The 103,987-nt window shown below is 71.5% G+C and carries 106 protein-coding genes, 1 tRNA gene and 2 pseudogenes; 53 read left to right on the forward strand and 56 right to left on the reverse strand.

What is annotated here, in order from left to right; genetic code table 11:
* Positions 1-1,555: pseudogene (locus E9998_RS01145) on the forward strand (hypothetical protein); the annotation flags it as partial.
* A gap of 77 nt (positions 1,556-1,632) precedes the next feature.
* On the opposite strand, the gene E9998_RS01150 reads toward E9998_RS01145, so the two are convergent.
* From E9998_RS01150 to E9998_RS01160, 3 genes are all read right to left on the reverse strand, one after another.
* Positions 1,633-2,673 carry an NAD(P)-dependent alcohol dehydrogenase gene (locus tag E9998_RS01150; RefSeq protein WP_136527865.1) on the reverse strand — a complete coding sequence of 347 codons (1,041 nt, stop codon included), beginning with the start codon at positions 2,671-2,673 and terminating at the stop codon, positions 1,633-1,635.
* A gap of 459 nt (positions 2,674-3,132) precedes the next feature.
* Positions 3,133-3,795 carry a nucleoside/nucleotide kinase family protein gene (locus E9998_RS01155; RefSeq protein ID WP_136527866.1) on the reverse strand — a complete coding sequence of 221 codons (663 nt, stop codon included), beginning with the start codon at positions 3,793-3,795 and terminating at the stop codon, positions 3,133-3,135.
* Between the two features lie 52 nt (positions 3,796-3,847).
* Entirely contained in the window at positions 3,848-4,666 is an 819-nt protein-coding gene (locus E9998_RS01160; protein WP_136527867.1) for an MBL fold metallo-hydrolase, read from the reverse strand.
* 442 nt (positions 4,667-5,108) lie between these two features.
* Here E9998_RS01160 and E9998_RS01165 point away from each other — a divergent pair, with 442 nt between their 5' ends.
* Positions 5,109-5,963: an NAD-dependent epimerase/dehydratase family protein gene (locus tag E9998_RS01165; protein WP_136527868.1), complete on the forward strand. Its 855-nt coding sequence runs from the start codon at positions 5,109-5,111 to the stop codon at positions 5,961-5,963.
* 49 nt (positions 5,964-6,012) lie between these two features.
* On the opposite strand, the gene E9998_RS01170 is transcribed toward E9998_RS01165, so the two are convergent.
* Entirely contained in the window at positions 6,013-6,465 is a 453-nt protein-coding gene (locus E9998_RS01170) for a VOC family protein (protein ID WP_136527869.1), read from the reverse strand.
* Between the two features lie 67 nt (positions 6,466-6,532).
* Entirely contained in the window at positions 6,533-7,507 is a 975-nt protein-coding gene (locus tag E9998_RS01175) for an MBL fold metallo-hydrolase (RefSeq protein WP_136527870.1), read from the reverse strand.
* 233 nt (positions 7,508-7,740) lie between these two features.
* On the opposite strand from E9998_RS01175, the gene E9998_RS01180 reads away from it, so the two are divergent.
* From E9998_RS01180 to E9998_RS01190, 3 genes are all read left to right on the forward strand, one after another.
* The gene (locus tag E9998_RS01180; protein WP_136527871.1) at positions 7,741-8,211 is read left to right on the forward strand and encodes an SRPBCC domain-containing protein; all 471 of its coding nucleotides are present in this window, start codon (positions 7,741-7,743) and stop codon (positions 8,209-8,211) included.
* Positions 8,208-8,600: an ArsR/SmtB family transcription factor gene (locus E9998_RS01185; protein ID WP_136527872.1), complete on the forward strand. Its 393-nt coding sequence runs from the start codon at positions 8,208-8,210 to the stop codon at positions 8,598-8,600. Before E9998_RS01180 ends, E9998_RS01185 begins: the two co-directional genes overlap by 4 nt.
* 90 nt (positions 8,601-8,690) lie before the next feature.
* The gene (locus tag E9998_RS01190) at positions 8,691-9,134 is read left to right on the forward strand and encodes an SRPBCC family protein (RefSeq protein ID WP_136527873.1); all 444 of its coding nucleotides are present in this window, start codon (positions 8,691-8,693) and stop codon (positions 9,132-9,134) included.
* A gap of 93 nt (positions 9,135-9,227) precedes the next feature.
* Here E9998_RS01190 and E9998_RS01195 read toward each other — a convergent pair whose 3' ends face one another.
* Entirely contained in the window at positions 9,228-9,845 is a 618-nt protein-coding gene (locus E9998_RS01195; RefSeq protein WP_136527874.1) for an NADPH-dependent F420 reductase, read from the reverse strand.
* Between the two features lie 94 nt (positions 9,846-9,939).
* Positions 9,940-10,674: an SDR family NAD(P)-dependent oxidoreductase gene (locus tag E9998_RS01200; protein ID WP_136528053.1), complete on the reverse strand. Its 735-nt coding sequence runs from the start codon at positions 10,672-10,674 to the stop codon at positions 9,940-9,942.
* 121 nt (positions 10,675-10,795) lie between these two features.
* Between E9998_RS01200 and E9998_RS01205 the strand changes: the two genes are divergently transcribed.
* Positions 10,796-11,407 carry a TetR/AcrR family transcriptional regulator gene (locus tag E9998_RS01205; RefSeq protein ID WP_136527875.1) on the forward strand — a complete coding sequence of 204 codons (612 nt, stop codon included), beginning with the start codon at positions 10,796-10,798 and terminating at the stop codon, positions 11,405-11,407.
* On the opposite strand, the gene E9998_RS01210 is transcribed toward E9998_RS01205, so the two are convergent.
* The gene (locus E9998_RS01210; RefSeq protein WP_136527876.1) at positions 11,394-11,747 is read right to left on the reverse strand and encodes a zinc ribbon domain-containing protein YjdM; all 354 of its coding nucleotides are present in this window, start codon (positions 11,745-11,747) and stop codon (positions 11,394-11,396) included. The two genes, E9998_RS01205 and E9998_RS01210, sit on opposite strands and share 14 nt — an antisense overlap.
* 144 nt (positions 11,748-11,891) lie before the next feature.
* Between E9998_RS01210 and E9998_RS01215 the strand changes: the two genes are divergently transcribed.
* On the forward strand, positions 11,892-12,251 hold the full coding sequence (locus tag E9998_RS01215; RefSeq protein ID WP_136527877.1) for an ArsR/SmtB family transcription factor: 360 nt from the start codon (positions 11,892-11,894) through the stop codon (positions 12,249-12,251).
* Positions 12,252-12,295: 44 nt separating this feature from the next.
* Positions 12,296-13,966, forward strand: coding sequence for a SulP family inorganic anion transporter (locus E9998_RS01220; protein WP_136527878.1), 1,671 nt, complete (start codon positions 12,296-12,298; stop codon positions 13,964-13,966).
* A gap of 91 nt (positions 13,967-14,057) precedes the next feature.
* On the opposite strand, the gene E9998_RS01225 is transcribed toward E9998_RS01220, so the two are convergent.
* From E9998_RS01225 to E9998_RS01235, 3 genes are all read right to left on the reverse strand, one after another.
* Positions 14,058-14,621 (reverse strand): SMI1/KNR4 family protein, encoded by a 564-nt coding sequence (locus E9998_RS01225; protein WP_136527879.1) that lies wholly within the window; start codon positions 14,619-14,621, stop codon positions 14,058-14,060.
* Between the two features lie 228 nt (positions 14,622-14,849).
* A complete protein-coding gene (locus tag E9998_RS01230; protein WP_136527880.1) occupies positions 14,850-15,179 on the reverse strand; it encodes a hypothetical protein in 330 nt (109 codons plus the stop codon).
* Entirely contained in the window at positions 15,172-15,495 is a 324-nt protein-coding gene (locus E9998_RS01235; protein WP_136527881.1) for a hypothetical protein, read from the reverse strand. The genes E9998_RS01230 and E9998_RS01235 overlap by 8 nt, the downstream gene beginning before the upstream one ends.
* A gap of 351 nt (positions 15,496-15,846) precedes the next feature.
* Here E9998_RS01235 and E9998_RS01240 point away from each other — a divergent pair, with 351 nt between their 5' ends.
* Positions 15,847-16,659 carry a Scr1 family TA system antitoxin-like transcriptional regulator gene (locus E9998_RS01240; RefSeq protein ID WP_136527882.1) on the forward strand — a complete coding sequence of 271 codons (813 nt, stop codon included), beginning with the start codon at positions 15,847-15,849 and terminating at the stop codon, positions 16,657-16,659.
* Positions 16,631-16,981, forward strand: coding sequence for a DUF397 domain-containing protein (locus E9998_RS01245; RefSeq protein WP_136527883.1), 351 nt, complete (start codon positions 16,631-16,633; stop codon positions 16,979-16,981). Before E9998_RS01240 ends, E9998_RS01245 begins: the two co-directional genes overlap by 29 nt.
* Here E9998_RS01245 and E9998_RS01250 read toward each other — a convergent pair.
* Positions 16,889-17,599 carry a pyridoxamine 5'-phosphate oxidase family protein gene (locus E9998_RS01250; RefSeq protein WP_136527884.1) on the reverse strand — a complete coding sequence of 237 codons (711 nt, stop codon included), beginning with the start codon at positions 17,597-17,599 and terminating at the stop codon, positions 16,889-16,891. The genes E9998_RS01245 and E9998_RS01250 overlap by 93 nt on opposite strands.
* 248 nt (positions 17,600-17,847) lie before the next feature.
* Between E9998_RS01250 and E9998_RS01255 the strand changes: the two genes are divergently transcribed.
* The 4 genes from E9998_RS01255 to E9998_RS01270 all read left to right on the forward strand — a co-directional run bounded on the left by E9998_RS01255 (position 17,848) and on the right by E9998_RS01270 (position 20,873).
* Complete coding sequence (locus E9998_RS01255; RefSeq protein WP_420842399.1) at positions 17,848-18,654, forward strand: alpha/beta fold hydrolase; 807 nt, start codon at positions 17,848-17,850, stop codon at positions 18,652-18,654.
* Between the two features lie 38 nt (positions 18,655-18,692).
* Positions 18,693-19,550 (forward strand): helix-turn-helix domain-containing protein, encoded by an 858-nt coding sequence (locus E9998_RS01260; protein WP_136527885.1) that lies wholly within the window; start codon positions 18,693-18,695, stop codon positions 19,548-19,550.
* 233 nt (positions 19,551-19,783) lie between these two features.
* Positions 19,784-20,248, forward strand: coding sequence for an HIT family protein (locus E9998_RS01265; protein WP_136527886.1), 465 nt, complete (start codon positions 19,784-19,786; stop codon positions 20,246-20,248).
* Between the two features lie 172 nt (positions 20,249-20,420).
* Positions 20,421-20,873, forward strand: a complete 453-nt coding sequence (locus E9998_RS01270) for a hypothetical protein (protein WP_136527887.1) — start codon at positions 20,421-20,423, stop codon at positions 20,871-20,873.
* A gap of 45 nt (positions 20,874-20,918) precedes the next feature.
* On the opposite strand, the gene E9998_RS01275 is transcribed toward E9998_RS01270, so the two are convergent.
* Positions 20,919-21,527: a TetR/AcrR family transcriptional regulator gene (locus E9998_RS01275; protein ID WP_240037452.1), complete on the reverse strand. Its 609-nt coding sequence runs from the start codon at positions 21,525-21,527 to the stop codon at positions 20,919-20,921.
* Between the two features lie 85 nt (positions 21,528-21,612).
* On the opposite strand from E9998_RS01275, the gene E9998_RS01280 reads away from it, so the two are divergent.
* Both E9998_RS01280 and E9998_RS01285 read left to right on the forward strand, forming a co-directional pair.
* A complete protein-coding gene (locus E9998_RS01280) occupies positions 21,613-22,368 on the forward strand; it encodes an SDR family NAD(P)-dependent oxidoreductase (RefSeq protein ID WP_136527889.1) in 756 nt (251 codons plus the stop codon).
* A 168-nt stretch (positions 22,369-22,536) separates the two neighbouring features.
* Entirely contained in the window at positions 22,537-23,676 is a 1,140-nt protein-coding gene (locus E9998_RS01285) for a hypothetical protein (protein WP_136527890.1), read from the forward strand.
* Between the two features lie 58 nt (positions 23,677-23,734).
* On the opposite strand, the gene E9998_RS01290 is transcribed toward E9998_RS01285, so the two are convergent.
* The 5 genes from E9998_RS01290 to E9998_RS01310 form a co-directional block, all read right to left on the reverse strand.
* Positions 23,735-24,520: an ABC transporter permease gene (locus tag E9998_RS01290; RefSeq protein WP_136527891.1), complete on the reverse strand. Its 786-nt coding sequence runs from the start codon at positions 24,518-24,520 to the stop codon at positions 23,735-23,737.
* Between the two features lie 30 nt (positions 24,521-24,550).
* Entirely contained in the window at positions 24,551-25,492 is a 942-nt protein-coding gene (locus E9998_RS01295) for an ATP-binding cassette domain-containing protein (protein ID WP_136527892.1), read from the reverse strand.
* Positions 25,493-25,847: 355 nt separating this feature from the next.
* Complete coding sequence (locus tag E9998_RS01300; protein WP_136527893.1) at positions 25,848-26,366, reverse strand: EXLDI protein; 519 nt, start codon at positions 26,364-26,366, stop codon at positions 25,848-25,850.
* Positions 26,367-26,665: 299 nt separating this feature from the next.
* Positions 26,666-27,439, reverse strand: a complete 774-nt coding sequence (locus E9998_RS01305; protein WP_136527894.1) for a sporulation protein — start codon at positions 27,437-27,439, stop codon at positions 26,666-26,668.
* Between the two features lie 150 nt (positions 27,440-27,589).
* Positions 27,590-28,885 carry a nicotinate phosphoribosyltransferase gene (locus E9998_RS01310; protein ID WP_136527895.1) on the reverse strand — a complete coding sequence of 432 codons (1,296 nt, stop codon included), beginning with the start codon at positions 28,883-28,885 and terminating at the stop codon, positions 27,590-27,592.
* A 201-nt stretch (positions 28,886-29,086) separates the two neighbouring features.
* Here E9998_RS01310 and E9998_RS01315 point away from each other — a divergent pair, with 201 nt between their 5' ends.
* The 8 genes from E9998_RS01315 to E9998_RS01350 all read left to right on the forward strand — a co-directional run bounded on the left by E9998_RS01315 (position 29,087) and on the right by E9998_RS01350 (position 37,124).
* A complete protein-coding gene (locus E9998_RS01315) occupies positions 29,087-29,569 on the forward strand; it encodes a M67 family metallopeptidase (RefSeq protein WP_275669482.1) in 483 nt (160 codons plus the stop codon).
* A 107-nt stretch (positions 29,570-29,676) separates the two neighbouring features.
* Positions 29,677-29,955 carry a MoaD/ThiS family protein gene (locus E9998_RS01320; RefSeq protein WP_136527896.1) on the forward strand — a complete coding sequence of 93 codons (279 nt, stop codon included), beginning with the start codon at positions 29,677-29,679 and terminating at the stop codon, positions 29,953-29,955.
* Between the two features lie 18 nt (positions 29,956-29,973).
* Positions 29,974-30,924, forward strand: coding sequence for a PLP-dependent cysteine synthase family protein (locus E9998_RS01325; RefSeq protein WP_136527897.1), 951 nt, complete (start codon positions 29,974-29,976; stop codon positions 30,922-30,924).
* Between the two features lie 179 nt (positions 30,925-31,103).
* Entirely contained in the window at positions 31,104-31,526 is a 423-nt protein-coding gene (locus tag E9998_RS01330) for a hypothetical protein (RefSeq protein WP_136527898.1), read from the forward strand.
* Positions 31,527-31,729: 203 nt separating this feature from the next.
* Positions 31,730-32,575: a glutamate racemase gene (murI, locus tag E9998_RS01335; protein WP_136527899.1), complete on the forward strand. Its 846-nt coding sequence runs from the start codon at positions 31,730-31,732 to the stop codon at positions 32,573-32,575.
* Positions 32,572-33,330: an MBL fold metallo-hydrolase gene (locus E9998_RS01340; RefSeq protein ID WP_136527900.1), complete on the forward strand. Its 759-nt coding sequence runs from the start codon at positions 32,572-32,574 to the stop codon at positions 33,328-33,330. Before murI ends, E9998_RS01340 begins: the two co-directional genes overlap by 4 nt.
* 207 nt (positions 33,331-33,537) lie before the next feature.
* A complete protein-coding gene (locus tag E9998_RS01345; RefSeq protein WP_136527901.1) occupies positions 33,538-35,400 on the forward strand; it encodes a hypothetical protein in 1,863 nt (620 codons plus the stop codon).
* Positions 35,401-35,759: 359 nt separating this feature from the next.
* A complete protein-coding gene (locus E9998_RS01350; RefSeq protein WP_420842400.1) occupies positions 35,760-37,124 on the forward strand; it encodes a deoxyguanosinetriphosphate triphosphohydrolase in 1,365 nt (454 codons plus the stop codon).
* 8 nt (positions 37,125-37,132) lie between these two features.
* Here the strand turns inward: E9998_RS01350 and E9998_RS01355 are convergent, their stop codons facing one another.
* The 4 genes from E9998_RS01355 to E9998_RS01370 form a co-directional block, all read right to left on the reverse strand.
* Positions 37,133-37,549 carry a PIN domain-containing protein gene (locus tag E9998_RS01355; protein ID WP_136527902.1) on the reverse strand — a complete coding sequence of 139 codons (417 nt, stop codon included), beginning with the start codon at positions 37,547-37,549 and terminating at the stop codon, positions 37,133-37,135.
* Entirely contained in the window at positions 37,546-37,779 is a 234-nt protein-coding gene (locus E9998_RS01360; protein ID WP_136527903.1) for a type II toxin-antitoxin system VapB family antitoxin, read from the reverse strand. Before E9998_RS01360 ends, E9998_RS01355 begins: the two co-directional genes overlap by 4 nt.
* 65 nt (positions 37,780-37,844) lie before the next feature.
* Positions 37,845-38,537, reverse strand: a complete 693-nt coding sequence (gene trmB / locus E9998_RS01365) for a tRNA (guanosine(46)-N7)-methyltransferase TrmB (protein ID WP_136527904.1) — start codon at positions 38,535-38,537, stop codon at positions 37,845-37,847.
* A gap of 39 nt (positions 38,538-38,576) precedes the next feature.
* The gene (locus E9998_RS01370; protein ID WP_136527905.1) at positions 38,577-39,365 is read right to left on the reverse strand and encodes a hypothetical protein; all 789 of its coding nucleotides are present in this window, start codon (positions 39,363-39,365) and stop codon (positions 38,577-38,579) included.
* Between the two features lie 367 nt (positions 39,366-39,732).
* Between E9998_RS01370 and E9998_RS01375 the strand changes: the two genes are divergently transcribed.
* Together E9998_RS01375 and E9998_RS01380 are read left to right on the forward strand one after the other, a co-directional pair.
* Complete coding sequence (locus E9998_RS01375; protein ID WP_136527906.1) at positions 39,733-42,267, forward strand: sigma-70 family RNA polymerase sigma factor; 2,535 nt, start codon at positions 39,733-39,735, stop codon at positions 42,265-42,267.
* A gap of 110 nt (positions 42,268-42,377) precedes the next feature.
* Entirely contained in the window at positions 42,378-42,881 is a 504-nt protein-coding gene (locus tag E9998_RS01380) for a GtrA family protein (protein ID WP_136527907.1), read from the forward strand.
* Between the two features lie 92 nt (positions 42,882-42,973).
* On the opposite strand, the gene E9998_RS01385 is transcribed toward E9998_RS01380, so the two are convergent.
* The 3 genes from E9998_RS01385 to E9998_RS01395 form a co-directional block, all read right to left on the reverse strand.
* The gene (locus E9998_RS01385; RefSeq protein WP_136527908.1) at positions 42,974-43,498 is read right to left on the reverse strand and encodes a PH domain-containing protein; all 525 of its coding nucleotides are present in this window, start codon (positions 43,496-43,498) and stop codon (positions 42,974-42,976) included.
* Between the two features lie 139 nt (positions 43,499-43,637).
* Positions 43,638-44,645: a hypothetical protein gene (locus tag E9998_RS01390; protein WP_136527909.1), complete on the reverse strand. Its 1,008-nt coding sequence runs from the start codon at positions 44,643-44,645 to the stop codon at positions 43,638-43,640.
* A 42-nt stretch (positions 44,646-44,687) separates the two neighbouring features.
* Positions 44,688-45,491: a biotin--[acetyl-CoA-carboxylase] ligase gene (locus E9998_RS01395; RefSeq protein ID WP_136528057.1), complete on the reverse strand. Its 804-nt coding sequence runs from the start codon at positions 45,489-45,491 to the stop codon at positions 44,688-44,690.
* A gap of 27 nt (positions 45,492-45,518) precedes the next feature.
* Here E9998_RS01395 and E9998_RS01400 point away from each other — a divergent pair, with 27 nt between their 5' ends.
* From E9998_RS01400 to E9998_RS01415, 4 genes are all read left to right on the forward strand, one after another.
* Positions 45,519-47,102 carry an acyl-CoA carboxylase subunit beta gene (locus E9998_RS01400; protein WP_136528058.1) on the forward strand — a complete coding sequence of 528 codons (1,584 nt, stop codon included), beginning with the start codon at positions 45,519-45,521 and terminating at the stop codon, positions 47,100-47,102.
* Between the two features lie 231 nt (positions 47,103-47,333).
* Entirely contained in the window at positions 47,334-48,347 is a 1,014-nt protein-coding gene (locus E9998_RS01405; protein WP_204745186.1) for an NYN domain-containing protein, read from the forward strand.
* Positions 48,348-48,351: 4 nt separating this feature from the next.
* Positions 48,352-48,561 carry an acyl-CoA carboxylase subunit epsilon gene (locus E9998_RS01410; protein WP_158299662.1) on the forward strand — a complete coding sequence of 70 codons (210 nt, stop codon included), beginning with the start codon at positions 48,352-48,354 and terminating at the stop codon, positions 48,559-48,561.
* Complete coding sequence (locus tag E9998_RS01415) at positions 48,558-49,151, forward strand: Maf family protein (protein WP_136527911.1); 594 nt, start codon at positions 48,558-48,560, stop codon at positions 49,149-49,151. Before E9998_RS01410 ends, E9998_RS01415 begins: the two co-directional genes overlap by 4 nt.
* Positions 49,152-49,241: 90 nt before the next feature.
* On the opposite strand, the gene E9998_RS01420 is transcribed toward E9998_RS01415, so the two are convergent.
* Both E9998_RS01420 and E9998_RS01425 read right to left on the reverse strand, forming a co-directional pair.
* The gene (locus tag E9998_RS01420) at positions 49,242-49,838 is read right to left on the reverse strand and encodes an ankyrin repeat domain-containing protein (protein ID WP_420842401.1); all 597 of its coding nucleotides are present in this window, start codon (positions 49,836-49,838) and stop codon (positions 49,242-49,244) included.
* Positions 49,839-50,074: 236 nt separating this feature from the next.
* On the reverse strand, positions 50,075-50,659 hold the full coding sequence (locus E9998_RS01425) for a GlcG/HbpS family heme-binding protein (protein WP_136527912.1): 585 nt from the start codon (positions 50,657-50,659) through the stop codon (positions 50,075-50,077).
* Positions 50,660-51,165: 506 nt separating this feature from the next.
* Between E9998_RS01425 and E9998_RS01435 the strand changes: the two genes are divergently transcribed.
* Together E9998_RS01435 and E9998_RS01445 are read left to right on the forward strand one after the other, a co-directional pair.
* Complete coding sequence (locus E9998_RS01435; protein WP_240037453.1) at positions 51,166-52,686, forward strand: ATP-binding protein; 1,521 nt, start codon at positions 51,166-51,168, stop codon at positions 52,684-52,686.
* A complete protein-coding gene (locus E9998_RS01445) occupies positions 52,686-53,306 on the forward strand; it encodes a response regulator (RefSeq protein ID WP_275669483.1) in 621 nt (206 codons plus the stop codon). The genes E9998_RS01435 and E9998_RS01445 overlap by 1 nt, the downstream gene beginning before the upstream one ends.
* On the opposite strand, the gene E9998_RS01450 is transcribed toward E9998_RS01445, so the two are convergent.
* Positions 53,296-53,976 (reverse strand): GntR family transcriptional regulator, encoded by a 681-nt coding sequence (locus E9998_RS01450; protein ID WP_136527914.1) that lies wholly within the window; start codon positions 53,974-53,976, stop codon positions 53,296-53,298. The genes E9998_RS01445 and E9998_RS01450 overlap by 11 nt on opposite strands.
* Before the next feature lie 108 nt (positions 53,977-54,084).
* On the opposite strand from E9998_RS01450, the gene E9998_RS01455 reads away from it, so the two are divergent.
* A complete protein-coding gene (locus tag E9998_RS01455) occupies positions 54,085-55,263 on the forward strand; it encodes an amidohydrolase (protein ID WP_136527915.1) in 1,179 nt (392 codons plus the stop codon).
* 327 nt (positions 55,264-55,590) lie between these two features.
* Here E9998_RS01455 and E9998_RS01460 read toward each other — a convergent pair whose 3' ends face one another.
* Positions 55,591-56,265 (reverse strand): MerR family transcriptional regulator, encoded by a 675-nt coding sequence (locus E9998_RS01460; RefSeq protein WP_136527916.1) that lies wholly within the window; start codon positions 56,263-56,265, stop codon positions 55,591-55,593.
* Positions 56,266-56,354: 89 nt separating this feature from the next.
* On the opposite strand from E9998_RS01460, the gene E9998_RS01465 reads away from it, so the two are divergent.
* The 3 genes from E9998_RS01465 (at position 56,355) to E9998_RS01475 (ending at position 59,703) form a co-directional block, all read left to right on the forward strand.
* A complete protein-coding gene (locus tag E9998_RS01465) occupies positions 56,355-57,050 on the forward strand; it encodes a DUF2306 domain-containing protein (RefSeq protein ID WP_136527917.1) in 696 nt (231 codons plus the stop codon).
* Between the two features lie 13 nt (positions 57,051-57,063).
* Positions 57,064-57,489, forward strand: a complete 426-nt coding sequence (locus E9998_RS01470) for a GNAT family N-acetyltransferase (protein WP_136527918.1) — start codon at positions 57,064-57,066, stop codon at positions 57,487-57,489.
* Positions 57,490-57,561: 72 nt separating this feature from the next.
* Positions 57,562-59,703 carry a HelD family protein gene (locus E9998_RS01475; RefSeq protein WP_204745188.1) on the forward strand — a complete coding sequence of 714 codons (2,142 nt, stop codon included), beginning with the start codon at positions 57,562-57,564 and terminating at the stop codon, positions 59,701-59,703.
* A 266-nt stretch (positions 59,704-59,969) separates the two neighbouring features.
* Here the strand turns inward: E9998_RS01475 and E9998_RS26640 are convergent, their stop codons facing one another.
* From E9998_RS26640 to E9998_RS25090, 8 genes are all read right to left on the reverse strand, one after another.
* The gene (locus E9998_RS26640; RefSeq protein ID WP_275669484.1) at positions 59,970-60,098 is read right to left on the reverse strand and encodes a hypothetical protein; all 129 of its coding nucleotides are present in this window, start codon (positions 60,096-60,098) and stop codon (positions 59,970-59,972) included.
* 445 nt (positions 60,099-60,543) lie between these two features.
* On the reverse strand, positions 60,544-61,137 hold the full coding sequence (locus E9998_RS01480; RefSeq protein WP_136527919.1) for a hypothetical protein: 594 nt from the start codon (positions 61,135-61,137) through the stop codon (positions 60,544-60,546).
* A gap of 4 nt (positions 61,138-61,141) precedes the next feature.
* Positions 61,142-61,396 carry a hypothetical protein gene (locus E9998_RS01485; protein WP_136527920.1) on the reverse strand — a complete coding sequence of 85 codons (255 nt, stop codon included), beginning with the start codon at positions 61,394-61,396 and terminating at the stop codon, positions 61,142-61,144.
* A 9-nt stretch (positions 61,397-61,405) separates the two neighbouring features.
* Positions 61,406-62,116 (reverse strand): lysoplasmalogenase, encoded by a 711-nt coding sequence (locus E9998_RS01490; RefSeq protein WP_136527921.1) that lies wholly within the window; start codon positions 62,114-62,116, stop codon positions 61,406-61,408.
* A 164-nt stretch (positions 62,117-62,280) separates the two neighbouring features.
* The gene (locus tag E9998_RS01495; protein ID WP_136527922.1) at positions 62,281-62,649 is read right to left on the reverse strand and encodes a hypothetical protein; all 369 of its coding nucleotides are present in this window, start codon (positions 62,647-62,649) and stop codon (positions 62,281-62,283) included.
* A 225-nt stretch (positions 62,650-62,874) separates the two neighbouring features.
* A complete protein-coding gene (locus E9998_RS01500; protein WP_136527923.1) occupies positions 62,875-63,540 on the reverse strand; it encodes a histidine phosphatase family protein in 666 nt (221 codons plus the stop codon).
* A gap of 53 nt (positions 63,541-63,593) precedes the next feature.
* Positions 63,594-64,574, reverse strand: a complete 981-nt coding sequence (gene egtD, locus E9998_RS01505; protein WP_136527924.1) for an L-histidine N(alpha)-methyltransferase — start codon at positions 64,572-64,574, stop codon at positions 63,594-63,596.
* 65 nt (positions 64,575-64,639) lie between these two features.
* Positions 64,640-65,527 carry a carbohydrate kinase family protein gene (locus E9998_RS25090; RefSeq protein WP_240037461.1) on the reverse strand — a complete coding sequence of 296 codons (888 nt, stop codon included), beginning with the start codon at positions 65,525-65,527 and terminating at the stop codon, positions 64,640-64,642.
* 400 nt (positions 65,528-65,927) lie between these two features.
* Here E9998_RS25090 and E9998_RS01515 point away from each other — a divergent pair, with 400 nt between their 5' ends.
* Positions 65,928-66,515: a DUF4245 family protein gene (locus tag E9998_RS01515; protein WP_136527926.1), complete on the forward strand. Its 588-nt coding sequence runs from the start codon at positions 65,928-65,930 to the stop codon at positions 66,513-66,515.
* A gap of 10 nt (positions 66,516-66,525) precedes the next feature.
* Here the strand turns inward: E9998_RS01515 and E9998_RS01520 are convergent, their stop codons facing one another.
* A complete protein-coding gene (locus tag E9998_RS01520) occupies positions 66,526-66,732 on the reverse strand; it encodes an exodeoxyribonuclease VII small subunit (RefSeq protein WP_136527927.1) in 207 nt (68 codons plus the stop codon).
* A complete protein-coding gene (gene xseA, locus E9998_RS01525) occupies positions 66,729-67,937 on the reverse strand; it encodes an exodeoxyribonuclease VII large subunit (RefSeq protein ID WP_136528063.1) in 1,209 nt (402 codons plus the stop codon). The genes E9998_RS01520 and xseA overlap by 4 nt, the downstream gene beginning before the upstream one ends.
* A gap of 134 nt (positions 67,938-68,071) precedes the next feature.
* On the opposite strand from xseA, the gene E9998_RS01530 reads away from it, so the two are divergent.
* Entirely contained in the window at positions 68,072-69,034 is a 963-nt protein-coding gene (locus E9998_RS01530; RefSeq protein WP_136527928.1) for a 4-hydroxy-3-methylbut-2-enyl diphosphate reductase, read from the forward strand.
* A gap of 224 nt (positions 69,035-69,258) precedes the next feature.
* Here the strand turns inward: E9998_RS01530 and E9998_RS01540 are convergent, their stop codons facing one another.
* Positions 69,259-70,407 carry a DNA recombination protein RmuC gene (locus E9998_RS01540; RefSeq protein ID WP_136527929.1) on the reverse strand — a complete coding sequence of 383 codons (1,149 nt, stop codon included), beginning with the start codon at positions 70,405-70,407 and terminating at the stop codon, positions 69,259-69,261.
* A 41-nt stretch (positions 70,408-70,448) separates the two neighbouring features.
* On the opposite strand from E9998_RS01540, the gene E9998_RS01545 reads away from it, so the two are divergent.
* Entirely contained in the window at positions 70,449-71,207 is a 759-nt protein-coding gene (locus tag E9998_RS01545) for a hypothetical protein (protein ID WP_136527930.1), read from the forward strand.
* A gap of 504 nt (positions 71,208-71,711) precedes the next feature.
* Positions 71,712-75,062 carry a S8 family serine peptidase gene (locus E9998_RS01550; RefSeq protein WP_136527931.1) on the forward strand — a complete coding sequence of 1,117 codons (3,351 nt, stop codon included), beginning with the start codon at positions 71,712-71,714 and terminating at the stop codon, positions 75,060-75,062.
* A 106-nt stretch (positions 75,063-75,168) separates the two neighbouring features.
* On the opposite strand, the gene E9998_RS01555 is transcribed toward E9998_RS01550, so the two are convergent.
* The 3 genes from E9998_RS01555 to E9998_RS01565 all read right to left on the reverse strand — a co-directional run bounded on the left by E9998_RS01555 (position 75,169) and on the right by E9998_RS01565 (position 78,042).
* The gene (locus E9998_RS01555) at positions 75,169-75,720 is read right to left on the reverse strand and encodes a GNAT family N-acetyltransferase (RefSeq protein ID WP_136527932.1); all 552 of its coding nucleotides are present in this window, start codon (positions 75,718-75,720) and stop codon (positions 75,169-75,171) included.
* A gap of 272 nt (positions 75,721-75,992) precedes the next feature.
* Positions 75,993-77,576 (reverse strand): N-acyl-D-amino-acid deacylase family protein, encoded by a 1,584-nt coding sequence (locus tag E9998_RS01560; RefSeq protein WP_136527933.1) that lies wholly within the window; start codon positions 77,574-77,576, stop codon positions 75,993-75,995.
* 40 nt (positions 77,577-77,616) lie between these two features.
* On the reverse strand, positions 77,617-78,042 hold the full coding sequence (locus E9998_RS01565) for a RidA family protein (protein ID WP_136527934.1): 426 nt from the start codon (positions 78,040-78,042) through the stop codon (positions 77,617-77,619).
* A gap of 64 nt (positions 78,043-78,106) precedes the next feature.
* Between E9998_RS01565 and E9998_RS01570 the strand changes: the two genes are divergently transcribed.
* Complete coding sequence (locus E9998_RS01570; protein WP_136527935.1) at positions 78,107-79,342, forward strand: type III PLP-dependent enzyme domain-containing protein; 1,236 nt, start codon at positions 78,107-78,109, stop codon at positions 79,340-79,342.
* 76 nt (positions 79,343-79,418) lie between these two features.
* On the opposite strand, the gene E9998_RS01575 is transcribed toward E9998_RS01570, so the two are convergent.
* A complete protein-coding gene (locus tag E9998_RS01575) occupies positions 79,419-79,844 on the reverse strand; it encodes a (deoxy)nucleoside triphosphate pyrophosphohydrolase (RefSeq protein WP_136527936.1) in 426 nt (141 codons plus the stop codon).
* A gap of 444 nt (positions 79,845-80,288) precedes the next feature.
* On the opposite strand from E9998_RS01575, the gene E9998_RS01580 reads away from it, so the two are divergent.
* On the forward strand, positions 80,289-80,639 hold the full coding sequence (locus tag E9998_RS01580; protein ID WP_192907026.1) for a pterin dehydratase: 351 nt from the start codon (positions 80,289-80,291) through the stop codon (positions 80,637-80,639).
* Positions 80,640-80,771: 132 nt separating this feature from the next.
* Here the strand turns inward: E9998_RS01580 and E9998_RS01585 are convergent, their stop codons facing one another.
* Together E9998_RS01585 and E9998_RS01590 are read right to left on the reverse strand one after the other, a co-directional pair.
* On the reverse strand, positions 80,772-81,479 hold the full coding sequence (locus tag E9998_RS01585; protein WP_136527937.1) for a hypothetical protein: 708 nt from the start codon (positions 81,477-81,479) through the stop codon (positions 80,772-80,774).
* Positions 81,480-81,611: 132 nt separating this feature from the next.
* Positions 81,612-82,181 carry a dienelactone hydrolase family protein gene (locus E9998_RS01590; protein ID WP_136527938.1) on the reverse strand — a complete coding sequence of 190 codons (570 nt, stop codon included), beginning with the start codon at positions 82,179-82,181 and terminating at the stop codon, positions 81,612-81,614.
* A 67-nt stretch (positions 82,182-82,248) separates the two neighbouring features.
* Between E9998_RS01590 and E9998_RS01595 the strand changes: the two genes are divergently transcribed.
* Positions 82,249-82,809, forward strand: a complete 561-nt coding sequence (locus E9998_RS01595) for an ArsR/SmtB family transcription factor (protein ID WP_136527939.1) — start codon at positions 82,249-82,251, stop codon at positions 82,807-82,809.
* A gap of 36 nt (positions 82,810-82,845) precedes the next feature.
* On the opposite strand, the gene E9998_RS25760 is transcribed toward E9998_RS01595, so the two are convergent.
* The 3 genes from E9998_RS25760 to E9998_RS01615 form a co-directional block, all read right to left on the reverse strand.
* The gene (locus tag E9998_RS25760; protein WP_204745189.1) at positions 82,846-84,756 is read right to left on the reverse strand and encodes a DUF6357 family protein; all 1,911 of its coding nucleotides are present in this window, start codon (positions 84,754-84,756) and stop codon (positions 82,846-82,848) included.
* Positions 84,757-84,841: 85 nt separating this feature from the next.
* Positions 84,842-85,915: a redox-regulated ATPase YchF gene (ychF, locus tag E9998_RS01610; RefSeq protein WP_136527940.1), complete on the reverse strand. Its 1,074-nt coding sequence runs from the start codon at positions 85,913-85,915 to the stop codon at positions 84,842-84,844.
* Positions 85,916-86,051: 136 nt separating this feature from the next.
* A complete protein-coding gene (locus E9998_RS01615) occupies positions 86,052-86,474 on the reverse strand; it encodes a hypothetical protein (RefSeq protein ID WP_136527941.1) in 423 nt (140 codons plus the stop codon).
* Between the two features lie 112 nt (positions 86,475-86,586).
* On the opposite strand from E9998_RS01615, the gene E9998_RS01620 reads away from it, so the two are divergent.
* The 3 genes from E9998_RS01620 (at position 86,587) to E9998_RS01630 (ending at position 88,279) form a co-directional block, all read left to right on the forward strand.
* A complete protein-coding gene (locus E9998_RS01620; protein WP_136527942.1) occupies positions 86,587-87,150 on the forward strand; it encodes a TetR/AcrR family transcriptional regulator in 564 nt (187 codons plus the stop codon).
* A gap of 246 nt (positions 87,151-87,396) precedes the next feature.
* Complete coding sequence (locus E9998_RS26645) at positions 87,397-87,846, forward strand: MarR family winged helix-turn-helix transcriptional regulator (RefSeq protein ID WP_136527943.1); 450 nt, start codon at positions 87,397-87,399, stop codon at positions 87,844-87,846.
* A gap of 10 nt (positions 87,847-87,856) precedes the next feature.
* A complete protein-coding gene (locus E9998_RS01630; protein ID WP_136527944.1) occupies positions 87,857-88,279 on the forward strand; it encodes an organic hydroperoxide resistance protein in 423 nt (140 codons plus the stop codon).
* Positions 88,280-88,327: 48 nt separating this feature from the next.
* On the opposite strand, the gene E9998_RS01635 is transcribed toward E9998_RS01630, so the two are convergent.
* The 4 genes from E9998_RS01635 to E9998_RS01650 all read right to left on the reverse strand — a co-directional run bounded on the left by E9998_RS01635 (position 88,328) and on the right by E9998_RS01650 (position 92,374).
* A complete protein-coding gene (locus E9998_RS01635; RefSeq protein WP_136527945.1) occupies positions 88,328-88,774 on the reverse strand; it encodes a hypothetical protein in 447 nt (148 codons plus the stop codon).
* 100 nt (positions 88,775-88,874) lie between these two features.
* The gene (locus tag E9998_RS01640) at positions 88,875-89,645 is read right to left on the reverse strand and encodes a succinate dehydrogenase/fumarate reductase iron-sulfur subunit (protein ID WP_136527946.1); all 771 of its coding nucleotides are present in this window, start codon (positions 89,643-89,645) and stop codon (positions 88,875-88,877) included.
* The gene (locus E9998_RS01645; protein WP_136527947.1) at positions 89,645-91,558 is read right to left on the reverse strand and encodes a fumarate reductase/succinate dehydrogenase flavoprotein subunit; all 1,914 of its coding nucleotides are present in this window, start codon (positions 91,556-91,558) and stop codon (positions 89,645-89,647) included. Before E9998_RS01645 ends, E9998_RS01640 begins: the two co-directional genes overlap by 1 nt.
* A 9-nt stretch (positions 91,559-91,567) precedes the next feature.
* Positions 91,568-92,374, reverse strand: a complete 807-nt coding sequence (locus tag E9998_RS01650; protein WP_136527948.1) for a hypothetical protein — start codon at positions 92,372-92,374, stop codon at positions 91,568-91,570.
* Positions 92,375-92,608: 234 nt separating this feature from the next.
* On the opposite strand from E9998_RS01650, the gene mshB reads away from it, so the two are divergent.
* Positions 92,609-93,535 (forward strand): N-acetyl-1-D-myo-inositol-2-amino-2-deoxy-alpha-D-glucopyranoside deacetylase, encoded by a 927-nt coding sequence (gene mshB / locus E9998_RS01655; RefSeq protein ID WP_136527949.1) that lies wholly within the window; start codon positions 92,609-92,611, stop codon positions 93,533-93,535.
* 159 nt (positions 93,536-93,694) lie between these two features.
* Positions 93,695-94,381 carry an MgtC/SapB family protein gene (locus E9998_RS01660; RefSeq protein ID WP_136527950.1) on the forward strand — a complete coding sequence of 229 codons (687 nt, stop codon included), beginning with the start codon at positions 93,695-93,697 and terminating at the stop codon, positions 94,379-94,381.
* Between the two features lie 100 nt (positions 94,382-94,481).
* Here E9998_RS01660 and E9998_RS01665 read toward each other — a convergent pair.
* Positions 94,482-94,555: transfer RNA gene (locus E9998_RS01665), tRNA-Arg, on the reverse strand.
* Positions 94,556-95,093: 538 nt separating this feature from the next.
* Between E9998_RS01665 and E9998_RS01670 the strand changes: the two genes are divergently transcribed.
* Positions 95,094-96,131 (forward strand): M48 family metallopeptidase, encoded by a 1,038-nt coding sequence (locus E9998_RS01670; RefSeq protein ID WP_136527951.1) that lies wholly within the window; start codon positions 95,094-95,096, stop codon positions 96,129-96,131.
* A gap of 57 nt (positions 96,132-96,188) precedes the next feature.
* Here the strand turns inward: E9998_RS01670 and E9998_RS01675 are convergent, their stop codons facing one another.
* The gene (locus E9998_RS01675) at positions 96,189-97,529 is read right to left on the reverse strand and encodes a dipeptidase (RefSeq protein WP_136527952.1); all 1,341 of its coding nucleotides are present in this window, start codon (positions 97,527-97,529) and stop codon (positions 96,189-96,191) included.
* Between the two features lie 39 nt (positions 97,530-97,568).
* Here E9998_RS01675 and E9998_RS01680 point away from each other — a divergent pair, with 39 nt between their 5' ends.
* Positions 97,569-98,402 (forward strand): SURF1 family cytochrome oxidase biogenesis protein, encoded by an 834-nt coding sequence (locus E9998_RS01680; protein WP_240037462.1) that lies wholly within the window; start codon positions 97,569-97,571, stop codon positions 98,400-98,402.
* Here the strand turns inward: E9998_RS01680 and E9998_RS01685 are convergent.
* Positions 98,359-100,536, reverse strand: a complete 2,178-nt coding sequence (locus tag E9998_RS01685) for a transglycosylase domain-containing protein (RefSeq protein WP_136527954.1) — start codon at positions 100,534-100,536, stop codon at positions 98,359-98,361. The two genes, E9998_RS01680 and E9998_RS01685, sit on opposite strands and share 44 nt — an antisense overlap.
* A 253-nt stretch (positions 100,537-100,789) precedes the next feature.
* On the opposite strand from E9998_RS01685, the gene cobA reads away from it, so the two are divergent.
* The 3 genes and pseudogenes from cobA to E9998_RS25095 all read left to right on the forward strand — a co-directional run.
* Positions 100,790-101,989, forward strand: coding sequence for a uroporphyrinogen-III C-methyltransferase (gene cobA, locus E9998_RS01690; protein ID WP_204745190.1), 1,200 nt, complete (start codon positions 100,790-100,792; stop codon positions 101,987-101,989).
* Between the two features lie 228 nt (positions 101,990-102,217).
* Positions 102,218-103,309, forward strand: coding sequence for a DUF1611 domain-containing protein (locus E9998_RS01695; RefSeq protein WP_136527956.1), 1,092 nt, complete (start codon positions 102,218-102,220; stop codon positions 103,307-103,309).
* A 235-nt stretch (positions 103,310-103,544) separates the two neighbouring features.
* Positions 103,545-103,987: pseudogene (locus E9998_RS25095) on the forward strand (fibronectin type III domain-containing protein); the annotation flags it as partial.

The following is a 103,987-nucleotide window of genomic DNA, read 5'->3' on the forward strand; positions in this document are numbered from 1 at the left end:
CCTGGACGTCTCAGAGGTGCTGCGGCTCCTGCCGTCCCTTTGGGACGGTGAGGGCGCCTTCGCCCGCGCCTACGGCGACGCGGTGCGCGAACGCCTCATCGCGGTCTACCACGGCGCCCAGGCCCGCTGGTGCGAGGCCCACGGCATCGCCCTCACCGGCCATCCTGCCGAGCCCGACGACCTCGCCACGGCCGCGGGTCTGCACTGGCCCGGCCAGGACACGGTGTGGCGGTGGGTCCTCCCGGGCGAGACGAGCCTGACCGGGCCCGAGAGCACCGCCCCGAAGACCGCCGCGAGCGCCGCGCGGCTCAAAGGCGCGCCCGCGGTCGCCGAGGTGCTCGGCGCCTACGGCTGGCGCCTCACCCTGGACGAGTCGAAATGGCTGCTCGACTGGTATCTCAGCCGCGGCGTGTCCACACTGGTCATGCACGCGTTCTACCACTCGGTGCGCGGCGGCCGGGCCTACGAGAGCGAACCCGACCTCGGCCCCCACAACTCCTGGTGGCCGCACTTCCCCGCGCTCGTCGCCTACACCGCCCGTGTCGCGGCGCTGTACGAGTCGGGCACCCACCGCGCGGCCACGGCGGTCCTCGCCGACCCCGAGCACGTCCCCGACGCCCCCGCCCGCGAACTCCTCCAGCACCAGGTCGACTTCTTCTACCTCGACCCCGCCCGCCTCACCGACGCCGCGATCGACGCCGGAACCCTCACTTTCGGCGACCAGCGCTTCGCCGCCGTCATCGACCTGCGCCCCGCCGCCCTCTCACTTGACCCGGAGGCCGACGCGGTCCTGAAGGACTTCGCGGCCTCCGGCGGCCTCGTCCTCGGTGACACCTGGAGCCTTCCCGACCTCAAGGGCCACTTGCGAACGGCGGGCCTCGCGGTCGACGCCGCCCCGGCCGCGCCCGGCCTGCGCGTCGTCCGCTTCGACGGACCCGGCGGGATCGTCCACGCCTGCTTCAACGAAGGCGAGGACCCGATCGCGACCCGCCTGACCCTCCCCGCCGCACCCGACGGCGTCCAATGGCTCGACCCGTTCACCGGCGCCCGCACCGCGGCCGAACACGTCGGCGCCCAGATCGCGCTCGACCTGGAGCGCCGCCAGACGAAGGTCCTCACAGGACCGGCCGGACTCCCCGACCCGCCGGCGCACCTGGCGCTCGGAGCGACGTTCACCCTTGAGGACTGGACCGGCGAACCGATCCGATCGCTCACCGCCGCCGACCCGGTCCCGATCGGCCCGGGCGACTGGGCCGCGCGCGAAGACCTGCGCCGCTTCTCCGGCACCTACCGGTACACCACCGACATCGAACTCCCCGAAGGGATCACGGACGCCGTGCTCGATCTCGGCGACGTGGGCGAAGCCGCGAAGGTGATCGTGAACGGCACCGAAGCCGGCGATCTGCTCTGGCGCCCGTACACGTTGACGCTCCGCGGCCTCCTGCGACCGGGCGCCAACCGCATCGAGCTCCTCGTGAGCAACAGCGCCGCCAACTACTACGAAGGCGCCCGCCGCCCCTCGGGCCTCATCGGCCCGGTCACCCTCGCCTGCTGACCCTGCTCCAGCATCGAAGCCGCGACATGGAACGGCCCGGTCGGGAACCCGACCGGGCCGCGCCACTGAGGAAGCTGTTAGCCGTTCGGGACGATGACCGCCCGGCCGTTGATCGTCCCGGCGTGGAGCCGCTCGTACGCCTCGGGCGCGTCGTCGAGCGAGAACCGCTCCACGTGCACGTCGATCGCGCCGCCGCGCGCGAGCTCGAACACCTCGATGAGCTCGTCGCGCGAACCCCAGTAGGGCGCCTTCACCGACACCTCGAACGGCAGCGCGCCGAAGCCCACCGGCAGGGTGCCGCCGCCGATGCCGACGATCGTCACGTCCGCCTCCACCGAGGCGCAGGCACCCGCCGTCGCCACCGTCGGCGCGACGCCCACGAAGTCGAAGACCGCCTGCGCGCCGATGCCGCCGGTGAGGTCCTTGACCTTCCCGGCCGCCTCCGCGTCGGAAAGGAACGCCTCGTGCGCGCCGACCTTGCGCGCCAGTTCGAGCTTGTCCTCGCTGACGTCCAGCGCGATCACCCGCGCGGAGGTGAGCGCCCGCAGCAGCTGCACCGCGACGTGGCCGAGGCCGCCGGTGCCGATGACGACGGCCGAGGAGCCGGGCGTCAGCTTCGGCAGGGCCCGCTTGATCGCGTGGTAGGGGGTGAGCCCGGCGTCGGTGAGCGGGACGGTCTGGATCGGGTCGAGGTCGCCGAGCGGCACGAGGTGGCGCGCGTCGTCGACGATCATGTACTCGGCGATCGCGCCGGGCGCGCCCAGGCCGGGCGGGTTGATGTCGAGCTCGCGGGCGCGCTGGCAGTAGTTCTCCTCGCCCGCCGCGCATTTGATGCAGCGCCCGCAGCCCCACGGGCCGTACACGGCGACCGACTCGCCGATGTCGAGGCCGGTGACCCCGTCGCCGAGCGCCGCCACGGTGCCCGCGCCCTCGTGGCCGAGGGTGAGCGGCAGCTCGTAGGGGAAGCCCTCGGCGGGCCAGGACATGACGGCGATGTCGGAGTGGCAGACCCCGGCGGCGGTGACCTTCAGCAGGACTTCGCCGGGCTTCGGCTCGGGCGTGGGGATGTCGACGACCACTGGGGCCACGCCGATCTCGCGGTACTGCAACGCTTTCATGGACGCCTCCGTGCGGTGGGCTGCGGCCCTTGGCGCCGCGGTCGGCAGGGCCATGTCGGGCTCACCGTAACCCGGATCGAGGCCCCCGGAGGCCGGATCGGAAGCACCGGAACGACCCCCGGGCCTGGTCCCGGGCTTGTCGAGGAGGTATCGGCCGCCCGGACACGCAGGTCCGCCGAGGGCGCCGCGCGGGGCCGGCCCTCTCCGAGGGAGAGCCTGCGACCCGACTACGCGGGCGCGCCACGGCTGCGTGGGGTTCGCGCCGCAATGCTCGCCGCGGGCGGCAACGTCGCTCCGTACTTTGTCGGCGACTGCGATCGGATTACGCGGGCGGCTGCGCGGGGTTCGCGCCGCAACCCTCGCCGCCGGCGACGCCGACCACCTGGGAACGATAGGGCCGTGCGGGGATCCGCCCTCGGGCGCCGCCGACCGAGTCTGAGCGCGTCGGCGGCTTGCCGATCAGGCCTCGGGGGCGCCGATGCCGAGCGCGGGGAAGTCGATGACCAGGTCGGCGCGGTCCTGGGCGGCGCGGATGCGTTCGGCGTTGCGCTCGTCGACGTCCATGACCCAGGCGCGCGCCCGCTCGGGGGACTTGCCGAAGCGTTCGTGGCGGGCGATGAGGCGTTCGAGGCGCAGCGTCTCGGGGGTCCGGCAGTACCAGACCTCGGTGAGCGCGGCGCGCACGCCTGGCCAGGGGCCCTCGGCGTCGAGGAGGTAGTTCCCCTCGGTCACGACCACCTCGGCCTCGGGGCCGACGGCGATGGACCCGGCCACGGGCTCGCCGACCCGCCGGTCGAACTCGGGGGCGTAGACGGTCTCGGGGCGGGCCAGCGCGATGCGTTCGAGCAGGTCGCGGTACCCGGCGCCGTCGAACGTGTCGATCGCGCCCTTGCGCTCGCGCCGTCCCAGGCGCACCAGTTCGGCGTTGGCGAGGTGGAAGCCGTCCATGGGCACCTGCACAGCTAGGCGCCCGGTGGGGTCGAGCGACCGCGCGAGCCACGCGGCGGCGGTCGACTTCCCGGCGCCGGGGCACCCGGCGATCCCGATGATCACCCGCCGACCGGAGGAGCCGAGCGCCTTGACGCGGTCCAGCAGGGCTTGAGGTTCATCGGCGATCTCCACGCCCCGAACCTAACCGAGAGCCCCCGACACCCACAACCCGCACGCCGCCCGCTCAGACCGAGATGAACGGCTCCGTCAGGTGCGGCGTCGCCAGGTGGAGCGTCGTCGCAGCCTCCACGCCGAGCGCCCGCTCTCGCGAGCGGCGCGCGGCCTCCGGGTCGATCTCGTGGGAGTACGGCAGGTCCGGGTGGAGCAGTTGCAGGGCGTGCACGAGCAGGTCACCGGTCACCAGGGCCAGCTCGCGGCCGTCGGCGACCAGGACGCTCTGGTGCCCCGGCGTGTGCCCGGGGGTCGCCACGGCCCGCGCGCCGCCGCGCAGCGGCGCGTCGCCGTCGAGGAGCCGCAGCCGGTCCGCGGCCTGGAGCGGCTCCAGGAGTGTCTCGCGCAGCGCCGGGTTCAACGAGTCGACCGCGTCGAACTCGTTGCGCTGCAACAGGTATTCGGCGTTCGGGAAGAATGGGCGGTGTCCCGATCCCGCGTCGGAGACCACCGCCCAGCCGACGTGGTCGGTGTGGAGGTGGGTGAGGACGACCGAGTCGACCTCGGCCGGGTCGATCCCTGCGGCGGCGAGCGACTGCGGCAGGCGGCCGGGCACGGGCGCCCAGGAGGCGGCGGGGCCGTCGGCGGGACCGATCCCGGCGTCCACGAGCGTGACGCCCCGCTCGTTGCGCAGGGCGAACGCCCTGAACCGCAGCATCCAGCGGCCATCGGCGTCGACGGCGCCCGGGTCGAAGCGGTCCGCTTCGGCCCATTGCGCCTCGGTGGCCTGCGGGAACGCCTTGGCGCGAGATGAGAAGAACGGGCCTTCGCCGTCGTCGAGTGCGATGATCTCGGTGGCGCCGACGCGCAGCACGGCAGTGGTGGAGGTCATGGCCGCGATCCTGCCACGGGCCGAGGACCGGACGTGCCGCCAGCCCGGACGCCCGGCTTCGGCTACTCGGTTCCGGTCACTCGGTTCCGGTCGCTCGGTCCCGGCCACCCGGCTTCGGCTACTCGGTCACGGTCACTCGGCTTTGGTCGCTCGGTCGGGTGACATGGGCGGCGCGGAGGGCGGTTATTGTCGGACCCGCGCGGCAGGGTTGCGGCACAGTCCCCTCTGGGTGGGTGGGGGCTAGGGATGGCCGACTACCTTTACCCCCTCCATACGCCCTCCTCCGCGCCGCCACCAGGCCGCTTGCCCTGGAGTGCACTCCAGGTTCTAGGCTTCGGGCCGTACCGGCCCGGAGGCCGACGTACCGGCCGCAGGGCCGCGCAACCGGCCCGGAGGCCGCCGACCGGCGGCCGCGGGGCCGCCATCGAAGGGGGAGACAGGCATGGCCCGAGTAGCGGTGACCGGAGGCAGCGGCAAACTCGGCCGCGCCTGCGTACGGGACCTCGTGGAGCACGGCTGGGACGTCGTCAACCTCGACCAGCACCCCTCGCCCGACGACCTCGCGCCCCACCTCCGCCTCGACCTCGCCGACTACGGCCAGGTCGTCTCGGCGCTCACCGGCGTCGACGACCGCTACGACCGCCTCGACGCCGTCGTCCACCTCGCCGCCATCCCCGCGCCCGGCCTCCAGCCCAACGCCGCGATCTTCCGCAACAACATGCTCGGCACCTACAACGTCTTCACCGCCGCGAAGACCGCCGGCATCGACAACATCGTCTGGGCCTCAAGCGAAACCGTCCTCGGCCTCCCCTTCGACACCCCGCCGCCCTACCTCCCGGTCGACGAGGAGTACGCCCCCCGCCCCGAGTCCACCTACTCGCTCGTCAAGACCCTCGAAGAGACCATGGTCGACCAGCTCTGCCGCTGGAACCCCGCCCTCAAGGCCACCGGCCTGCGCTTCTCCAACGTCATGTACGTCGAGGACTACGCCGCCTTCCCCGCCTTCGAGGCCGATCACACCCTCCGCGACTGGAACCTCTGGTCCTATATAGACGCACGTGACGGCGCGCTGGCGATCCGCCTCGGGCTGGAACGCGAGGGCACCGGCAAGGAGGTCTTCGTGATCGCCTCCCCGGACACGGTGATGTCCACGCCCACACCGGAACTGGTCCAGGCGCACTACCCGGACCTGGAACTGCGCCGCCCCGTGGAGGGCCACGAGACGCTCCTGTCGATCGACAAGGCCCGCAGGCTCCTCGGCTTCGACCCGCGCCACTCGTGGCGCGACCACGTCTGACCGCGGCGACCGCCGGACGGGCGAGCCGTCCGGCGGGACCGCCCGCGCCTCAGCCGTGCGCGCAGAACTCGTTGCCCTCGGGGTCGGCCATGAGGACCCACTTGGCGCCGTCCTCGTCGTAGTCGCCCAGGCGCGTCGCGCCGAGCCCCACGAGCCGGTCGGCCTGCGCCTGGTAGTCGTCGGGCCCGTAGTGCAGGTCGAGGTGCACGCGGTTCTTCACCGACTTCTTCTCCGGGACGGTCTGGAACAGCAGCCGCATCCCCTGCCCGACCCCGTTCTGCGCGTTGACGGGCGCGTCCGGGTCGCGCACGGCCGCGGCGGTCTTCCACGCCTTGTGCCCGTCGATCTCGACCACCAGGTCCTCGCCGATCAGCCCCTGCCCCAGCAGCATCTCGATGAGCGGCGAGTGGTCCTCGACGGCGTAGTCCATCGCCTCGGCCCAGAAGGCCGCCAGGCGGTGCGGGTCTTCGGCGTCGATGCAGATCTTGAAGTGAACACTCATCTCGCGATGGTAGGCGAGGGGTCCGACGAAAACCCCCGAACCACTCGCCCCGTCCGCCCCGCCGGGCCTATTCGACCTGGTACCAGACGTGGAAGTCGTCGTACTTGTGGATGCCGGGCGCCCCGCCGATCTCCCGCAGCGCCTCCTGGAGCGCGCCGAGCTGCGCGACGGTCATCGGCAGCGCGGCCTCGTCGGGCTGGTACGTCCACCCGCGCGGGTAGTCCAGGCCCGGCTGCACCGACATCTCGACGTGGCAGCCGAGCAGGTGCGAGACCGGATGCGCCTCGCACCAGTCCACGAGTCGGTCCACAGTGGCGGTGAAGGCGTCCCAGTCCTGCACGTACAGCCGCCCGGGATAGAAGGTGTCGCCGGTCAGCAGCAGCCGCGTCCACCGGTCGTAGAAGACGGTGCCCGACGTGTGGTGTCCCGGCCCGGGGATCACGTCCACGACGCGCCCGCCCAGGTCGAGCGCGGCGGTGTTGTTCGGCCAGTCCTCGAACCCGTAGTACGCCTGCACCCCTTCGAGTCCCGGCCCCACCACCGTCGTTCGAGGACGGTCGGCGAACTGCGCGTCGGCGGCCTTGTGGTCGCCGTGCCCGTGCGTGTGCGCCACGACGAGCCGGTACTTGCGGCGCGGGTGGCGCTCCAGCCAGTCGGCGACGTGGGCGTCGACCACGGCCCGCAGCGGGAAGTACTCGGGCTCGGGGGTCGCACCGGTGTCGACGAGCAGCGCCGAGTCGTTCCCGAACAGCAGGAACATGAACGGCGCCTCGAAGTTCACGGACATGTTCTGGCGCATGACGATCGTGTGCTCGTCCACGGCGTGCGACTGGATTTCCGGCTCGGGGTCGTGCTTCGGCGAGGGCCAGCCCGCGTGCCAGTCCACGTCGAGGTCGGGCTCGCAGCCGCCCCGGTCGAATCGCAAGTTGGTCACGGCGTCCTCCTCGGCGAAGGCCGCCCGCGTATCGATCGCGGCGGCTCCGGCGGTGAGCGTACCGAGTGCGCCCGCGGTGAGCAGGGTCCGTCGGCTGGCGGTGGTCATGTCGGCTCCGTTCGTTCGGGGATGCCGCCAGTCTCGCCGGGCCCGAGCCGCCGCGCCTCGTGTCGCCGGATGAACTGCGCCCCAAGGACCCTCGACCAAAGTGCGAGTCCGTCTGCGCCTTCGGTCGCACCCCGCCGCCGCGCCCCGCGAAAAAGAAATGCAACAAACGGTTGCGCGTCCTCGGGCGAAGCACTATCGTCGTAAGCAACCAAAGGTTGCGAAAGGTGGAAGTCATGGAACCGAGCACCGAGTACGGGACGTACGAGCGGCAGATCCGCATCGACGCCTCCCCGGAAGTCGTCTTCGACGTCGTCAGCAGCCCAGTTCACCTGCGCGAATGGTGGCCCGACGAAGCGGAGCTCTCGCCGGTCCCCGGCGAGGCCGGCCGCATCGGCTTCCGCGAGGAGGACGGCAGCATCGACTGGCAGCAGTTCACCGTGGTCGACGCCGCGCCGCCGCGCCACTTCTCATTCCGCTGGACCCACCTCGAAGGCGAGGAGGCCGGCCCGAACACCTCCTTCCTCGTCGTCTTCGAGCTCGAACCCGACGGCGCGGGCACCCTCCTGCGCATGACCGAGTCCGGCTTCCGCGAGCGCGGCTGGGACGAGGCGACGGCGCTCGCCGCCTACCGGGACCACGAGTCCGGCTGGAACTTCTTCCTGCCGCGCCTGGCCCCCTACGCCGAGAAGGTCGCGGCCCGATGAGCACCGCGGTGGACGACGACCTCTGGTCGGCCATCGGCGACCCGACCCGCCGCCGCATGATCGACCTGCTCCTGGACGCTGGCGGCGGCACCGCCACCGGCCTCAGCGAGCACCTGCCGGTCACCCGCCAGGCCGTCGCCAAGCACCTCGCCGTGCTCGACCGCGTCGGCCTCGTCCACGCGAGCACCGCCGGTCGCGAACGCCGCTACCGCGTCGACCAGGCGCAGCTGTCCCGCGCGGTCGCCCAGCTCACCGCGGTCGGATCGGTCTGGGACGCAAGGCTCCAGCGCATCAAGCGCCTCGCCGAGACCATCCAGCGCGAGAAGGAGGCGATCGACCGCGGCCCCGAGCGTCCCGACGACAACACGGCCGACGACGACCCGAAGTAGGGCCGCTAGGCCGCACCGCAACAGCAATCCCGTTGCACCCACAGCGAAACCCCGGCGGACGACCGCCGACAGACTGAGAGGAACAGACCGATGGTCGACATCCTGCACCGCATCGCGGTCGCGAACACGCCGCCCGCGAAGGTCTTCGAGGCACTGACCACTCTGGAGGGACTTCGGGGCTGGTGGACCGAGGACACCACCGGCGACACCGCGCCCGAGGGCGTGATCGCCTTCCGCTTCCCGGCGGGCGGCTTCGACATGAAGGTCGCCGAGCTCGATCCGGGACGGCGCGTCCGCTGGGAGGTCGTCGGCGGCGAAGCCGAGTGGATCGGCACCGAGATCCACTGGGACCTGCGGCAGGAGGACGACTGGACGGTCGTGCTCTTCAAGCACCAGGGCTGGCGCGAGCCGGTCGAGTTCATGCACCACTGCTCGACCAAGTGGGCGAGCTTCCTGCTCAGCCTCAAGCACCTCCTGGAGGACGGCAAGGGCGAGCCCGCCCCGAACGACGTGCGTATCGACAACTGGAACTAGCCGCCGGAACGACAGCGGGGCCGGGCATCCATGATGGATGCCCGGCCCCTCCGCTCCGCGTCCCCCGGGGATCGGCGCTTGCGAAGCGCACCCTCAAGGGGCTTGGGCCCCGAAGGCGAGGTCGAAGCCGGCGCCGTTGCGGGCCAGGCCCACCAGGAGGATGCCGGCCCATTCAAGTGCGTGGGTCGTGTCGAGCCCGCCCGCGTCGAGGGCCCGCATGTCCAAGCTCTCCAAGAACGCCGCGACACGGGCCTTCGCTTCGGCGTCGCCGCCCGCGAAGAACGCGTCGAGCGGCTTGTCCTCGGCGATGACGCCGCCGAAGATCGTGTTGAAGGCCTTGACGACCTTTGCGCTCGCCGGGGCGGCGGCGGCGATCTGCTGGGAGGCCGAGTCGCCCGGTGCGGTCACGAGACCGCTCGCGTCGGGGTTGAACGGGTTGGTGATGTCCACGATGATCTTGCCCGCCAGCGCTTCGCCGTAGTGCGCGACCGCCTCGACCGCGCCGGTGTACAGGACGGCGAGGATGACGATGTCGCCCTTGGGCCTCGCGCCGAAGGCGCCCACGGTGGCGCCGTTGCCGATCCGGTCGGCGAGCGCCTGCGCCTTGGCGGTGTCGCGGTTCATGAGTTCGACGGTGTGGCCGTGTTTCGCCGCCCGGGTGCCGATGGCGGCGGCCATGTTGCCCGAGCCGATGATGCTGATGGTGGTCATGAGTCGGTGTCCCTGTCGTGTGTGGACTGTTGGGTGGCGTCGTGTCTGTGCGTGTGTCGAACCGGGATTCGGACGCTCGTTCTCGCCGAGGGGTTCAGATGACGGTGGTGCCGCCGTCGGCGACGAGTTCCATGCCGTTGACGTAGCTGGAGTCGTCCGAGGCGAGGAACAGCGCGACCGAGGCGATCTCCTCGGGTCGGCCCATCGCTCGCCGGGGGATGACGGATTCGAACTGCGCCTTGGTCTGCTCGTCCATGACCTGTTCCATGGTCGGGCTGGCGACCTGGCCGGGGGTCAGGACGTTCGCCCGGATTCTGCGGTCCCGCAGCTCCGACACCCACACCCGCGCGTAGGCGGGGAGCACGGCCTTGCTCGCCGCGTACACGCCCCATCCGGGGTAGCCGCGGAGCGACGCGTTCGACCCGGTCATGATGATCGAGCCGCCGTCGTTGAGCAGCGGCAGCGCCTTCTGGACGGTGAAGAGCGTGCCGCGCGCGTTCAGGGAGAAGGCGGCCTCGAACTGGTCTTCGGTGATCTCGCCGAGCCGGCCCTGCTCGCCGGTTCCGGCGCTCGCCCACAGCACGTCGATCGAGCCTTTGTCGCGCCGCACCGTCTCGAACAGCCGGTCCAGGTCGCCGAGGTCGGCCGAGTCGGCCTGCACCCCGGTCACGTTGCGGCCGATGAGTTGGACGGCTTCGTCCAGTGTGTCCTTGCGTCGGCCCGTGATGAAGACGTGCGCGCCTTCGTCGACGAACAGCTTGGCGCCGGCCAGCGCCATGCCGCTGGTCCCGCCTGTGATCACCGCGGTCTTGCCGTCGAGCTTTCCCACGACTGCTCCGTTCACTGCGCCGATGTTATGTAAACCGGTCTGGATACTTAACGTATCAGACCGCGCCGAGTGCGGCAAGCTATGCACACCGGTCGGTACCCGAGTGGGATACGCTGGGCGTATGACAGAGTTGGAGAAGGGGCCGCGCGGCCTGCGCCGCGGCAGGGGCGCGCGCGAGCGCATCATCGGCGCGTCGCGGCGGCTGTTCCGCGATCAGGGCATCGCCAACACCGGCATGGACCAGCTCTGCGCGGTCGCCGAGGTGTCCAAGCGCACCCTCTACCAGCACTTCGCCGGCAAGGACGAGCTGATCGCCGAGTGCCTGCGCCGATTCGATCCCGACATCCTGCCCGAAGTGTTCGAGAACACCGACCTCACGCCGCGGGAGCGACTCCTCGCAGTCTTCGACATGCACGCGCCCCTGTGCCCGTTCATCGCCGCGGCCGTCGAGATCCCCGACCCGGGCCACCCCGCGCGCGTCCTCGCCCGCGACTACAAGCGGGCCTTCGCCGCCCGGCTCACCGACGTCGCCCGCGAGGCCGGCGCCGCCGACCCCGAGCACCTCGGCGAGCAACTGGCGCTGCTCCTGGACGGCGCCTCGGCCCGCGGCCGGGTCCTCGGCACCGACGCCTTCGCCACCGCCGCCGCCATCGCGGCCGTCCTCGTCGGCGACGCCCTCCCCGCGGCGCCCCCGCAAGCGGCCGAGTCGAATGAGGGCGTCACGCCCTCTTGACGACGCTCGACTTCAGCTGCATCGCACCGATGCCCGGGACCTTGCAGTCGATGTCGTGGCCGTCGACGCCGTCGACCAGGCGGATGCCGCGCACCTTCGTGCCCGACTTGATGCCGGTCGGGCTGCCTTTCACCCTGAGGTCCTTGACGACGATGACCGAGTCGCCGTCGGCGAGGACGTTGCCGACCGCGTCCTTGACGACGCGCTCCGGGGTCTCGTCGGCGTCCGCGGGCGCGGTCGGGTTCCACTCGTGGGCGCACTCGGGGCACACCAGGAGCGCGCCCATCTCGTAGACGTAGGCGCTGGAGCACTTCGGGCACGGCGGCGGTGTCTGGTCCATGACGGGGAGTTTAGGCAGGTCCGGTCCTCGCGGCGTCCCTCCGAGCGGTCACCGTGACCGGCGCCGCAATCGATGCACCCATTTGCACATGAGGAATTGAAGAAGTCTTCAATCAGAGGATTCGATGAGCAGGTGAGGTCGACCATGGCGATGCCGCTGTACCAGGCGAAGGCCGAGTTCTTCCGGATGCTCGGGCACCCGGTCCGCATCCGCGTGCTCGAACTCCTCGGCGAAGGCCCTAAACAGGTCCGCGACCTGCTCGCGGACACCGGTGTCGAAGCCTCCAGCCTCTCCCAGCAACTCGCGGTCCTGCGCCGCGCGGGGATCGTGACCTCCACCCGGGAGGGCACGGCCGTCACCTACGCCCTCGCCGGTCCCGACGTCGCCGACCTCATGCTGGCCGCCCGGCGCATCCTCACCGAGATGCTCGCCGGTCAAGCCGAACTGCTCGACGAACTGCGCGAGACCACCCGCGAGACCGACACCGCGGCGACCCGCACGTGAACGCCCCCACCGCGACCGACGACACCCGAAGCGGTCCAAGCAGAGTGGCGCGCGCCTGGGGGCACGCGGCCCGGCTCCTGCCCGGCCGCGCCGACCTCGCCACCGTCCGACGTTCCCCGGGACGCGACCTCCTCGCCGGAGCGACGGTCGCGATCGTCGCCCTGCCGCTCGCCCTCGGCTTCGGCGTCGCCTCCGGCCTCGGGGCCGCCGCCGGACTCGCCACGGCAGTCGTCGCGGGCGCGGTCGCCGCGATCTTCGGCGGCTCGAACTACCAGGTGTCCGGCCCGACCGGCGCGATGACCGTCGTCCTCGTGCCCATCGTCGCCCAGTACGGCCCCGGCGGGGTCCTCACCGTCGGACTCATGGCCGGGATACTCCTCATAGGACTCGCCCTCGCCCGCGCCGGACGGTACGTCCGCCTCATCCCCGCCCCCGTGGTCGAAGGCTTCACCGTCGGCATCGCCGCGGTCATCTTCCTCCAGCAGGTGCCCGCCGCGCTCGGCGTCGCCACCCCCGAAGGGGAGAACACCGCCCTCGTCGCCTGGCGGGCGGTCCGCGCCTACGCCGCCGCCCCGGACTGGCCCGCCGTCGCGCTCGCGGCCGGCGTCGCCGCGGTCATGCTCGCCGGGGCTCGCTGGCGCCCGCAGATCCCCTTCTCGCTCTTGGCGGTCGCCGCCGCGACCACCGCCGCCGTCCTCGCCGGGCTCGACGCCCCGATCATCGGCGCGCTCCCCGCCACGCTCCCCTCGCCCTCACTGTCCTTTCTCGACCCGGCGGCCGTGCCCGGCCTTATCGGAGCCGCCGTCGCGGTGGCGGCGCTCGCCGCACTCGAATCGCTGCTGTCGGCCACGGTCGCGGACGGCATGACCGTCGGCTCGCGCCACGACCCCGACCGGGAGCTCTTCGGCCAGGGCCTCGCGAACATCGCCGCACCCCTGTTCGGCGGCGTCCCGGCCACCGCCGCCATCGCCCGCACCGCCGTGAACGTCCGCTCCGGCGCCTCCTCCAGGCTGGCCGCGCTCACCCACGCGATCGTCCTGGCGCTCATCATGCTCGCCGCCGCGCCGCTGGTCGCGCACATCCCGCTCGCCGCGCTCGCCGGGGTCCTGCTGGCGACCGCGATCCGGATGATCGAGGTCGGCTCGGTCCGGGTCCTCGTGAGGGCGTCGCGCTCGGACGCGGTCATCATGGGCCTCACAGCCGCCGTGACGCTCGCGGTCGACCTGGTCTGGGCGGTCGTCTGCGGCCTCGTCGTCGCCGGGGCGCTCGCCCTGCGCAAGATCGCGGCCGCGGCCCGGATCGACACGGTCCCCTTGACCGAGGACGACCACCACCTCGCCGAACACGCCCTGCTCGCCGAGCACATCGTCGCGTACCGCATCGACGGGCCGCTGTTCTTCGCAGCGGCGCACCGGTTCCTGCTGACCCTCACCGAAACCGCCGACGTGCGGGTCGTCATCATCCGGCTCTCGCGGGTCACCGCGATCGACGCCACCGGCGCGCTCGTGCTGCGCGACGCCGTCGAACGCCTGGAAAGCCGCGGCGTCACCGTGTACTTCTCGGGGCTGCGGGCCGAGCACGCCAAGACGCTCACCGCGGTCGGACTGCTCGAACGGTTCCGCGAGGAGCACAAGCTGTTCGCGACCACGCCTGCCGCCATCGCCGCGGCGCGCGAGCACCTCGCGGCCACCGGCGTGATCCCCGCGAGCGCCTGAACGCCGCCCGCCCGGACCGAGGCGTGTCCCCAGCGGTCACCGTCCTGCGGCGGTGGTCACTGCGCCGGCGGAGCAACGCGCCGATCACCGTTCACCGTGCGACGTCGAGGCAGTCCGGGCACCGTACGAGCCGGTCGATGAACGCCTCGAAACTGTCGGCGACAGGCTTCACCGCCCTGTCCTCGTCCAGGTACACGACTTTCGGCGCATCGGGCCGGTCCGCATTGGCGTAGTCCAGCATGACCGCGTCGTGACCCCCTGAGGGAGTGCGAAAGGCGACCACTCCGATGTCCGGGTAGTCCCACTCCCTGATCATGTACCGACTTCCTCCGATCGGCGCGTCGATGCCGCGCTCGCCGCCGATGCCTCGGATCGCCGCGATCGCGAAGTGGTCCTCGTTCCACGAGGTCGGGAAGTCGGTGAAGCAGCACCGTCGCATCGGGACGCCGCCGTTCTGGATCTGAAGGACGTCAAGGTAAGCCCGCGGCAGGATCACCCCCAGGTGCCGCTCGGCGGCCTCGATCATCTCCGGTAGCAGCGGAGGGCAGGTGTCCTGATGCAGGCCTTGCTCAAACGCGAAGTCCACGGCTACCTCACCCGGGTCGAGTCTCGGCGCGAGCCGCGCCCCAGGGTTGCGGCATCGCGGGCGGTGCATGTGGCGTGAGGATCGGCGGCGCGGGCCGGGCGATTGAGCGTGCCGCGGAGGTGCCCGCTCGCACCGGTGGTCGAGAGGCGTCGCATGTCGTGAGCGTAGTGGACGCGCCGGGTCAGACGAGGCGTCGCCAGGAGGGGCGGGACTCGGCTCTAGCGCGATCGGGTGCAGGACGCGCGGAGGGCCGGTCGGGGCTCCACCCAGCCCCGACCGGCCCGGCTCCAGGGCGGCTCAGTCGGTCTCGGGATGCTCGATGAGCTTGCGGCACTGGACCATCGTCCAGTCGTTCCACTCGTCGCCCGCCCACGCCCCGTACCACTCGACGGGCTCGGTCGGGTCCTCGGTGAAGCGGCAGCACTCGTGCGCGCCCGCGCCGTCGTCGAAGTCGAGCAGGTACTGCGCCGGGCCCGGCGTGTACCGGTGCGGCACCGGCGCGGTCTGGTACAGCGAGAAGACGACCGGCTCCCTGCGAAAGCAACCCAAGTAGCCGTCGACTCCCGGTTCGCCGTCCGACCGGAGGTTATAGGGCCCTTCGCCATCGGCGAACGTGGTCCTAGCCATCGCAATGCCTTGGGTTGATCGGGCCGGGACGGTTGTCGATCCTGTGGCCGTTGTAGAAGACCTTGAACGCGGCGTCCTCGACCCAGACCTTCCAGTCGGGCGCGAAGGCCCGCCAGGTTTCGCCCCACGTGGCGTGCAGGTCGCCGGAGCCGAGGCCGGAGACGATGAGCACCAGGTCGGCGGGATTGCCGGTCACCGCGACCTGGAACGAGTCGGGCGCGTTCGCACTCGAAGCGCGAACGGTGAAGTCGGTGAGTCCGTCGTTGAATCGCCCGCGCTCCAAGGGATCGGCGGCGGGCGCCGCCGGATTTCGCATGACCATCGAGCCTCCTCCATTTCGAAACTGTCGGATATCCGATGGAGTAGCGCCGGAAGACCGCCGCAACGGTTCAGAAGGCCACGGCCTCCCGGCTTCCCCACCGGCCGACGGATGATCCACAACCGCCGACACAGTCGACACTAGGAGGAGTTTTCCCAGGTCACAACTAGGCACAAGCCTTAAATCGATCGGCCTCCGATGTGGGCTCTTACATTCGGGCTATCACAAAATGACCCCGAATTTGTTATACCCCAAAATTGTTGGGTTTTTGGACGCGCTTAGTTGTGCCATCATGGAGACCCAATCCATCCAGTACATGGGGGTCAAAGGGTGATACGGGCGCGTCTCATGCGATGGTTCGTTGCAGTCTTGTTGTGGGATTCAAGAATCGGAATCGGATTCACTCGCCCTGAGGCTGCTCGGGCGTTCGGGTGCTCCGATGGAACCATCTACTACTGGGAGAAGGGGGAGCGGCATCCCCGCCCGAGTGAGGTTGCGCAGATCGCCCTGACCTACAGGCTGACCGAAAAGGTTAGGCGCTACCTGAAGATGATCTTGGAAAGGAAGGACTCGCAGCGAATCGAGGCGGACCCTCGCCTGCACGCTCTGGTCCTGTCGAAGGCCGAGCTCCATTCGGGGTTCATCTTCAAGTACGAGCCGAACCTCATTCCTGGTCCCCTTCAAACTCGTGACTACCACTTCGGGTACACGCAGAAGGCGGAGGGAACTTCGGACACCGATGCGAATGAGGGGTGGACCTTCAAGCACGGGCGGCAGGTTGGCATCGGCAACCGCAAGGATGAACCGACGATCCAGTACCTCATCGGCAACAGTGCGATCCTTGGCCTTCGCGACCTGCCTTTGGAGGCCGCCATTGGACAAGTGAATCGCATGCTGGCGGACCAGGATCGATCTGGAGTCGAGATCAGAGTCATCGCGAAGTTCCATCGGGGTCGCAATGCTCCATTCGAGATTTTCAAGCCGGGAGGCAGCCGTACGGCACCCCCGGTTTTCGTGTACTCCGAGAGCCTCCACGGCAGCTGGTGCATCGAGGAAGATGCCTTGGTTGCCATGTACGATGGGGCCGGTCAAGCCATGTGGCAACTCGGAATACCGTTGAAGGAGTTCCTCGATGAACACTGCCGTGACCTCCTGGCGTAAGAGCACTCGAAGCGGCAGCACCAACTCGTCTGACTGCATCGAGGTTCGCCGAGCATGGCGTAAGAGCACTCGAAGTGGAAGTACCGACAGCTCCAGCTGCGTCGAGGTTTCACTCTGCACGGACTCAGATGGCTTTCACCTCAGGGACTCGAAGCTCGGCGACGGCTCTCCGGTCTTCGACCTTCCCCCCGCCGACCTCACGAGCCTCCTGCGCTCGGCGCGCTGCGCCTTAAGACCTCGCCTCAAACCTCGGATCGTCACGGTCCGTCCGCCAAGCGCGGACGGGCCGTTCTCGTGCCGCCCGCTTCACCCGGCGCAGTAACCAGAGGGTTTCGCGGTAGGCCTTGTCGAGTCGCCGGTCCTCCTCGGGCCCGGTGCGGTCGACGGCGAGTTGGTCGCTGTAGATCTGGCCGAGGGTGGGCATCCGGGAGCGGTCGGGCCAGGACTCGTGTCTCCAGAGCCCGGAGCGCATGAAGGCCTTGGCGCAGTGCATGTACGCGGACCGGACCGTGACGACGATGACGCTCAGTGCGGGACTTCCGTTGACCGCCATCTGTTCGCGAAGCGCCTGGTCGACGGTGACCTTGGCGTCGCCGCTGATGCGGAGCGTCTCGTTCATGCCTGGGATGACGAAGAGCAACCCGATCGAGGGGTTGACGATCAGGTTCTCGAGGGTGTCGAGCCGGTTGTTGCCGGGGCGGTCGGGGATCGCGATGGTGCGCTCGTCCAGGACGATCGCGAAGCCCGGCTTGTCGCCCCTGGGAGGCACGTCGGCGCGACCGGCGCGGTCGGAGGAGCCGATGACCACGAACGGGCTGCGTGCGATGAAGGACCGGCAGTGGCCGTCGAGCCGGTCGAGTTCCTTGCGCACTGCGACGTCCGAGGGGTCGGGGACCTTGTAGACCGAGCGCAGTTCTTCATGCGTGCTGAGGTATTCCACGAACAACTCCCGATCTAACTGAAACTGTTTCCATCGTCGGCCGCATCAAAGTGCAGTTCAAGCGGATGATAGATCACGACTTGCCGAGAATACAGAAAAACTTTCTGAAAGTCTACGTCGAATGCAGCGCTACGAGGTTCCCAAAAGTCTCCGGGCGGCCCGAGCGCGTCGGCGACCATCTCCGAGGTGACTCGCCTTCTGTGACATTTGTTCAAGACGGGGTTCCAGCGCAGGGTCATCATCGGGAGATGATCGAGAGTGAAACTGCGCATCTGCAAGGGATGCATGTGGTCCAGGCCGGTCCGCGCGAGGCGCCTCCGGTGCTGCTCATCCACGGTTCGGGTGCGTCGGGTGCCTTCTGGGGGCCGGTGGTGCCGGGGCTCGCCGAGCGCCGTCGCGTCGTGCGGATCGACCTTCCCGGGTGCGGGCAGTCGCCGCCCGCGGCCTCGTACGAGGTTACCGCGCAAGCGGACAGGGTCGCGGCGCTGCTCGATGAGCTCGGGCTCGCCGATGTCGATGTGGTCGGGCATTCGAGCGGCGGGTATGTCGCCACGGCGTTGGCGGGTCGCCGCGCCGACCTCGTGCGGTCGCTCGTCTTGATGAGCACGGGCCCGAGTCCCGATGCGCTGCTGCCGCAACCGGCCATCCTCAAGCTCATGCTCGCCCCGCCGTTCGGGCCGCTGCTGTGGCCGCGCCGATCGGACGCGATGATCCGCAAGGGCATCAACGCGACCGCCGCGAAGGCGGTGGAGCTTCCCGAGGAACTGATCGCGGGCGTCCGGAACATCCCGTACCGCGCCTTCCGGACCCTGCTCGCCTGCAACGGCGCGTACCTCGCCGAGCGGGCCATGCCCGAACGGCTCGCGGCGCTCGACGTCCCGGTCTTCGTGATCTTCGGCGACGCCGACCCCCGTTGGGAGCCTTCGTCGGCGCGCGACTACGAGCCGGTGGCGGGCCGCATCGCGATGCTGCCAGGTGTCGGGCACCTGCCCGCGCTCGAAGCGCCGGAAGCGACCCTCGACCTTCTGCTGGCCTTCACTGGGGCGGAACTCTGAAGGGCCGGGCGCCGTCTCGAGCGGCCTAGACTGGAGTCATGCAGTCGGCCGGGGCTCCACTCGACTGGGCGCGGGCGAACATCGCGGTCCCGCCCCCGTCGCTCCGGCTGCCGGGCATCAGCATGGCGGGCTTCGGTTTCAACGCGCCCGCGCAGGTCGACATCGCGATGGTCGCCCATCCTTCCGTGACCGTGCTCATCGACTTGAGCGATGACGAGGGCGCAGTCTTCGACGCCGCCGGGCGTCGCCGTCGCGGCAGCGTCGCCATCGGGCTCGCGCCGGGGGAGGTCAGGGCGGCCGGGCGCGGATCGGCCGCATGTCTTCAGATCCGGCTCGGACCCGTCGCGGCGGCGTCGGTGCTCGGCGAGTCGGGCGCGCTGAGCGGGACGCTCGTGCCACTGGCCGACCTGTGGGGCCGTGAGGCCGAACAGGCCGAGGAGCGGCTGCGCGCCGCCCCGTCGTGGCAGAAGCGGTTCGCGATCGCGACCGACCTGCTCGGCCGGAGGATGGACGAGCGCCCGCCCGTCGACCGGGAGGTGGCCCACGCCTGGCGGCGCACGCTCGATTCACAAGGGCGCGTTCGGGTCGAGAGCCTTGCGGCCGAGGTCGGCTGGAGTCGCAAGCGCCTGTGGTCGCGATTCCGAACCCAGCTCGGCATCAGCCCCAAGCACGCGGCCCGGCTCGTCCGGTTCGACCGCGCCGCGCACCTCCTCGCGGAAGGGCGGCCCGCCGGGGGCGTCGCCGCCGAAAGCGGCTACGCCGACCAGTCGCATCTGCACCGCGAGGTCAAGGCGTTCACGGGCCTGACGCCCACCGCCGTCGCCGACGCGCCCTGGCTCGCGATCGACCACATCGCCTGGCCCGCAACGACACCGATGCGTCAACTGCCGCGATGACCCGCGCACGGCCCGACCGCCGCCGCGATGAACCGCGTGCGGTCCGACCGCGAGCCTCCGTGACCGCCCCGCGCGGAGCCGTGGCCGCCGATCCTCGCGACGACCGGACGGCGCCGCCTTCCCCGATCCTCGCGACGACTGGCGGGCACCGCCTTCCCAACCGACTCGGCGGACCGGTCCGCTCCGAACCCGCCTCGCCTCCGAACCTCGCCGGATTCGGCTACGGTCAGTCCATGAGCATCAGCCACGAGCCGCCCGCCTACACGTGCCCGTTCTGCGAACGCCTGGCGGGCAAGGCCGACGAACTCTCCGGCCCCGAGGACATGGTGCGGCGCACCGAGGACGCGGCGGCGTTCATCTCGCCGCGCTGGTGGCCCAACAACCTCGGCCATGTGCTCGTCGTCCCCACCGGCCACCACGAGAACCTCTACTCGATCCCCGCCGACGCCTACCGCGGCCTCGGCGACCTGGTGCGCGAGGTCGCCATCGCGATCCGCGAGACCTACGGCTGCGACGGCGTCTCCACCCGCCAGCACAACGAACCCGCCGGCGACCAGGACGTCTGGCACCTCCACACCCACGTCTTCCCCCGCTACACGGGCGACCGCCTCTACGAGTCCAAGGCCCGATCCGGCTGGGCCACACCCGAAGAGCGTCAGGTCTACGCCCGGCGCCTACGGGCCTACTTCGACGCCTGAACCGACCGCCGACCCGTTCGACCGCGCCGGGAGCCGGGCACCCGGCGGAAGCCTTCGAGCCGAGCCTGAACCGACCACCGACCCGATCGACCGCACCAAGGGCCGGGCGCCTGCCGGCCGCTCGCGGCGGTAGCCTTCGGGCCGAGCGCGAAGGAGCCGCTGTGAGCCGTCCGTGTTGACCATTACCGCCTCCACCCTCGACGCCGCCGCGAACGGCTACTTCACTGGGTGCCTGCGGTTCCCCGACGGCGAAGTCGAGTACTTCAGGTCTTCGCTCGGCCATTGGAGCGTCGAGCGGTATGCGGCGAGTTGGCGGGCGCAGTTCGCGGCATTGCGCCGTGGAGCATCAGTCGCGGTGCTGTTCACCGGCGTCGAGGACCCGCGCTCGGCGAACTTCGTCACGGGTTGGGTGGTCTACCGGCCCGGCGACGGGTTCCTGTATCTCCAGGAACGGCTCTTCCTAGACTCTCAGCTCCCGGTCGGCTGGGAGCTGCGCGACCTCGGTCGAACGGTAGGGGAGCGCACCACGGTCACCGAGGACGGCCATGCGGTCGCCGAGTGGCGGGTCCGGCTCGCCGACATCGATCCGCAGCGGACCGTGGTGGTCACCGGCGGCGTGATCTGAGCCCGCCGCAGCCCGTCGCGGCGGCGCTTCCGACCAGGTGTGCTGTCACCTGACCTCCGACTCCGTTCGTGGCCAGGCGTTCATCGCCAAATCGGCGACCGCGCGGAGGTCGCCGGCCGTCGCGCCGTCCTGTGCCGAGCGGGACATGCCACGTACGACGGCGGCGATGAAGTCGGCGAGGGCGTCGGTGTCGGTGTCGGCGGGAAGCTCGCGGTTCGCGACGCCGTCGCGGAGGCGCTCGGCGACGGCGTCGCGTGACTTGAGGCGGATCGCCCGCAGCTCGTCCTCGACCTCGGCGGCGTCGGGGCCGTGGTTGACGGCGCCGGAAATGACCAGGCACCCGGGCGGGTGGGCCGGGTCGGTGTAGTTGGCGGCAATCTCGCGGAGCATCCGCGCGATCGCGGCGCGGGCGGTGGGCTCCTCGGCGAGCGCCGCACCGGGGAAGGCGCCGTAGGTGTCCTGGTAGCGGGCGACGGCCTCGCCGAAGAGGCGGCGCTTGTCGCCGAAGGCGGCGTAGAGGCTGGCGGGGCGCACGCCCATCGCCTCGGTGAGCGCGGCGATCGAGGCGGGCTCGTAGCCGTGCCGCCAGAACACGCGCAGGGCCGCTTCGAGCGCCGCGTCTCGGTCGAACGACCTGGGCCTTCCTCTGGTCACGCACCCATTGTATAGCGATCGTTCAAGAATCTGGTAGCCTCGTGCCGACCTCATTCTTGAACGATCACTCAATAAAGGAGTTCCCATGTTCAGCCTCTCCGGCAAGACCGCGCTCGTCACCGGCGCCAGCCGCGGCATCGGCCGGGCCGTCGCCGTCGAACTGGGCCGCGCCGGCGCCTGCGTCGCCGTCCACTACGGGGCGAACGCCCAGGCCGCCAAGGAGACCGTCGCCGCGATCGAATCAGCCGGCGGCAGCGCCTTCACCCTCCGAGCCGACCTCGCCGAGCCCGGCGCGGCCGACCTCCTCATCGACGCCCTCGCCGCGGAACTGCGCGGGGCCCCGCTCGACATCCTCGTCAACAACGCCGGGATCGGCGCCTACGGCGGCATCGCCGAGGTGAGCGAGGCGGACTACGACCGGGTCTTCGCCGTCAACACGAAGGCCCTGTTCCTCGTCACCCGAAAGGCGCTGGCGCTCATGCCCGACGGCGGGCGCATCGTCAACACCGGCTCGGGCGTCACCCGCATCGCCTTCCCCGAGGGCATCGCCTACGCGATGACGAAGGGCGCGGTCGACGCGTTCACGCTCGCCCTCGCCGCCGAGCTCGGCCCGCGCGGGATCACCGTGAACACGGTCGCGCCGGGCATCGTCGACACCGATGTGAACGCGTCCTGGTTGCGGGGCAACGAGGAAGCGCACGCGGTCGCGGCCTCGCGGGCCGCGCTCGGGCGGGTCGGGCTCCCCGAGGACGTGGCCGGACCGGTCCTGTTCCTCGTCTCGGAGGCGGGTCGCTGGACCACCGGTCAGGTCATCGACGCGACCGGCGGCTCCAACCTGTAGCGGGCATCTTGGACGGACGGCCGCGGGGCTCCGCGGCGGAGCCCCCTCGCAGGGCTCCATCGACCCCGGTTGGCGGTTGACTACGGTGCGTCCCGACTGCGATACTCGGCGCCCCTGGTTTTCCCTATGGGGACCGGCCGTTCGGCCGTCCTGGAGCGAGGCGATGGCATGGCGACTATTGAGGAGCACCGCGAGGAATGGTTCCAGATCCTCGACGAATACCCCGATGACGAGAAGCCCGACCCGGAGAACCGCCTCGCCGTCGAGACCTCCTGCTCCGGCTTCCTCGGCAACATGTGGACGCGCGCGACGATGCCCGAGGTGCAGGGCGTGTCACTGCCGGAGCTGGAGATGGTGTTCATCCACTACTACCTCCAGAAGGGCGACGCGTTCTCGGCCGCGATGCTCGCGGCGATGACGGAGCTGGCCGACGCCCCCGGCGGGCGCCGCGCGGCGGCCAAAGGCGTTGAGCGCCTTGCCGAGACGGGCGTGCCCGTGCCGTCCTGGTATGGCGAGGAGGTCACGCTCGGCGAATGCTGGAAGGCCGGGGACCACTACGGGGACCAGCTGACCTACTTCTGCTCGTTCCGCGCGCCCAGCGGCGACCATGCGCTGTCGTTCACAGTGGACTATTCGGAGTACCACTTCGACATGGTCGTGGACTGCGACTCGACGGACGACATCGAACGCCTGCTCGAGCTCCACCGCGACCGGAACGCGAAGTTCGCCGACCGCCTGTTCGTGCCCGTCCAGGCCGACCCCGCCGAGCTCAACCCGGGCACGAAGCGCTCCTTCGAGGACTGGGACATCTTCTGCGTCGAAGGCGACGCCTCGCGCCTCGCGCCGCGGTTCCTCATGCTCCGCGAGTTGTGGAAGGCCCGGATGCGGTTGCTGCCGCAGATCGAGCCCGACGAGATCCGCATGCCCACCGACGACGAGCTGTCGCTGTTCGCCTCCGGGTTCGTCAACCACATCCTGGGGAAGATCGCGCTGCGCGCCGAGCACTTCGAGGCGATCCAGGAGCTCTGCTGGTTCCACGGCGTCAACGGCCCCAGGGTGAGTCCGATCCGGGCGTACGTGTTCCTGGAGCGGTACATGCCCGCCAAGTACGAGCCCGGCGACCCGGTCGTGGCAGCCGTGGGGGAGCTGTACGTCCCGTTCCTGCGCTGGGCCGCCTCGGCGACCGAGCTGCGTCCCGAGGCTTGGCCGTACTTCAAGTACAAGACCGAGAAACTCCTTGAGGCGTACCCGAACTGGAGCGCCAAGGACCCCGACTGCGCCCGCATCCCCAGGCCCAGGTCCCTCTGAACGACGAGACGACGACGCGGGCGGATCGCGACTTGCGATCCGCCCGCGTCAGCGCGCTTTAGCGCTTGTTGAACTTCTTCTTCGCGATCACGTACCCGAGCAGCGCCAGCGCCAGCGACCACGCGACCGTGAGGGCCAGCTCCTTGCCCTCGACCGCCGTGCCGGAGAGCAGGCTGCGGGTCACCTCGATGAACGGGGTGAAGGGCTGGTACTCGGCGAAGTAGCGGACCACCGTCGGCATCGAGTCGGTGGGCACGAAGCCCGAGCCGAGGAAGGGCAGGAGGATGAGGAACATCGGCGTGTTCGAGGCGGTCTCGACGCTGTCGGCGGCCATGCCGAGGGCGACGGTGAGCCAGATGAGGCCGAAGCCGATCAGGGCGATCACGCCGACCAGGGCCAGCCAGTCCAGCGCCGACGCCTCGGGGCGGTAGCCGATCGCCATCGCGACGCCGAGCACCGCCGCGACGCAGATGAACACCTGGATCATCGCGCCGAGCACGTGTCCGGTCAGGACCGAGACGCGGGCGATCGACATGGTGCGGAAGCGGTCGATGATGCCCTGGGTCATGTCCATCGCCACCCCGATCGCGGTGCCCTGCACGACCGCCGCGATCGAGGAGATGAGGATGCCGGGGGTCACGTAGAACAGGTAGGCGTCGCGGCCGCCGGTGACGCCGCCGAGCCCGTTGCCGAGCGTCCCGCCGAAGACGTAGACGAACAGCAGGAGCAGGACGACCGGCATGCCCACGAGCATGATCGTCAGGGACGGGTAGCGCTGCATGTGCTTGATCTGGCGGCGCAGCATGGTCCCGGTGTCGGACAGGGAGTAGGCGAGGGTGCTCATCGGAAGGTCTCCTTCAAGGGTTTCGGGCGGCTAGTCGGCGGTCGTCTGGCCGGTGAGGGACAGGAACACGTCGTCGAGGTCGGGGGTGTGGACGGTGAACTCGTCGACTTCGATCTCCTCACGGTCGAGGGCGTCGAGGATCTTGCGCAGCGAGTGCACCGAGCCGTCGGAGGGGACCTGCACGGTGAGCTGGTCCGGGTCCGATCCGGTGGCCTCCAGGGCGCCGACGGTGCGGTCGAGCTGGTCGGCGCGGTGCAGCCGCAGCGTCACGTGCCCGCCGGGCACGAGCCGCTTGAGCTGCTCGGGCGTGCCTTCGGCGACGATCTTGCCGCCGTCGAGGACGGCGATCTTGTCGGCGAGCTCGTCGGCTTCCTCGAGGTACTGGGTGGTGAGGAAGATCGTGGTGCCGCCCTTGACGAGTCGGCGGATGATCGACCACACGGTGCGGCGCCCGGCCGGGTCGAGGCCGGTGGTCGGCTCGTCGAGGAAGATGATCTTCGGGTCGCCCATGAGGCACATCGCGATGTCGAGGCGGCGCTTCATGCCGCCGGAGTACGTCGAGGGGGCCCGCTTGGCGGCCTCCATGAGGTCGAAGCGCTCCAGCAGCTCTTCGGCGCGGCGGCGGGTCTCGGCCTTCCCCAGGTGGTGGAGGCGCCCCATGAGCTGGAGGTTCTCGCGCCCGGTGAGGAGGGTGTCGACGGCCGCGAACTGGCCGGTGACGCCGATGAGCTTGCGGACTTCGTCGGCCTCCTTGTCGATGTGGCGACCGCCCACGAAGGCGTCGCCGCTCCCGGAGGGGATGAGGGTCGTCAGGATGTTCACCGTCGTGGTCTTGCCGGCGCCGTTGGGGCCCAGCAGGGAGAAGATGCTGCCTTCGGGGACGGTGATGTCGATCCCGTCGAGGACCTTGTTCTCGCCGTAGGACTTGGTGAGGTTCAGGGCTTCGATCGCCAGGGGCTTGCGGGTGTTCATGGTTCCTCGCTTCGCGGTGGTGCTGGTCGCGGTTCCGGTTCGGGGTTCCGCTCCGGGCATGTGGATACTCTGGCCGGGTCCGCTGACACGGCGCTGACATCGCCCTGACGCTCCTGCGTCGGCGCTGTCAGCCGCCGCGGGGGCGGGTAGAGGGTGAGCAGTGTGCCGAGGTCGAGCACGGGTTCACCTCGCCTTCGAATGTGCAATGTGGACAGTCGGTGGGCAGGGCTCCGCCGCTCTCGGCTCGGATTCGGGCACGCCGAAGGGCGCGCGGTGGTGCGGAAGGCGCCGCTCGGCGGCCCAGCGGCCGCGATCGGACGCGGGTGGAGTTAACGCGCGGTTCGGTTGCGCGCGACTAGATGTCGAGGTCCTGGATCGGCGGCGCCTCGGCGCTCGCGGCGACCATCGAGTACAGCTCGGCCGGGATCTTCGCCTTGAGCTCGTCGAGCGTGTCGACCACCTCGAGGAAGGCCTCCCCGGTCGTCGCCCCGAAGAACTGCTCGCCGAGCCCCAGGTGCTTGCGCCAGCCGGTCTCGGCCGTCATCTGCACGTAGTCGGGCGTCTTCTCGGTGTGGATGACGAACTTGCCCGACCGGGCGCGGTAGACGCGGTAGACCTCGGCGGTCTTGGCGTCCGAGCGGATCCACTCGCCGAGCTTGACGCCGGTGAAGCGCTGGCGCTGGCGTTTGCGGCCGGTGCCCGGGCCCACTCGGACGGTGATCTCCTCGAAGCCTTCGAGCCTGCCCTCTTCGGCGTCGACGTAGCGCGTGAGCGCCAGCGAGATGGCCCTGGAGAGACTGCCGCCGGAGAGTTCCTGCGCCCGGTCGTAGAGGGCGAGGTCCTTGTCGGCGACGTAGATCGTCTTGTTGGGCATAGCGGCATCCTAACCTCCTTCCAGGGGTCTCCCTCGGTATACGTATAGACTATACGTATACGTAGAAGCTTGGCAAGAGTGATCCCCGGATTTCTTCCGCGACCGGGTTCACCAGCGGAAACGGCCAGAGAACGGGCGGGCAGCGCCCGGAACCGGGGTGCGACCGCCGCCCGCAGAGCCGTAGGCGACCGTTCCGCGCCAGCGCGCAGCGCCCGCCTTCGCGGTGCGAGCCCGCCGCTCACGCACGCGAAAGGGCGGCCCGGTTCACCGGGCCGCCCTTTCACGTCGGTATCGAGGCGTCAGACGCCCTTCTGCGCCGCCAGCTGCGTCAGCTGGGCCTTCACGGTCTCCGTCACGTCCCCGCCCGCCGTCGGCAGCGAGAAGCGGATCGTCGAGTTCAGGTCCGGCGCGAGGAGCTCGGCCGAGTTGTCGGCCGCGAACACCACGTCCGTGTTCGCCTCGCCCGCAACGAAGACCACCTCGAGCTCGCGGATGCGCCCGTGGAATTCGCCCTCGGTCGCCCAGAACTCGACCTCCTGGTAGAACGGCACCGTCGCCCCCTGGATCGTCCCCAGCTCCAGGTCCGTCTCCTGGAACGCGAAGCCCAAGGCCTCCAACGCGTCCCACACCGCCTTGTGCACCGGCAGCGCCTCCACCGTCAGCCAGTCCAGGTCGCCCTTGTCCAGGGCCTGGTCCAGCGCCAGGTGCGTCGAGACGCCGAGCTTCATGCCCCCGACCAGCGGACGCGACTCGACGTTGTTGAACGGGGTCTCCCAGGGCACCTGCACCTCGAACGGGATCGGGTGGGCCGTGCCCTTGGCGAGGTCGAACTTGCCCGAGATCTCGGCGCGGAAGTAGTCGTGCACGACGCCGGCGGCGTCCTCGCCCTTGCTGTCGTCCTCGACCAGGGCGGTGAACTCGATCTCGACGCCCTCCACCGAAGCGTCCACTTCGGCGCCGGAGATGCGCACCTCGCCCTTGAGGACCCCGCCGGGGGCGACGTGCTTCTCGTGCAGCAGCGTGTCGATCTGGATGCCACTGCCGAGAAAGGCTTTGAGCTTGCTGAAGACCATTGGGGCGGTTCCTTTCGGGGAGGATCGCGGGAACGTCGGGAACGCGGACAGGGGGCAACCGCATCGTATCCCGAATGCGCAGGCCCACGTGTGACAGATCCCCGACCGCCGGTTTCGGACCGGCCGCGAAACCGAAGGGACCAAAAGGAACTATTCGCCCCCGCGGATCTGCACCACCGGGATCGCCGGGTCACCGGGCGACAGTTTCAAACCCTCCCAAGGGATCGAGATGAGACGCTGCCGCAGCAGCTCCCGCGAACCCTCCAGATCCGACTGCGCCAGCAGCTCCCCGCCGCGGAACAGCGGCACCTGGAGCCGCTTGTCGCCCGGCATCGACTCAGGCTCCCCTTGCGACACCACGACCTCCTCGACCGCCGTGCCCGTCGGCTTGTGCCGCCGCACCGCGACCTTCCGGCCCCCGTTGGTGCCCTTGTGCTCCGAACGCTTCGCGACCGCCCGGCCCTCCACCTCGACCAGCTTGTACACCAGCTGCGCCGTCGGCGCGCCCGAACCGACCACCACGGCCGTCCCCGCCCCGTAGATGTCCACCGGCGCCGCCGCCAGCGCCGCGATCGAGTACTCGTCCAAGTCGCCCGACACCACGATCTTCGTGTCGTACGCCTCCAACTCGTCCAGCAGTTCCCTTGCGCCCGTAGCCATGACGTCGAGGTCGCCGGAGTCGATCCGGATCGCCCGCAGCCGCGGCCCGGCCGCCGCGATCGCGTTCCGGATGCCCTGCGTGATGTCGTACGTGTCCACCAGCAGCGTCGTGTCGGTGCCGAACGCGTCGATCTGCGCCGTGAACGCCTCGATCTCGGACTTGTGCAGCAACGTGAACGCGTGCGCGCTCGTCCCCGAGGTCGGCACCCCGTACCGGCGCCCCGCCTCCAGGTTCGACGTGGCCGCGAAACCCGCCAGGTACGCCGCCCGCGACGCCGCGATCGCCGCCGCCTCGTGCGTGCGCCGCGAACCCATCTCCAGGATCGGGCGGCCCCGCGCGGCGGTCACCATGCGCGCGGCGGCGCTGGCGATCGCGCTGTCGTGGTTGAGGATCGAGAGCGTCAGCGTCTCCAGGAGCACGCACTCGGCGAACGTCCCGGTGACGGTGACGATGGGGGAGCCGGGGAAGTACAGCTCGCCCTCGGGATAGACGTCGATGTCCCCGGCGAAGCGGTAGTCGGCCAGCCACTCGGCCGTCGACTCCTTCACCACCCCGCGCGAGGTCAGGTCCTCCAGATCGGAGGGCTCGAACCGGAACCGCTCGATGGCCTCGCTGAGGCGGCCGATGCCGGCGACCACGCCGTAGCGGCGCCCGGTGGGCAGGCGGCGCCCGAACACCTCGAACACGCACGGCAGCTCGGCGGTGCCGTCGCGGAGGGCCGCTTCGAGCATCGTGTACTCGTAGTGGTCGGTGTACAGGGGCGTGCGCGGGAGCGTGACGGACATACGGGTGAGCGTAATGCACCCCGACCGGCGGCGGGCCCGGTGCGCGAGCCGCGCTCGCCTCCCGGCGTGATCCCCCTCCCACCCCTGGTCGCGGGCCCCGAGGGGCGCTTCGCGGACGGGCCGGTCAGGGGCGCCGGAGGCGCGTCTCACGCTCTGAGCGAGGGCTTCTGGCCCGCGGCGGTCGCGTGTACGCTTGCTTGCGTGTTGCGGATCGCGCATGAGCTGGTCGAAGCGATGGTCGCGCACGCCCGGGCCGACCATCCCGACGAGGCGTGCGGCATCATCGCCGGCCCTGAGGGCACGGGAACGCCGAGACGGCATGTCCCGATGACGAACGCTGCCCGCTCCACGACCTTCTACGAGTTCGACGCCGAAGAGTGGAAGCGCGAATACGACCGCATGTGGGACAACGACGAGGAAGTCGTCGTGGCCTACCACTCGCACACCCACACCGAGGCCTACCCGTCGCGCTCCGACGCCGGGATCGCCTCCGACCTGGGCCTGCCCGGCGCCCACTACGTGCTCGTCACCACCAAGGACCCCGAGATCGCCGAGGTCAGGTCCTTCCGCATCGCCGGCGGCGAGGTCACCGAGGAGCCCATCGAGGTCACCGGCGCCCCCGAGGCGGTCCAGAGCTACAAGTTCGCCCACACCCCCGACTCGACGGTCTACGACTGTTCCTGAGTTTGCACCGGGGCCCCCGGCCCCGGCACGCGTCATGCAGCGACTCGGCTGCGAACCAGACACATCGAGCGCCCCAAGGCCGCTCATCGAGCAAAGGGAAGTCCAGCATGTCCATCGAAGTCCGCATCCCCACCATCCTGCGCACCCACACCGGCGGCCAGAAGCTCGTCAGCGGCGAGGGCGAGACGCTCGCGGCGCTGTTCGACAGCCTCGACGCGCAGCACACCGGACTCAAGGCCCGCGTCGTGACCGAAGAGGGCGCCTTGCACCGCTTCGTGAACGTCTACATCAACGACGAGGACGTCCGGTTCATCGGCGGCCTCGAGGCCAAGCTCTCCGACGGCGACTCGATCACGATCCTGCCCGCGGTCGCGGGCGGCATGTAGCCGAAGGGGATCGCGGCCGTGGCACGCTACGAGGACATCACCGCCACCGTCGGCGAGACGCCGCTGGTCGGGCTGCCGCGGCTCTCGCCCTCGCCGGACGTCCGGCTGTGGGCGAAGCTCGAAGGGGCCAACCCGACCGGCTCGGTCAAGGACCGCGTGGCCGCCAAGATGATCGAGGCCGCCGAAGCCGACGGCCTCCTCACACCCGGCGCGACCATCCTGGAGCCGACCTCGGGGAACACCGGCATCGCCGTGGCGATGCTGGCGCGCCGCAAGGGCTACAAGCTCGTCGCGGTCATGCCCGAGAACACCTCGCTCGAACGCCGCCAACTGCTGACCGCCTTCGGCGCCGAGATCGTGTCCTCGCCCGCCGCGGGCGGCTCGAACGCGGCGGTCGCGAAGGCGCGCGCCCTGGCCGCCGAACGGCCCGACTGGGTGATGCTCAACCAGTACGCGAACCCGGCCAACGCGGCCGCGCACTACGAGGGCACCGGCCCCGAACTGCTGCGCGACCTCCCCGAGATCACGCACTTCGTGGCCGGGCTCGGCACGACCGCCACCCTCATGGGCGTCGGCCGCTACCTGCGCGAATACGCGCCAGGCGTCCAGATCGTGGCGGCCGAGCCCCGGTACGGCGAGCTCGTGTACGGGCTGCGGAACCTCGACGAGGGCTTCGTGCCCGAGCTGTACGACGAGAAGGTCCTCGACCGGCGCCTGAGCGTCGGCACCGAGGACGCGCTGCGCCGCACCCGCGAGGTGCTCGACACGGAGGGCCTGTTCGTGGGCCTCTCGACCGGCGCCGTGCTCCACGCGGGGCTCGCGCTGGCGCGGGAGGCCGAGCGGGCCGGACGGAGCGCGGACATCGCGCTGCTGGTGGCCGACGGCGGCTGGAAGTACCTGTCGACCGGCGCCTACTCCGAGACCCTCGACGAGGCCGCGAACGCCCTCGACGGCCAGGTCTGGGCGTAAGACGACATCGAAGAGGCCGGGCCCGCGCGAAGCGCGGGCCCGGCCTCTTCGGCGCGGGCGCGGGATGCCCGTCGACCTCGGGTTGTTCACCGCGGGCGGTCGTTTGCCCGGTTCGGCGGTGCGCGTCACCCGGCTGACGCGCTCCTGAGCACTTCTCGGCGACTTGCTAGCCTGGCCGAATGAGCAGCACCGGCCAGCAGCGCACCTTCACCCTCGGCCAGTCGACCGGCCTGCCGCGCCAAAGCGAAGCGCCGCAGATGGAGTCGGGCCCGCTCGACCCGCCGCGACTCGACGGTTCGACCGTCGCCTCCGACGACGTCCCCTCGGTGCGCCTGCGGCGCCTCGCCGGGGTCGCCTCGTGGGCGCTCGTGCTCGTGCTCGCGGGGGTCGCCTCCGCGATCGTGAGCCTGTTCGAGATCTTCGGCGACGGCCCGGGGTGGTTCACGCCCGCGTTCATCTCCTGCGGCGTCGTCGGGATGCTCCTGGCGATGATGGCCTTCGCGACCGTGCGTTTCAAGGGCGTGCCATGGATGTTCATGGCCGCCTCCTCGGTGACCCTGCTCGCCGCCTTCGTGATGCTGCGCGTCGCGGCCGCCGCCTGAGGGGCGCGCCTCCCGCCCAGGGTCCCCCCCCCACCCAGGGTGGGAAGAAACAGCACCGCTTCCGGCCTCGATCTTGGCGCCGCCCACTGACAGAAAACCCGCTCGCGCGCTGTAAATGTGGCGATCGCCACGTTGTCATTTTGGCGACATTCCCGTGCCGAGCCCGGGCGCTCCGGGCCGGAATGGACGTACGCTCGTAGCCCATGAACGACGCGCCCATCGGGATCTTCGACTCCGGTGTCGGAGGCCTGACCGTCGCCCGGGCGATCAGCGAGCTGCTGCCCGCCGAGCGACTCGTCTACGTCGGCGACACCGCCCATGTCCCGTACGGTCCCCGGCCCATCGCCGAGGTCCGCAAACTCTCGCTCGACGTCTGCGATCACCTGGTCGAACAGGAGGTCAAGGCGCTCGTGATCGCCTGCAACTCCGCCTCGGCGGCGAGCCTGGCCGACATCCGCGACCGGTACGACATCCCGGTCGTCGAGGTCATCCGGCCCGCGGTGCGCCGCGCGGTGGCGACCACCGGCACCGGCCGGATCGGGGTCCTCGGGACGGTCTCGACGATCTCCTCGGGCGCGTACCTGGACGCGTTCAACGCCGTCCCGGACGTCGAGGTGACCGCCGTCGCCTGCCCGGCGTTCGTGGATTTCGTGGAACGCGGTGTGACAACCGGCCGACAGCTCCTAGGCCTCGCCCAGGGGTACCTTGAGCCGCTACAGCAATCCGATGTCGACACGGTCGTATTGGGCTGCACCCACTATCCGCTGCTTTCAGGACTCATCGGACTGGTGATGGGAGAGGACGTGACGCTCGTGAACTCAGGGAGCGAATGCGCGCGCGAACTCTACCGCGTGCTCACCGAACGGGACCTCCTGGCAGCCCGGACCGGGCCCGCCGAACACCGCTTCCTCGCGACCGGCGACCCCGCCGCCTTCACCAGGACCGCCCGCCGGTTCCTGGGCAACCTGTTCCCGAACGCGGCGGCCGCCGTACTGGCCCCCTCGGCGACGCTAGCCACCCGCAATTCAGGAGGGCGTGAACTGCCATGAAACTCACGGTAATCGGCTGCGCCGGCTCCTTTCCGGCCCCCGACACGCCCTGCTCGGCCTACCTGGTCGAGGCCGGCGGCTTCCGCCTGCTCATCGACTTCGGCACCGGCTCCCTCGGCGAGCTCCAGAAGCACCTCGACCCGGGCCTGATCGACGCGGTCATCGTCACCCACCTGCACGCCGACCACTTCTTCGACGCCTGCGGGTACGCCGTCATGCACCGCTACGCCCCCCAGGCGCCCGGCGCGCCGGTCCCGCTCTACGGCCCCGCCGGGGTCGCCGACCGGATCGTGGCGGCCTACGGCGGCCAGGGCGAGCTGTGCCCGGCCTCCCTCCGCGACGTCTACGACTTCCGCGAGCTGGAGCCCGGCGCCTTCGCGCTCGGGCCGCTCACCGTCACCGTCGACCGGGTCGCCCACCCCGTCGAGACGTACGGCGTCCGCGTCGAGCACGCGGGCTCCTCGCTCGCCTACACCTCCGACTCGGGGCCGTGCCAGGCCCTCGAATCGCTCGCCGCTCATTGCGACGTGCTCCTCGCCGAAGCCTCCTATCTGGAGGGAAACGAGAATCCGAAGGACGTTCACCTCACCGGCAAGGAAGCGGGGGAGTACGCCACCAAGTCCGGTGCCGCGCGACTCCTGCTGACCCATCTGGTCGAACCGTGGAATCCGCGGGAGCGCACCCTCGCCGAAGCGCAGGCCGCCTACACCGGACCGGTCGAGGTCGTGCGGCCCGGCGAGGTCTACGAGTTCTGAGGCCCGCCCGCGCGGACCGCGCCCGGCACATCGAGGCGCCGCATCGAGACGCCGCTTTGAGGCACCGCGCGGACAGGCGCCGCATCGAAGGCACTGCCTCGAAGGCGTTGCATCGAGGCATCGACCCGCGCCGATCGCCGACCCGCCGCGGCGCGATTGGCACATTCCCGGGATACGACCGTTGCATTCGCGCCGTAGCGTCGAATCATGTCCAGCGATGCGAACCCACAGCAGTACTCCGGCCAGCCCGCTGGGCCGCCGCCGCAGTACCAGCAGCAGCCGTACCAGCCGCAGCCCCAACCCGGTTACGGGCCCCAGCCCGGCTACGGGCCCCCCGCGGGCCCGCCCGCCGGGTACCCGGCCGGCCCCCCGCAGCCGAACCCGTACGTGGTCCCCGGCGCGCCCGACCAGGGCCAGGCCGGCGGCCAGCCGCCGTACCTGCCGCCCGGCGCCTACGTGCCCGGCCCGCCGCCGCCCCCGCCGGGGCGCGGACGCAGCGGCAAGGTCGCCATCGCCGCGATCCTCTCCATCGTGCTCGTCGCCGCCGCCGCGGCCGTCGTGCTCTTCAAGTTCGTGTTCGTCTCCGGCCCCGACCCGGCAGAGAGTTTCCCCTCGTCGGCGAGCATGTACGTCGAGGTCAACTTCGACCCGTCCTTCGACCAGACGCCGAAGCTCCTCGAACACCTCGGCAAGTTCGACGACCTCGACTACGACTCCACCGACGACATGATCGCCGACCTCCTCGAGGAGTCCGGCCTCGAAGGCGTCGACGCCGAGAAGGACCTCACCTCCTGGCTCGGCAAGCGCCACGGCATGGCCATGTGGGAGCACGACGACCAGCCTTACGCCGTCGTCAGCCTCGCCAGCACCGACGCCGACGCCGCCGAGGACGGCCTCGCCAACCTCCGCGCCGCCGCCGAGGTCGACGAGGACCAGATGGCCTACAGCGTCGAGGACGACCACGTCCTCATGGTCGTCGGCGAGACCGGCGCCGCCGACGCGCTCGACGCCGCCCAGAGCGAGGCCGATTCCGACCCGCTCTCCGCCTCCGGTGCCTACGAGGAGGCCCGCTCCTGGCTCGACGGCGACCAGCTCGTCGTCTACTGGGTCGACATGGACGCCGTCGCAGGCCTCGCCGAGCTCACCGGCGCCGACGCGGAACTGTTCAGCCAGTTCTACTCCGGCCAGATGATCGCCGGCCTCTCCGCCTTCGACGAGGGCTTCGAACTCACCTACCGGCTCTTCGGCTCCGAGGACGACCCGTGGACCGGCTCCGAAGACCTCATGTCCACCATGGGCGACATGCCCGCCGGCGACTTCGCCGCCGCCGCGTACCTCCCCGAGAACCTCGGCGAGATCGCCGAGGAGTGGACCGGCTTCGCCGAGGACTTCTACGGCGACGACTACGCCACCTCCTCCGAGGACGCGGGCACCCCGCTCACCGACGCCGAGTACGACGAGTACGTCGAACTCCAGTCCGGCTACTACGCCGACACCCTCACCGACGAGGAAGAGGCCCGCTACCTCGAACTCGACTCCCGCTACTGGTCCTACGGCACCGAGGACGAGCCCTGGGCCACCGGCGAGGACTACTCCTACGGCCCCGACTTCGGCGAGATCGAAGAGGTCGTCGGCCAGTTCACCGACCTCCTCGCGGGCGCCAGCCTCAGCTTCGCCGGCGACTTCGACCCCGACTCCGAGGTGAGCGAGGACTCGATCTACTTCGCGGCCCGCCTCGCCGAGGACCGCGCCCAGGAACTCGAAGACCTCATCTCCGACATGTCCGGCGGCGAGCCGCTGCCCGACGGCGTCGAGGTCGACGGCTCCGAGATCACCTACACCGGCGCCTCGGCCCCGTCCGGGACGCTCGGCGAGGACTCGCGCTTCAGCGACTTCGCCGCCGCCGCCCCCGACAAGGCCGCCGTCGCGGTCTGGGTCGACCTGGCCGCCGCCGCCGAGACCTTCCCCGACGACTTCGAAGGCGTCGAAGCACTCTCGGCGGTCGCCTGGGCCCACGGCAGCGTCGACGGCGACGGCACCGGCGTCATGCGCCTCTACCTGACCGACTGAACCACGACCTGAACACGGCCCCCCGACGGCCACCAGGGACCGGCTGCGCACCGCGCGGCCGGTCCCGCCGTCGTTACGCCCGAGGAGAAGACGGGCCGGGCGAGCGGTCGAACCGGCGGACGGGGCGAGCCGGTCGAACAGGCCGGACCGGCGGCCCGGGTCGGCCAGGGGAGACGGAGTGCCGGAGCCGGTGCCCTGGAGACCAGGCGCCGCCGCGCACCGCGCGACCTGTCCCTGGTGGTCGTCTCCACGGCGATGGGCAGGACGAGCCCGGCGAGCGGTCGGCGCGGCCGGTCCCGCCGTCGAGCCGCAGGTACGCCGATCCGCCGCGATAGGCTCGACCGGTGACCGATCCCGCACTGCACCCGCTGGCGAAGCGCTGGCCCGCCGCGGAGCGGCTGGTGGCCGAGCCCGGCTCGGTGCGGACGCCGTTCCAGCGCGACCGCGCCCGCATCCTCCACTCCGCCGGGTTCCGGCGACTCGCCGACAAGACCCAGGTCCACACCGCCGGGACCGACGACTTCCTGCGCACCCGCCTCACGCACTCCCTCGAAGTCGCCCAGATCTCCCGCGAGCTCGGCTCCGTCCTCGGCTGCGACCCCGACGTGGCCGACGTTGCCGGGCTCGCCCACGACCTCGGCCACCCCCCGTTCGGGCACAACGGCGAGGACGCCCTCCACGAGGTGGCCGGGCCCTGCGGCGGCTTCGAGGGCAACGCCCAGACCCTCCGCGTCGTCAGCCGCCTCGAAGCGAAGGCCCTCGACGGCGACGGCGGCTCGGCCGGGCTCAACCTCACCCGCGCCTCGCTCGACGCGATGTGCAAATACCCTTGGGCCGCAAGCGAGGGCACCCGCAAGTTCGGCGTCTACGAGGACGACCGCGCGGTCTTCGACTGGTTCCGCGGCGGGGCGCCCGAAGGCGCCAAATGCCTGGAGGCCCAGGTCATGGACTGGTCCGACGACGTCGCCTACTCGGTGCACGACGTCGAGGACGGCCTCTACGGCGGCTACATCAACCTCGCGAAGCTCATGGACGACGCCGCCGAGCAGTCCGCCGTCTGCGAGGGCGCCGCGGGCCGCTACTGCGACGACCCGCCCGACGTCCTCGCCGAGGCGCTGCGCGACCTCCTACGCGACCCGCTCCTCGAACCGCTCCACGACTACGACGGCTCCTTCAAGGACCAGGTCGCCCTCAAGCGCTTCACCTCGGACATGGTGGGCCGCTTCGTGAACGCCGCCGCCAAGGCCACCCGCGAGCAGTTCGGCGACGGCCAGCTGCGCCGCTACGACGCCGACCTGGTCGTCCCCGAGACCGAGCGCGTCCAGTGCGCGCTCCTCAAGGGCATCGCCTGGCGCTACGTCATGCAGCCGCGCACCGCCGCGAACTGGTACACCCGCCAGCGCGAGATCCTCCACGAACTCGTCGCGGTCCTCTGCGACCGCGGCACCGACGCCCTCGAACCGATGTTCGCCGACGCCTGGAACCGCGCCTCCGACGACCCCGCCCGCCTCCGAGCCGTCATCGACCAGATCGCCTCCCTCACCGACGCCTCCGCAGAAGCCTGGCACCGCAAGCTCACGGCCGCGAAGCCGCCGACGATTGTCGACGTGCAGGGGCGTGCCGAGGCGCTTGCACGCTTCCGCCGGAGGGTGGCGGACGGTGCGACCGACGTGGAACTTCTGTCGGACAAGGAGAATTACCGCCCGAAGCCACGGCTCGACTGAAGTGTCGGTCAAGCGAGCGGACGTATGTCCCGCTCGTGCAGTTCGGGCATGACGGAGGCGACGGTGCGAAAGTCGTTGTCGACGTGAAGCACGGTCAGGTCGTGGTGGACGGCGGTGGCGCAGACGAGGAGATCGACCGGGCCGGCGGAGCGGTGGAGGCCTCGCTGGGTCAACTTGTACTGCGCGGTCTCGACCCAACGCCATGCCTGTTTGGGGACCGGGGCGATCTTGCCGAACGAGTCGAAGCGCTTGATCATCTCGTCTCTGTGTGCGGCGTCCTTGGCGGAGAAGAACATTTCGGCTCGGGTCGCTTCGCACGTGCGAAAGGCGCCGACGGCGATGGCCTCATGCCACGCCTGAAGCGAACGCATGTTTTTGGAGAGATGCCAGATGGCGGAACTGTCCAGCAGGTACCCGCCGATCATTCAGCGGCGTCCTTCCAAGCCTGCTTCGCGGCCTGATGCGCCGCTTCGGCGGCGTCGAAAACGCCCTGCTGACCTTGATCGAAGAGCCACTCGGCCGCCTTCAGCCGCTCCATGCGCTCGACGTATTCGGTGAGCGCCGTGTTGACGGTCTCCTTCTTCGTCTTCGTTCCCATCAGCGCCATGGCCTTCGCCAGGGCCTCGTCGTCGAGATCGATCTGGGTGATGGACATGGCGCTCCTCCTTGATGTTGATGACATACGATCCTAATGTACATCACCCACAAGGCGAGGGGGTCTCACCGGCGTTTGCGGAAGATGAGGTCGAAGATGTCGCGGCCTGCTTTGACGCCTCGGCGTTCGAACTTCGTGACCGGGCGGTGGTCGGGGCGGGGGGCGTAGCCGTCGGCCGTGTTCTCGAGGGCCGGTTCGGCGGTGAGGACGTCGAGCATCTGCTCGGCGTAGTCCTCGATGTCGGTGGCGCAGTGGAAGACGCCGCCGGGGCGCAGCAGTGCGGTGAGGGTGCGGACGTGGTCGGGCTGGATGATGCGGCGCTTGTGGTGGCGCTTCTTGGGCCAGGGGTCGGGGAAGTAGACGCGGACCTCGTCGAGGGAGCCCGGCGCGAGGGCCTCCCACAGCAGGGGGAGGGCGTCGCCCTGGTAGATGCGCAGATTGTCGAGGCCGCGTTCGGCGGCGCGGTCCATGAGGTCGGCGATGCCCTGGGGGTAGACCTCGACGGCGAGGAGGTCGCGGGCGCGGTCGGCGTCGCTCATGGCGGCGGCGGCCTCGCCGTTGCCCGAGCCGATCTCCAGCACGACGGGGGCGGTGCGTCCGAACAGCTTCGGGAAGTCGATCGGGCCGTCGCCGGGCTCCCAGTCCAGGCCGTAGCGCGGCCACAGCGAGGCGAAGGCCTCATCGTGGCGGGGCTTGTTGCGTCCCTGGCGGAAGTTGAACGTCAGGATGTGGCGGTGCTGCGGTTCCTCATCAGGCATAACCGTGCGAGTTTAGCCGCAGCCCCGCTGTGATCCAGCTCAGCGCTCCAGTTTCGCCGGGGCCTCGTAGGAGCGTCCGCGCACGCCCGCGGGCCCGTCGGGGCGCCGCGGGTCCGGGCGCGGCGGCGGTGCGGGCTCGTCGTGGAGGCCGCCGTCGTCGAACAGGTAGGACTCGCGGGGGACCTCGTCCTCGTCGCCGTCGGGCTGCTCGGGGACGTAGGTCGGCGGGCCGGTCTCGGTGTGCTCGGGCTCGGCGGTGAGCATGGCCTTGGGCACGGGACGGTGGAGGCGCTTGGCGCGTTCGCGCAGGAAGTAGACGTAGCCGCCGAGGACGAGGACCGACACGGCCGCGCCGATCCAGAAGCCGGGACCGGCGACGACGACGCCTATGAGCTCGACGACGGTGAGCGCTATGAGCACGTAGAGGATGCGGCGGTGTCGCCGCCGCCACCACTCGGCGCGCATCTGCCGGAGCCTGGCCTGCTCGTGCATCTCGGGGTCCTCGCCGGTCAACGACTGGTCGGGTCCCAACCGTACCGACTCCCCGCGGCGCGTGCCGCGCCGCTCCCACCCGCGGGCGGGCGAAGGCGCCGGATCGTCTTGCCCCGCAAGCAGGTCCTCGATCGGTATGTCCGATTCGCCCAGATCGGCGGTGCGGTGGGAGGTGGGGCGCGAGGGGCGGTGGCCGTCGCGGGTGAGGACGCGGGCGTCGGAGGAGGCCCGGTCGGCGATCATGCGCTCGTCCGAGTCGTAGCGGCGCACGAGCGCCGGGGTCAGGGCCAGCAGGGCCGTTGCGGCCAGCAGTGCCAGCAGGACCGATGCGGGCATCGCTCACCTCCTATGCGTCGTTCGCGCCGCGCGCGCGTTACCCCACGGTACGCAATGGCCTGACGCATTTCCGACAGTTGACTGGAACCCTGACGGGAAGTCCCAATACCATCACACCTGGTCACAATCACGTCTCAATTCACGGCTATGACCGTCTTTTGCCCTAAACTCGCAGCAATGTCCAGTTCGCGCGACTCGTGAAGCGAACCTCCCGATAAGCGCAACCCGAGGGGCGCTCGATCGTTAACCCAAGGGAGACATCGAGAGCTCCTCCCCGAGAAGACGAACGACACCTCGCCCGCGAGCACGGACCGAGCCTCCCCGATGGTACGAGCTCGGCACAACCAGGAAGGAGCCCCGGCGAACCATGCCCGAGACCGTACCCGCCGGAGATCCCCGCGGCGCGGAGCACGGCGCCCACCCGGGCCCCGACCTCGACCCCGAGACCCGCTCCGACCCCGAGCTCATCGCCGCCACCCGCGGCGGCGACACCACCGCCTACGCAGTCCTCTACGAGCGCCACGTCCACGCCGCCCGCCGCCTCGCCCGCATCCTCTCGCGCGACCCCGCCGGCGCCGACGACCTCGTCTCCGAGGCCTTCGCGAAACTCCTCCACACCTTCCGCCAGGGCGCCGGGCCCGACCTCGCCTTCCGCCCCTACATGCTCCAGACCCTCCGCAACACCTTCTACGACCGGATGCGCCGCGACAAGCGCGTCGAGTTCACCGACGACCTCTCCCCGCACGACACCGGCGAGCTCTTCGTCGACCCCGCCGTCGAGGGCCAGGAGCGCCGCTACGCCGCGCTCGCCTTCGGCAAGCTCCCCGAGCGCTGGCGGATGGTCCTGTGGCACACCGAGGTCGAGGAGGACTCCCCGGCCCAGATCGCGCGCCTGCTCGGCATGACCCCCAACGGCGTCTCCGCGCTCGCCTACCGCGCCCGCGAGAAGCTGCGCCAGAACTACCTCTCCGAGCACGCCGCCGACTCCCCGCGCGAGGAGTGCCGCTGGACCGTGGACCGCATCGGCGCGCGCGTGCGCGGCAAGCTCGGCGACCGGGACGCGACCAAGGTCGACGACCACCTCGACTCGTGCGTCACCTGCAACCTGCTGTTCGCCGAGCTGACCGAGCTGAACTCGGGCCTGCGCGGCGTGGTCGCCGGGGTCCTCCTCGGCGGCGCGGCGGCGCCCTACATCGCCGCCGGGGCCGTCTCGGCCGCCGGACTGGCCGTCGGGGGCCTCCTCGCGGCCGCATTCACGCCCTTCCGGATCGCCTTCAACTGGATCCGCAGGGTCGTCCAGCAGCTCGGCACGAAGGGCAGCATCGCGACCGGCACCACCGTCGCGGTGGCCGCCGCGGTCGCGGTGTTCGCCCTCTCCCTCGGCGAGGACGAGGAGGAGCCCGAGGCCGCCCCCGAGACCACGGTCATCCAGCCCGCCGAGGAGGCCGAGCCCGAACCCGAGGACGAGGACCCGGTGCCGCCCGACCCCGAACCGGTGCCCGAGGACCCCGAGGAGACCGAGCCCGAGCCGACCCCCGCCGCGGAGGACCCGGCCGAGCCCGAACCCGAGACCTACACGATCGCGCACGGCCTGGGCACCACCGGCCTCGTCGCCGGCGGCGAGGCCGTCCTCCCCATCCGCCTCGCGGCCCCCGGCGGCACCGGCGGCGGCTACGCCCCCCTCGCCGACCGGACCGAGTCCGCCGGACCCGTCCTCGAATCCGCCCCGAACGAGACCGAAACCGAGCCCGAGACCGAGTCGACCGGGCGCCGCGGCCAGGCCGCCGCGACCGACCGCGTCACCCTCGACATCACCATGCCCGAGGGCATCACCCTCGCCGCCGAGACCGCCGAACCGGGCTGGACCTGCACCGAGTCCCGCGCGGTCGTCCACTGCTCGATACCGCGGATGCCCGACCCCGCCGAAGCGCTCGTGCGCATCGCGATCGGCGAGGAGGTCAGCGGCTACCAGACCTTCACCGTCACCGTGGAGGGCCCCGGCATCAGCGGCACCACCGCCCTCCAGGTGCCCATCGCGCCCGCGGGCAGCGACGTCGGCTACGCCAGCCTCGACGCCACCGGCGTCACCGCCGCCGGGAACACCTGGATGACCTGCTCGGTCCCCGGCTGCAAGGACCTCGCGCTCGTCGGCGCGGGCGACCGCTGGCCCATGAAGGCCTACAAGCCCGGCGAGGCCCCCGCGGGCCGCGAGGGCGAGGCCGTCTCCGGCGCGGCCCTCGACGTCCCCGGCGGCGCCGAGGTCCTCTGGGCCGGCCTGTACTGGGCCGGGTCCGAGGAGGGCCTGCCCACCGCCGTCTCGCTCGCCGGGCCCGGCGGGTCCTGGACCGCCCTCGGCGCCTCCGACGTGCGCGCCGCCGCCACCGGCGAGCAGGCCTTCGTCGACGTCACCGGCCTCGTCGCCGGCGCCGGCGAGTACTGGGTCGCCACCGACAACCACCAGCTGCCGACCTCCGCGTGCGCGCAGTGGCCGGTCAGCGCCGACGCGGCCTGCCTCGACCCGCACTGGGCGGGCTGGTCGCTCACCGTCGTCTACGCCGAGCCGGGCGCCGCGGCCAAGGAGATCGCCGTCTACGACGGCGCCGCCGACGCCGACACCGCGATCGAAGTGGAGGACGGCGGCGAGGTCGACCTCGCCGCCACCGTGTGGGGCGGCTCGGCGAACCTGCGCGGCGACCGCCTCACCGTCGGCGACCAGTCCCTCGGCGAGCCCGCGACCTGCGTCGCGAACGGCGCGGTCGAGAACCCGCGCTGGTACGCCTTCGGCGTCGACGTCAGCGTCCACCGCGTCCAGGCCGGTGAAGAGGCCGTGATCCGCTTCGAGCGCGGCGACGACCCGTTCGTCGTCGGCGTCGTCGCTGTCGCCGCCCCGCTCGGCGGCTGACCGGCCGCGGGCCGCACCTCCCACGAGCTGGGATCGGAGCGCTCCCGCGGCCGTGATTCGCACCCGTTCGGCGCTGTCGCGAGGGCCCCGGGACGGGTAAGCTGACGCTGATGCCGACCACGATCGAGACCCCGCCCCCGGCCCCCGCCGGCCTGTTCCCGCGCGCCGCCGCGCTGCTGCGGCGCCACGCCGGGGAGCTCATCCGCTTCGCCGGCGTCGGCGGCACCGCCTACGTGATCGACATCGGGCTGTTCAACGTCCTGTTCCTGGGCCTGGACTGGACGGACTGGAGCGCCAAGATCGTCTCCACGATCGTCGCGACCACCGTCGCCTTCGCGGGGAACCGCCACTGGACCTGGCGCGACCGGCGCGGCAGCGCCGCCGCCCACCGCCAGTACGCGCTCTACTTCCTCTTCAACGGCGTCGGCCTGCTCATCGCGCTCGGCTGCCTGTGGGCCAACAACGGGCTCGCCGAGGTCTGGCCGCAGTACTTCGACACCGCGATCGCCAAGAACCTCGCCGCGAACTTCTTCGGCGTCGGCCTCGCCACGATCTTCCGGTTCTTCGCCTACCGCACCTGGGTCTTCCGCCACCCCGAGCTCGCCGAGGCCTGACCGGCGACTCCGCGAACGACGGCACCGCAGAACGACGACGCCCGCGTGATCCGAACGGATCGCGCGGGCGCTTCGCTTGCGGGCCTAGAGGATCACGTGCCGTCGCCCGCGGCGGAGCGGCGGGCGCGGTCGTCCTCGGCGAGCTGGTAGAGCAGGGCCTTGGTCTTGTCGACCTTCGGCACGTCGATGAGGTTGATCTCGCCGTCGTCGGAGGCGGAGTCGATGTTCATGTCGCCGAAGCCGAAGATCCGCTCCCACACGTTCTGCGTGTACGACACGGTGTTGACGCGGGCGAGCGGGATGTGGCGGCTCTCGCGGGTCACGAGGCCGTCGCGCCACATGACGCGCTGGTCGGTGATCACGTAGTGGGTGGAGCGCCAGCGGATCCACGGGATGACCGACAGCCAGACGAGCAGGGCGATGACGATGACGACCTCGGCCAGGACCAGCCAGATCTTGCCGTCCCAGTCGAGCCGGGTCGTGTAGGTGATGGCGATGGCGCCGATGGCCAGGAAGACCACGAACCACAGGACGGGGCCGACGCCCTCCTTCCAATGCGGACGGGTGTGGAGCTTGACCTCTTCGCCGCGGGCGAGCTGATCGTCGGGATATCCCACTGCGGACCTCCAGGAGTGGAAACGGGCGGGGGCGGTTGTTCAAAAGCACTGTAGTTCAAAAGCACAGTACAACACGGCGTCACCGGCCCGCGGCCCGCGATTCGGGAGGGCGCGCGCGGTGAACCCGGTGCGCGGCCTCCTAAGGGACCCAGCCGTTCTTGGCGGCGTGCCAGCCGAGCTGGATGCGGGTGTCCACATCCGCCAGGTCCATGAGCTCGCGGACCCGCCGCTGGACGGTGCGCAGCCCGATGCCCAGGCGCGAGGCGATCGACTGGTCGGTGAGCCCGGCGATGAGGAGCCCCAGCAGGACCGCGTCGTCCTGGTCGATCCGGTCGGGGTCGGCGGCCTTGGAGGTCGCCGGGACGCCGGTGAGCCACAGCTGCTCGAAGAGCGCTCCCGCGAGCTCCACGATGGAGCGGTTCTCGGTGATGATGGCCTTCGGGCGGCCGGGGTCGGGGACCTCGATGAGCGTCGTCCGGTCGTCCACGAGCACCAGCTTGAGCGGCAGGCGCTTGGCGAACCGCACCTCGTCGCCGGAGGCGAGCGCGTGGCGCAGGTGCGCGGCGTAGGGGTCGGCGTCGAGCACGGCCCGGTCGACGAGGATGCGGTGGCCGACGCCGCGGGCCTGGAGGCCCAGGTGCAGCTCCTTCTCGGGGACGGGCAGGACCATCGGGGGCCGCACGAAGGTGCGGACGGAGTGCTCGGCGGCGGCCTTGAGGCCGCGCAGGCGCGAGCGGATGGCGACCGGGCCGGTCACGGCCTCCCAGTTGCCCTGGTCGCCGCCGCCGGGGCCGGCGCCGGTGCGGCCGATCTCCAGGAGTTCGCGCAGGGCCTCGTATTCGCCGAGGGCCGCGCCGAGGCGGGCGGCGATGCGCCCGCCCAGGACGGTGTCGGGGCTGACGGCGCGGAAGCGCGCGTCGGTGCTCATGACGGCGAACCCGTCCTCGACCAGGCGCATGAGGCCCGCCTGGACGTCGGCGCCGGTCCGGCCGGACTCGGCCGCGAGCTGCGCGGCGGTGGCGTCGGCGCGGGGGAGCAGGAGCCGGTAGAGGCGTTCGCCGTCGGCGTCGAGCCCGGTCGGTCCCGGCGGCTGCCGGGCCGGCCGGGTGTCGGGTCGTGCGTCGTCGCCGTGCGTTCGGTCGGTCAATCCGCCACTCCTCGGTCGTGCCGGGGCATCGCCTCGCGATGCTCAGTCATGCGGCCTCAGGTGGACGATGTCGCCCGCGGCGATCGTCTCCACCGCGCCGTCTCCGGGGTCGATCTGTAGGCAGCCGTCGGCGTCGATGCCGACCGCTCGCCCGGAAAGCTTGCGGCCGTTCGGGAACGATACCGCGACCTGGCTGCCGAGGGTGGCGGAGTCGCGGCGCCACCGTTCGATCGCCGGCGCGGGGCCCTCCTCGTTCCAGGTGCGGTAGGCCGCGGCGAAGCGGTCGAGGAAGGCCGCGGCGATCGTCGCGCGGTCGAGGACGGCGGCCCCGGCGAGGAGGAGGGAGGTGGCGTGGGGGACCGGCAGCTCCTCCTCGGTGAGGGAGACGTTGAGGCCGACGCCGAGGACGGCCGCGTCGCCCTCGACCTGGGCGAGGATGCCGCAGGCCTTGCGGCCGTCGAGGAGGAGGTCGTTGGGCCACTTCAGCTTCGGGTCGAGGCCGCAGACGTCGCGGAGCGCCTCGGCGAGGGCGACGGCGGCGACGAGGCCGAGGGTGCCCCACAATTCGCGCGGGAGGGTGGGGCGCAGCAGGAGCGACATCGTCAGGCCCGCGCCTTCGGGGCTGGTCCAGGTGCGGTCGAGGCGCCCGCGTCCGCTCGACTGGATCTCGGCGATGAGGACGCGGCCCTCCTCGGCGCCGTCCCTCGCGGCGGCGGCGAGGTCCGCGTTCGTCGAACCTGTGACCGCAACCACATCAACGGCGGTCCAGAAGTCGGACTTCTCCGACAACAGCGACCACAGGGCAACGCGGTCCAGTGGCTTTCTCGTCGGTGTGCTCACGCACATAGCGTAGCCACCGCGCGGGCCGATACGATCCGAAGCGTGACCGACATCGACTTCCACACGACCGCCGGGCGGCTCGCCGACCTGGCCGAGCGCCTCTCCGAATCGGCCACCGGGAACCCCCGGGCGATCGAGAAGCAGCACGAGAAGGGCAAGCGCACCGCACGCGAGCGCCTGGAGCAGCTCCTCGACGAGGGGTCGTTCGTCGAACTCGACAGCCTCCGCAGGCACCACTCCACCAGCTTCGGCATGGAGGCCAACCGGCCCTACGGCGACGGCGTCGTCACCGGCTACGGCACCATCGAGGGCCGCGAGGTCTGCGTGTTCGCCCAGGACTTCACCGTCCTCGGCGGCTCCCTCGGACAGGTCTCGGGCGAGAAGATCACGAAGATCCAGGAGCTGGCGCTGCGCACCGGCCGCCCGATCATCGGCATCTCCGACTCCGGCGGCGCCCGCATCCAGGAGGGCGTCGCCTCCCTCGGCGGCTACGCCGAGATCTTCTTCCGCAACGTGCGCGCCTCCGGCGTCATCCCCCAGATCTCGCTCATCATGGGCCCGTGCGCGGGCGGCGCGGTCTACTCGCCCGCGATCACCGACTTCACCGTCATGGTCGACCAGACCTCCCACATGTTCATCACCGGACCCGACGTCGTGCGCGCCGTGACCGGCGAGGACGTCGGCATGGAGGAGCTCGGCGGCGCCCGCACCCACAACGCCGTCGCCGGCAACGCCCACTACCTCGCCTCCGACGAGGGCGACGCGCTCGAATACGTCAAGCACCTGCTGTCGTACCTGCCCTCGAACAACCTCGACGAGCCCCCCGCCTACGAGTCCAAGGACTTCGAGCTCGACCTCACCGCCGACGACCTCGCGCTGGACACGGTCATCCCCAACTCCGCGAACCAGCCCTACGACATGCACAAGGTCGTCGAGTCCGTCCTCGACGAGGGCGAGTTCCTGGAGACCCAGGCGCTGTTCGCCAAGAACATCCTCACCGGCTTCGGGCGCCTCGACGGCCGCCCCGTCGGCGTCGTCGCCAACCAGCCCATGCACTTCGCCGGCTGCCTCGACATCGACGCCTCCGAGAAGGCCGCCCGGTTCATCCGCTTCTGCGACGCCTTCAACATCCCGATCATCTCCTTCGTGGACGTCCCCGGGTTCCTCCCCGGCACCTCCCAGGAGCACGACGGGATCATCCGCCGCGGCGCCAAGCTCATCTACGCCTACGCCGAGGCCACCGTCCCCAAGCTCACCGTCGTCTGCCGCAAGGACTACGGCGGCGCGTACTGCGTCATGGGCTCCAAGGGCGTCGGCGCCGACCTGTGCCTGGCCTGGCCGACCGCCGAGATCGCCGTCATGGGCTCCCAGGGCGCCGTCAACATTCTCTACCGCCGCGAGCTCGCCAAGGCCGACGACGAGCAGGCCAAGCGCGCCGAACTCATGTCCGAGTACGAGGAGAAGCTGAACAACCCGTACGTCGCGGCCGAACTCGGCCTCATCGACGCGGTCATCCAGCCGCGCGAGACCCGCGCCCAGCTCGTGCGCGGCCTGCGCATGAACGCCTCCAAGCGCGACGAACTGCCCGCCAAGAAGCACGGCAACATCCCGCTGTAAGGACACCGAAGGCGGCGGGGCTCTGCCCCGCCGCCCTCCTCACCGGAACGGGTGAACCCCGCCCGCGGCCCGCGGCCGTGTCCGCTCCGCACACGCGCCACTACCGGGAGAAACCGCTTTGCCACGCGGAGCGGCGTGCACCACTCCCATCCCAAGCGTCCGATCCGGGTACCGTCTTACACAGCTGGGGGAAGCGGGACGAAATGTCCCGCCCGACGTTGGGAGTGGGCCATGACACCAATCGGAGGGATGCTGCCCGGGCTGCCGTCCCGGCGGTACGCCATATTGATCGACGTCGGCTACCTCTACGCGGCCGCCGCGGAACTCCTGCTCGACGCCACCTCGCGCCGCGACTACCGCGTCGACGCCGAGAAGCTCATCAAATCCCTCATCGAACGGGCCGCGCACCGCCTCCCCGACGGCGAGCTCCTGCGCCTGTACTGGTTCGACGCCGCCCGCGACCGCGTGCCCACCGTCGACCAGCGCGTCATCGCCAACATGGAGTTCGTCAAGGTCCGCCTCGGCAACCTCAACTCGCGCGGCCAGCAGAAGGGCGTCGACGCACAGATCCGCTCCGACCTGGAGCTCCTCGCCCGCCACCACGCCGTCCACGAGGCCATCCTCCTCGCCGGCGACGAGGACATGGTCCCCGCCGTCGAGGTCGCCCAGGCCTACGGCGTGCGCGTCCACCTGTGGGGCGTCGAACCGCCCTACGGCACCAACCAGGCCGAGCGCCTCGTGTGGGAGTCCGACACGGTCGCCACCATCGAGGCCGAGGACGTGCGCGCCTACTTCACCAAGAGCGGCACCGCCGCCGCGGCCACCCTGAGCATGGTCGGCGCGCCCATGACGCAGCCCGAACCGCGCGTGCCCAGCCCCGCCGCCGTCTTCGGCCAGCGCCAGTCGGTGGCGGTCACCATGAACGCCGCCGACGCGCTGGCGCAGGCCGAGTCGGCCCGGCCGAAATTCGTGCGGACCACGCAGACCGGCGAGAAGCTCGACCCCGAGACCGTCCGCTCGGTCGGGGAGTACGTGGGCCACAAATGGCTGCTGACCAGGGGCGCCGACAACATAGCGGACCTCCTGCCGGGCCCGCAGCTGCCGACGGTCATCGACAAGGAGCTGCTGGTGGAGGCCGAGAAGGAACTCGGATACTCTCTACGCGACCACCCCGAAGCGCGGATCTGGGTCCGCGACGGCTTCTGGGAGCGGGTGCACCGCGAATTCGACATCGATGAGGAGTAGCGCGATGAGTCTGGAGCTCAAGGTCCTCCGCGGGAACCCTTCCGACGAGGAGCTCGCAGCGCTGGTCGGGCTGATCACGGCCCTGCCGCGCCCCGAGGAGGAGTCGGAGGCGCCCGGGCGCCGGGCGGCCTGGTCGAACCCGGGCCTGAAGCTGCGCGTGCGCCGGTCCTGGCGCGACACCGCCGTCCCGGCGCGCCGGGGGACGGACCGTTGACGCACCCGTTCGTCCTGGCCTCGCAGTCCCCGGCCCGCCGCGAACTGCTGCGCGCGGCCGGGATCGAGCCGCTCGTGATCGTCTCCGGCGTCGACGAGAGCCGCGTCATGGGCGAGGACCCGGCCGAGCTGGCGAGCGCGCTCGCCGAACTCAAGGCCGAGGCGGTCCTCGACCAGGTGAGCGCGGGTTCGCTCGTGCTCGGCTGCGACTCGGTGCTGCACTTCGGGCACGAGATCCTCGGCAAGCCCGAGGGCCCGGAGGAGGCGACGTCGCGCTGGAAGCGGATGCGCGGGAACTCGGGGACGCTGTACACCGGGCACTGCCTCATCGACACCGCCGCCGACCGGAAGGTCGTGCGGGCCTCGGGGACCGTCGTCCACTTCGCCGAGGTCGCCGACGAGGAGATCGCCGCCTACGTGGCGACCGGCGAGCCGCTGCACGTGGCGGGCTCCTTCACCCTCGACGGCTACGGCTCGGCCTTCATCGACCGCATCGAGGGCGACCCGGGCACCGTGATCGGCCTGTCGATGCCGCTGCTGCGCAACATGCTGGGCGAACTGGAGATCGCCCTCCACCAACTCTGGACCTGACCGGCGGGCTGTGCCCCCGGGGTCGGGTGTGTCGGTGCGGAAGGCCCCCCGGGTCAAGGGTGGCTCGGGGGTGCGACATGTGGTCGGTCCTTATGCGAGCAGGTCTTCGATAACGCCGTAGCCGCGTGCTCTCGCGTGGTCGAGGGCGGTGCGGCCGTTGCGGTCGCGGAGGCTAGCGTCGGCGCCCACGTCGAGGAGCATCGCGGTGATCTCCTGGTGAGGTTCGCCGCCGTCGCCGAGTGCGACCGCTTCGAGGAGGGCGGTCCAGCCGTTGTAGTTGACGCGGTCGATCACGGACTCGATGCCGGTGGTCGCCAGCACCTCCCGCACGTAGTCGGCGTGCCCGCGCTCCGAAGCCGGATGGAGTGGGCTGCCGCCGCGCCGGTTCGGGACTGTCAGGTCGGGGCCGGCCTCCCAGATGACCCGCATCATCGCGACCGAGCCGGTCACGCCGCAGGTCACCCACGGGGTGTCGCCGAGGTCGTCGGTCGCGTCGGGGTCGGCGCCGCGTTCGACGAGGACCGTCGCGGCCTCCACCCGGTCGGCGAGCGCCGCGAGCATGAGCGGCCCTCGCCCGTCTTCGTTCCGCGCCTCGATCCGCGCGCCGCGGTCCAGGAGCGCGGTGACCGAGGCGGCGTCGCCCGCGCCCGCCGCCTCCAGCAGGTCGGCGTCCCACTGCGCGAGCAGTCCTTCGCCCGGCCGCGCCGTCCGCCCGGAGGCGGACGGCGAACGCGAACCCCGTTCGCGCGGTTCGGGGTCCGGCGCGCAGGCCGCCAGCGGCCCGGCCGCGAGGCCGAGCCCCGCGGCCAGGACCACCCGGCGCTTGAAGCCCCTGGTTCCGGACCCGGTGCGCCCGAAACCTCCGCGCTCAAAGCCCGTGCGTCCGAAGCCTCCGCGCCCGGACCCCGTGCGGGCCGCCACGACTACCCTTCGAGGTCTTCGAGCGCGGCGAGACCTGCCAGGGCGATCTCCTCGTCGATGTCGCCCGAAGGGGCGCCGCCGACGCCGATGCCCGCGATCGGGGCGCCGTCGAACACGACCGGGACGCCGCCCGCGAGGAACAGCGTGCCGGGGATGTCGGCGATGCTCGGGCCGTTGCCCTTCGCCGCGTTCGTAAGGTCGCTCGTCGCCTGGCCCCACGACACCGCCGTGTAAGCCTTCGCCTCGGCCGAGTCCGGGCTCTGCGGGCCCGCGCCGTCGCCCTTGACCATCGCGACCGTGTTCCCGTCGCGGTCCACGATCGTCACCGTGACGCGCTGGTCGAGCTCGGCCGCCTTCTCCTGGGCCGCGTCGAGCACCGCCATCGCCGCCTCGTGGGTGAGCGAGTTCGAGGCCCGCACGCCGTCCTCCTGGACCTCGGCGACCGCGATCGCGTCCACCGGTTCGGCCTCGGCCACGGCGGTCGGCGCCGCGTACGCGCTGACGCCGACGATCCCCCCGACGACGGCGAGACCGGTGACCGCGCCGACGGCGAGGCGCTTGCGGAAAGTGGTGGGCGTGGCGTTCATGTTCGGCTCCTTCGAGTTCGGTCCGGTGCTCTCACCGGCACGAGGACAAGTCTTCGGCGCGCCGCGCCCCGGCGCATCGAGCCGACGACGGGTCTTCCCGCGCCGCCCGGACGAGGTCCGGCGTCAACCGTTCGATTGATGCGACCAGGCCCTGCCGCCGGGCAACCTCGTGAGCAGGCCCGGCAACGGGCCTACCGGCGGCATGCGGGACGGGATTCGGCTCGGGTCGCGGCCCGCGTCGTGGGCGGCGCACCGGCGGCTGCCGGTCGGCGGTACGGGCGAACGGGCCCTCCGGTCCGGAACGGTCGTTTCGAGTCGTAATACGGACCCGTCAAGTCCGGGTTCGGGCTCGGGCGATGATCATCGGTCGCGGGGTCGCGGGGTCGCGGGGTCGCGGGGTCGCGGGGTCGCGGGGTCGCGGGGTCGCGGGGTCGCGGGGTCGCGGGGGCGCGGGCGCGCTGAGGCGCCGCCGCCATCGACTCGGGCCCGGCCGGTCCGGCGCCCGGGTGAGAAACGGCGAAGCCGCCACCGGCACCGCCTACGATTCGGCAGAGGAGGCCACGATGGGGGAGCGGTCCTGGCTCAACGGGGCGATGCACGCGGGCTTCTTCCTGCTGCTCGCCGCCTCCGCCGCGCGCGTCGTCGCCCGGCACGAGCTCACCGACCGCCACACCGTCGCCGCCCTCACCGTGGCCGCGATCCTCGCGGCCCTCTACGGCGCAGGCGTGGCCCTGTGGCACCGGCTCGGCGGCGCCCGGCCCGTCTGGCTCGGACTCGTGCTCGGCGTCTACGTCGCACTCGTCCTCCTCGCGCCCTCCTTCGCGTGGTGCGCGATCCCCCTGTACTTCCTGTGCCTGCGCCTCCTCCCCGCTGCCGCCACTGTTGCCGCCGCCGCGCTGCTCACCGCCGCCGTCATCGCCGGGCAGTTGCGCATCGCGAAGGTCGTCGAACCGAGCCTCGTCCTCGCCCCGATCGGCATCGCCGCGATGATCACCGCCGTCTTCTGGGTCCTCCAGCACGAGATCGGCCAGCGCCAGCGCCTCATCGACGACCTCGTCGCCGCCCGCGACTCCCTCGCCGACTCCCAGCAGCGCGCCGGAGCCCTCGAAGAGCGCGAACGCCTCGCCCGCGAAATCCACGACACCCTCGCGCAGGGCCTCTCCAGCATCGCCATGCTCCTCCAGGCCGCCGACCGATCCTGGGGCACCGACCGGTCACGCGCGCTCGCCGCCCAGGCCGCCGCCGTCGCAGACGAGAACCTCGCCGAGGCCCGCCGGTTCGTGCGCGACCTCAGCCCGGCCCGACTCGACGGCCGCACCCTCGCCGAGGCCCTGCGGCTCCTGTGCGCCGACACCGAGCGCCGCACCGGCCTGCGCACCGCCTTCCGCTCCGTCGGCGAACCGGGCCCCACCGGCGACCGCGCCGACGCCGCCCTCCTGCGCGTCGCCCAAGGCGCGCTCGCCAATGCCGCCGAGCACGCCGACGCGACCGAAGCGGTCGTCACCCTCTCCCACCTCGGCGACGCGGTCGCCCTCGACGTCCACGACGACGGCCGCGGCTTCGACCCCGGGACGCCGGAAGCGGCCGGCCCACGGCGTGGCCCGGTGCCCGAGTCGACCGCCCCCGGCCCGGTACCCGACACCGCTGGAAGCCCCGCCGACGACGCCGTTCCCGCCGACCGCGGCTTCGACCGTCGGACGCCGGAACCGGTCGGCCCCCGGCGCGGCCCGGCGCCCAAACCGGCCGCTCTCGACTCGGACGGACCCGACACCGCTGGAAGCCCCGCCGACCACGGCTTCGACCCCCAGACACCGGAAGCGGCCCGCCTCCGGCGTGGCCCGGCATCCGAACCGGCCGCTCTCGGCCCGGTACCCGACGACGCCCCTCCCGCCGACCGCGGCTTCGGCCTTGCCGGGATGCGGGCCCGGCTCGCGGCAGTAGGCGGCACCCTCACCGTCGAAAGCCACCCCGGCGAAGGCACCACGGTCGCCGCCGCCGTACCGATCCACGCACCCGAGGAGGACTGATGCGGCTCTACCTGGTGGACGACCACCCCGTAGTCAGAGCGGGCCTCGCCGCCCTCATCGACGGCGAACCCGACATGGAACTCGTGGGCGAGGCCGACAACGCCGCCGCCGCACTCCAAGGCGCCCGCGCCGCCCGACCCGAGGTCGTCCTCATGGACCTCCAGCTCGGCGACGGCCCCGACGGCGTCGCCGCCACCGAAGCCCTCCTCGCCCTGCCCGACCCGCCGCGCGTCCTCGTCCTCACCACCTACGAGACCGACGCCGACATCCACCGCGCCGTCGCGGCCGGCGCCACCGGCTACCTGCTCAAAGCCTGCCCGCCCGAGGAGCTGTTCGCCGCCGTCCGCGCCGCCGCGCGCGGCGAGAGCGCCCTCTCCCCGAAGGTCGCCGCCCGCGTCATGAACCAGGTTCGCACCGGGCGCCCCGCACTCACCGCACGCGAGTCCGAGATCGTCGGCCTGCTCGCCGAAGGCCTGGGCAACAAGCAGATCGCCCAGCGCCTCTACGTCACCGAAGCCACCGTGAAGACCCACTTGGTGCACATCTTCGCGAAACTCGGCGTCGACAACCGCACCGCCGCGGTCGCCGCCGCCGTCCGCCAGGGCGTCTTCAGGCGCTGACGCGCCGCCGCCGCGTCCGCGTCGCCTCCTCCGCGTCCACCGCCGCCACCTGCCAGCGCCGCGCCGCCTCCAAGGTCGGGGCGCGCCCGTCCTCCAAGTGCGCGAGGGAGATCGCCGCCGCCCGGTCCGCGTCGGCCGCCTCGATCGCCTCCAGGAGCGCTTCGTGCTCGCGGCGCTGGCGGGCCGGGTCGCGCTCCACCGGGTCGGCGCCGGAGGTGAGGTGGAAGAGCCAGCGCATCCGGGCTTCGAGGGGCTCCATGATCTGGGTGAGGAGCGGATTGCCGGCGGCGGCGACGAGTTCGCGGTGGAAGTCGGCGTTCGCGTCCACGGGCGCCGCGGTGTCGGAGTCGACGCAGGCGCGCAGGCGCCGCAGCGTCTCGGGCCCGGCGCCGGCGGCGGCGAGGCGGGCGGCCAGCGGTTCGAGGCCGGCGCGCACGTCGAAGAGGTCGGCGATGTCCTTGGGGGTGGGCACGGTGACGATGCTGCCCTGGCCGGGGACGGTCGTGACGAGGCCGTCGCCCGCCAAGCGCTGCAAGGCCTCTCGCAGGGGTATGCGGGAGACCTCGAACTCGGCTGCGAGGTCGCGTTCGATGAGCCGCTGCCCGGGGCGCAGATCGGCGGTGACGATCCGCTCGCGCAGCTCCCGGTAGACCCGTTCGCCTCTGGTCATGATCTGTCTCTCTCCTGGGCCCGGCGGTGGCCGGGCCCGCGTCAACGGTATACCGTCGTGAATAGTGGTATACCGCTATGAGCGGGACCTGAGGCGAAAGGATCGAACATGACCGACCTGCTGCTGCGCGACGCCCGGCTCTGGGGCAGCGAAGGGCGCACCGACCTCCTCGTGCGCGACGGACGGATCGCCGAAGTCGCGGACGCGCTCGACGCGGAGGGCGCCGCGGTCGAGGACCTCGCCGGCGCCGTCCTCATCCCCGGCCTGGTGGACGCCCACGCCCACGTCGACAAGACCCTCTGGGGCGGCCCCTGGGTCCCGCGCACCGCCGGGCCCGGCCTCGCCGCCGCCATCGCCTACGGGGCCGAGCGCCGCGCCGAGTTCGGCGTCCCGAACCCCGACTTCATCACCGCGCTGCTCACCAACATGGTCGTCTCCGGCACCACCCACGCGCGCTCGCACGTCGACGTCGACCCGGGCATCGGCATCGGCGCGGTGCACGCCGTTCGGGAGGCCGTCGAGCGCCTCGCCGGGCGCATCGACGTCGAGCTGGTCGCCTTCCCGCAGACCGGCATCCTCACCAGCCCCGGCACCGCCGAGCTCATGGACGCCGCGCTCGCCGCGGGCGTGAAGTCCGTCGGCGGCATCGACCCGGCCGGCTTCGACGGCGACGCCGAGGCCCACCTCGACCTCGTCTTCGCCCTCGCCGAGAAGCACGGCGCGGAGATCGACATCCACCTCCACGACGGCGGCGACCTCGGCGTGCGCGAGTTCGACCTCATCATCGAGCGCACCCGCGCGCTCGGCTACACCGGCAAGGTCGTCATCAGCCACGCCTTCGCGCTCTGCGACGCCGACGAGGCGACCCGCGCCCGCCTCATCGCCGACCTCGCCGAACTGCGGATCGGCCTGACCTCCGTGGCGCCCAGGCAGATCCTGCCGCTGCGCGAGCTCGACGCCGCCGGGGTCGTCATGGGGATCGGCAACGACGGCGTGCGCGACCTGTGGAGCCCGTACGGGACCGGCGACCTGCTCCAGCGCACCCAGTGGTTCGCGCGCAACGCCGGCTTCAGCAAGGACGCGGACATCGAACTGGCCCTGGAGGCCGCCACGTACGGCGGCGCGAAGCTCCTCGGCCTCGACGGATACGGCCTTGCCGTCGGCGACCGGGCCGACCTCGTCGCCGTCGCCGGCCGCAACCCCTCCGAGGCGGTCCTGGAGCACCACGAGCGGTCCCTCGTGGTCAAGGACGGCCGCATCGTCGCCCGCGACGGGGCGCTGGTCTAGGACGGGCATCAAGCGCGATCGAGGGCCGCGGCGGTCGCCGCGGCCCTCGAACCGTGAGGACCCTCGTCGAGGGCGGCGGGGCTCCGGGCCAGGTTGTCGGAGCCCCGCCGCGGGCCGTCCGCCTACCCCACTTCGGCGGACGACCTCCTGGTGATGGCGGCAAAGTCTCTTGTCGAGCAGGCTTGCCCTCTGCCACCGCGCCACCGGGGGTGCGTTGCGATAAGCGTAGAAGCGCCCAATCGGCTTGCGCAGTCCAAAACCCGACAATTGCAGACATTGTCATTCGTGCATGAGACGAGGCGGGAGCGCTCGGTCACGGGCCCGCGATCACTCCCCAGTGGATGAGTGACTTTCGGGTTCTTCCGTGTTCCGTTGTCCTCGTTGGAATACCCGCGCCGAAACCTCGACCTGGGCGATGCGGCGCAGCGCCTCGAAGATCGCATCGCCCAGGACCGTGCCCACGACCATCGCCTCCAGGATCTCGTCGGGCTCGCGCCGGGTCGCGAGGAGCGCGAGGTCGAACTCCGCCACGATCTCGGCCGCCCGCGCGTACTCCCCGGTCATGTCGACCATGTCGGCCAGCCCGAGCTCGCGCAGGCGCCCGATCGCGTCGGCGAGCGTCCACAGGTAGGGGTGGCCCGGCTCGATCGCGTCCCAGCCCCGGCGCCGCACGATCGCGCGCGCGGTCTCGAGGTCCTCCTCCGCGGGCGGCTCGACCGGCACCCGGTGCTGCGACAGCGCCCGGCTGGCGACCCCCAGCGTGCTGTCGAGGTCGCGGTCGGGCTCCTCGATCTCGGCGAGCACCTCGCGGACCTTCGCGATCGGCACCGACCCGACCTCCACCATCGCCCGCACCAGCCGCAGGCGCCTGACGTGCTCCTCGCCGTACTCCACCTGGTTGTGGCCCCGGCGCTCGCCGCCGGCGAGCAGTCCCTCGCGCACGTAGTACTTGATGGTGGCCGCGGGGACCCCGGTCCTCGCGCTGAGCTCGCCGATTCGCATGGGTCCTTCTTACCCGAAGCGCGGTTGACCGCCCTCCGAAACAAGTGATAGTTTTGCTATCGATAGTGTCACTCACACTTGGAGCACCCATGACCGCCACCCTCGACACCCGCAGGCGCGACCGCCGGCGAGGGCGCACCGCCGTCGTCACCGTCGCCGTCCTCAGCGTCGCGATCGTCCTCTACGCCGTGCCCGCCTACCTCGTCCCCGACGTCGACTCCCGCGTCGGCATCCGCGAAGACGTGCCCTTCCACCTGCCGTTCCTCGTCGTCCACGCCGCCACCGCCGGGATCGCGCTCCTCGTCGGGCCCTTCCAGTTCTTCGGCTCGATCCGCGCCCGCCACCCCAAGGTCCACCGCACCCTCGGCCGGATCTACCTCCTCGCCGGGGTCCTCCCCGGCAGCCTCTCGGGCATCGTCGTCGCCTTCCTCACCACCGCCGGGCCGATCCCCATGACCACCTTCGTGGTCCTCGACGTCTTCTGGTTCTGGTCGGCGCTCCTCGCCTACCGGGCGGTGCGCGCCGGCGACTACGCGCGCCACCGCGAATGGATGCTGCGCAACTTCGCCGCGACCTTCGCGGCCGTCAACCTGCGCGTCTACCTCGGACTGTTCATCGCCGCGCAGCTGCCGCTCCTCGACGGCCACTACGGCGGCGACTTCGAAGCCCTCTTCGACGTCGCCTACACCGCGGCCGTCGTCTCCTCGATCGTCCTCAACGTCGCCTTCATGGAAATCTACTTGCGGCGCAAGCGCACCAGGGGCACCCTCGAAGCCACCGGCTGAACGAGGGAACCGCATGGACACCGACGCGTACGAGATCTCCTCCGACCCCGACCGCCTCGACCGCGACTGGATCCACCGGGTCATCTCCACCGACACCTACTGGGCGACCGGGCGCACCCGCGAGGACATGGACCGGGCGATCGACCACTCGCTCCCGTACGGCGTCTACGAAGGCGACCGCCAGGTCGCCTTCGCGCGCCTGGTCACCGACCGGACCTACTTCGCGTGGCTCAGCGACGTGATCGTCGACCGGTCGGTGCGCGGCGGCGGGATCGGCAAGCGCCTCATGGCCCACCTCGTCGCCGAGGCCGAGCGGATGCGCCTCAAGCGCATCGTCCTCGCCACCGGCGACGCCCAGGGACTCTACGAGCGGTTCGGCTTCACCGAGATCGACGACGACTACTCCTGGATGTACCGGGTGTGGCCCGATCGCGTGTAGCCCTCGATCGGCGGACGGGCGTCGCCGCGGCGCGCTAGGCTGGTGCGTTCCCGAATTCGAGCGAGGAGCGCAGTGTCCCAGGAACCAGGCCCCGCCGACGACCGCCACCCGCAGGACGTCGACACGACGCACGCCGTGCCCGACCCCGATCCCGCCAACACCCCCGAGCAGGAGATCGCGATCGAGCAGCGCTTCGTCGACCGCGTCTACGACCGCGTCGACGTGCTCCGCGGCGAAGCCGAGGGCAACCGCGACTCCGGCTACGCCCACCTCGCCGCGACCGTCCCCGGCGCCCAGTTCGAACGCGACGTCTTCGTCTACCGCGCCGCCCGCCGCATCGCCGACCTCGACTCCCAGCACGAGGGCATGGTCTTCGGCCGGCTCGACTTCGACGACGGCAAGGTCCGCCACATCGGACGCCTCGGCGTCCGCGACGAGGAGTACCGCACCCTCCTCATCGACTGGCGCGCCCCCGCCGCCGCGCCCTTCTACCGCGCCACCGCCGTCGACCGCCAGGACGTCGCCCGCCGCCGCGTCATCCGCTCCTTCGGCCGCACCGTCGAGGAGATCAGCGACGACCTGCTCAACGACGACGCCGCCGAACGCCTCCCCGTCGTCGGCGACGGCGCCCTCATGGCCGCCTTGGGCCGCAAGCGCACCGGCCGGATGCGCGACATCGTCGCCACCATCCAGGCCGAGCAGGACGCCGCCATCCGCGCCCCCGGGCGCGGCGCCACCATCATCACCGGCGGCCCCGGCACCGGCAAGACCGTCGTGGCCCTCCACCGCGCCGCCTACCTCCTCTACCAGGACCGCAGCCGCTACGAGGCCGCCGGCATCCTCGTCGTCGGCCCCTCCGCGGTGTTCATGAAGTACATCGGGCGGGTCCTGCCGAGCCTCGGCGAGGAGACCGCCGCCCTCTACTCCATGGGCGAGCTGTACGCCGGGGTCGAGGCCACCCGCCAGGACCGGCCCGAGGTCGCCGCCGTCAAGGGCGGCACCGTCATGCTCCCGATCCTGCGGCGCCTGGTCCGCCAGACCCCGCCCGGCGCGCCCGGCGAACTGCGCATCGTCTACCGCGGCGACGTGTTCCGCCTCGACGCCCCCGAACTCGCGGCCGTGCGCGCCCGCGTCTTCGAGAAGGAGACGCGCCCCAACCTCGCCAAGACCGAGGCCGGACGCGCCCTCCTCATCGCCCTGTGGCGCAAGATCAAACCCGTCATCCCCGACGCCGAGCCCGCCAAGTTCTCCCGCGACGTCGGCTCCCGCGGCGAGTTCCTCACCTTCCTCGACCACTGGTGGCCCGACCTCGACCCCGCCGACGTCCTCGGCTGGGCCGGCGACGCCCGCCGCCTCGCCTCCGCCGCCGAAGGCCACCTCAAGCACGACGCCGTCCAGGCCGTCGCCGCCTCCCTGCGCGAGGCCGACTTCTCCATCCCCGACGTCGCGCTCCTCGACGAACTGCGCCTCCTCCTCGGCGTCAAACCGCAGCCGCGCGGAAGGGACCGCATCCGGTCCTGGGACGGCATCCAAGAGGTCTCGACCACCCAGGACCGCTACTACGACCGGCCCGAACGCCAGGCCCGCGACGCGTTCTACGAGGACTACGCCCACGTCATCGTCGACGAGGCCCAGGACCTCTCGCCCATGCAGTGGCGCGTCCTCGGCCGCCGCGGCCGCGCCGCCGGCTGGACCGTCGTCGGCGACGAGGCCCAGTCGAGCTGGCCCCGCCCCCGCGAGAGCGCCGACGCCCGCCGCCGCGCCGTCCCCCGCGGCCGCGTCCACGAATTCCACCTCACCAAGAACTACCGCAACTCCAAAGAGGTCTTCGAGTACGCCGCCGCCTGGGCCCGCCCCCGCCTCCGCGAGATCGACCTCCCCGAAGCCGTGCGCGAGACCGGCGTCCCAGTCGAGGAGAAGAAGGTCGCCGCCGACGCCCTGCTGCCCGAACTCGCCGGCGCGGTCGCCGAAGCGCTCGACGCCGTCGAGGGCACCGTAGGCATCATCGCGCCGTACGCCAGGCACGCCGAACTCGCCGCGCTGGTGCACGACGACCGCGTGACCCTGGTGGGCCCCTTGGAGTCCAAGGGCCTCGAATGGGACGCCGTCATAGCCGTCGACCTCAAAGCCGTCGCCGCCTCCCACGGCCCCGGCGTCGCCTACGTCGTCCTCACCCGAGCCACCCAACGCCTCACCCGCATCGACCTCACCTGACCGACGACAAAGGCCCCGGCACCAGCCGGGGCCTTTCGGCTGTGCGGCAGCCTCGCCGGAGAAGCGATGTGGCCCGGTCCAGTGGAGGAGTCGCTACACTTTGGATCAGACTCGGCCGCCCCCGCCGTCACAAGTGAATCGGACCCCGCCGATGTACCGCGCACCCTCCGGCGTTCTCCCCGAGCCAGGCCTCGACGTACGCCCTCGCCCGGATTTCTCCGCATGACCGGTGTCGGCAGGCGGTTCACGCCCTTGCTCGGCGCCGTCTACATCGTGATGGCGGTGGGGACGATCGTCCCCTCGTTCTTGTTGCAGGCCTGGGCGGTCGAGGCCGACAGTGGCCTGTTGTCGAGGATCTCGCTGAGCATGCAGATGGTCGGCTTCGCCTCGGCCATCGCGGCGATGATACGGCCCGCGCCGCCGGGCGTCGACCCGGCGGAGTGGCGCAACCGACCCGTCCGACACCACCTGCGAGCCGCCGACTGGGGATGCTGGGCAATGTCGCTCGGCGTCGGATCGGCGTGCGCGGCGACGGTACTCGTCGCCGACGTCCACGGCCATCAGTTCGCATTTCAGGCGTTGACCGCCGTCCTGGCCGTGGTCAACGTCTTCGCATTGATTCCGGGGATGCGCAGGCCGTTCTTCGAGCTGCCCAGATGGCTCGGGTTCGGTGTGGTCGCCGTCGCGGCCGGGCTGGCCGCAGGCGGGTTGCAGTACCCGGAACCGTCGATCGACCTCGTCTGGATGCTCGTAGGCTTCGGATCGGTGCCGCTGACCCTGGCGCACCTGCATCTGCCGGAGATCCGTGCCCACCTCCGTGATCGCGGTACCGGCGTGGAGTTACACCGGGAGGCTGCGGCGCTTCGCGAACCGGGCGATCGTTCCGGCGAGGAGGGTGGCGGCCGCCATCGTCGCCGCGGGGAGCCAGGTCAGGTCCGGGCGGGCCTCTTCGGCTACGGGGCGCCATGTGCGGTCCCGGGGGAGCACCTGGACGTACGCGCGCCAGCCCGAGACCTCGTACTGGGCCACTTCGTCGCCCGGTTCGGGCACGGTGCGCGAGACGACGACCGGGGCGCCGGACCAGTCCGTGCTCGGGCTTGTGGACGAGTACGCGGCGAGGTCGCAGCGCTTGACGAGTCCGAAGGCGAGCACGGGCTGGTCGCATTCGCCGACCTCGGCGACCCTGACGGGGACGCCGACGCGGTCGCCGAGCGGCGCGCCGAAGGCCGTCTGCGCGGCGGTCGCGAGCGTTAGCACGGTGAAGGCGCCGATCGCGGCCGCGGCGCCGATCAGGCGTCTGCGCAGGCGGGGCCGGGGCCGGTCGGGGGTCGCGTGCGGTTCGTCCGGGACGGCCAGGCGAAGGCCGACGAGCACGAAGGCGGCCACCGCGGCGAGGCACGCGAGGACGGAGAGGAGATCGAGGAGGAGCGGCAAGGAGTCAGTCGTCGAGGGCGCCGTCGACGGTCTCCTGGACGGAGCGGTTGCCGGTCTTGCGGACCATGAGGACCAGCAGGACCGCCGCGAGGATGCCGGGACCCATGTGGACGAAGAGGACGCCGAAGAGGCTGGGCCCGCCCCAGTCGGCGGCGTAGCTGGAAGGGTCCGAGTAGTCGATGATGAACGGCTCCACCAAGGCTCGGATGATGAAGTAGCCGCCGACGATGAAGGCGAGGACCCACAAGACGCGTTTCATACCCCGACCCTACTGCTCGGCGGCGGCCGTCGAGGGCGAGCCTGAGGCGTTCACCGCACGGACGCAACCGATCACGAGCAGCAACTGCGCCGCCGCGTACGTCGCCATGACCGCCTGGCCCTCCAGCGGCAGGTCGAATCCGGCGACGCCCATGCCCAGTATCAGGTCCGAGACCACGAACAGCAGGCCGCCGAGGCCGGAGATGCGCCCGAGGCCGCTCGACACCGCGCCCATCGACACCAGCAGCAGGCTGTAGACCGCGATCGGCACCGCCAGCGCTTCGAGCCGAGGCCACAGCACCACGTTCGCGCCCAACCAGAACGCGAGGTACGCCCCCGGCACCAACCAGCGCCGCCGCAGCGGCGCCAGCGCGCCCAGTCGCACGAACACGCCTATGTAGACGATCTGCATCGCCCCGAACAGGCCCATGCCCGTCAGGAACGCGGGTTCGCCCTCGACCAGCAGCGCGATGTCCGCCGCGCACGCGAGCAGCAGGCCCAGACCCATCCAGCGCGCGGGGCGCCGCCCCGGCGAGACCGAGACGATGAGGTAGCCGAGCAGCAGGATCGTCAAGGCGGGCTTGGAGACCCAGCGCAGCGCGTCGAAACCGGCCGAGATCGCGGTCAGTTCGGTGAGGATCGCGACCAGGAACGCCCACAGCCATGCGCGCGGCGGGACGCGGACCAGCAGCGACCGGATGAGGAGGAGGGGAGGGCTCATGGTCGAGGGAGCCTACCAGAGCCGCCCGCCGCGGGGGCCGAACCGGGCCGTGGCGCGCCGCAAATCGGAAGAATCGGCGCAGGTCAGGGCTACGGAACGCGGTCCGCGGCGCGGGCCGGCGCGTCGGCGAGTCGCCGGTGGGCCGCGGCCCACCGGCACGGCCGTCAGTCGAGGCGGAGGTTCTCGATCCGGTCGGCCTGCACGACGTTCTTCGGCGCGCCGTCGTGGAAGTTGTTCTGGAACATGACCTGCTGGCCGGACTGGTCGACCTGCGAGATCCGGATCGGGCGGCCGACGAGCTCGCTCAGCGCGCGCCCGAACTCGGGGTCGTCGGCGCAGTCCTGCTCGATCGCCGCGGCGAGCCCTTCGGGCGGGATCTTGCCGGCCTCGGCGCGGAGCAGGACCAGCTCGCGACCCTCGTCGCCGCCGAAGCGCTCGCGGACGAACTTGCCGGCGGCGACGATGCCCTTGGCGGCCTCACCGGCGAGCGAACCGGCGGCGGCGGTGGCGATCGAAAGCAGAATGGGGTCCATCGGGCCTCCTTCGGGGGTGTTCACATCAGGGTAAACCGCCCGCGCCGCAACGGGAACCCACACGAGCGCCCGAGTCGGGACGAACATGGAGCGGCAGCGCCCGAACTCGCGGCCCGCGCCGGGCGGGACACGATCGGGTGACATGCCGCCTCGGTGGGCCGGTTCTTGTCGGACCCGCGCGGAACGATGGGGCTACCTTCTTCTCCCCATTCGGGAGGGTGGGGCTTAGGGACGGCCGAGGGGTCCGGCGCCGTTCGCGGCGTCCGTGCCGTCGGCGCCGTTGATGCGGGCCCGCTCGTCCTTCGGGCTCGCGGCGGCGGCCGTGAGGTTCCACAAGGTGATCGCGTGGCCGCCGTGCTCGTAGCCGAGGGCGCCGATCGAGGCGGTGTCGATGGTCAGTTCGCGCCCGTCCCGCGCCGGTCGGCCCAGCCACCGCGCCGCCGCCACCCGCAGGCTGTGCCCGTGCGCCACGAAGGCCACGTCGCCGCGCTCCAGCAGCGGCTCGGCCTCCGCGAGCGCCCGGTCCAACCGGGCCGCGACCTCCTCGGGCGACTCGCCGCCCGGACCCTTGCCGCCGTCGGTCCACAGCGTCCAGTCCGGGTCGGCCGCAACGATCTCCTCCGAAGTGCGGCCCTCGTACTCGCCGTACGCCCACTCCGCGAGGTCCGGGATCACCGCCGTGACGTCGAGCCCGGCCAGGCCCGCCGTCGTCAGCGCGCGCTTGCGCGGACTCGACCACACCGCCGCGAACTCGCGGCCCGCCAGCAGCGGCCCGAGCGCCTTCGCCTGCGCCACACCGTGCTCGGTGAGGTCGAGGTCGGTGACCGAGGTGTGCCGGCCGGTCGCCGACCAGGTCGTCGCTCCGTGGCGGACGAGCACGATCTCTCCCATGCCGACCACCCTAGTTCCCGATCGCCCCGGACGCGCCCGATCGGCCCGGCGGGTCAGACCGCCTCGGCGAGGAACACGCCCATGTAGTCCCGCTCGTCCGTCCAGCAGCGCGCCGGCTCGAACCCGGCCGCCTGCAACTGGTTCTCCAGCTCCCCGCGGTGGAACTTCGTGGAGATCCCCGTGTGGATCTCCTCGCCCGCACTGAAATCGAGGCCGAGCCCGAGCCCCGCGACGTCGACCTTCATCGGCTTCAACGCGCGCAGGCGCATGTCGACGGTCGCGGTGTCGCTGTCCCACAAGGCGATGTGCTCGAAGTTGTCGGGCTCGAAATCGGCGCCGAGGCGGTGGTTGAGCTCGTACAGCACGTTCAGGTTGAACTCGGCCGTCACCCCCGCCGCGTCGTTGTACGAGGCGAGGATGACCTCCGGGTCCTTGACGAGGTCCGCGCCGAGCAGGAACCGGTCGCCCGGCCGCAGCGCCTCGCGCAGGTCCCGCAGGAACTGGCCGCGCTCCAGGCCCGTGAAGTTCCCGAAGGTCCCGCCGAGGAACGCCACCAGCCGCGTGTCGCGATGGTCGGGCAGGTGCGCCAGGTGGAGCGTGAAGTCGCCGACGATCCCGCCGAGGTAGGCGTCCGGATAGGCGGTCGCCAGCTCCAGCAGCACGTCCCGGACCTCGCCCGCGGCCACGTCGAAGGGCCAGAACGCGTCCAGGCGGCCCTGCCCGTGCAGCGCGTCGAGCACCGGCCGGATCTTCTCGGCCCGCCCGGCCCCCAGCTCGACCACCGAGACGCCCGCGGGCCCGACCGCCGCGGCGATCTCCCCGGCCCGGTCGCGCAGGATCGCGCGCTCGCTGCGCGTCTGGTAGTACTCCGGCTGCCGTGTGAGCTCGCCGAACAGGGCCGAGCCGCGCCCGCCGTAGTGCAGACGCATCGGCAGGTACTTGGGGTGCGAGGTCAGGCCCCGCCGGGCGTCGAGGCGCAGCGCCGCGGCGAGGTCGGACTCGTCGAGGCAGATCCGCAGTTCGAGAGCAGGCACACGTCGATCCTATGCCGACCGGCGGCGAGTTACGGGCGAGTGAACCACGATCCGTGACGCGACGGTCACGGTGCGCCCGGGACGGTGCACGCGTGTCCGGCGAGCTGGCTCGCGTACCGCAGCGCCGCGGCCACCACCGTCCGGTTCCCCCACGCCCCGAGCCGGTCCCGCCGCATCCAGCCCGCCGAGGTCAGCCAGCCCAGCAGGCCCGACGTGAACGCGTCGCCCGCGCCGATCGCGTCGACCAGGTCGACGCGCGGGGCCGCCATCTCGGTGACGTGCCCGCGGTGGAACGCCACCGAGCCCGCGTCGCCGAGCGTCACCACGACCAGCTCCGGCCCGGCCTCCAGCCACTCCCGGGCGATCGCGTCCACGGCCGTCCCCGGGTAGAGCTGCGCCAGGTCCCGCTCCGAGACCCGCACGAGCGTCGAGAGCCCGACGAGGCGCTCGGTCCGCTCCCGCACCTTCGCCGCCTCGCCCATCGCGCTGAGGCGGATGTTCGGGTCGAACGAGACCGGCACGGACCGCCGCGCCCGGTTCACCCAGTGCTCGATCGCCCGCGCCGACGGCTCCAGATAGGCCGCGAGGGAACCGAAGTGCACGAGGTCCACACGGGCCGGATCGGGCTTGGGCAGGGCCCGGCCCTCCCACGCGAAGTCGGCGGTGCCGGTCGTCCAGTAGTCGTAGTCGGCGCGCCCGTCCTCGCGCACCACCGCGAGCCCGAGCGTCGAGGGCAGGTCGGTGCGGTGCAGCCAGTCGCGGCGGACCCCCGCCGCGATGTGCCGCCGCCAGATCCGGCGGCCGAAGTGGTCGCCGCCGACCGAGCCGACCAGCGCGGTCGGGACGCCGCGCCTCGCGAGCGCGACCGCGATGTTGGCGGGCCCGCCGCCGCAAGTGGGCCGGAGCTGATCGCCTGGGGCGGGGACCAGGTCGATGACGTTCTCGCCTGCCACGAGGATCAAGAGGGGCTCCTTCCGTCGGGCGCAAGCCGTTGCGGTGAGGGTATTGCAGGCCCCGAACGGGCGTGAAGTCGGATTCGCGCCTGGCTGGGCGGAGCCGCCCGGTTCGCCCACCTGATGGGACGGGACGGCCGCAGGGGCCCGGCCCCGAGTACGGAACGCCCGACACCGGCCGTTCGCGCCCGCCGGGACACGCCATCGGGAACAAGTCCGGGGCGACGCGGCTCGGGGCCGTTCCGCGCCCGCCGGGACACGCCCGGTCGCTTCGAGTCCGCGCCCCCGCCTCCGGCCCGCAGCGTCCGGCCCGGCTTGCCGCGATGCCTCGGGCGACTGCTGGGACACGCCGGGGCGGGCCGGTGCCGCCGCCGGACGGCGGGTCGTACACCATGAAGCCATGTCCACCGAAGAGGTCAAGGCCGAAGCCGCGCCCGCCGGGCCCGAAGCGCCCGCGGAGGCGGAGGCAGTGGCGGAGAAGCCCACCCGCCCCAAGCAGCGGCGCATGCGCGACATGGCGCTGTCGATGGCGGTGCTCTTGGTCCCGCTGGGGCTCTTCTACTGGGGCTGGAGCTGGATCGCTGACGACCGCCAGGTCAGCGTCGTCGACACCGCCGAGAACCGCACCACCGCCGTCAGCCTCGGTCTGGCCGTGGTCGAACCCGACCTCTCCGAGGACTGGAAGGCCATCTCCACCGACCTCGCCGTCGAAGGCGAATCGGTCACGCTGCGCACCGGCTGGTACTCCCCGGACGGCGACGGCCTCCAGCTCGTCGAGACCAACGGCCCCCTCACCGGCGTCGACCCCGGCCTCACCGGGACCGGCACGCCCGTCGAGGCCGCAGGCATCACCTGGGCCTCGTACGCGCTGGACAGCGGCGAAGCCTGGGTGGCCGAGCTGAACGGCGTCACCGTGGTTCTCACCGCCGAACCCGACGGCGAGGACGACCTCGCCGAACTCGCCGAAGGCGTGGCCGCCGCGGCGTAACGCCGCGGGCCTATTCGGTCTCGTCGCCGGGCTCGGTGCGCGCCCGCAGGCGCTCCCGCGCGCCTTCCAGGTGCGACTGGCACAGGTCGGCCAGGGCCTCCCCGCGCTCCCAGAGCTTCAGTGACTCCTCCAGGGTCGCCCCGCCCGCCTCCAGGCGCTCGACGGTGGCGACCAGTTCCGCGCGGGCCGCCTCGTAGCTCAACTGCTCGTCGTTCAACGTTCCTCCTGCTCGATCTTCTCCGTCACCGACGCCGCCAGGGACCCGGCCGCGAGGCGCACGCCGATGCGGTCGCCCGCCGCCGACGCGTCCCGCAGCACCGCGCCCGACTCGGCGTCGGTGACGATCGCGTACCCGCGGTCGAGCGTCGACTGCGGCGACAGCGAGCGCAGGCGCGCCCGCAGGTGTTCGAGTTCGTCCGTGGACCGCTCCAGGCGCGAGTCGACGCGAGCGCGCATCCGGTGCGCGAGGTTCGCGACCGCCTCGGCCCTGGCCTCCAGCATGGTTTCGGGCCGGGCGAGCACCGGGCGGGCGCGCGCCGCCGCGAGCGCGTCGGACTCCCTGGTGAGCATCGAGTGCAGCGCCTGGCGCAGGCGGGTGCGGCTGATGTTGAGGCCGCGCTGCTCCTCGGCGAGGTCGGGGACGACCTTCTTGCCGGCCTCGGTGGGCGTGGAGGCGCGCCAGTCGGCCACGTAGTCGAGGATCGGCGTGTCCGGCTCGTGCCCGATCGCGGAGACCACGGGCGTGACCGCCTCGGCGACGGCCCGGCACAGCGTCTCGTCGGAGAACGGCAGCAGGTCCTCCATCGAGCCGCCGCCGCGGGCGATGACGATGACCTCCACGTCAGGGTCCCGGTCGAGTTCGGCCAGCGCCGCGCACACCTCCGTGACCGCCTTCGGGCCCTGGACGGCGACCTCGCGGACCTCGAACTCGGCGGACGGCAGGCGGGCCTTGGCGTTCTTGAGGACGTCGCGCATCGCGTCGGAGGCGCGCCCGGTGATGAGCCCGATCCGGTAGGGCAGGAACGGCAGCGGCTTCTTGCGGTCGGCCGCGAACAGGCCCTCCGCGGCGAGCAGCTTCTTGAGCCGCTCCAATCGCGCGAGCAGCTCGCCGAGGCCGACCTGGCGGACCTCCCGCACGTGCAGCGAGAGCGAGCCGTTCTTGTCCCACCACTGGGCCTGGGCGCGCACGACGACCTGCGCGCCGTCGCGCAGCGGCGGGTCGCAGGCCGCGACCGCGCCGGTGAAGTCCACGACCCGCATCGAGACCTCGGCCGCCGGGTCGCGCAGCGTCAGGTAGACGGTGCGGCCGCGGTGGCTGATCTCGGTGATCTGGCCCTCGGTCCACACCTCGCCCAGGCGGGCGAGCCAGTCGCCGATCTTCTTGGACACCACCCGCAGCGGCCACGGGTTCTCGGCGCTCATCGGAGCGCCGGGCCCGGTCGCGGGCCGGTCGGTCTCGGCGGCGTTCGGTTCGGCGGCACTGCTGGGCGCGTCGTTCACGTGGCCAGACTAACTGTCGGGTGTGACGAAACCGGGCGGCCGGATACCATCGAGGCGTGGCAGACCCGAAGCGAGTGTTGTTGGCCAAGCCGCGCGGGTACTGCGCGGGCGTGGACCGAGCCGTGGAGACCGTCGAGAAGGCGTTGGAGCTCTACGGCGCTCCCGTGTACGTGCGCAAGGAGATCGTGCACAACCGGCACGTCGTCGAGACGCTCTCTGGGAAGGGCGCGGTCTTCGTCGAGGAGAACGAGGAGGTGCCGCCGGGGTCGGTGGTGGTCTTCTCCGCGCACGGCGTGGCGCCCGAGGTCCACGACCAGGCCGCCGAGCGCGGCCTCAAGGCGATCGACGCGACCTGCCCGCTGGTGACCAAGGTCCACAAGGAGGCCCGCCGGTTCGCCGAGGAGGACTACGACATCCTGCTCATCGGGCACGAGGGGCACGAGGAGGTCATCGGCACCTCCGGCGAGGCCCCCGCGCACATCCAGCTCGTCGACGGGCCCGACGCGGTCGACCAGATCACGATCCGCGACCCCGAGAAGGTCGTGTGGCTCTCGCAGACGACCCTGTCGGTGGACGAGACGATGACCACCGTCGACCGGCTCAAGAAGCGCCTGCCGATGCTCCAGAACCCGCCGAGCGACGACATCTGCTACGCGACCCAGAACCGCCAGCAGGTGGTCAAGGACATCGCGGCCGAATGCGACGTGATGCTCGTGGTCGGCTCCACCAACTCCTCGAACTCGGTGCGGCTCGTCGAGGTCGCCGTGCAGCACGGCGCCCGCGCCGGGCACCTCATCGACTTCGCCCACGAGATCGAGGAGTCCTGGCTCGACGGCGCCGCGACCGTCGGCCTCTCCTCGGGCGCCTCGGTCCCCGACAACCTCGTCCAGGACGTGCTCGCCCACCTCGCCGAGCGCGGGTTCACCAGCGTTGAGGAATTCGAGCCGGTCACCGAGAAGCTCACCTTCTCGCTCCCGCGCGAACTCGTCAAGGACCTCAAGGCCGCTGGGCGCGTCTGACACGTTCGGGTGACAACCGGGCCTTTGGGCCCGGTTGTTGTCGTACCCGCGCGCGAACCTGGGGGCTACGGTCCCCTCTGGGTGGGTGGGGGCTAGGGATGGTAGACGCTGTAACCGCGAACCGCGAACCGCGAACCGCGAACCGCGAACCGCGAACCGCGAACCGCGAACCGCGAACCGCGAACCGTCTCGCGTCGCGTCGACCGTTTCGGAGCCGCGTTCGGTCAGCGTTCGGGCGGGGGCGTTGCGGACTCCGATTCCCAGGCCGGCCTTCGGGTCGGCGTCATGACCGGCTCCGGGCGCTCGGGCGGGTCGCCCGCGACCTCCAGTTCGCTGAAGCGGCGCGCGGTCACCAGGAGCCGCGACTCGACGCTCGCGACCGCCGCGTTGTACGAGCCCACCGCCGCCTCAAGCGACGACCCGAGCCGCGAGAAATGCCCCGCGACCGAGCCGAGCCGCTCGTGCAGCTCCCGGCCCAGGCGGTGAACCTCCTTGGCGTGCAGCGCGAGCGCCTCCTGGCGCCACGTGTGCGCCACCGTCCGCAGCAGCGCCATGAGCGTCGCGGGCGAGGCCACGACCACGCCGCGCGCGAACGCGTCCTCCAGCAGCGCCGGGTCGCCCCGCAGCGCCGCGTCCAAGAACGCGTCGGCCGGGACGAACAGCACCACCATCTCCGGCGTGTCCTCGAACGCCCGCCAGTACTCCTTGCCCGCCAACGACTCCACATGCCGCCGCAGATGCTTCGCGTGCGAGCGCAGCAGCTGGTCGCGGCCCACCTCGTCCTCCGACTCCAGCGCCTGGAGGTACGCCTGGAGCGGCGCCTTCGCATCCACCACGAGCGTTCGCCCGCCCGACAGCCGCACCACCAGGTCGGGGCGCACGCCGCGGCCGTCCACCGCCCCCGAATGCTGCTCCGAGAAGTCGCAGTGCTCGACCATGCCCGCGGCCTCCACGATCCGCCGCAACTGCACCTCGCCCCACTGGCCCCGCACCTGCGGCGACCGCAGCGCCCCCAGCAGCCGCCCCGTCTGCTCCCGCAGATCCTCCGAAGTCTCGGCCACCCCCGACAACTGGACCCGCAACTGCGCATACGCGTCCACACGGGCGCGCTCCACATCGCCCAGTCGCGACTCGTAGCGCGCCAACGTCTCCGCGATCGGAGCGAGCACCTGACCGACCGCCGCCCGCGAATGGTCGGTCGCCTCGTAGGCCACCGTCCGCAGCGTCGCCTCAAGCCGCTGCTCGTTGTCCGAGGCCGCCTCCAGCCGGGCCGAGGCCGCCGCCAGCTCGGCCGCCTGACGCGACCTCCCCGCGAACCAGCCCCCGAAACCGCCCGCCGCCAGGCACACCACCGCCAATAGGACCCACGTCATAGAGGCCAGTGTAAACGCGGGGCCACGGGTAGGCTCTGATCATGTTGCTGTGGTTGACCCTGCTGGTGGTCGCGGTGGCGGTCATCGCCTACGTGGTCCAGTCCAACAAGAAGCGCGCCGTGGCCGAACTCGCCGACGCCGCGGCCGAAGCCCGGCGCCTGCACGAGCGCCTCGGCGGCCAGACGATGAACCTCACCGCGCCGGGGGACAACCTCCCCGCAGGCCAGGCCCTCGCCGACGCGGGCGAGCGGTACACCGCCGCGGGCTCCCAGCTCGAATCGGCCGCCACCATCCACCAGTACCGCCTCGCCGCCGAGACGGCGATCGAAGGCCTGCACTACGTGCGGGCGGCCCGCACCGCCATGGGCATCGACCCCGGCCCCGAGATCCCCACGCTGCGCGGCCAGGCCCGCGTCGGCGTCCTGACCGAGCGCGTCAGCGCCGAGGTCGAGGGCCGCCGGTACACCGGCTCGCCCGACCCCGACGACGACAACCGCCACTACTACCCGGGCGGCAGAGTGGACGGTCGCCCGGTGCCCGCGGGCTGGTACAACACCCCGTGGTGGCAGCCCGCGCTGGCCGGTGCGGCGGGAGCGTTCGTGGGCCTGATGATCTTCGACGCGATGCTGGCCCCCGCGTACGCGGGCGGCATGGTCGAGGGCGGCGGCTACGACCAAGGCGACGGCGGTGAGGGCGCCGGGGACGGCTCCGAGGCCGGATATGACTCCGGTGACGGCGGCGGTGGCGGCGACTTCGGCGGGGACGCCGGGGGCGGCGACTTCGGGGGCTTCGACTTCTGATCCCGCGCCGCAGCGGTTCCGACATACGACGTTGTGAGGGTCCCCGCCTGTTGGCGGGGGCCCTTCGTCGTGCCCGGGGGCGCAAAAGGGGTAATGCGTTCATGACGCATTGCCGACCTCAAGCGTCCCAAACGGGATGCACCACCTTCTTTGTGATCTTGATCACATCAAAGATTCGACAGACTGTTTCCGCATGATTGACGAAGCGTTACCTCCGATGGGCCGCCTGTTCGACTCGCCCGCCTCGGGGCTGAATCTTCCGAGTTCAGGGCATCTGTCGGCCCCGCCCCATGCGTGCGATTCGTTCACTTTGGAGCATCTGGTCGAAACCGGAGGTCTGTGAGGCCCTGCCCGAACCGTGCAAAGTGGGGTCTTGTGCGTTCGTTTGTGGACTGGCACGGTGGCTTCGGGGACGCCCGCGCATCCACGCGAGGCGTCCGCCCGACAACAGGTGACGCTCCGCGGAGGGAACCCCGCGCGGAGCCCAACAGAACAGGAGCCGTCGTGACGAAGCCGCAACGACGATGGGCCAAAGTACTCGCGGCCTCGGCCGCGGGCGCACTGGTATCGGCGATGCCCGGTACCGCAGCGTTCGCGGAGACCGAGGCCGACGCCCTCATCGAGCAGAAGGTCGCCCCCGACCTGCTCGCCGCGATCGAGGCCGAAGGCGAGGCCGAACTCTGGGTGCGTTTCGAAGGAGCCCCCGACTACAGCCCCGCCTTCGCCGCCGACACCAAGACCGAGAAGGGGTCCCAGGCCGTTGCAGCGGCCAAGGACTTCGCGGAGACCTCGCAGAGGGACGTGATCGACCTCCTCGACGAGGCAGGCGCCGACTACGAATCCTACTGGGGGTCCAACACCGTCAAGGTCCAGGGAGACAAGGACCTCCTGGCCGAACTGGTCCTCCTCGACACCGTCGCGGGCATCGTCGACGCCCCCGAGTACGAACTCATCGAACCGGTCGAGCCCCTCGCCGGCGGCGTCGAGCCCGACGCGGTCGAGTGGGGCCTGGACGACATCAACGCCCCCGACGTGTGGGACCTCGGCTACGACGGCACCGGCGTCGTCGTCGCCTCCATCGACACCGGCGTCGACTACGACCACCCCGCCCTGGTGAACCAGTACCGCGGCAACAACGGCGACGGCACCTTCAGCCACGACTACAACTTCTTCGACGTCGCGGGCGAATGCACCGGCGACGCCCCCTGCGACACCGACGGCCACGGCACCCACACCATGGGCACCATGGTCGGCTCCGACGGCGGCGCCAACCAGATCGGCGTCGCCCCCGGCGCCGAGTGGATCGCCGTCAACGGCTGCTGCCCGAGCGCCGAGGTCCTCATCGAGGCCGGGCAGTGGATCGCCGCGCCCACCAAGGCCGACGGCACCTCGCCCGACCCCTCCAAGGCCCCCGACGTCGTGAACAACTCCTGGGGCACCACGGCCTCCGTCGACGACCCGTTCTACGAGGACGTCGTCGCGCTGTGGCACGCCTCGGGGATCATCCCCGTGATGTCCCTGGGCAACAACGGCGAAGAGGGCTGCGAGTCGGCCGGCTCGCCGGGCCTGTACCCGAACGTCATCGGCGTCGGCGCCTACGACGTGAACGGCGACATCGCCTACTTCTCCGCCCGCGGCCCCGGCCGCGACGGGCAGGTCAAGCCCGACCTCGCCGCACCCGGCGTCGCGGTCCGCTCCTCCCTGCCCGGCACCGGCTACGGCAACGGCAGCGGCACCTCCATGGCGTCGCCGCACGTGGTCGGCGCCATCGCGCTGATGCTCTCGGCCGCACCGGCGCTCGACGGCGACTACGACGAGATCTACTCGATCCTCACCGGATCGGCGGTCCCGACCGCCGACGACGAGTGCGGCGGCACCGAGGAGCTCAACAACGTCTTCGGCAACGGCAGGCTCGACGTCCTCGCCGCCGTCCAGGCCTCGCCCGTCGGCGACACCGGCGGCCTGAGCGGCACCGTCGTGGACGACGCGGGGGAGCCCGTCGAGTCCGCGAAGCTCGTCTTCACCGGCGAGTACACCCGCACCGCCACCACCAAGGCCGACGGCACGTTCGCCCTGCCGGTCGTCCCGGCCGGCGAGTACGCGGTCGCCGTCACCAAGTTCGGCTACGGCGAGCAGACCGGCACGGTCACCGTCGAGGCCGACCAGACGGCGGTCTTCGACGCGGTCCTCACCGCCGTCGAGTCCGGCACCGTCACCGGCACCGTCGTCGACGGCTCCGGCCACGGCTGGCCGCTCCCGGCCACCGTGACCACGGCCGGAGGCGAGGTCTCCACCACCACCGACCCGGACACCGGCGAGTTCTCGCTCGACCTGCCCGTGGGCGAGTGGGAGCTGGTCGTCGAGGCCGACCTCCCGGGCTACCAGGAGGTCACCGTCGGCGTCGTCGCCGCGGCCGACCAGCTCATCGAGGTCCCGATCGCCGAGGGCTGCACCGCCGCCGGCTACGGGTACGAACCGCTCGGCGCCGGGTTCGAGGGCGGCGGGCTCCCCGCCGGCTGGACCGTCGTGGACCGCAGCCCGACCCCGTGGCCGTGGGCGTTCGACGACCCCGGCGGGCGCGGCAACCGCACCCCCGGGTCGGGCGGCTTCGCCGTCATCGACTCCGACGAGCAGGGCTCGGGCAACAAGCTCATCGACACCGACCTCGTCTCGCCCGTGTTCGACCTCTCCAGCGCCGACACCCCGACGTTGTCGTTCGCGACCGACTACTACAAGGGCTCGTACAACACGGTCGCCGAAGTGTCGGTCAGCCCTGACGGCGGCGAGACCTGGGAGGTCATCTGGGCGCCGACCGCCAACGCGCGCAACCAGACCGTCGAGCTCGACCTGTCCGAGTGGGCCGACTCGACCGAGGCGCGCGTCAAGTTCCACTACAACGACAACAAGACCTGGGCCTGGTGGTGGGAGATCGACGACGTGTTCGTCGGCGACTCCCGCGACTGCGTCCCGATCGAGGGCGGCCTCGTGCGCGGCACCGTCACCGAACTCGACACGGGCGCGCCCGTCGAGGGCGCGACGGTCACGCACACCGACTCCGGCTACAGCGCCGTGACCGACGCCGAAGGGGCCTACTGGACCTTCGCGCCGGGCTCGGGCCCGTCCGAGTTCAAGGCCAGCGTCGCCGACTACGGGACCGCGACCGAGGAGGTGTCCATCGTCCCCGACGCGTGGACCACCGCCGACTTCGCGGTCGGCACCGCCCAGATCAGCGTCAACACCGAGACGCTGAACTCGTATGTGCAGCAAGGGGGTTCGTGGACGCATTACCTGAAGCTCACGAACTCCGGCACGGCCGACGGCGAAGTGGACTTCAGCGTCGGCGGCGGCGGGTTCAGCATCCTCGGCTACGCCTACCCCGGCGACACGTCCTGGCTGACCACCGGCGTGGACTCGGTGGTCGTGCCGGCCGGCGAGACCGTCAGGGTGGCGGTCAAGACCAGCGCCACCGAGGCGGCCGGTGTCGACCAGCCGGGCACGTACACCGCGACGCTGTCGCTGGACGTGGTGAGCCCGTACCCGTCGCCGACGGTCGCGGTCTCGATGCTGGTCGTGCCCACCGTCGAGCAGGGCAAGCTCGTCGGCACCGTCGAGGCCGAGACCTGCGACGGCACCACCGTCGCGATCGAAGAGGCCCAGGTCCAGGTGCGGGTGGAGGACGGCGACGCCTTCCACTTCTGGACCGACGCCGACGGCGCCTACTCCTACTGGTTCGAGGAGGGCTCCTACACGGTGATCGCCTCGAAGGACGGTTACGCGGCCGACTTCGCCGCAGTGGACGTCCTGGCCGGCGACACCGCCGACCTGAGCTTCACCTTGGAGGAACTGGGCTGCTGAGCGAGGCCCGGCCGCGGTCCTGAGGGGACGGCGCCCGGGCGTGGATCGAACCGGGGGCTCCCGCCGTTGCGGCGGGAGCCCCCGCCATGTTGCGGAACAAGCGGACTCAGCGTTCGCGCGCGATCCATTCGGGGGCGAGGACCGACCAGACCTCCATGTCGTAGCGTTCGCCGCGGTGAAGGTAGGCCTCGCGGAGCACGCCTTCGCGGGTCATCCCGAGCCGCTGCGCCACCGCGACGCTCGCGGCGTTGCGGGTCGCGGCGTACCAGTCGACGCGGTGGATGCCGCGCTCCTCGATCGCCCAGTCGATGATCGCGGACACCGACCTGGTGACCAGGCCTTTGCCGGTGGCGGCGGGTTCGAGCCAGCAGCCGGCCTCGGCGGTCTGCATCCGGAAGTCCATAGTGCGGAACAGGACGCCGCCGACGAGCACGTCGTCGCTCCAGACGCCCCAGATCCGGCCGGTGTCGGCGGCGGTCTTCGCGGCGTAGGCGTCGAGGAACGAGCGGGCGCCCGCCGCGTCCGAAACGACGTCGGCGATGGCGACGTACCGCCCGATGAACTCGCGGCCGCGGTCCATGTGCTTCAGCAGCTCGTCGGCCAGTTCCGGCACGAGCGGCCGCAGCCGCACGCCGCCGCCCAGGGACGCTTCGAACATGAGCCCTCCGATTTGTGATCGCCTGCAGGCGGAGGCCATGGTCTCACGCGCCTCCCGACGCGGCGCGGGCCGTTCTTGAAGCCGCCCATGGCCTGCCATCCCTAACCCCCACCCTCCCGAGAGGGGAATGGAAGGCTCGCCCCGATCGTCGTGCGCGGGTGCGACAAGAACCGGGGTCGGCGGGGCGGGTGTCACCCGAAAGCGTGAGTCGCGCAGTCAGGAGCGGTACGCCGATCGCCCGGCGGGGCCTCGGCGCGACCTCCTCGATCGGTTCAGGAGCGGCGGACTGACCGCCCTGCGAGGGCCTCGGTTCTGGCGCCGTCCTCTATCGCCAAGGCGCCGTTGACGAACACGTACGGCACACCGGCGGCTTGGCGCCGCGGCTCGGCGAAGGTGGAGCGGGCGTCGACGGTCTCGGGGTCGAACAGCGCCAGGTCGGCCGCGAAGCCCTCCCGGACCAGGCCGCGGTCCTTCAGCCCGAGCACCGCGGCGGGCCGCCCGCTCAGGTGCGCCACGCACTCCTCCACACTGAGCAGGCCCAGCTCGCGCGTGTAGTGCCCGAGGTAGCGCGCGAAGGAGCCCCAGGCCCTGGGGTGGATCTTGTCGCCGGAGAGCACGCCGTCGCTCGATCCGGTGTGGACGCCGTGGCGCATGATCGCGCGCACGTTCTCCTCGTTGCCCACGTGCATGAGGCAGGCGGTGCCGAAGTCGTCGCGCACGAGCAGGTCGAGGTAGAACTCCGAGGGACGCTGAGCCCCGGCCGCTTCGGAGACGCTGCGGCCGACCGCGCCGCGCAGCCCGGGGTCGGCGACGCCGGCGATCTCGATCTTCGACCAGTCGACCGGCACGCCGTTGGCGCCGTCGGTGCCCTCCGCGTCGAGTTCGTGCACGATCCGGGCCCGCGTGGCGGGGTCGCGGAGGCGCTGCGCGAGCGCCCCGTAGCCGCCCTCGACGGACCAGCTCGGCAGGAGCGCCGCAAGCATGGTCATGCCCGGCAGGTAGGGGTAGGTGTCGAGGCTGATGGGGACGCCTTCGTCGAGGCCCTCGTCCACGAGCTTGAGGAGCTCGGCGGCGCGGCCCTCGTTGACCTCGTAGTTGAGGGTGGCGTGGGCGAGGTGGAGGGCGCACCCGGCCCGGCGGCAGATGTCGATCATCTCCGCGTAGCCCTCCATGGCGCCCGCGCCGTAGCTGCGCTGGTGCGGACCGAAGTAGCCGCCGTAACGCGCGACGACGCGGCACAGCTCCACCAGTTCGGCGGTGTCGGCGTACATCCCGGGGACGTAGCTGAGCCCGGCCGAGAGGCCGAACGCGCCCTCCTCCATGCCTTGGGCGACATGGGCTTTCATGACGTCGAGCTCGGCTGGGGTGGGCGGGCGGTCCTCCCAGCCCACGGCGAGCATCCGGACGGTGCCGTGGGGGACGAGGTAGGCGGCGTTGGCGGCGATGCCGCGGCCGTCGATGCCACGGTCGAGTCGGTCGAGGTAGCCGCCGACGCTGCGCCAGTCGAGGTCGACCTCGGGGCGGCCGTTCCAGGCGGCGATGGCCTCGCGCATCCGCGGTGCGGTCGTCTCGTCGAGGGGCGCGTACGAGAGCCCGTCCTGGCCGAGGACTTCGAGGGTGCAGCCCTGGCCGAGCTTGGCGAGGTGGTCGTGGTCGGCGAGGAGGGCGAGCTCGGAGTGGGCGTGCATGTCGATGAAGCCGGGGGCGAGGACGAGGCCTCCGGCGTCGATGACGCGGGTGCCGTCGAGACGGTCGCCGATCGCCGCGATCCGGCCGTCCCTGACGCCGACGTCGGCACGCCGCAGCGGCGCGCCGGTCCCGTCGGCGACGTCGGCGCCTCGGATCACGAAGTCCATTGCAGCCACTCGACGCCCTCTCTCACCTCGGCACGAACGGTCAGTCTACGCAGGCCAGGGCGTCGATCTCCACGAGCATCTCGGCCCTCGGGAGGGTGCAGATCACGGTAGTGCGGCAGGGGAAGGGGACCCCATCGGGCACCTTCTCGTCGAGGAACGCGCCGTAGACCTCGTTCATGGCGGCGAAGTCCTCGCGGTCGGCGAGGTAGACGCGGAGCATCATGACGTCGCCCATGTTCGCGCCGCCGGCTTCGAGGATCGCGGCGACGTTCTCCAGGGTCCGGCGGGTCTGGGCCTTGACGTCGCCGGGGTGGAGGTACTCGCCGGTGGCGGGGTCGACGGGGCCCTGGCCGGATACGGTGAGCATGGGGCCCTTGCGGACGCCCTGCGGGAAGGCGTGGGCGGGGGCCGGGGCGGCGTCGGTGCGGATCGCGGTCTTCGTTGTCGGTGCGAACTCCTGAGTCATATAGTAAAGATACATTCCAATTATCGGCGGCTCCTGACAGTGGCGGTGCGACATCGACGAAACCATGCTCGGCCACCTCGACGCCCAGGTGATCGACTTCCGGTGCAAGGGCCTGCCAGCCTCGGCGCACGGCATGACCGTGGCCGAGTGGCTCGGCTCCGGCCCGCACGGCTCTGCCCCGCACGACTCCGGCCCGTTCGCCGCCGACCTGCCCACGCCGGGCCTGCTGCTCTCCTCCGCGGCGATCGACCACAACATCCGGGTCATGGCCGACTGGTGCGCCGCGAAGGGCCTTTCGCTCGCCCCGCACGGCAAGGCCGTCATGGCCCCGCAGCTGTGGCGCCGCCAGCTCGCGGCGGGCGCGGTCGGCGTCACCGTCGCCAGCCGCTTCCAGGCCGGGGTCGCGCACGCCTTCGGGGTGCCGCGCGTGCTCGTCGCCAACGAGGTCGCCGACCCCTTGGACGTCATGCGGCTCGCCTCGATGGCCGCCGGCGGGACCGCCGTCGCGCTGTTCGCCGACGCGGTCGCCGTCGTCGAGCGGTACGCGGCCGCGTTCGCGGCCTCCGGCGGCGCCAAGGCGCCCCTGGACGTCCTGGTCGAGCTCGGCATCCCGGGCGGGCGGGCCGGTGCCCGCTCGTTCGCCGAGGCGATGCGCGTCGCCGAAGTCGTTTCCGCCTCGCCGCACCTGCGGCTCGCGGGCGTCGCCGGGTACGAGGGCTCGGTCGCCTCGGGCACCGACGCCGCCTCGCTCGACGCGATCGACGCCTACCTCTCCGACCTCGCGAAGCTCTACGCCGCCTTGGACTTCCAGGCCGACCGGCCTGTCGTCACCGCGGGCGGCAGCGCCTACTTCGACCGCGTCGCGGCCGTCCTCTCTCCGCTCGCGCCGGAGGCCGAGGTCGTCCTGCGCTCGGGCGCCTACCTCACGCACGACCACGGCTTCTACGCCCGCATGACCCCGGCCGCCCGCGGCGGCGACGGGCCGACCTTCAAGCCCGCCTCTGAAGGCCGCGCCCGCGTGCTCTCCCGGCCCGAACCGGGCACGGTCGTCCTCGACGGCGGGCGACGCGACTTCCCCTTCGACCAGGACCTGCCGGTCCCGCTGGGCTTCGGCGCGACCGGGGCGCAGATCAGCGACCAGCACCTGACGCTCACCGGCGTGACGGAGGACCTCGCCGTCGGGGACGTCGTGCGCCTCGGCCTGTCGCACCCGTGCACCACCTTCGACAAGTGGCGCCAGATCCCGATGGCCGACCCCGCCACGGGCCGCGTGGTCGAGGTGGTCTGGACCTTTTTCTAGGGCGTTCCGTGTTGCGGCTCGGCACCGTCGGCGGGCACGCACCGACCTTCGTCGCGGAAGGCGGCGGCCGAGCCGCTCAGCCGTGCAGCAGCGCCGCGAGCGCCTCGACGGCGGGCCTGTTGCCCGGGAGCCACGGCACCGAGTCGAGCGCGTCGGGGGCGAGCCAGCGCAGTTCGGCGTGCTCCTTCGCCTCCGGTTCGCCGCCCACGAGGCGTGCGAGGTAGACGCGCAGGAGGAAGCGGCCGCCGCCGGTGACGAGGTCGCCGCCGACGCGCTCGCCGACCTCGATGGCGACGCCGAGCTCTTCGCGGCATTCGCGGCGCAGCGCGTCGGTCTCGCTCTCGCCGGGCTCGACCTTGCCGCCGGGGAACTCCCACAGGCCCGCCAGTTCGGGCGGGTAGGCGCGGGCGGCGGCCAGGACGCCGCGGTGGTCGCGGATGGCGGCGCCGACGACGACGCGCCGCCCGCCGGGGTCCGCGCGGTTCGCGCTCTCCTCGGTCACGGGCCGGAGTCTACGGGGCGCTCAAAGGCGGCCCGGGGGCCGCGCGCCGTTGCCGGAACGAGGGCGTTTCGTTATCTTTCGCGGGGTCGGCGACCATCGGTGAGCAACAGAAAGCGACCTGTGTCTCATACGTTCGGATGATGTCGCTTGGGCCGTGCGGTCAGGAATCGTGGCCGCCGGCACAAAACCAGACAAGAACTGCCCCGATAAATCCGAAATTCCCGGTTAATCCCATTTGCCGCCCTGGACAGAAACTGGGAGACGCGGAAGACTCGGTTCAGAAATGATAAAGATCCGGCGACAATTCAGACACGAACGCCCCCCGTGTCCGCCGGAGCCGAATCAGACCAACCTTACTGATCGGCCGCGGCCCTGCCACCGCAGGGCGACGCACGTCGGACGCGGTGCGAGCAGAACGGCCACGACGAATGGCGACGGTGCCATATGGGGAGAACGGAGCAAGACGACAACGTGCTGCTGGACGCACTGAGGGAGCTCGACGGTTGGGTCGCCGACGACGGCCGCCTCTCGCGCTCGCTGCCGCTCGACGATTCGCAGCACGCGGAGCTCGCCGAGCAGATCAAGATATTCGCGGACACCCTCGGCGTCAGGCCGGACGTGTCGCGCAGCGATGAGGCGACGCTCATCGTCCTCGCCCGCGAGGGCGGCTTCAGCCTCACCGACGTGACCTTCGCGGGCCGCGTCGAGACCGCCTACATCACCATGGCCGGCGGCACCGCGGCCCACCCGCACCTCGCCCGCGGCCGCTTCCGTTGGCTCAGACGGACCGAATAGCGCAGGCCGCCCCCGTCGGGAACCCCACCGTCCCGGCGGGCGCACCGTTTTAGCGGGTGCGATCTCCTGGCCGGACCGCGCCGACCACTTCCGAGGTCCCGGCGTGCGAACCGGGCGACGTCGAGCGGGTCCTCAGGCCCCCGGCCTCGCCGCCCGCGGCACGTAGTCCGACCGGCCCTCCCACACGCCGTGCTCGGACAGCGGCCGGAACCGCATCGTCGTGAACTCGCGGTGGAAGTCCCGCCGCTCCCGCTCCGCCATGGCCTCGCTGTGGCGCCGGGCCGCCCCGCCCTCGCCGCGCCCGAAGACCATGCCCGTCATCGCGCGGGCGCTGGTCCAGACCGAGAACGTCGAGATCGTCCGCGGCGGCCGCATCGCCGCCAGCGCCAGCGTCGTCTCCGGGTGGTCGCGCACCTGCCGTTCGACGGGCCTGCCCCAGTGCAGGAACCGCGGCAGCTCGGGCAGGCGCATCCGGGCGAGCGTCACCGCGACCACCGGGTCGTCCAGGACCGTGCGCTCGGCCTCGGCCGGCAGGTGCGCGAGCGCCCGGACCTCGCCCCAGCGCCGCTGGAACGCCAGGCGCACATGCCATCCCGCATCGAGTCTCCGGCCGAACCGGTGCCGTGCCAGGAACGACTCCAGGGCGTCCTCGTCGGCCCATTCGGCGAACACGGCGATCTTGCGGACCTGCATCCGGTCGGGCGAGACGACCGGCGCGCCGAGGCGCATCCCGGCCATCACTTCGAGGTGCCGCAGCCCCGGCGCCGCCGACGTGTTGATCAGTGCGCCGGCCGCGTCGCGCACCGGCATCCTCGAGAGGTGGAACGAGTGCAATCCCATGGTTGCGATCCAACCCGAGTTCGCGCCTGAGCGCCAGTCCGGCGCCGCTGGGCGTCCCGTCCCCGTGGTGCCGTTCGCGAAGCGGCCCCGTTCCGGAGCCTTGGGCGGCCGGGCCCGCCCGCCTTCTCCCGGTCAGATCGCGGCGAGGAACGCCCGCACCCGCTCCATGACCAGCGCGGCGGCCTCCGGGTCGTAGGCGGGGAGCGAGGAGTCGGTGAACAGGTGCTGGTCGCCGGGGTATACGAACAGCTCGGCGTCCTCCGAAGCGCCGGCGAGTTCGCGTGCGGCGGGCAGGTCCTCGTCGAAGAACTCGTCGCCCTCCTTGCCGTGGATCTGCACCGGGACGCCCTTCGGCCAGGCCTCCCCGAACTCCGTCACCGGCAAGCACGAGTGCAGGAGGAGCGCGCCGCGGGCGCCGGGGCGGGTCTGGGCGAGGCGCTGGGCGATCGTCACGCCGAAGGAGAACCCGGCGTAGACGAGTCCGGTCCCGAGCCCCTCGGCCGCGGCGGCGCCGCGCTCGCGGATCGCGTCGAAGCCGGTCTCGCGCGCGTACCCGAAGCCCTCTTCGATGCTGTCGAAGGTGCGGCCGTCGAACAGGTCGGGCGCGTGCACGGTGTGGCCGTCCTTCCGCAGTGCCTCGGCGAAGGCCTGCACACCCTCGGTAAGGCCTTGGATGTGGTGGTAGAGCAGTACGTCGGCCATGTCAGCGGTGTCCCTCTCCGAATGATCGAATAATCTGGATCATTCCACGATGCTAGTCTGTTCATTCATGGAGGACAACCCCCCGGGCTACGAACTGGCCGACCGGATGGCCCTGACCGAGCCGGCCCAGGTGAAGGCCGTCGGCCATCCGCTCCGCACCGCCGTCCTGCAACTCCTCGCCGAGCGGGCCGCCACGGTCTCCGAACTCGCCGCCGCGCTCGAACGCCCCAAGAGCACGGTCGCGCACCACGTCGACGTCCTCGCCCGCAACGGCCTGCTCCAGGTCGTGCGCACGCGAAAGGTCCGCGCGATCGAGGAGCGCTTCTACGGGCGCACCGCCCGCCTGTTCCACATCGCCGCCGAACCGGCCGCCACCGGCACCGCCGCGGGGGACTTCAACGACTTCGACGTGGCCGCCCGCGAGTCCGCGGCGGCCTTCGAGGAGGGCCGGCTCTGGGGCTTCATCCGCCACGCGCGCATCAGCGAGGACCAGGCCTCCGCGTTCTGGGACCGCATGGCCGCCCTCGTCGCCGAGTTCGACCGCCTCCCGCGATCGGGCGAGACCGTCTACGGCTTCGCGGTCGGGGTCTACCCCACCGACCACCCGGCGCTCCCGCCCGAGGAGTGACCCGGGCCCCGGTCGAGGACGGCCGGTGAGCCGGCGTCACGACCACCGTTCGAACTCGGCGTCGAGGCGCGGGTCGGTGCGCACCCAGACCTCGCCGTCGGCCGCCCCGGCGGGCGGATCGACGCGGTCGAGGCCGAGGAATCCGACCAGTTCGATCAGCTCGGCGCGCTCGGCGCGACGGTCCTCCAGGCGGTCCGATTCGAAGAAGACGTAGAACCGGTCGCTCGTGTCGACGATGCCCGAAGCGGCCCAGATCCGCGCCACCTCCACGATCGCGTCGGACGCCGTCGTGACCGCCTCGGCCCGCGCCCTCCCGCGGGCCTCTGGCGACGCTTCGAGGTCGTCGAGGCGGGGCATCCACTGCCCGAAGTGGCGCAGCCCCGAGAATCCGTTCTCGAAGAACAGCATCGCGGCGGGCATGTACGCGTTGGCGCGGTCGACCTTGAGGTACTCGGTTCGGGAGCCCTCGCCCCCTTCGGCCCGGGCGATCACTTTCCTCCCGGGCATGAGCACGAGCCGCTCGCCCGAGGCCTGGTCCTCGATGGTGACGACCCCGCCGTCGCGGCCCTTGAAGAACGCGGAGAAGGCGACGTAGCCCTCCTGGGGGCGGCGCACCGAGGCCTGCTCCTCGGTGCCGGTGTCGTCGCGAAAGACGTACCGGCGGGGAGCCGCCGCATCGGGGCCGGCCTCGCCTCCGTCCGTGCCCTGCCGATTCGCCTCGTCGCGGTGACGGCGGGCCTGCTCGAACTCGTCGACGTCCGTCGTCCAGGACCCGAGCCCGTCCAGTGCGGCGCAGCCGCCGTCCACGAACGCGCGCACCACGGCCAGGTACCGGGCGAGGCCGTCGACCAGGCTGTACTCGACCCGGTACACCGCCTTTTCCTCGCCGTCCGCCGGTGTGGCGGTCGTGATGCGTGTGACGGCGTCGGCGTAGAAGTACAGCTGGAGCCCTTCGCCCAAGGCCTCGTCCTCGATGGTGAACACCTGGTTGCCCGAGCCGTGCCGCTCGGCCACGAACTCCCAGAACGCCTCGGCTGCGGCGCGGGGAGCGCCCGGGGTCCACGTCTGCTCGGCGTCCTTGTCGTCGGAGAACTCGAGTGCCCGTGCCCCGGCGGAGCGGTCGGCGTCGGCGTCGAACGGTCGCTTCCGGGCGTCGGCGGCGGCCTCGGCACAGATCAGGAAGCCCACGGTGTTCACCGCGTCGTCGGCCGAATCCGGGCGCGCGCCGCGCACCGCCGCGCGGGCCGCCTCCTCCATCCGGCGCCAGTCCTGCTTGTCGGTGCCGGTCTTGCCCCTTCGCGGATCTCGAGCGATGCGCATCCCCGCGCAGGCCCGCTCCGCGGCGCCGATCACTTCGAGCACCTCGGGGAGCAGCCCGGGATCGACGGCCCCGGGGTCGCGGCGCGGGATCGTCGAGCGGTGCAGGTACTGCCCGGTGTACTTCAGGATTGCGGCGTCGAGCGGGGAGAGCGCGACGCCGCGCCGAGCGCGGTCGCGGTCCGCCTCGTACTCCTGCGCCCGACTCCAGTCGGCGGTCTCACGGGCCGCCCCCATCGCCGCGAGGACCCGGCCGCCTTCGAGCAGGCCGACGTCGGCGCCGTGCGCGACGAGCCGGACCCGGTCCCATTCGGCCCGGCCGAGGAACGCGTCCACGTCCTCGGGCGCGGCGAGGAGGATCGGGTCGAGCAGCGCGGCGGCCGCGTCCTGGTCGAGCGGGCCGCTGACGCCCGCGTCATGGCACAGCGGCAGCAGCGCGCTCCACAGGATCAGATGCCTGGACAGGTCGTCGCGGAGGACTGCGAGGTGCGCCTCCCCGACGGGGACAACGAAGATCCGCGGGTCGTGGTTGGCGTCGGCGCCGCCGACGACCTCGAGCGCCAGATCCCGGTCCTGCCGGAGCACGCGGGGCAGCCACCGGTTCTCACGGGCGAACTCGATCCGACTCACGCGACGTTCCCTTCATCGAGGCGGGCGCCGGGGCGACGCCCGGACGCGAGCGCCGCCGCCCGCGTCGGCGCGGCCGGCGGCGCCGCTACACATTGAAGCGGAACTCCACCACGTCGCCGTCGGCCATGACGTAGTCCTTGCCTTCCATGCGGACCTTGCCGGCGGCCTTGGCGGCCTGCATGGTGCCTGCGGCGACGAGGTCGTCGAAGGAGACGATCTCGGCCTTGATGAAGCCGCGCTGGAAGTCGGTGTGGATCTCCCCGGCGGCCTCGGGGGCGGTCGCGCCCTGCTTGATCGTCCAGGCCCGCGTCTCCTTGGGGCCGGCCGTCAGGTAGGTCTGGAGGCCGAGGGTGGCGAAGCCGACGCTGGCGAGGCGGTCGAGGCCCGGCTCGCTCTGGCCGGTGGACTCCAGGAGCTCGCGGGCCTCCTCCTCGTCGAGGTCGATGAGCTCGGACTCGAACTTGGCGTCGAGCACGACCGCCTGCGCGGGGGCCACGAGCGCGCGGAGCTTCGCGGCCAGGTCCTCGTCGGCGACCTGGTCCTCGTCCACGTTGAACACGTAGATGAACGGCTTGGCGGTCAGCAGGTGGAGGTCGTAGAGCAGCTCGGTGTCGAGCCCGGCGGCGAAGATCGTCTTCCCGGAGTCGAGCACCTCCTGGGCGGTCTTGACGGCGTCGAGCTTGGCGCGGGCGTCCTTGTTCATGCGCGCCTCGCGTTCGAGGCGCTTGAGGGCGTTCTCGACGGTCTGGAGGTCGGCGAGGATCAGCTCGGTGTTGATCGTCTCGATGTCGTCCACGGGCGAGACCTTGCCGTCCACGTGGGTGACGTTGCCGTCCTCGAAGACCCGCACGACCTGGGCGATGGCCGAGGTCTCGCGGATGTTGGAGAGGAACTGGTTGCCCTTGCCCGCGCCTTCGGACGCGCCCTTGACGAGCCCGGCGATGTCGACGAACGTCACCGTGGCCGGCAGGATCTTCTCGGACTCGTAGATCTCGGCCAGCTTCGGCAGCCGCGCGTCCGGGACGGCGACGACGCCGACGTTCGGCTCGATGGTCGCGAACGGGTAGTTGGCCGCGAGGATGTCCGAGCGGGTCAGCGCGTTGAACAGCGTGCTCTTGCCGACGTTGGGCAGGCCGACGATACCGATGCTGAGTTTCACGAGGGTCAAGTCTAGGCGGCGCCGGAGCGGGACGTCGCGGCGCGACCTCGTATGGAGTGGGCGCCCACCCCGCGGGCGGGGTGTCGGGCGGCGTGCCTGTCGCCTTCGGGGGCGGGCGCCCGGTTTCGGGGCCGGTTCAGGCGGTCAGCAGGCCCACGCCGAGGGTCGCGACCCCGGCCGCGAGGCTCGCCGCGCCGACGAACACCAGCGCGATCGCCCGGTTCGGCCGGGTGCGGCCCTTGCCCGCCATCGCGGCGAAGAACCCGCCGGACATGAGGACGGCGGCGGCCGGGATCGCGGCGCGGGCGGTCCAGCCCCAGAAGCCGGTGAGCGCGGTCGCGTCGGCGAGGACGAGGGCGACGAGGCTGAGGATGACGAGGACGCCGGCGTGGGCGTGCCCGGCGCGGGAGAAGGCCTTCTGGAAGTCGGTGAGGGGCACGCCCCCTCCGGCGACCTTGACGAGGAACAGGCCGCCGAACTCGATGGTGACGACGGTGAGGAGGCCGATCCCGGCCAGGATGCGGGAGGCGTCGCTCAGGGCGATGGTGGATTCGAACATCAGGGGGTTTCCAATCTCGTGCGTTGTCCTCAACCTACCCACCGGTCTTGACAGTGTCAAGTTGTGTGCCCGTGTTGTTTGACACTGTCAAGTTCTGCGCTAGAGTGGCCGCGTGACCGATCGCTACCACCACGGCGACCTCCGCCGCGCCCTCATCGACGCGGCCGTCGAGGCCGTCGCCGAGGCCGGGCCCAGCGCCCTGAGCCTGCGCGCCGTCGCCAAGCGGGCCGGCGTGTCCCACGCCGCCCCCGCCCACCACTTCGGCGACAAGGCCGGGCTCCTCACGGCGGTCGCCGCCGAGGGCTTCGAGCGCTTCGCCGACGCGCTGGAGGCGGCCTGGGGCGACACCGGGGACTTCTACGCCGTGGGGGCCGCTTACGTGCGCTTCGCCATCGACCGCAGGCCGTACTTCGCGGTCATGTTCCGGCCCGAGCTGGTCCACACCGACGACCCCGACCTGGAGCGCGCCGCCGCCCGCGCCGCCGCCGCGCTGCACCGCGGCTCGGGCGAGTCCGACCCCGACGCGGGCTTCAACGCCGCCGCGCTCGGCGCCTGGTCCCTCGCGCACGGCTTCGCCGAACTCCTCATCGCCGGGAACTTCCCGCCCGCGGTCCGCGCCGACCCGGAGGCCGCGTTCAAGGCCGTCGCGCAGGCGACCGGCCTGGGCCGCGCCTGAACCGAGCCCGAGTCGTGTCGCCTCCTCCGATCGGGCGACTTCACCGCTGCCGGAGCCGGTTTTCGTCGTACCCGCGCGGCATCGTGGGCAGTACGTTTCCCCTCTGGGTGGGTGGGGGCTAAGGATGGCAGGGGCGGTTCGACGCGTCGACTCGCACTGCGACTCGGGCGCGGCGATCCGTCGGGTGAGTGTGATGCGTTCACGATTGAGTTGTGCACAATTAAGTTGTGCGCTATGGTTCTGTGCATGGACGCCACGCCTCGACTCCGCGAACAGGCCTGCTTCGCGCTGTACACCGCCTCCCGGGCGGTCATCGGGCTGTACCGGCCGCTCCTCGACCGGCTCGGCCTGACCTACCCGCAGTTCCTGGTCCTCATGGCGCTGTGGGAGAGCGACGGCCGCACCGTGACCGACCTCGGCGACGCGCTCCAACTCGATTCCGGCACCGTCTCGCCGCTCCTCAAGCGGCTGGAGGCCGCCGGGTTCGTCGAGCGCCGCCGCGGCTCGAACGGCGACGAGCGCCGCGTGACCGTCCACCTCACCGAGTCCGGCGCCGCGCTCGAAAGCCGGGGCTGCGAGATCACGCAGGTCGTCGGCGGCGCCTCCGGCATGTCGCACGACGAACTCATCGCCCTGCGCGACAAGCTCAACGAGTTCACCCAGGCCATCCGCACCCGTGAAACCGCCACCGAGTAAGGGGAACACCATGGAACCGCTCTACATCGCCCACGCCGTCTCCTCGGGAGAGGGCCGCAACGGCCGCGTCGCCACCGACGACGGCCTCATCGACCTCGACCTGGCCATCCAGAAGGAACTGGGCGGCCCCGGGGGCAAGACCAACCCCGAGCAGCTCTTCGCGGCGGGCTACGCGGCCTGCTTCCACAGCGCGCTCCAGGCCGTCGCCCGCGCCGCCAAGGTCGACCTCGGCGCCTCCACCGTGGAGGCCAGCGTCGGCATCGGCAAGGAGGGCGAGGGCTTCGGCCTCAACGCGATCCTGGAGGTCGCCACCCCCGGCGCCCCCCGTGAGACCGCCGAGGCGCTGGTGGCGAAGGCCCACCAGGTCTGCCCGTACTCCAACGCCACCCGGGGCAACATCGTGGTCGAGATCGACCTCGTCGAGACCGCCTGAGCGATGACGTGAAAGGAGGGCCCCGCCAGCCGGGGCCCTCCTTTCACGTCATGGGGTTCCCGCGAACCGCCGACGCAGCGCCTTGCCGAGCTCGACCGCGCAGGCCACGGCGACCACCGGCACCGCCATCACCCACGCGCGGCCGACCGCGTCGGTCGTCAGAGTGGTCCACAGCGGCTGTTCGGGCAGGAACACCAGGCCCGTGACGCACACCGCGGCGATGCACAGCGCGAACGCGAGCGCGCCCGCCCGCAGCGGGCGCAGCAGACCCAGGGGGAGCAGCCGCCCGTCGGCCTGGCGCACCCCGTAGACGATGCCGCCGACCAGCGTGAAGACCAGCCAGCCGAAGTTCGTGGAGCTGAAGCCCGAGATCCCGTGGTACTCGCCGCGGGCCAGGCCGAAGGCGGCGGCGACCGCGGCGCCGGAGGCGCCGGCCCACAGCCAGGGCCACAGGTCCAGGCGCAGTGATCGGTTGAGGGAGTGAAGCAATCTCATCCACTCAGGATCGCCCGGCGCGGGGCGCCGCGCGTCCGCTCCGGGTACCCGAGCGGACGCGCGGCCTCGACCCCGGTCGTAGTCCCGGGGTGCCGAGGCCCTAATCCGTGGCGCTCGGCGCCTTGCCCTTGCGGAAGATCTTGCGGCCCAGCCACACCAGCGGGTCGTACCGGTCGCCGGCGACGCGCTCCTTCATCGGGATGATGGCGTTGTCGGTGATGTGGATGTGCTCGGGGCACACCTCGGTGCAGCACTTGGTGATGTTGCAGTAGCCCAGGCCCTGCTCGTCCTGAGCGGCCTCGCGCCGGTCGTCGCGCGCGTCGAGGGGGTGCATGTCGAGTTCGGCGGCGCGGATGAACAGGCGCGGGCCCGAGAACGGCGGCTTGTTCTCCTCGTGGTCGCGCACCACGTGGCAGGTGTTCTGGCACAGGAAGCACTCGATGCACTTGCGGAACTCCTGGCTGCGCTCCACGTCGACCTGCTGCATCCGGTACTCGCCGGGCTTGAGGTCCGCGGGGGGCGCGAACTGCGGCATCTCGCGCGCCTTCTCGTAGTTGAACGAGACGTCGGTGACCAGGTCGCGCACCACGGGGAAGGTCCGCAGCGGGGTGATGGTGACCGGCTCGCCGTCGGCGAACAGGTTCATGCGGGTCATGCACATCAGGCGCGGCATCCCGTTGACCTCGGCCGAGCACGAACCGCACTTGCCGGCCTTGCAGTTCCACCGCACCGCGAGGTCGGGGGCCTGCTCGGCCTGGATGCGGTGCACCACGTCGAGGACCACCTCGCCCTCGTTGACCGCGACGTCGAACTCGGCGAGCTCGCCGCCCTCGGCGTCGCCCCGCCATACCCGGAAGGTCCTCGTGCTCATCAGGCTTCCTCCACTGTCGTTGAGGGATCGGTCGTCGCAGTGCCGTACTCGTCGGCGGTCATGTACTTCGACAGCTCGGCGGTCTCGAACAGCCCCAGCAGCTCCGGCGTCATGGCCGGGACGTCCTGGCGCGTCAAGCGCACCTCGCCGTCCTCAAGGGAGGCGACCAGGTTGATCTTGCGCCACTCGGGGTCCATGCCGGGGGCGTCCTCGCGGGTGTGGCCGCCGCGCGACTCGTCGCGCTCAAGGGCCGCCTTCGCCGTCGCCACCGAGCAGACGTACATGTTCCGCAGGTCGAGCGCGAGGTGCCAGCCGGGGTTGTAGGCCCGCCCGCCCGAGGCGCTCACGTTCGCGATCCGGCTTTCGAGCGCCGCCAGCTCGGTCAGCGCCTCCTCCAGCTCGCCCGCCTTGCGGATGATCCCGACCAGGCGGCCGTTCACCGCCTGGAGCGCGCTCTGGAGCGCGTACGGGTTCTCGCCCTCGTTCCCGAACGGGCGCAGCGCGTCCTCTGCCGCCGCGGCGATCTCGGCCTCGGTGAGCTTGGGCGACTCGGCGCCCGAGGCGTGCGCCGCGGCGTACTCGCCGGCGCGCTTGCCGAAGACCAGCAGGTCCGACAGGGAGTTCCCGCCGAGCCGGTTCGAGCCGTGCATCCCGCCCGAGACCTCGCCGGCCGCGAACAGGCCCGCGACCGCCGAGGCGGCAGTGTCGGCGTCGACCTCGATGCCGCCCATGATGTAGTGGCAGGTCGGGCCCACCTCCATCGGCTCGGCGGTGATGTCGACGTCCGCGAGCTCCTTGAACTGGTGGTACATCGAGGGGAGCTTCTTGCGGATGGTCTCGGCGTCGCGCCGGGACGCGATGTCGAGGTATACGCCGCCGTGCTCCGAACCCCTGCCCGCCTTGACCTCCGAGTTGATGGCCCGCGCGACCTCGTCGCGCGGCAGCAGCTCCGGCGGGCGGCGGTTGTGGTCGGGGTCGGTGTACCAGCGGTCGCCCTCCTCGGGGTTGTCGGCGTACTGCGCCTTGAACACCTCGGGGATGTAGTCGAACATGAACCGCTCGCCCGCGGAGTTCTTGAGGACGCCGCCGTCGCCGCGCACCGACTCGGTGACGAGGATGCCGCGAACCGAAGGGGGCCAGACCATCCCGGTCGGATGGAACTGGATGAACTCCATGTTGATGAGCTTCGCCCCGGCCCGCAGCGCGAGGGCGTGCCCGTCGCCGGTGTACTCCCACGAGTTCGAGGTGACCTTGAACGAGCGCCCGATGCCGCCGGTGGCGAGCACGATCGCGGGGGCCGCGATCGCCATGAAGCCGCCCGTGGCGCGGCGGTAGCCGAAGGCGCCCTTGACCGCGCCGCCCTCGATGAACAGCTCGGTGATCGTGGTCTCGTCGATGACCTGGAGCTTCGACTCCGACTCGCCCGCGGCCTCGTCGTCCTGCTGGAGCGAGACGAGCTTCTGCTGGAGGGTGCGGATGAGTTCGAGGCCCGTGCGGTCGCCGACGTGGGCGAGGCGCGGGTACTCGTGGCCGCCGAAGTTGCGCTGGCTGATCTTGCCCTCGGGGGTGCGGTCGAACAGCGCGCCGTAGGTCTCCAGCTCCCAGATCCGGTCGGGCGCCTCCTGGGCGTGGAGCTCGGCCATCCGGTAGTTGTTGAGGAACTTGCCCCCGCGCATGGTGTCGCGGAAGTGGACCTGCCAGTTGTCGTTGGCGTTGACGTTGCCCATCGCGGCGGCCGCGCCGCCCTCGGCCATGACGGTGTGCGCCTTGCCGAACAGGGACTTGGAGATGACGATGACGCTCTTGCCCGCCAGGCGCGCCTCGACGGCCGCGCGCAGTCCCGCGCCGCCCGCGCCGATGACCAGGACGTCGCACGCCAGGTGCTCGACCTCGTTGATGTCGTTGTCGCTCATGCTCTTCCCCTATCCCACGAAGCGGAGGTCGGTGATCCATCCGGCTGCCACGGCCATGACGTAGAAGTCCGTGAGCGCCAGCGAGGCCAGGGTGATCCAGGCCCACATCATGTGCCGGCCGTTGAGCGCGCTGGAGATCGTCCACAGCCGGTACCGGACCGGGTGCTTCGAGAAGTGCTTGAGCCGCCCGCCCATGACGTGGCGGCACGAGTGGCACCCGAGCGTGTAGCACCAGAGCAGCACCACGTTCGCGGTCAGGACCAGGTTGCCCAGGCCGAGGCCGAAGCCGTCGGGGGAGCGGAAGGCCAGGATCGCGTCGTAGGTGTTGATGAGCGAGATCGCCACGGCGAGATAGAAGAAGTACCGGTGCAGGTTCTGGCCGATGAGCGGGAAGCGAGTCTCGCCCGTGTACTTCGCGTGCCCGTCGGGGACGGCGCAGGCGGGCGGGGAGAGCCAGAACGACCGGTAGTAGGCCTTGCGGTAGTAGTAGCAGGTGAGCCGGAAGGCCAGGAGGAACGGCAGGCTCAGCGCCGCGTACGGCAGGAGCGGGTGGTCGGGCAGGAACCGTCCGAAGTGGGCGGAGTCGGGGACGCAGCCGTCGGAGACGCACGGGGAGTAGAACGGCGTCAGGTAGTGGTAGTCCGCCACCCAGTAGTCGCCCTGGTAGAAGACCCGGAAGGTCGCGTAGGCGACCCAGGCGGTGATGCCCAGGACCGTCAGGATCGGCCCCCGCCGCCAGTTGTCGATCCGCAGGTTCCGCGCCTTGATCGCGGCTCTCGGCGATCGCGTGACGGCAGGTTCGTCTGTTGTGGTCATGGCGCCCCTTCGCGCGGCTCTCCCTCGGACCGGAGCCCGTTCGCTTGTGCCGGGCCTGGGCCCGTCAGCGCAGAATAGCCCCACGAATACGACCTGGAACCATGGGGTGCATCACAATCGCGAGCATTCTTCTTGGTGTGACGGTAGATTCCTAAGATTCATCAGAGTGGTCCATTGCGTCCGGTGGGTCGCGAGTGGCGCCAGTGGCCCGCCCGCGCGGCTACGCTGGGCCGCATGAGCGCACGCGGCACCCGCCCACCCGTCACCCCCCGACACCCGGAACGGGGCGAACGCTCCCTCCTCTTCGTCCACGCCCACCCCGACGACGAGACCGTGGGCACCGGCGCGACCCTCGCCCACTACGCCGCCCGCCCCGACGTCCACCTGACCGTGGTCACCTGCACCCTCGGCGAAGAGGGCGAGGTCCGCGTCCCCGCCCTCGAAGGGCTCGCCGCCGCCGAGGCCGACCAGCTCGGCGGCTACCGGTACTGGGAGTACCGCCAGGCCACCGCCGCGCTCGGCGTCGCCGACACCCACTTCCTCGGCGGCGTCGGCCGCTGGAGGGACTCGGGCATGATGGGCACCCCCGCCAACGACCACCCTCGCGCCTTCTGGGGCGCCGACCTCGACGAAGCCGCCGCCGACCTCGTCGCCGTCCTGCGCGACCGCGCCCCCCGCGTCCTCGTCACCTACGACCCCGACGGCTTCTACGGCCACCCCGACCACATCCAGGCGCACCGCGTCGCCATGCGCGCCTGCGACCTCGCCGCCGACCCCGACTGGCGCCCCGACCTCGGCCCCGCCCACGAGGTGCGCAAGATCTACTGGACCACCATGCCCCGCAGCATCATCGAAGCCCAGTTCGACGCGTTCGCCAGCGCCCCCGACAACCCCTTCGCGGGCGTCGCGAGCGCCGCCGACCTGCCCTTCGGCGTCCCCGACGACCAGATCGACGCCGCGATCACCGCCGACGACGCCGCCACCGCCCGCAAGCGGGCCGCTATGGCCGCCTACGCCACCCAGATCGCCCCCGGCGACTGGCTCGACATGCTCGGCGACAAGCTCGGCGCCGACGCCCTCGCCGCCGAGCACTACCGCCTCGTCCGAGGCGAGCGCGGCCCCGTCGACGACCGCGGCTGGGAGACCGACCTCCTCGCCTGACAGTCCCTTTCAACCATCCCTTTCAACCATCCTTTTCGACCGCCCCTTTCAACTGCCTCTCTTGGACCGCCCCTTTCGACCGTCCCGGCGGACCGTCCCTCTCAACCGTCCCTCCCAACCGTGATTCGGACCCCGCCCGAACGGGTAGCCTCTGCGGCCATGGACCAGCTACTCGAACAGCTCGCCCCGCTCGGGCTCGCGCTCCTGCTCGGCCTCCTCATCGGCGCTGAACGCGAATGGCAGGGCAAGCCAGCGGGGATGCGCACGCACGCGCTCATCGCAGTCGGCGCCGCACTGTTCGTCCTCGTCGGGCGATACGGCTTCGCCGAGGTACCGGCGGGCACCCCCGGCGTCGACCCCGCGCGCATCGCCGCGCAGGTGGTCACCGGGGTCGGCTTCCTCGGCGCGGGGGTCATCTTCTTCCGCCGGAACCTCGTCTACGGCATGACCACGGCCGCCTCGATCTGGTCGGTCACCGCCATCGCGATCGCGTGCGCCGCCGGCCTGCCGTGGGCCGCGGTCGCCGTCACCGCCGCCCACCTGCTCGTCGTCGCCGGCCTCGCCCCCGTCGAGGACTGGATCGCCCGCCATGCCAAGCACACCGGCCGCCTTCACCTGCGCTACTCCACCTCCGAAGGCCTCGCGGCGGCGCTGGCGTTGTGCACGGCGAAGGGCTTCACGGTGGTCGAGATCGAGAGTGAGGACGGCGACGGCGACGAGCGGAGCACCGCGATCACCCTCGCGGGCCGCGGCTCGGTCCGCGAGCTCACCTCGACCCTCAACGAGGAGGAGGGCGTGGTCGCTGCGACCTTCCGCGAAGAGGACACCTCGACGGGAGGCATGTGAGTCCGGGAATTGCCACCAACGGTGCAACCGAGGGCGGCCGAACCCGTCGCCCTGGCGGTGGGGGAGTGGCGCTGTAGGCCGCTGAACTGGGGGAAGAGAGCGCCTCAGGCAGGATTCGAACCTGCGACCATCGGATTAGAAGTCCGGTGCTCTATCCAGCTGAGCTACTGAGGCTCGGCGGGGTCGCACACGGCGCCGCGCCAGCGCAAGGATACCCGGCGGCCGGTGGCGGGGGAACACGGTGGTGCGGGTGGGGACGCCGGAGCGGGGAGTGGGCGTGCGGAGGTAAGCGCGGTCATTTCGGAATGGGGCGTGCGGCGATCTTGTGTGAATGCGGCGGACGCTCGATTGCGGAGGATGCGCGGGGCCGGTGGCGGGGGTTCGGCCCGGTCGCGGACACGGATGCGGGGCGTCGCAAGAACACCCCAAACGATTCTCCGCGACGCCCCGGAATTGCTGACCCGTATCAATCAGTAGTCGTTGAACGCTCAAGTGTCAAGCGGCACACCGGTTGTTGACGCCGATTCGTTATCTTGCCCTATGTGGGCGGCAATGCCCGCTATGCGGCCGGGTCCGAGCGGACGTTCCGTGCGCCCCTCGGCACGCGCCGCCCCCGGGCCCCGGCCCCCGCTCCGGAGCGGGCGTTCTCGCGAGTCCCGCCGCTGGCGTGAGCGTGCCACACTTGCACCAGAGCCAACCGTGAGGAGCGGGCATGAGCGACGAGCATCCGACAGCGGACGACGACACCGCGCCCGAGGCGGGCGGCGGCGAAGGCGGCCCGGTCGAGGTCCGGGAGTCCTCGCGCGACGCGGTCCTGCTGCGCGGCATATCGACCCGCGCCTGGGAGCACCCCGCCGACCGGGGCGCCCTGGTGGCCCTGCGGGAGCTGCGCGGCTTCGACATCGTCATGCGAAAGCTCTCGAGCGTCCTCTCCGAGCGCGCGCTGCGGCTGAGCTTCCTCGGCTCCTCGATCCGCGTCGACCGCCACCAGTACGCGCGCGTCCACGAGGCCTACCTCTCGGTGGGCGCGGTCCTCGACGCCGCCGAGCTCCCCGACCTGTACGTCACCCGCAACCCCGACCTCGGCGGCATGTGCGTGGGCATCGACAAGCCGATCATCGCGATCAACTCGGGCTCGGTGGAGCTGCTCGACGACGCCGAGCTGCGGTTCCTGCTCGCGCACGAGCTGGGCCACGCCCTCTCCGGGCACGGCCTGTACCGGACCATGCTCATGGTCCTGCTGCGCCTGACCACCTCCGTCGCGTGGATTCCGGTCGGCGTGGTGGGCCTGCGCGTCATCACCGCCGCGCTCTACGAGTGGAGCCGCAAGTCCGAGCTCTCGGCCGACCGGGCCGGGGCGCTCGCCGTCCAGGACCCGGCCGCGGCCGTGCGCGTCATGGCGAAGCTCGCCGGCGGCGGCGACCTGCGGGACGTCGACACCGCCGCGTTCCTGGAGCAGGCCAAGGAGTTCGAGACCGGCGGCGACCTGCGCGACAGCTTCCTCAAGCTCATGCTCCTCGAACAGCGCAGCCACGACTTCGCGGTCGCCCGCGCCGCGACCCTGAAGACCTGGATCGACGACGGCGAGTACCGCGAGTACCTCTCCGGGGGCTACCCGCGCCGCGACGCCGACGGGGACGCCTCGATCTCCGCGGAGGCCAAGGCCGCCGCGAAGTCCTACAAGGACCTGTTCGAGACCTCGGGCGACCCGCTCGCGAAGCTCCTGCGCCGCTTCCGCGACGGCCTCTGAGACCTGTGGAGCGAAGCGGGGCCCGGCGCACTTGCCGGGCCCCGCTTCGCGTCTTCGCTAGCGTTTGAGCTTCTCCAGCAGTAGCGCCTCGGCCACGCAGACGCGCTCGAACATCGCGATGTCGAGGGACTCGTTGGGGCCGTGCGGGTTCGAGTACTGGTCCTCGACGCCGGTGACGAGGATCGCCGCCTCGGGGAACAGCTCCTGGAAGGTCGCGATCATCGGGATCGAGCCGCCGACGCCGATCTCGACCGGCTCGGTGCCGTCCCACGCCTCGGCGAAGGCCGCGCGGGCCGCGTCGAAGGAGGGCCCGGTCGCGTCGATCGCGCACGGGTCGCCGAGGCCGCCCTCGGGGGTGACGGTGACGGTCGCGCCCCAGGGCGCGTTGGCCGCGACGTGCGCGCGCACCGCCTTGAGCGCGTTCTCGGCGGAGTCCCCGGCCGCGAGCCGGAACGAGACCTTCGCGCGCGCGCTGGGCTGCAAGGCGTTCGCGGACTCGGCGGCGCCGGGCGCGTCGATGCCCAGGACGGTGGCGGTCGGCTTCGACCACAGGCGCTCGGTGAGGCGGCCGGTGCCGATGAACTCGGTGCCCGGGAGCATCCCGGCCTCGTGGCGCAGCGCGGCCTCGTCGTAGTCGAGGTCGGCGCTGCGGCCGGTGACCAGGCCTTCGACGGCGACGTCCCCGGCGTCGTCGTGCAGGGTCGCCACCAGGCGCGCGAGGGCGGTCAGCGCGTCGGGCACCGGCCCGCCGAACAGGCCCGAGTGCACCGCGCCCTTGAGGACGGCGACCTCGACGTAGACGTTGATCACCCCGCGCAGCGTGGTGGTCAGGGCCGGGACCTCGGTCTTCCAGTTCGTGGAGTCGGCGATGACGACGACGTCGGCGGCCAGGAGGTCGCGGTGCTCGCGCAGCAGGCCCTCCAGGGTCGGGGAGCCGAACTCCTCCTCGCCCTCGATGAGCAGCTTCACGCCGACCGGCGGGCGGCCGCCGTGGGCGCGGAGCGCGGCCACGTGCGCCATGACGCCCGCCTTGTCGTCGGCGACGCCGCGGCCGTACAGCCGCCCGTCCTTCTCGACCACGGTGAACGGGTCGTCCTGGTCCCATAGGGAGAGGTCGCCGACCGGCTGCACGTCCTGGTGGGCGTACAGCAGGACCGTCGGCTGCCCTTCGGGGGCCGGGAAGTGCGCGTACACGCTCGGTTGCCCGCCGCCGTGGCGCAGCTGCCTCGCCTCGGCGGCCCCGGCGTCCTCCAGGAGTCGCTGGACGGCGTCGGCGCCCCTGCGGGCCGGATCGTGGTCGAGTCCGTCGAAGGCGATCGCCGGGATCGTGACGAGGGCCTCCAGATCGGCGCGCACTCCGGGCATGGCGGCGCGCACCGCATTCACAACATCGCTCATGGGGCGCAAGTCTAGGTGCCGTCTAGACTCGGCGGCGTGATGGAGCGATACAGGTTCGTCCTCGCCCCGCGCTGGGTCGGGCTGACGCTGGCGGGCGCGGTCGTGATGGTCGTGTGCGTGCTGCTCTCGGACTGGCAGTGGGGCCGGGCGGTCGAACGGGCCGCGGCGAACGAGGTCATCGAGTCGGGCGGCGAGGCCGTCCCGCTCGACGCGACGCTCCCGGCCGGGGCGCCCCTGGCCGACGAGGACCGCTGGACGCTCGTGGAGGCCGTCGGCGTCTACGACTCCGGCGCCGAGATCGTGCTGCGGGCCCAGACGAACAACGGCGTCAACGGCTTCGAGATCGTCACCCCGCTGGTCCTGGAGGACGGCACCGCGCTCCTGGTCGACCGCGGCTTCATCGCCTCCGAGGGCACCGGCAGCGTCCCCGACTACCCCGCCGCCCCCGCCGGCGAGGTCACCGTGACCGGCCGCGTCTACGAGTCCGAGCCCGAAGGCGGCTCGGTCAGCGAGGTCGACGGCCACCTGGAGTCGCGCCGCCTCAGCCTCCCGATGTTCGAGGACCGCCTCGGCTACGAGCTGCGCGGCGCCTGGATCGCCGACACCGAGCCCGCCGAGGGCCTCACCGCCCTGGAGACGCCCTCCTTCAAGGACTGGCAGAACTACTCCTACGCCGGGCAGTGGCTGCTCTTCGCGCTCCTGGTGCCGCTCGGCTGGGTCGCGCTCGCGCGCCGCGAGCGCCGCGACCTCGACGCCGCCTTGGAAGCCGGCCCGGACACCGAAGCGGCCCCGTCGGAAGCCGACGAGGCCGCTGCACCGGACGCGCCGGTCAGTCCTTCCCCTCGAACTGGATCTGTCTCGACGGAGCGTTGAACTGCTCCACCGGCACTCCTTCGAGGGCCTCCCTGAATATCTTCCCGACCGTCTCCTTCGAGGTCGAGGTGTTCCCCTTGCCCACCGAGTTGAAGATGTAGTCCGGGTCGGCCATGAAGGCGCCGATCGTCATCTGCGGCGTGTAGCCGAGGAACCACGAGGCCCGGTCGTTGTCGGTGGTGCCGGACTTGCCCGCGATCGGCCGCCCGGCGAGCTGGCCGACCACCGGCGAGGTGCCCCAGGGCCCGCACTGCGCCCCCTTGCGGGCCGTACCGGTCACGCACCGGCCCGCGTCGGTGGCGGCGCGCGCGACGTCCTCGTCGAGCTCCTGGTGGCAGCGCGGCGAGGCGACGTCGAGCTCCTGGCCGTTCGGGTCGATGATCCGCAGCGCCGGGATCGGCTCGCAGTACTGGCCCTCGGCCGCGAGCGTGTTGAACACGTTCGTCATCTCGATCGGCTGGACGTCCGAGACGCCGAGCGTGAACGGCCCCCAGCCCGAGCGCCGCTCCTCCGAGGCGTAGTACGCGTCGCCCTCCGAACGCCACTGGAGGCCCATCCGCTCGGCCATCTCCACGGCCTTGTCGGCGCCGACGCGGTCGATGAGCTGCGCGAAGTACGTGTTCACCGACATCCCGAAGCCCGACCACATGTCGCGGTTGCCGGCCATCGAGGCCGAGCCGTTCTTCGGGCACCAGTTCCCGCCGCACGCGGTCGTGGCGGACACGAAGCTCGTCCTGACCTGGTTGGGGGAGCTGATGTTGTAGTCGAGCGGGTAGCCCGCGTCGAGCGCGGCGAGCATCGTGAAGACCTTGAACGTCGAACCGGCCTGGTAGCCGCCGGTGTCGCCGCCGCCGAGGACCGGGTTCACCGTGTTCGGGTAGTTGCCCTTGCGGTCGAAGGACGGGTTCGAGTGCGGGCCGTTGTGGCTCTGGTCGTACGAGAAGACCCGGTTGGCGCCCAGCGCCTTCACGCGCCCGGTGCCCGGCTCCATGACCACCGCGCCGTGCAGGAGCTTCGACTCCTTGCTCTTGGCCTTGTTCACCGTGTCGTTCGCGATGTCCTGGAGCTCGGGGTCGAGCGTGGTGATGACGGTGTACCCGCCCTGGCGCAGCTCCTTCTCCCGCTCGGCCGGGGTCGCCCCGAAGGCGTCCTGCTCGCGCCACCAGCGGCGGAAGTAGTCGCAGAAGAAGCCGTACTCGGAGGTCGTGCCCTCCACGCCGATGCACGAGTTCGGCGGGTCCGAGACGTCGAGCTCGATCGGCAGGCCCCGGACCTCGGAGACGTCGCCGTGCGAGAGGTAGTCGATGTCGACCATCCGGTCGAGCACCCAGTTGCGCCGGTCGAGGGCCGCGGTGCCGTCGGCGCTGATCGGGTCGTAGGCCGAGGGCGCCTGGACGAGCCCGGCGAGCGTGGCCGCCTCCTGCATGTTCAGCTCGGAGGGGTGCTTGGAGAAGTACACCTGAGCGGCGGCGAAGATGCCGTACGCGTTGTGCCCGAAGTAGGCCTGGTTGAGGTAGCGCTCCAGGATCTCGTCCTTGGAAAGCTGGTCCTCCACGGCCATCGCCAGCCGCGCCTCGGTGACCTTGCGCGTCGCGGTCTGCTCGGTGGCGGCGATGACCTCGTCGATGGTCTCGGCGTTGAGCTGGAGGGCCCCGCGCACGTACTGCATGGTGATCGTCGAGGCGCCCTGCTCGACGCCGCCGGAGGAGTTGTTGGCGACGAAGGCGCGCACGATGCCGCGGTAGTCGACGCCGTTGTGCTCGTAGAACCGCGAGTCCTCGGCCGCGACCATCGCCTGCCGCATGACCGGCGCGACCTCGTCGAGGGTGACGTGGCGGCGGAACTCGTCGTAGAAGAGGCTGATGAGGGTCTCGCCGTCCGCGGCGTACACGTACGAGGTCAGCGGGGGGTCGGTCTCGGTGACCTCCACCGAGAGCGTGTCGATCGCGTTGAAACCGGCCTTGGCGCTCAGTCCGGCCATCGCCGCCAGCGGGAACAGCAGGGCCGCTATCGCCAGTCCGGCGAGCAGACTGGTGCGCAGGAGGGCGTACACCCCTTCGGCGGGCGGTCCGGTCTGGTCGCTCCCGTGTTCGGACAGTCCGGGCACACGGTGCTGGCGGGGTCGATCACGCATATATCCAGCCTAGGGCACATGCGGGGCGCCAAGGTGAAAAAACTCACGAGCCCCGGTAACGCTTTCGCAGTAGAACGGGACGCGACCCGCACTCGCCTCCCGCGCGCCCCAGCGGAAACCGGGATCGGCACCGCGACGGGGCGGCCGGGGCCCGAACACCGCGTAACATGCTCGCAATCCTCCGGTTAGATGCCCGCGACGATTTCCGCCTACGCTTGGCGACGTATCACTGGGAGTGCTGGAGGAGGCACCTGTGTCGGTCTACGAGGTCGGTCTGCGCTTGCGCGGCAAGACGGTGCTCGTCGTCGGCGGCGGCTCGATCGCCGGACGCCGGGTCCCCCGCCTGCTGGCCGCGGGCGCCCACGTCCGCCTCGTCGCCCCCGAGGCGACCACGACCCTCTCGGACCTCGCCGCGTCCGGCGAGCTCCACTGGGACCGCCGCGCCTGGCGCCCCGGCGACGGCGACGACGCCTGGTTCGTCCTCGCCGCCACCGACGACCCCGCCGTGAACGCGGCCGTCGCCGCCGAGGCCGAGGCCCGCCGCACCTGGTGCGTCCGCGCCGACGACGCCGAGGCCTCGAACGCGTGGACCCTCGCCGCCACCGAGTTCGACGGTGTCGGCGTCGCCGTCCACGCCTCCGGCGACCCCCGCCGCGCCGCCGCCGTCCGCGACGCCGTCGCCGCGGCCCTGCGCGCCGGCGAGATCGCCGCCCCCCGGACCCGCACCGCCCGCCCCGAAGGCGGCTCGGTCGCCCTCGTCGGCGCCGGCCCCGGCGACGCCGACCTCATCACCCTCCGCGGCCTCGAACTGCTGCGCCGCGCCGAAGTGGTCGTCTCCGACCGCCTCGCCCCGCAGGAGCTGCTCGACATGCTCGGCGACGACGTCGAGATCGTCGACGCCGCCAAGCTCCCGTACGGGCGCCACACCACCCAGGAGCAGATCAACGCCGTCATGGTCGAGCGCGCGCTCGAAGGGAAGTTCGTGGTCCGCCTCAAGGGCGGCGACGGCTTCGTCTTCGGCCGCGGAGCCGAGGAGCTCGACGCGTGCCTCGAAGCCGGGGTGCCGGTCGAGGTCGTCCCCGGCCTCTCCTCCTCCATCGCCGGCCCCGCCGCCGCGGGCGTCCCCGTGACCGAGCGCGGCGTCGTCCACGACTTCACCGTCGCCACCGGCCACGTGCCCCCCGGGCCCCGCAGCCTCGTCGACTGGGCCTCGCTCGGCGCCGGGAACGGGACGATCGTGCTGCTCATGGCCGTCAAGAACCGCGCCGCGATCGCCGCGGCCCTCATCGACGGCGGCCGCGACCCGCGCACCCCCGTCCGGATCGTGGAGAGCGCGACCACGAAGAACCAGACCGTGCGCGAATGCGTTCTTTCCGACCTGGGCGTCACCGAAGCGCACCACCCGTCCGTGATCGTCATCGGAGCGGTCGCCGGGCGCGGCCGAGAACTGTGAGTTTTCGCAGCTAGAGACCGATTTTCAGGCGGCGCCGGAGTGTAACTCCGGCGCCGCCGCAGTTTTACCTAATCCACCCTTTACAAGCGCGAACACAGGCCGTAATATTCGTCCATCAACAGCGCGGCGATCGCCGTGTCTGCCACCGTGGTCACTATCTGAACCACAGGTGTACTTCCATTAAAGCGGGTGCTCCCGCTGACCCTTTTTGTCCTCTTTGGAGTGTGCATGCGCATTCGTGAGTTGTCTGCTGAGCTCGCTTCGCGGCTCAAAGTCGCCTACGCGGTCCGCAATGTCGACCTGACGTTGCCCGGACTCACCCTGGTCGACGAATGCGCGCCCCGCCCCGGCCATATCCTGGTCGCCCGGGTCGACGCCATCGGGCACCACAACTGGCTCGAAGTCGCCACCGGCCGCAAGGCCGCCATCTACCCCGGCGACGAGGTCCTCCTCGCCTTCGGCGAGCGCTACGCGCCCGACCAGTACGAGTCGCGCGTCCCCGAGGTCCTCGGCAGCTCCGTCGACCTCGTCGCCGCCGGCGGCGTCGCCGGCGAGGTCCTCTCCCGCCACGGCGACATGCGCCCGCCGACCCGCCTCGAGCCCATCGGCGTCCTCGCCGACCGCGAAGGCGTACCCGTCGACCTGCGCCGCTTCAACGTGCTCGCCCCGTTCGGCCTGGGCGACCACCCGCCGGTCGTCTGCGTCGTCGGCACCTCCATGAACGCGGGCAAGTCCACCACCGCCGCCTCGGTCATCCGCGGCCTCGCCCGCGCCGGGCACCGCGTCGCCGGCATCAAGATCACCGGCACCGGCGCCGGCGGCGACCCGTGGATGTTCCGCGACTCCGGCGCCGTCGTCGCCGCCGACTTCACCGACGGCGGCTACCCGACCACTGCGGGCGTCCCCGTCCCCGAACTCGCCGAGCTCGCCCAGACGCTCTACCACCACGCCGCCGCGCACGACGTCGACGCCGTGGTCATGGAGATCGCCGACGGCATCCTCCAGGCCGAGACCTCCGCGCTCCTCGAATTCCCGACGCTGCGAGAACTGGTCGACGGCGTGGTCCTGGCCGCCGCCGACGCCGCGGGCGCCCGCTACGGCGCCCAGCACCTGCGCGGCCTGGGCCTGCCCGTCATCGCCGCCTCCGGGCGCCTGACCCAGTCGCAGCTGGCGATCCGCGAGGCCGTCGCGGGCATGGACGCCCCGGTCTACACGCCCGGCGAACTCGCCGAGGCGCATGTGGCCCAGGAGATCCTGGCCCTGGCGGGCGTGGCGCGGACCCGCAGGTCGGGCGTGCTCGAACTGGGCGAAGCCGCCTAGCGGACGACCGGATTCGATGGCGGCGCGGACACGCGCCGCCATGCCTGTCCGGAATCAGCGGCGGAGGCCACTTTGGCCGACCCGCGTCCGAGACCTTCTTGTGACAATGGGAGGCTGGTCGGCGTTGCATGCGTGAATTAGGCTCAGGTTCGCGTGCCGCCCCCAGGCACCGGTCAGGGCCCGAGTGGCGCTCGCGCTTCTGGTACAGCTGACCCCCCGCAGAGGAACCCCCCTTATGACCACGAGCAGTGTCGACGCCCGGCGATTGAACGTCAAGGGCCTGTTGATAGCCGTCGGATTGCCGGTCGTGCTGGTCGGCGCGCTCGTCGCCACGCTCTTGGGCACGGGTGCGTTCAGTCGTGAGAGTCAGGGCGAGGACGCGAGTCTGTGGCTGTGGACGACGCAGGCCGGTGAGATTGCGCGGGTGAACGGCCTGACCGCCGCGACCGACGTGCGCTACGACTTGACGGACGCGGCCGGGAACGCGGTCCAGATCGAGCAGACCGATTCGCACCTGCTGCTTCGGGAGATCGTGACCGGGAAGGTCTCGGCGATCGACCTCTCGACCCTTGAGCTCACCGGTTCGGCCGAGACCGCGCCGGGCGAGGGCGTGCGGGTGGCGCTCTCGGATGACGGTGCGTTCATCATCGATCAGACGCAGGGTCTGGTGAATCAGGT

The organism is Glycomyces paridis (genome assembly GCF_004912155.1).
Taxonomy (GTDB): Bacteria; Actinomycetota; Actinomycetes; order Mycobacteriales; family Micromonosporaceae; genus Glycomyces; species Glycomyces paridis.

Excerpts from the sequence above, each read along its gene's own strand:
- E9998_RS01205 (WP_136527875.1), top strand. The coding sequence starts at position 10,796 with ATGACAGAGTTGGAGAAGGGGCCGCGCGGCCTGCGCCGCGGCAGGGGC.
- E9998_RS01360 (WP_136527903.1), bottom strand. The coding sequence starts at position 37,779 with ATGTCCATCACCCAGATCGATCTCGACGACGAGGCCCTGGCGAAGGCC.
- E9998_RS01180 (WP_136527871.1), top strand. The coding sequence starts at position 7,741 with ATGGAACCGAGCACCGAGTACGGGACGTACGAGCGGCAGATCCGCATC.
- E9998_RS01540 (WP_136527929.1), bottom strand. The coding sequence starts at position 70,407 with ATGACGTGGGTCCTATTGGCGGTGGTGTGCCTGGCGGCGGGCGGTTTC.
- E9998_RS01215 (WP_136527877.1), top strand. The coding sequence starts at position 11,892 with ATGGCGATGCCGCTGTACCAGGCGAAGGCCGAGTTCTTCCGGATGCTC.
- E9998_RS01405 (WP_204745186.1), top strand. The coding sequence starts at position 47,334 with ATGACACCAATCGGAGGGATGCTGCCCGGGCTGCCGTCCCGGCGGTAC.
- E9998_RS01455 (WP_136527915.1), top strand. The coding sequence starts at position 54,085 with ATGACCGACCTGCTGCTGCGCGACGCCCGGCTCTGGGGCAGCGAAGGG.
- E9998_RS01245 (WP_136527883.1), top strand. The coding sequence starts at position 16,631 with ATGAACACTGCCGTGACCTCCTGGCGTAAGAGCACTCGAAGCGGCAGC.
- E9998_RS01330 (WP_136527898.1), top strand. The coding sequence starts at position 31,104 with ATGAGCAGCACCGGCCAGCAGCGCACCTTCACCCTCGGCCAGTCGACC.
- E9998_RS01585 (WP_136527937.1), bottom strand. The coding sequence starts at position 81,479 with ATGGGATTGCACTCGTTCCACCTCTCGAGGATGCCGGTGCGCGACGCG.
- E9998_RS01660 (WP_136527950.1), top strand. The coding sequence starts at position 93,695 with ATGGACCAGCTACTCGAACAGCTCGCCCCGCTCGGGCTCGCGCTCCTG.
- E9998_RS01345 (WP_136527901.1), top strand. The coding sequence starts at position 33,538 with ATGTCCAGCGATGCGAACCCACAGCAGTACTCCGGCCAGCCCGCTGGG.
- E9998_RS01410 (WP_158299662.1), top strand. The coding sequence starts at position 48,352 with ATGAGTCTGGAGCTCAAGGTCCTCCGCGGGAACCCTTCCGACGAGGAG.
- E9998_RS01295 (WP_136527892.1), bottom strand. The coding sequence starts at position 25,492 with ATGAACACCCGCAAGCCCCTGGCGATCGAAGCCCTGAACCTCACCAAG.
- E9998_RS01670 (WP_136527951.1), top strand. The coding sequence starts at position 95,094 with ATGAGCGACGAGCATCCGACAGCGGACGACGACACCGCGCCCGAGGCG.
- E9998_RS01680 (WP_240037462.1), top strand. The coding sequence starts at position 97,569 with ATGGAGCGATACAGGTTCGTCCTCGCCCCGCGCTGGGTCGGGCTGACG.
- E9998_RS01230 (WP_136527880.1), bottom strand. The coding sequence starts at position 15,179 with ATGGCTAGGACCACGTTCGCCGATGGCGAAGGGCCCTATAACCTCCGG.
- E9998_RS01265 (WP_136527886.1), top strand. The coding sequence starts at position 19,784 with ATGAGCATCAGCCACGAGCCGCCCGCCTACACGTGCCCGTTCTGCGAA.
- E9998_RS01470 (WP_136527918.1), top strand. The coding sequence starts at position 57,064 with ATGGACACCGACGCGTACGAGATCTCCTCCGACCCCGACCGCCTCGAC.
- E9998_RS01595 (WP_136527939.1), top strand. The coding sequence starts at position 82,249 with ATGGAGGACAACCCCCCGGGCTACGAACTGGCCGACCGGATGGCCCTG.
- E9998_RS01370 (WP_136527905.1), bottom strand. The coding sequence starts at position 39,365 with ATGCCCGCATCGGTCCTGCTGGCACTGCTGGCCGCAACGGCCCTGCTG.
- E9998_RS01560 (WP_136527933.1), bottom strand. The coding sequence starts at position 77,576 with ATGGACTTCGTGATCCGAGGCGCCGACGTCGCCGACGGGACCGGCGCG.
- E9998_RS01450 (WP_136527914.1), bottom strand. The coding sequence starts at position 53,976 with ATGACCAGAGGCGAACGGGTCTACCGGGAGCTGCGCGAGCGGATCGTC.
- E9998_RS01260 (WP_136527885.1), top strand. The coding sequence starts at position 18,693 with ATGCAGTCGGCCGGGGCTCCACTCGACTGGGCGCGGGCGAACATCGCG.
- E9998_RS01160 (WP_136527867.1), bottom strand. The coding sequence starts at position 4,666 with ATGACCTCCACCACTGCCGTGCTGCGCGTCGGCGCCACCGAGATCATC.
- E9998_RS01645 (WP_136527947.1), bottom strand. The coding sequence starts at position 91,558 with ATGAGCGACAACGACATCAACGAGGTCGAGCACCTGGCGTGCGACGTC.
- E9998_RS01615 (WP_136527941.1), bottom strand. The coding sequence starts at position 86,474 with ATGTTCGAATCCACCATCGCCCTGAGCGACGCCTCCCGCATCCTGGCC.
- E9998_RS01425 (WP_136527912.1), bottom strand. The coding sequence starts at position 50,659 with ATGAACGCCACGCCCACCACTTTCCGCAAGCGCCTCGCCGTCGGCGCG.
- E9998_RS01515 (WP_136527926.1), top strand. The coding sequence starts at position 65,928 with ATGTCCACCGAAGAGGTCAAGGCCGAAGCCGCGCCCGCCGGGCCCGAA.
- E9998_RS01395 (WP_136528057.1), bottom strand. The coding sequence starts at position 45,491 with ATGTGCGTGAGCACACCGACGAGAAAGCCACTGGACCGCGTTGCCCTG.
- E9998_RS01445 (WP_275669483.1), top strand. The coding sequence starts at position 52,686 with ATGCGGCTCTACCTGGTGGACGACCACCCCGTAGTCAGAGCGGGCCTC.
- mshB (WP_136527949.1), top strand. The coding sequence starts at position 92,609 with ATGAGCGCACGCGGCACCCGCCCACCCGTCACCCCCCGACACCCGGAA.
- E9998_RS01565 (WP_136527934.1), bottom strand. The coding sequence starts at position 78,042 with ATGACTCAGGAGTTCGCACCGACAACGAAGACCGCGATCCGCACCGAC.
- E9998_RS01150 (WP_136527865.1), bottom strand. The coding sequence starts at position 2,673 with ATGAAAGCGTTGCAGTACCGCGAGATCGGCGTGGCCCCAGTGGTCGTC.
- E9998_RS01635 (WP_136527945.1), bottom strand. The coding sequence starts at position 88,774 with ATGAGATTGCTTCACTCCCTCAACCGATCACTGCGCCTGGACCTGTGG.
- E9998_RS01490 (WP_136527921.1), bottom strand. The coding sequence starts at position 62,116 with ATGAGCCCTCCCCTCCTCCTCATCCGGTCGCTGCTGGTCCGCGTCCCG.
- E9998_RS01355 (WP_136527902.1), bottom strand. The coding sequence starts at position 37,549 with ATGATCGGCGGGTACCTGCTGGACAGTTCCGCCATCTGGCATCTCTCC.
- E9998_RS01185 (WP_136527872.1), top strand. The coding sequence starts at position 8,208 with ATGAGCACCGCGGTGGACGACGACCTCTGGTCGGCCATCGGCGACCCG.
- E9998_RS01190 (WP_136527873.1), top strand. The coding sequence starts at position 8,691 with ATGGTCGACATCCTGCACCGCATCGCGGTCGCGAACACGCCGCCCGCG.
- E9998_RS01495 (WP_136527922.1), bottom strand. The coding sequence starts at position 62,649 with ATGGACCCCATTCTGCTTTCGATCGCCACCGCCGCCGCCGGTTCGCTC.
- E9998_RS01290 (WP_136527891.1), bottom strand. The coding sequence starts at position 24,520 with ATGAGCACCCTCGCCTACTCCCTGTCCGACACCGGGACCATGCTGCGC.
- E9998_RS01320 (WP_136527896.1), top strand. The coding sequence starts at position 29,677 with ATGTCCATCGAAGTCCGCATCCCCACCATCCTGCGCACCCACACCGGC.
- E9998_RS01500 (WP_136527923.1), bottom strand. The coding sequence starts at position 63,540 with ATGGGAGAGATCGTGCTCGTCCGCCACGGAGCGACGACCTGGTCGGCG.
- E9998_RS01590 (WP_136527938.1), bottom strand. The coding sequence starts at position 82,181 with ATGGCCGACGTACTGCTCTACCACCACATCCAAGGCCTTACCGAGGGT.
- E9998_RS01305 (WP_136527894.1), bottom strand. The coding sequence starts at position 27,439 with ATGGTCTTCAGCAAGCTCAAAGCCTTTCTCGGCAGTGGCATCCAGATC.
- E9998_RS01225 (WP_136527879.1), bottom strand. The coding sequence starts at position 14,621 with ATGCACCGCCCGCGATGCCGCAACCCTGGGGCGCGGCTCGCGCCGAGA.
- E9998_RS01300 (WP_136527893.1), bottom strand. The coding sequence starts at position 26,366 with ATGCCCAACAAGACGATCTACGTCGCCGACAAGGACCTCGCCCTCTAC.
- E9998_RS01375 (WP_136527906.1), top strand. The coding sequence starts at position 39,733 with ATGCCCGAGACCGTACCCGCCGGAGATCCCCGCGGCGCGGAGCACGGC.
- E9998_RS01285 (WP_136527890.1), top strand. The coding sequence starts at position 22,537 with ATGGCGACTATTGAGGAGCACCGCGAGGAATGGTTCCAGATCCTCGAC.
- E9998_RS01240 (WP_136527882.1), top strand. The coding sequence starts at position 15,847 with ATGCGATGGTTCGTTGCAGTCTTGTTGTGGGATTCAAGAATCGGAATC.
- trmB (WP_136527904.1), bottom strand. The coding sequence starts at position 38,537 with ATGCCTGATGAGGAACCGCAGCACCGCCACATCCTGACGTTCAACTTC.
- E9998_RS01485 (WP_136527920.1), bottom strand. The coding sequence starts at position 61,396 with ATGAAACGCGTCTTGTGGGTCCTCGCCTTCATCGTCGGCGGCTACTTC.
- E9998_RS01460 (WP_136527916.1), bottom strand. The coding sequence starts at position 56,265 with ATGCGAATCGGCGAGCTCAGCGCGAGGACCGGGGTCCCCGCGGCCACC.
- E9998_RS01580 (WP_192907026.1), top strand. The coding sequence starts at position 80,289 with ATGGGGAGAACGGAGCAAGACGACAACGTGCTGCTGGACGCACTGAGG.
- E9998_RS01255 (WP_420842399.1), top strand. The coding sequence starts at position 17,848 with ATGATCGAGAGTGAAACTGCGCATCTGCAAGGGATGCATGTGGTCCAG.
- E9998_RS01210 (WP_136527876.1), bottom strand. The coding sequence starts at position 11,747 with ATGGACCAGACACCGCCGCCGTGCCCGAAGTGCTCCAGCGCCTACGTC.
- E9998_RS01675 (WP_136527952.1), bottom strand. The coding sequence starts at position 97,529 with ATGAGCGATGTTGTGAATGCGGTGCGCGCCGCCATGCCCGGAGTGCGC.
- E9998_RS01280 (WP_136527889.1), top strand. The coding sequence starts at position 21,613 with ATGTTCAGCCTCTCCGGCAAGACCGCGCTCGTCACCGGCGCCAGCCGC.
- E9998_RS01640 (WP_136527946.1), bottom strand. The coding sequence starts at position 89,645 with ATGAGCACGAGGACCTTCCGGGTATGGCGGGGCGACGCCGAGGGCGGC.
- E9998_RS01310 (WP_136527895.1), bottom strand. The coding sequence starts at position 28,885 with ATGTCCGTCACGCTCCCGCGCACGCCCCTGTACACCGACCACTACGAG.
- E9998_RS01340 (WP_136527900.1), top strand. The coding sequence starts at position 32,572 with ATGAAACTCACGGTAATCGGCTGCGCCGGCTCCTTTCCGGCCCCCGAC.
- E9998_RS26640 (WP_275669484.1), bottom strand. The coding sequence starts at position 60,098 with ATGGCCGAGGCGAAGCCGACCATCTGCATGCTCAGCGAGATCCTCGAC.
- E9998_RS26645 (WP_136527943.1), top strand. The coding sequence starts at position 87,397 with ATGGACGCCACGCCTCGACTCCGCGAACAGGCCTGCTTCGCGCTGTAC.
- E9998_RS01170 (WP_136527869.1), bottom strand. The coding sequence starts at position 6,465 with ATGAGTGTTCACTTCAAGATCTGCATCGACGCCGAAGACCCGCACCGC.
- E9998_RS01545 (WP_136527930.1), top strand. The coding sequence starts at position 70,449 with ATGTTGCTGTGGTTGACCCTGCTGGTGGTCGCGGTGGCGGTCATCGCC.
- E9998_RS01630 (WP_136527944.1), top strand. The coding sequence starts at position 87,857 with ATGGAACCGCTCTACATCGCCCACGCCGTCTCCTCGGGAGAGGGCCGC.
- E9998_RS01695 (WP_136527956.1), top strand. The coding sequence starts at position 102,218 with ATGCGCATTCGTGAGTTGTCTGCTGAGCTCGCTTCGCGGCTCAAAGTC.
- E9998_RS01685 (WP_136527954.1), bottom strand. The coding sequence starts at position 100,536 with ATGCGTGATCGACCCCGCCAGCACCGTGTGCCCGGACTGTCCGAACAC.
- E9998_RS01570 (WP_136527935.1), top strand. The coding sequence starts at position 78,107 with ATGCTCGGCCACCTCGACGCCCAGGTGATCGACTTCCGGTGCAAGGGC.
- E9998_RS01165 (WP_136527868.1), top strand. The coding sequence starts at position 5,109 with ATGGCCCGAGTAGCGGTGACCGGAGGCAGCGGCAAACTCGGCCGCGCC.
- E9998_RS01380 (WP_136527907.1), top strand. The coding sequence starts at position 42,378 with ATGCCGACCACGATCGAGACCCCGCCCCCGGCCCCCGCCGGCCTGTTC.
- murI (WP_136527899.1), top strand. The coding sequence starts at position 31,730 with ATGAACGACGCGCCCATCGGGATCTTCGACTCCGGTGTCGGAGGCCTG.
- E9998_RS01465 (WP_136527917.1), top strand. The coding sequence starts at position 56,355 with ATGACCGCCACCCTCGACACCCGCAGGCGCGACCGCCGGCGAGGGCGC.
- E9998_RS01650 (WP_136527948.1), bottom strand. The coding sequence starts at position 92,374 with ATGACCACAACAGACGAACCTGCCGTCACGCGATCGCCGAGAGCCGCG.
- xseA (WP_136528063.1), bottom strand. The coding sequence starts at position 67,937 with ATGAGCGCCGAGAACCCGTGGCCGCTGCGGGTGGTGTCCAAGAAGATC.
- E9998_RS01195 (WP_136527874.1), bottom strand. The coding sequence starts at position 9,845 with ATGACCACCATCAGCATCATCGGCTCGGGCAACATGGCCGCCGCCATC.
- E9998_RS01555 (WP_136527932.1), bottom strand. The coding sequence starts at position 75,720 with ATGTTCGAAGCGTCCCTGGGCGGCGGCGTGCGGCTGCGGCCGCTCGTG.
- E9998_RS01235 (WP_136527881.1), bottom strand. The coding sequence starts at position 15,495 with ATGCGAAATCCGGCGGCGCCCGCCGCCGATCCCTTGGAGCGCGGGCGA.
- E9998_RS01175 (WP_136527870.1), bottom strand. The coding sequence starts at position 7,507 with ATGACCACCGCCAGCCGACGGACCCTGCTCACCGCGGGCGCACTCGGT.